The 115,343-nt window shown below is 38.5% G+C and carries 121 protein-coding genes and 1 pseudogene (2 of these 122 only partly in view); 75 read left to right on the forward strand and 47 right to left on the reverse strand.

The genetic code is table 11. The annotated features are described in order from the left end of the window. The 14 genes from IGI49_RS23130 to IGI49_RS23195 form a co-directional block, all read left to right on the forward strand. Window position 1, forward strand: a 1-nt sliver of a protein-coding gene (locus IGI49_RS23130; RefSeq protein WP_429965280.1) for a tyrosine-type recombinase/integrase. It extends 1,106 nt beyond the left edge of the window; only 1 of the gene's 1,107 nt is visible here; the start codon falls outside the window, past its left edge; the stop codon is cut by the window's left edge — 1 of its three bases falls inside, at window position 1. 368 nt (window positions 2-369) lie between these two features. Next, window positions 370-1,263: a hypothetical protein gene (locus IGI49_RS23135; RefSeq protein WP_429965279.1), complete on the forward strand. Its 894-nt coding sequence runs from the start codon at window positions 370-372 to the stop codon at window positions 1,261-1,263. An 18-nt stretch (window positions 1,264-1,281) separates the two neighbouring features. Then, complete coding sequence (locus IGI49_RS23140) at window positions 1,282-2,436, forward strand: hypothetical protein (protein WP_429965278.1); 1,155 nt, start codon at window positions 1,282-1,284, stop codon at window positions 2,434-2,436. Between the two features lie 45 nt (window positions 2,437-2,481). Beyond that, window positions 2,482-2,952 carry a signal peptidase I gene (lepB, locus tag IGI49_RS23145; RefSeq protein ID WP_429965277.1) on the forward strand — a complete coding sequence of 157 codons (471 nt, stop codon included), beginning with the start codon at window positions 2,482-2,484 and terminating at the stop codon, window positions 2,950-2,952. After that, window positions 2,949-3,266, forward strand: coding sequence for a hypothetical protein (locus IGI49_RS23150; RefSeq protein ID WP_429965276.1), 318 nt, complete (start codon window positions 2,949-2,951; stop codon window positions 3,264-3,266). The genes lepB and IGI49_RS23150 overlap by 4 nt, the downstream gene beginning before the upstream one ends. After that, entirely contained in the window at window positions 3,256-4,305 is a 1,050-nt protein-coding gene (locus tag IGI49_RS23155) for a glucosaminidase domain-containing protein (protein ID WP_429965275.1), read from the forward strand. Before IGI49_RS23150 ends, IGI49_RS23155 begins: the two co-directional genes overlap by 11 nt. A gap of 13 nt (window positions 4,306-4,318) precedes the next feature. Further along, window positions 4,319-5,278, forward strand: a complete 960-nt coding sequence (locus IGI49_RS23160; RefSeq protein WP_429965274.1) for a signal peptidase I — start codon at window positions 4,319-4,321, stop codon at window positions 5,276-5,278. A 53-nt stretch (window positions 5,279-5,331) separates the two neighbouring features. Further along, window positions 5,332-6,648, forward strand: a complete 1,317-nt coding sequence (locus IGI49_RS23165) for a hypothetical protein (RefSeq protein ID WP_429965273.1) — start codon at window positions 5,332-5,334, stop codon at window positions 6,646-6,648. A gap of 30 nt (window positions 6,649-6,678) precedes the next feature. After that, window positions 6,679-7,389 (forward strand): LPXTG cell wall anchor domain-containing protein, encoded by a 711-nt coding sequence (locus tag IGI49_RS23170; RefSeq protein ID WP_429965272.1) that lies wholly within the window; start codon window positions 6,679-6,681, stop codon window positions 7,387-7,389. Next, window positions 7,386-8,240 (forward strand): BsaA family SipW-dependent biofilm matrix protein, encoded by an 855-nt coding sequence (locus tag IGI49_RS23175; RefSeq protein ID WP_429965271.1) that lies wholly within the window; start codon window positions 7,386-7,388, stop codon window positions 8,238-8,240. The genes IGI49_RS23170 and IGI49_RS23175 overlap by 4 nt, the downstream gene beginning before the upstream one ends. A 21-nt stretch (window positions 8,241-8,261) precedes the next feature. Next, on the forward strand, window positions 8,262-8,897 hold the full coding sequence (locus tag IGI49_RS23180) for a hypothetical protein (RefSeq protein WP_429965270.1): 636 nt from the start codon (window positions 8,262-8,264) through the stop codon (window positions 8,895-8,897). 115 nt (window positions 8,898-9,012) lie between these two features. Beyond that, the gene (locus tag IGI49_RS23185; protein ID WP_429965269.1) at window positions 9,013-12,264 is read left to right on the forward strand and encodes a hypothetical protein; all 3,252 of its coding nucleotides are present in this window, start codon (window positions 9,013-9,015) and stop codon (window positions 12,262-12,264) included. Window positions 12,265-12,461: 197 nt separating this feature from the next. Beyond that, window positions 12,462-13,205 carry a recombinase family protein gene (locus IGI49_RS23190; protein WP_429965268.1) on the forward strand — a complete coding sequence of 248 codons (744 nt, stop codon included), beginning with the start codon at window positions 12,462-12,464 and terminating at the stop codon, window positions 13,203-13,205. Window positions 13,206-13,221: 16 nt separating this feature from the next. Beyond that, a complete protein-coding gene (locus IGI49_RS23195; protein ID WP_429965267.1) occupies window positions 13,222-13,986 on the forward strand; it encodes a helix-turn-helix domain-containing protein in 765 nt (254 codons plus the stop codon). Between the two features lie 224 nt (window positions 13,987-14,210). On the opposite strand, the gene IGI49_RS23200 is transcribed toward IGI49_RS23195, so the two are convergent. Continuing rightward, the gene (locus tag IGI49_RS23200) at window positions 14,211-15,428 is read right to left on the reverse strand and encodes an MFS transporter (protein WP_429966071.1); all 1,218 of its coding nucleotides are present in this window, start codon (window positions 15,426-15,428) and stop codon (window positions 14,211-14,213) included. 734 nt (window positions 15,429-16,162) lie between these two features. On the opposite strand from IGI49_RS23200, the gene IGI49_RS23205 reads away from it, so the two are divergent. The 8 genes from IGI49_RS23205 (at window position 16,163) to IGI49_RS23240 (ending at window position 23,877) form a co-directional block, all read left to right on the forward strand. Then, window positions 16,163-16,957 carry a DUF4931 domain-containing protein gene (locus IGI49_RS23205; protein ID WP_429965266.1) on the forward strand — a complete coding sequence of 265 codons (795 nt, stop codon included), beginning with the start codon at window positions 16,163-16,165 and terminating at the stop codon, window positions 16,955-16,957. Window positions 16,958-17,069: 112 nt separating this feature from the next. Then, window positions 17,070-17,522: a GNAT family N-acetyltransferase gene (locus tag IGI49_RS23210; protein ID WP_429965265.1), complete on the forward strand. Its 453-nt coding sequence runs from the start codon at window positions 17,070-17,072 to the stop codon at window positions 17,520-17,522. 337 nt (window positions 17,523-17,859) lie between these two features. Further along, a complete protein-coding gene (locus IGI49_RS23215) occupies window positions 17,860-19,200 on the forward strand; it encodes a dihydrolipoyl dehydrogenase family protein (RefSeq protein ID WP_429965264.1) in 1,341 nt (446 codons plus the stop codon). Between the two features lie 46 nt (window positions 19,201-19,246). Further along, window positions 19,247-20,500 (forward strand): cupin domain-containing protein, encoded by a 1,254-nt coding sequence (locus IGI49_RS23220; RefSeq protein ID WP_429965263.1) that lies wholly within the window; start codon window positions 19,247-19,249, stop codon window positions 20,498-20,500. A gap of 85 nt (window positions 20,501-20,585) precedes the next feature. Continuing rightward, a complete protein-coding gene (locus tag IGI49_RS23225; RefSeq protein ID WP_429965262.1) occupies window positions 20,586-21,257 on the forward strand; it encodes a YoaK family protein in 672 nt (223 codons plus the stop codon). A gap of 359 nt (window positions 21,258-21,616) precedes the next feature. Then, window positions 21,617-22,078, forward strand: coding sequence for a hypothetical protein (locus IGI49_RS23230; RefSeq protein WP_429965261.1), 462 nt, complete (start codon window positions 21,617-21,619; stop codon window positions 22,076-22,078). 53 nt (window positions 22,079-22,131) lie between these two features. Then, window positions 22,132-23,241, forward strand: coding sequence for a hypothetical protein (locus tag IGI49_RS23235; protein ID WP_429965260.1), 1,110 nt, complete (start codon window positions 22,132-22,134; stop codon window positions 23,239-23,241). A gap of 405 nt (window positions 23,242-23,646) precedes the next feature. Beyond that, window positions 23,647-23,877: a hypothetical protein gene (locus IGI49_RS23240; protein WP_207702580.1), complete on the forward strand. Its 231-nt coding sequence runs from the start codon at window positions 23,647-23,649 to the stop codon at window positions 23,875-23,877. A gap of 214 nt (window positions 23,878-24,091) precedes the next feature. Here IGI49_RS23240 and IGI49_RS23245 read toward each other — a convergent pair whose 3' ends face one another. Next, window positions 24,092-25,039 (reverse strand): DNA glycosylase AlkZ-like family protein, encoded by a 948-nt coding sequence (locus IGI49_RS23245; protein ID WP_429965259.1) that lies wholly within the window; start codon window positions 25,037-25,039, stop codon window positions 24,092-24,094. Between the two features lie 86 nt (window positions 25,040-25,125). Here IGI49_RS23245 and IGI49_RS23250 point away from each other — a divergent pair, with 86 nt between their 5' ends. The 5 genes from IGI49_RS23250 (at window position 25,126) to IGI49_RS23270 (ending at window position 29,603) form a co-directional block, all read left to right on the forward strand. Continuing rightward, entirely contained in the window at window positions 25,126-25,500 is a 375-nt protein-coding gene (locus IGI49_RS23250) for an ASCH domain-containing protein (RefSeq protein WP_429965258.1), read from the forward strand. Between the two features lie 275 nt (window positions 25,501-25,775). Next, window positions 25,776-26,858 (forward strand): 3-phosphoserine/phosphohydroxythreonine transaminase, encoded by a 1,083-nt coding sequence (gene serC, locus IGI49_RS23255; protein WP_429965257.1) that lies wholly within the window; start codon window positions 25,776-25,778, stop codon window positions 26,856-26,858. Further along, window positions 26,859-28,043, forward strand: coding sequence for a phosphoglycerate dehydrogenase (locus IGI49_RS23260; protein WP_429965256.1), 1,185 nt, complete (start codon window positions 26,859-26,861; stop codon window positions 28,041-28,043). It begins immediately after the preceding gene. Further along, window positions 28,043-29,269, forward strand: coding sequence for a DUF1015 domain-containing protein (locus IGI49_RS23265; protein ID WP_429965255.1), 1,227 nt, complete (start codon window positions 28,043-28,045; stop codon window positions 29,267-29,269). The genes IGI49_RS23260 and IGI49_RS23265 overlap by 1 nt, the downstream gene beginning before the upstream one ends. A 118-nt stretch (window positions 29,270-29,387) precedes the next feature. Beyond that, a complete protein-coding gene (locus tag IGI49_RS23270) occupies window positions 29,388-29,603 on the forward strand; it encodes a hypothetical protein (RefSeq protein ID WP_429965254.1) in 216 nt (71 codons plus the stop codon). Between the two features lie 88 nt (window positions 29,604-29,691). Here IGI49_RS23270 and IGI49_RS23275 read toward each other — a convergent pair whose 3' ends face one another. Further along, the gene (locus IGI49_RS23275; RefSeq protein WP_429965253.1) at window positions 29,692-30,201 is read right to left on the reverse strand and encodes a DNA-3-methyladenine glycosylase I; all 510 of its coding nucleotides are present in this window, start codon (window positions 30,199-30,201) and stop codon (window positions 29,692-29,694) included. A 160-nt stretch (window positions 30,202-30,361) separates the two neighbouring features. On the opposite strand from IGI49_RS23275, the gene IGI49_RS23280 reads away from it, so the two are divergent. The 8 genes from IGI49_RS23280 (at window position 30,362) to IGI49_RS23315 (ending at window position 38,401) form a co-directional block, all read left to right on the forward strand. Further along, window positions 30,362-30,697, forward strand: a complete 336-nt coding sequence (locus IGI49_RS23280) for a PadR family transcriptional regulator (protein ID WP_429969606.1) — start codon at window positions 30,362-30,364, stop codon at window positions 30,695-30,697. A 3-nt stretch (window positions 30,698-30,700) separates the two neighbouring features. Beyond that, the gene (locus tag IGI49_RS23285; protein WP_429965251.1) at window positions 30,701-31,732 is read left to right on the forward strand and encodes an HAAS signaling domain-containing protein; all 1,032 of its coding nucleotides are present in this window, start codon (window positions 30,701-30,703) and stop codon (window positions 31,730-31,732) included. A gap of 167 nt (window positions 31,733-31,899) precedes the next feature. Next, complete coding sequence (locus tag IGI49_RS23290; protein WP_429965250.1) at window positions 31,900-32,289, forward strand: MerR family transcriptional regulator; 390 nt, start codon at window positions 31,900-31,902, stop codon at window positions 32,287-32,289. An 11-nt stretch (window positions 32,290-32,300) separates the two neighbouring features. Beyond that, window positions 32,301-33,194, forward strand: coding sequence for a MurR/RpiR family transcriptional regulator (locus tag IGI49_RS23295; protein ID WP_429965249.1), 894 nt, complete (start codon window positions 32,301-32,303; stop codon window positions 33,192-33,194). A gap of 238 nt (window positions 33,195-33,432) precedes the next feature. Next, window positions 33,433-35,277 (forward strand): beta-glucoside-specific PTS transporter subunit IIABC, encoded by a 1,845-nt coding sequence (locus IGI49_RS23300; RefSeq protein WP_429965248.1) that lies wholly within the window; start codon window positions 33,433-33,435, stop codon window positions 35,275-35,277. A gap of 22 nt (window positions 35,278-35,299) precedes the next feature. After that, window positions 35,300-36,748: a 6-phospho-beta-glucosidase gene (locus IGI49_RS23305; RefSeq protein ID WP_429965247.1), complete on the forward strand. Its 1,449-nt coding sequence runs from the start codon at window positions 35,300-35,302 to the stop codon at window positions 36,746-36,748. A 64-nt stretch (window positions 36,749-36,812) separates the two neighbouring features. After that, complete coding sequence (locus IGI49_RS23310) at window positions 36,813-37,415, forward strand: histidine phosphatase family protein (RefSeq protein ID WP_429965246.1); 603 nt, start codon at window positions 36,813-36,815, stop codon at window positions 37,413-37,415. Between the two features lie 5 nt (window positions 37,416-37,420). Then, window positions 37,421-38,401, forward strand: coding sequence for an aldo/keto reductase (locus IGI49_RS23315; protein WP_429965245.1), 981 nt, complete (start codon window positions 37,421-37,423; stop codon window positions 38,399-38,401). Between the two features lie 527 nt (window positions 38,402-38,928). Here the strand turns inward: IGI49_RS23315 and IGI49_RS23320 are convergent. Continuing rightward, window positions 38,929-39,135: a hypothetical protein gene (locus tag IGI49_RS23320; protein ID WP_429965244.1), complete on the reverse strand. Its 207-nt coding sequence runs from the start codon at window positions 39,133-39,135 to the stop codon at window positions 38,929-38,931. A gap of 331 nt (window positions 39,136-39,466) precedes the next feature. On the opposite strand from IGI49_RS23320, the gene IGI49_RS23325 reads away from it, so the two are divergent. Further along, entirely contained in the window at window positions 39,467-39,598 is a 132-nt protein-coding gene (locus IGI49_RS23325; protein ID WP_429965243.1) for a hypothetical protein, read from the forward strand. A 923-nt stretch (window positions 39,599-40,521) separates the two neighbouring features. Here IGI49_RS23325 and IGI49_RS23330 read toward each other — a convergent pair. From IGI49_RS23330 to IGI49_RS23365, 8 genes are all read right to left on the reverse strand, one after another. Continuing rightward, window positions 40,522-40,761 (reverse strand): hypothetical protein, encoded by a 240-nt coding sequence (locus tag IGI49_RS23330; RefSeq protein ID WP_429965242.1) that lies wholly within the window; start codon window positions 40,759-40,761, stop codon window positions 40,522-40,524. A 166-nt stretch (window positions 40,762-40,927) separates the two neighbouring features. Beyond that, window positions 40,928-41,236: a carboxymuconolactone decarboxylase family protein gene (locus tag IGI49_RS23335; protein WP_429965241.1), complete on the reverse strand. Its 309-nt coding sequence runs from the start codon at window positions 41,234-41,236 to the stop codon at window positions 40,928-40,930. A 751-nt stretch (window positions 41,237-41,987) separates the two neighbouring features. After that, the gene (locus tag IGI49_RS23340) at window positions 41,988-42,119 is read right to left on the reverse strand and encodes a tautomerase family protein (RefSeq protein ID WP_429965240.1); all 132 of its coding nucleotides are present in this window, start codon (window positions 42,117-42,119) and stop codon (window positions 41,988-41,990) included. Window positions 42,120-43,415: 1,296 nt separating this feature from the next. Beyond that, window positions 43,416-44,297: a hypothetical protein gene (locus IGI49_RS23345; protein ID WP_429965239.1), complete on the reverse strand. Its 882-nt coding sequence runs from the start codon at window positions 44,295-44,297 to the stop codon at window positions 43,416-43,418. A 180-nt stretch (window positions 44,298-44,477) separates the two neighbouring features. Further along, window positions 44,478-45,380 carry an alpha/beta fold hydrolase gene (locus tag IGI49_RS23350; RefSeq protein WP_429965238.1) on the reverse strand — a complete coding sequence of 301 codons (903 nt, stop codon included), beginning with the start codon at window positions 45,378-45,380 and terminating at the stop codon, window positions 44,478-44,480. Between the two features lie 238 nt (window positions 45,381-45,618). Continuing rightward, window positions 45,619-45,927 (reverse strand): carboxymuconolactone decarboxylase family protein, encoded by a 309-nt coding sequence (locus IGI49_RS23355; protein WP_429965237.1) that lies wholly within the window; start codon window positions 45,925-45,927, stop codon window positions 45,619-45,621. Between the two features lie 629 nt (window positions 45,928-46,556). Then, window positions 46,557-47,039, reverse strand: a complete 483-nt coding sequence (locus IGI49_RS23360; protein WP_429965236.1) for a MepB family protein — start codon at window positions 47,037-47,039, stop codon at window positions 46,557-46,559. 169 nt (window positions 47,040-47,208) lie between these two features. Next, the gene (locus tag IGI49_RS23365; protein WP_429965235.1) at window positions 47,209-47,430 is read right to left on the reverse strand and encodes a hypothetical protein; all 222 of its coding nucleotides are present in this window, start codon (window positions 47,428-47,430) and stop codon (window positions 47,209-47,211) included. Window positions 47,431-47,559: 129 nt separating this feature from the next. Here IGI49_RS23365 and IGI49_RS23370 point away from each other — a divergent pair, with 129 nt between their 5' ends. Continuing rightward, on the forward strand, window positions 47,560-47,805 hold the full coding sequence (locus IGI49_RS23370) for a hypothetical protein (RefSeq protein WP_429965234.1): 246 nt from the start codon (window positions 47,560-47,562) through the stop codon (window positions 47,803-47,805). 100 nt (window positions 47,806-47,905) lie between these two features. Here IGI49_RS23370 and IGI49_RS23375 read toward each other — a convergent pair whose 3' ends face one another. From IGI49_RS23375 to IGI49_RS23400, 6 genes and pseudogenes are all read right to left on the reverse strand, one after another. Next, window positions 47,906-48,169, reverse strand: coding sequence for a hypothetical protein (locus tag IGI49_RS23375; RefSeq protein WP_429965233.1), 264 nt, complete (start codon window positions 48,167-48,169; stop codon window positions 47,906-47,908). 172 nt (window positions 48,170-48,341) lie between these two features. Then, a complete protein-coding gene (locus IGI49_RS23380) occupies window positions 48,342-48,587 on the reverse strand; it encodes a transcriptional regulator (protein WP_429965232.1) in 246 nt (81 codons plus the stop codon). A 121-nt stretch (window positions 48,588-48,708) separates the two neighbouring features. Continuing rightward, window positions 48,709-49,101 (reverse strand): hypothetical protein, encoded by a 393-nt coding sequence (locus tag IGI49_RS23385; protein ID WP_429965231.1) that lies wholly within the window; start codon window positions 49,099-49,101, stop codon window positions 48,709-48,711. Window positions 49,102-50,004: 903 nt separating this feature from the next. Further along, window positions 50,005-51,153 (reverse strand): annotated as a pseudogene (locus tag IGI49_RS23390) (site-specific integrase). A gap of 57 nt (window positions 51,154-51,210) precedes the next feature. Further along, window positions 51,211-51,582, reverse strand: a complete 372-nt coding sequence (locus IGI49_RS23395) for a zinc finger Ran-binding domain-containing protein (protein ID WP_429965230.1) — start codon at window positions 51,580-51,582, stop codon at window positions 51,211-51,213. Between the two features lie 775 nt (window positions 51,583-52,357). Further along, window positions 52,358-52,741: a helix-turn-helix domain-containing protein gene (locus tag IGI49_RS23400; RefSeq protein WP_429965229.1), complete on the reverse strand. Its 384-nt coding sequence runs from the start codon at window positions 52,739-52,741 to the stop codon at window positions 52,358-52,360. A 448-nt stretch (window positions 52,742-53,189) separates the two neighbouring features. Between IGI49_RS23400 and IGI49_RS23405 the strand changes: the two genes are divergently transcribed. Beyond that, window positions 53,190-53,330: a hypothetical protein gene (locus tag IGI49_RS23405; protein WP_429965228.1), complete on the forward strand. Its 141-nt coding sequence runs from the start codon at window positions 53,190-53,192 to the stop codon at window positions 53,328-53,330. Window positions 53,331-53,571: 241 nt separating this feature from the next. After that, on the forward strand, window positions 53,572-53,832 hold the full coding sequence (locus tag IGI49_RS23410; protein WP_429965227.1) for a hypothetical protein: 261 nt from the start codon (window positions 53,572-53,574) through the stop codon (window positions 53,830-53,832). Between the two features lie 459 nt (window positions 53,833-54,291). Here the strand turns inward: IGI49_RS23410 and IGI49_RS23415 are convergent, their stop codons facing one another. The 4 genes from IGI49_RS23415 to IGI49_RS23430 form a co-directional block, all read right to left on the reverse strand. After that, entirely contained in the window at window positions 54,292-54,975 is a 684-nt protein-coding gene (locus tag IGI49_RS23415; protein WP_429965226.1) for a class I SAM-dependent methyltransferase, read from the reverse strand. A gap of 150 nt (window positions 54,976-55,125) precedes the next feature. Continuing rightward, window positions 55,126-55,938: an ankyrin repeat domain-containing protein gene (locus tag IGI49_RS23420; RefSeq protein ID WP_429965225.1), complete on the reverse strand. Its 813-nt coding sequence runs from the start codon at window positions 55,936-55,938 to the stop codon at window positions 55,126-55,128. 143 nt (window positions 55,939-56,081) lie between these two features. Then, window positions 56,082-56,462 carry a DUF1801 domain-containing protein gene (locus IGI49_RS23425; protein ID WP_429965224.1) on the reverse strand — a complete coding sequence of 127 codons (381 nt, stop codon included), beginning with the start codon at window positions 56,460-56,462 and terminating at the stop codon, window positions 56,082-56,084. A gap of 120 nt (window positions 56,463-56,582) precedes the next feature. Beyond that, window positions 56,583-57,008, reverse strand: coding sequence for a hypothetical protein (locus IGI49_RS23430; protein WP_429965223.1), 426 nt, complete (start codon window positions 57,006-57,008; stop codon window positions 56,583-56,585). Between the two features lie 263 nt (window positions 57,009-57,271). Here IGI49_RS23430 and IGI49_RS23435 point away from each other — a divergent pair, with 263 nt between their 5' ends. Then, window positions 57,272-57,955, forward strand: coding sequence for a hypothetical protein (locus tag IGI49_RS23435; RefSeq protein WP_429965222.1), 684 nt, complete (start codon window positions 57,272-57,274; stop codon window positions 57,953-57,955). 483 nt (window positions 57,956-58,438) lie between these two features. Here the strand turns inward: IGI49_RS23435 and IGI49_RS23440 are convergent, their stop codons facing one another. After that, window positions 58,439-58,642, reverse strand: a complete 204-nt coding sequence (locus tag IGI49_RS23440; RefSeq protein ID WP_207702608.1) for a DUF4177 domain-containing protein — start codon at window positions 58,640-58,642, stop codon at window positions 58,439-58,441. A gap of 460 nt (window positions 58,643-59,102) precedes the next feature. On the opposite strand from IGI49_RS23440, the gene IGI49_RS23445 reads away from it, so the two are divergent. Next, entirely contained in the window at window positions 59,103-59,594 is a 492-nt protein-coding gene (locus IGI49_RS23445) for a hypothetical protein (protein ID WP_429965221.1), read from the forward strand. 24 nt (window positions 59,595-59,618) lie between these two features. Continuing rightward, on the forward strand, window positions 59,619-60,065 hold the full coding sequence (locus IGI49_RS23450; RefSeq protein WP_429965220.1) for a hypothetical protein: 447 nt from the start codon (window positions 59,619-59,621) through the stop codon (window positions 60,063-60,065). A 69-nt stretch (window positions 60,066-60,134) separates the two neighbouring features. Here IGI49_RS23450 and IGI49_RS23455 read toward each other — a convergent pair whose 3' ends face one another. From IGI49_RS23455 to proS, 5 genes are all read right to left on the reverse strand, one after another. Then, the gene (locus IGI49_RS23455; protein WP_429965219.1) at window positions 60,135-60,338 is read right to left on the reverse strand and encodes a hypothetical protein; all 204 of its coding nucleotides are present in this window, start codon (window positions 60,336-60,338) and stop codon (window positions 60,135-60,137) included. Window positions 60,339-60,351: 13 nt separating this feature from the next. After that, window positions 60,352-60,867: a cysteine hydrolase family protein gene (locus IGI49_RS23460; protein ID WP_429965218.1), complete on the reverse strand. Its 516-nt coding sequence runs from the start codon at window positions 60,865-60,867 to the stop codon at window positions 60,352-60,354. A 54-nt stretch (window positions 60,868-60,921) separates the two neighbouring features. Continuing rightward, window positions 60,922-61,410, reverse strand: a complete 489-nt coding sequence (locus tag IGI49_RS23465; protein WP_207702613.1) for an MGMT family protein — start codon at window positions 61,408-61,410, stop codon at window positions 60,922-60,924. Window positions 61,411-61,553: 143 nt separating this feature from the next. Beyond that, complete coding sequence (locus tag IGI49_RS23470; RefSeq protein ID WP_429965217.1) at window positions 61,554-61,676, reverse strand: hypothetical protein; 123 nt, start codon at window positions 61,674-61,676, stop codon at window positions 61,554-61,556. A 214-nt stretch (window positions 61,677-61,890) separates the two neighbouring features. Further along, complete coding sequence (gene proS / locus IGI49_RS23475; protein ID WP_429965216.1) at window positions 61,891-63,333, reverse strand: proline--tRNA ligase; 1,443 nt, start codon at window positions 63,331-63,333, stop codon at window positions 61,891-61,893. Between the two features lie 152 nt (window positions 63,334-63,485). Here proS and IGI49_RS23480 point away from each other — a divergent pair, with 152 nt between their 5' ends. The 5 genes from IGI49_RS23480 (at window position 63,486) to IGI49_RS23500 (ending at window position 66,710) form a co-directional block, all read left to right on the forward strand. Further along, complete coding sequence (locus IGI49_RS23480; protein WP_429965215.1) at window positions 63,486-64,379, forward strand: AraC family transcriptional regulator; 894 nt, start codon at window positions 63,486-63,488, stop codon at window positions 64,377-64,379. Between the two features lie 173 nt (window positions 64,380-64,552). Continuing rightward, window positions 64,553-65,125: a TetR/AcrR family transcriptional regulator gene (locus tag IGI49_RS23485; RefSeq protein WP_429965214.1), complete on the forward strand. Its 573-nt coding sequence runs from the start codon at window positions 64,553-64,555 to the stop codon at window positions 65,123-65,125. A 124-nt stretch (window positions 65,126-65,249) separates the two neighbouring features. Beyond that, a complete protein-coding gene (locus IGI49_RS23490; RefSeq protein ID WP_429965213.1) occupies window positions 65,250-65,567 on the forward strand; it encodes a GNAT family N-acetyltransferase in 318 nt (105 codons plus the stop codon). Window positions 65,568-65,610: 43 nt separating this feature from the next. Further along, window positions 65,611-65,781 (forward strand): hypothetical protein, encoded by a 171-nt coding sequence (locus tag IGI49_RS23495; protein ID WP_207702618.1) that lies wholly within the window; start codon window positions 65,611-65,613, stop codon window positions 65,779-65,781. Window positions 65,782-66,257: 476 nt separating this feature from the next. After that, window positions 66,258-66,710 (forward strand): GNAT family N-acetyltransferase, encoded by a 453-nt coding sequence (locus IGI49_RS23500; RefSeq protein ID WP_429965212.1) that lies wholly within the window; start codon window positions 66,258-66,260, stop codon window positions 66,708-66,710. 41 nt (window positions 66,711-66,751) lie between these two features. Here the strand turns inward: IGI49_RS23500 and IGI49_RS23505 are convergent, their stop codons facing one another. Both IGI49_RS23505 and IGI49_RS23510 read right to left on the reverse strand, forming a co-directional pair. After that, the gene (locus IGI49_RS23505; protein ID WP_207703748.1) at window positions 66,752-67,063 is read right to left on the reverse strand and encodes a DUF1905 domain-containing protein; all 312 of its coding nucleotides are present in this window, start codon (window positions 67,061-67,063) and stop codon (window positions 66,752-66,754) included. Window positions 67,064-67,150: 87 nt separating this feature from the next. Further along, complete coding sequence (locus IGI49_RS23510; RefSeq protein ID WP_429965211.1) at window positions 67,151-67,345, reverse strand: hypothetical protein; 195 nt, start codon at window positions 67,343-67,345, stop codon at window positions 67,151-67,153. Window positions 67,346-67,550: 205 nt separating this feature from the next. On the opposite strand from IGI49_RS23510, the gene IGI49_RS23515 reads away from it, so the two are divergent. After that, window positions 67,551-68,708: a trans-sulfuration enzyme family protein gene (locus tag IGI49_RS23515; RefSeq protein WP_429965210.1), complete on the forward strand. Its 1,158-nt coding sequence runs from the start codon at window positions 67,551-67,553 to the stop codon at window positions 68,706-68,708. 75 nt (window positions 68,709-68,783) lie between these two features. Here the strand turns inward: IGI49_RS23515 and IGI49_RS23520 are convergent, their stop codons facing one another. From IGI49_RS23520 to IGI49_RS23540, 5 genes are all read right to left on the reverse strand, one after another. Continuing rightward, a complete protein-coding gene (locus IGI49_RS23520; RefSeq protein WP_429965209.1) occupies window positions 68,784-69,809 on the reverse strand; it encodes a hypothetical protein in 1,026 nt (341 codons plus the stop codon). A gap of 321 nt (window positions 69,810-70,130) precedes the next feature. Beyond that, complete coding sequence (locus tag IGI49_RS23525) at window positions 70,131-70,901, reverse strand: ABC transporter permease (RefSeq protein ID WP_429965208.1); 771 nt, start codon at window positions 70,899-70,901, stop codon at window positions 70,131-70,133. Continuing rightward, on the reverse strand, window positions 70,894-71,829 hold the full coding sequence (locus IGI49_RS23530; protein ID WP_207705301.1) for an ABC transporter ATP-binding protein: 936 nt from the start codon (window positions 71,827-71,829) through the stop codon (window positions 70,894-70,896). Before IGI49_RS23530 ends, IGI49_RS23525 begins: the two co-directional genes overlap by 8 nt. A gap of 213 nt (window positions 71,830-72,042) precedes the next feature. After that, on the reverse strand, window positions 72,043-72,384 hold the full coding sequence (locus IGI49_RS23535) for a hypothetical protein (protein ID WP_429965207.1): 342 nt from the start codon (window positions 72,382-72,384) through the stop codon (window positions 72,043-72,045). Window positions 72,385-72,499: 115 nt separating this feature from the next. Continuing rightward, window positions 72,500-73,864, reverse strand: a complete 1,365-nt coding sequence (locus IGI49_RS23540) for a sensor histidine kinase (RefSeq protein WP_429965206.1) — start codon at window positions 73,862-73,864, stop codon at window positions 72,500-72,502. 172 nt (window positions 73,865-74,036) lie between these two features. On the opposite strand from IGI49_RS23540, the gene IGI49_RS23545 reads away from it, so the two are divergent. The 6 genes from IGI49_RS23545 (at window position 74,037) to IGI49_RS23570 (ending at window position 76,095) form a co-directional block, all read left to right on the forward strand. Then, window positions 74,037-74,234, forward strand: coding sequence for a hypothetical protein (locus tag IGI49_RS23545; RefSeq protein WP_429965205.1), 198 nt, complete (start codon window positions 74,037-74,039; stop codon window positions 74,232-74,234). Between the two features lie 14 nt (window positions 74,235-74,248). Then, window positions 74,249-74,401 (forward strand): hypothetical protein, encoded by a 153-nt coding sequence (locus tag IGI49_RS23550; protein WP_207705297.1) that lies wholly within the window; start codon window positions 74,249-74,251, stop codon window positions 74,399-74,401. A 24-nt stretch (window positions 74,402-74,425) separates the two neighbouring features. Beyond that, entirely contained in the window at window positions 74,426-74,575 is a 150-nt protein-coding gene (locus IGI49_RS23555) for a hypothetical protein (protein WP_429965204.1), read from the forward strand. Between the two features lie 248 nt (window positions 74,576-74,823). After that, window positions 74,824-75,369 carry a DUF3267 domain-containing protein gene (locus IGI49_RS23560; RefSeq protein ID WP_429965203.1) on the forward strand — a complete coding sequence of 182 codons (546 nt, stop codon included), beginning with the start codon at window positions 74,824-74,826 and terminating at the stop codon, window positions 75,367-75,369. Window positions 75,370-75,503: 134 nt separating this feature from the next. Beyond that, on the forward strand, window positions 75,504-75,698 hold the full coding sequence (locus IGI49_RS23565) for a type II toxin-antitoxin system HicA family toxin (RefSeq protein WP_429965202.1): 195 nt from the start codon (window positions 75,504-75,506) through the stop codon (window positions 75,696-75,698). A 10-nt stretch (window positions 75,699-75,708) separates the two neighbouring features. Next, entirely contained in the window at window positions 75,709-76,095 is a 387-nt protein-coding gene (locus IGI49_RS23570; protein WP_429965201.1) for a type II toxin-antitoxin system HicB family antitoxin, read from the forward strand. A 332-nt stretch (window positions 76,096-76,427) separates the two neighbouring features. Here IGI49_RS23570 and IGI49_RS23575 read toward each other — a convergent pair whose 3' ends face one another. Both IGI49_RS23575 and IGI49_RS23580 read right to left on the reverse strand, forming a co-directional pair. After that, window positions 76,428-77,279: an aldo/keto reductase gene (locus tag IGI49_RS23575; protein WP_429965200.1), complete on the reverse strand. Its 852-nt coding sequence runs from the start codon at window positions 77,277-77,279 to the stop codon at window positions 76,428-76,430. 30 nt (window positions 77,280-77,309) lie between these two features. Further along, a complete protein-coding gene (locus tag IGI49_RS23580) occupies window positions 77,310-77,744 on the reverse strand; it encodes a MerR family transcriptional regulator (protein ID WP_429965199.1) in 435 nt (144 codons plus the stop codon). Between the two features lie 135 nt (window positions 77,745-77,879). On the opposite strand from IGI49_RS23580, the gene IGI49_RS23585 reads away from it, so the two are divergent. After that, entirely contained in the window at window positions 77,880-78,287 is a 408-nt protein-coding gene (locus tag IGI49_RS23585) for a hypothetical protein (RefSeq protein WP_429965198.1), read from the forward strand. A 42-nt stretch (window positions 78,288-78,329) separates the two neighbouring features. Here IGI49_RS23585 and IGI49_RS23590 read toward each other — a convergent pair whose 3' ends face one another. Next, the gene (locus tag IGI49_RS23590) at window positions 78,330-79,214 is read right to left on the reverse strand and encodes a MurR/RpiR family transcriptional regulator (RefSeq protein ID WP_429965197.1); all 885 of its coding nucleotides are present in this window, start codon (window positions 79,212-79,214) and stop codon (window positions 78,330-78,332) included. Between the two features lie 220 nt (window positions 79,215-79,434). On the opposite strand from IGI49_RS23590, the gene IGI49_RS23595 reads away from it, so the two are divergent. The 4 genes from IGI49_RS23595 to IGI49_RS23610 all read left to right on the forward strand — a co-directional run bounded on the left by IGI49_RS23595 (window position 79,435) and on the right by IGI49_RS23610 (window position 85,447). Then, window positions 79,435-81,291 (forward strand): beta-glucoside-specific PTS transporter subunit IIABC, encoded by a 1,857-nt coding sequence (locus IGI49_RS23595; protein ID WP_429965196.1) that lies wholly within the window; start codon window positions 79,435-79,437, stop codon window positions 81,289-81,291. 18 nt (window positions 81,292-81,309) lie between these two features. Continuing rightward, entirely contained in the window at window positions 81,310-82,776 is a 1,467-nt protein-coding gene (locus IGI49_RS23600) for a 6-phospho-beta-glucosidase (RefSeq protein ID WP_429965195.1), read from the forward strand. Between the two features lie 75 nt (window positions 82,777-82,851). Then, window positions 82,852-83,568: a dihydrofolate reductase family protein gene (locus IGI49_RS23605; RefSeq protein WP_429965194.1), complete on the forward strand. Its 717-nt coding sequence runs from the start codon at window positions 82,852-82,854 to the stop codon at window positions 83,566-83,568. 94 nt (window positions 83,569-83,662) lie between these two features. Beyond that, entirely contained in the window at window positions 83,663-85,447 is a 1,785-nt protein-coding gene (locus IGI49_RS23610; protein ID WP_429965193.1) for a penicillin-binding transpeptidase domain-containing protein, read from the forward strand. Window positions 85,448-85,493: 46 nt separating this feature from the next. On the opposite strand, the gene IGI49_RS23615 is transcribed toward IGI49_RS23610, so the two are convergent. After that, window positions 85,494-85,979, reverse strand: coding sequence for a GNAT family N-acetyltransferase (locus IGI49_RS23615; protein WP_429965192.1), 486 nt, complete (start codon window positions 85,977-85,979; stop codon window positions 85,494-85,496). A gap of 468 nt (window positions 85,980-86,447) precedes the next feature. Between IGI49_RS23615 and IGI49_RS23620 the strand changes: the two genes are divergently transcribed. The 5 genes from IGI49_RS23620 to IGI49_RS23640 all read left to right on the forward strand — a co-directional run bounded on the left by IGI49_RS23620 (window position 86,448) and on the right by IGI49_RS23640 (window position 92,186). Further along, on the forward strand, window positions 86,448-87,551 hold the full coding sequence (locus IGI49_RS23620; protein WP_429965191.1) for a tyrosine-type recombinase/integrase: 1,104 nt from the start codon (window positions 86,448-86,450) through the stop codon (window positions 87,549-87,551). Between the two features lie 404 nt (window positions 87,552-87,955). After that, window positions 87,956-88,657 (forward strand): winged helix-turn-helix domain-containing protein, encoded by a 702-nt coding sequence (locus tag IGI49_RS23625; RefSeq protein WP_429965190.1) that lies wholly within the window; start codon window positions 87,956-87,958, stop codon window positions 88,655-88,657. Window positions 88,658-89,273: 616 nt separating this feature from the next. Beyond that, window positions 89,274-90,323 carry a YibE/F family protein gene (locus tag IGI49_RS23630; protein WP_429965189.1) on the forward strand — a complete coding sequence of 350 codons (1,050 nt, stop codon included), beginning with the start codon at window positions 89,274-89,276 and terminating at the stop codon, window positions 90,321-90,323. Beyond that, window positions 90,320-91,093, forward strand: coding sequence for a YibE/F family protein (locus IGI49_RS23635; protein WP_429965188.1), 774 nt, complete (start codon window positions 90,320-90,322; stop codon window positions 91,091-91,093). The genes IGI49_RS23630 and IGI49_RS23635 overlap by 4 nt, the downstream gene beginning before the upstream one ends. Window positions 91,094-91,334: 241 nt before the next feature. Then, entirely contained in the window at window positions 91,335-92,186 is an 852-nt protein-coding gene (locus tag IGI49_RS23640; protein WP_429965187.1) for an arginase family protein, read from the forward strand. A gap of 44 nt (window positions 92,187-92,230) precedes the next feature. Here IGI49_RS23640 and IGI49_RS23645 read toward each other — a convergent pair whose 3' ends face one another. Beyond that, window positions 92,231-92,899 (reverse strand): CPBP family intramembrane glutamic endopeptidase, encoded by a 669-nt coding sequence (locus IGI49_RS23645; protein ID WP_429965186.1) that lies wholly within the window; start codon window positions 92,897-92,899, stop codon window positions 92,231-92,233. Between the two features lie 169 nt (window positions 92,900-93,068). Between IGI49_RS23645 and IGI49_RS23650 the strand changes: the two genes are divergently transcribed. The 3 genes from IGI49_RS23650 to IGI49_RS23660 are packed head-to-tail and all read left to right on the forward strand — an operon-like array spanning window position 93,069 to window position 96,216. After that, window positions 93,069-93,971 (forward strand): ABC transporter ATP-binding protein, encoded by a 903-nt coding sequence (locus IGI49_RS23650; protein WP_207704483.1) that lies wholly within the window; start codon window positions 93,069-93,071, stop codon window positions 93,969-93,971. Between the two features lie 2 nt (window positions 93,972-93,973). Then, window positions 93,974-95,581, forward strand: a complete 1,608-nt coding sequence (locus IGI49_RS23655) for an ABC transporter permease (RefSeq protein ID WP_429965185.1) — start codon at window positions 93,974-93,976, stop codon at window positions 95,579-95,581. Next, window positions 95,581-96,216, forward strand: a complete 636-nt coding sequence (locus tag IGI49_RS23660; protein WP_429965184.1) for a TetR/AcrR family transcriptional regulator — start codon at window positions 95,581-95,583, stop codon at window positions 96,214-96,216. Before IGI49_RS23655 ends, IGI49_RS23660 begins: the two co-directional genes overlap by 1 nt. A 240-nt stretch (window positions 96,217-96,456) precedes the next feature. Here the strand turns inward: IGI49_RS23660 and IGI49_RS23665 are convergent, their stop codons facing one another. Continuing rightward, window positions 96,457-98,121 carry a putative polysaccharide biosynthesis protein gene (locus IGI49_RS23665; RefSeq protein ID WP_429966070.1) on the reverse strand — a complete coding sequence of 555 codons (1,665 nt, stop codon included), beginning with the start codon at window positions 98,119-98,121 and terminating at the stop codon, window positions 96,457-96,459. Window positions 98,122-98,372: 251 nt separating this feature from the next. Continuing rightward, a complete protein-coding gene (locus IGI49_RS23670) occupies window positions 98,373-99,068 on the reverse strand; it encodes a TIGR00266 family protein (RefSeq protein ID WP_429965183.1) in 696 nt (231 codons plus the stop codon). Window positions 99,069-99,160: 92 nt separating this feature from the next. On the opposite strand from IGI49_RS23670, the gene IGI49_RS23675 reads away from it, so the two are divergent. Continuing rightward, window positions 99,161-99,943, forward strand: a complete 783-nt coding sequence (locus tag IGI49_RS23675) for an ABC transporter ATP-binding protein (RefSeq protein WP_429965182.1) — start codon at window positions 99,161-99,163, stop codon at window positions 99,941-99,943. Between the two features lie 208 nt (window positions 99,944-100,151). Here the strand turns inward: IGI49_RS23675 and IGI49_RS23680 are convergent, their stop codons facing one another. Next, a complete protein-coding gene (locus IGI49_RS23680; protein ID WP_429965181.1) occupies window positions 100,152-101,855 on the reverse strand; it encodes a M3 family oligoendopeptidase in 1,704 nt (567 codons plus the stop codon). A gap of 113 nt (window positions 101,856-101,968) precedes the next feature. Beyond that, entirely contained in the window at window positions 101,969-103,102 is a 1,134-nt protein-coding gene (ald, locus tag IGI49_RS23685; protein ID WP_429965180.1) for an alanine dehydrogenase, read from the reverse strand. 249 nt (window positions 103,103-103,351) lie between these two features. Here ald and IGI49_RS23690 point away from each other — a divergent pair, with 249 nt between their 5' ends. Then, a complete protein-coding gene (locus IGI49_RS23690; RefSeq protein ID WP_429965179.1) occupies window positions 103,352-103,750 on the forward strand; it encodes a hypothetical protein in 399 nt (132 codons plus the stop codon). Window positions 103,751-103,807: 57 nt separating this feature from the next. On the opposite strand, the gene IGI49_RS23695 is transcribed toward IGI49_RS23690, so the two are convergent. After that, window positions 103,808-105,337 carry a helix-turn-helix domain-containing protein gene (locus tag IGI49_RS23695; RefSeq protein ID WP_429965178.1) on the reverse strand — a complete coding sequence of 510 codons (1,530 nt, stop codon included), beginning with the start codon at window positions 105,335-105,337 and terminating at the stop codon, window positions 103,808-103,810. After that, window positions 105,334-106,854, reverse strand: coding sequence for a helix-turn-helix domain-containing protein (locus tag IGI49_RS23700; protein ID WP_429965177.1), 1,521 nt, complete (start codon window positions 106,852-106,854; stop codon window positions 105,334-105,336). Before IGI49_RS23700 ends, IGI49_RS23695 begins: the two co-directional genes overlap by 4 nt. Window positions 106,855-107,167: 313 nt before the next feature. Here IGI49_RS23700 and IGI49_RS23705 point away from each other — a divergent pair, with 313 nt between their 5' ends. The 3 genes from IGI49_RS23705 to IGI49_RS23715 all read left to right on the forward strand — a co-directional run bounded on the left by IGI49_RS23705 (window position 107,168) and on the right by IGI49_RS23715 (window position 109,398). Then, on the forward strand, window positions 107,168-107,443 hold the full coding sequence (locus tag IGI49_RS23705; protein WP_278253180.1) for an HU family DNA-binding protein: 276 nt from the start codon (window positions 107,168-107,170) through the stop codon (window positions 107,441-107,443). Window positions 107,444-107,660: 217 nt separating this feature from the next. Beyond that, window positions 107,661-108,554: a permease gene (locus IGI49_RS23710; RefSeq protein WP_429965176.1), complete on the forward strand. Its 894-nt coding sequence runs from the start codon at window positions 107,661-107,663 to the stop codon at window positions 108,552-108,554. Window positions 108,555-108,564: 10 nt separating this feature from the next. Next, window positions 108,565-109,398 carry a TIGR03943 family putative permease subunit gene (locus IGI49_RS23715; RefSeq protein WP_429965175.1) on the forward strand — a complete coding sequence of 278 codons (834 nt, stop codon included), beginning with the start codon at window positions 108,565-108,567 and terminating at the stop codon, window positions 109,396-109,398. 45 nt (window positions 109,399-109,443) lie between these two features. Here the strand turns inward: IGI49_RS23715 and IGI49_RS23720 are convergent, their stop codons facing one another. Beyond that, the gene (locus IGI49_RS23720) at window positions 109,444-110,601 is read right to left on the reverse strand and encodes a cation diffusion facilitator family transporter (RefSeq protein ID WP_429965174.1); all 1,158 of its coding nucleotides are present in this window, start codon (window positions 110,599-110,601) and stop codon (window positions 109,444-109,446) included. Window positions 110,602-110,852: 251 nt separating this feature from the next. On the opposite strand from IGI49_RS23720, the gene IGI49_RS23725 reads away from it, so the two are divergent. The 3 genes from IGI49_RS23725 to IGI49_RS23735 form a co-directional block, all read left to right on the forward strand. After that, complete coding sequence (locus IGI49_RS23725; RefSeq protein WP_207704496.1) at window positions 110,853-111,200, forward strand: hypothetical protein; 348 nt, start codon at window positions 110,853-110,855, stop codon at window positions 111,198-111,200. 753 nt (window positions 111,201-111,953) lie between these two features. Beyond that, window positions 111,954-113,897, forward strand: coding sequence for a glucosaminidase domain-containing protein (locus tag IGI49_RS23730; protein ID WP_429965173.1), 1,944 nt, complete (start codon window positions 111,954-111,956; stop codon window positions 113,895-113,897). A gap of 360 nt (window positions 113,898-114,257) precedes the next feature. Then, window positions 114,258-115,343, forward strand: partial view of an NADH-dependent flavin oxidoreductase gene (locus tag IGI49_RS23735; RefSeq protein ID WP_429965172.1) — the 5' portion only. The gene runs 54 nt beyond the window's last position; only the first 1,086 of its 1,140 coding nucleotides appear in the window; it begins with the start codon at window positions 114,258-114,260; the stop codon falls past the right edge of the window.

The following is a 115,343-nucleotide window of genomic DNA, read 5'->3' on the forward strand; positions in this document are numbered from 1 at the left end:
AATCGTTTTCAAAAAAAGAGGTTTCTTTTTTTGGAGTGGTTTTTTTTCATTTTTTCTAGGTAAGCGTTTCCTGTGAAAACGGCCAAAAAATTTTTGTTTTTTTATGTCTATAATCGTCGCTTGCTCAATTGATAAAAAAAGATAAGAAATCTGACTGTATGCGTATCCTCTTATTGATTTTTATGTCGTCAACTACCGTCAATGTCGCCTCTTTCTCGTTAATAAGCCAAGCTGTTCACTCACTTTTCTTGGTCTACTTAAGACTAAGAAAAGTGAGTGAATTTTTTGCATTCTTTCAGAGTATAGATGAAATTGAAAGAATTATCAAAAATTAGTATTTTGTGACCGGTGAATAGAGGAGGAAGTACCATGTTTGGTTTTGGTAAACAGAAAAAGGATAGTTTTGAGGAAACAAATCAAGATGACTATTTTTACGATGAGTATGATGAAGAGTATGAGGATAATTATAGGTATGAGCCTTATAGAGAGGAAGAATATGAGCGTCCAACACAAAACTATCGGGAGTACGATCAGGATGAGCAGCGTTCCAGACATAGAGCATTTTCTCCCAATCTAGAACAGCATGACGATAGATACAACGAAAAAGGAGCTTTTTTGGAACCGAAAGTAGAAGAAGCAACCGAGAATCAGAAAGTTCAGTTGCAGCAAGAGGTTGAGCGACTAGAGGGAACTGTCACTCAGTTAAAACATCAGTTAGAAGTTAAACAGTCAGAAATGGCAACAATGGCAACAGCATTATCAGAGAAAGATCAAGTTTTGCAACAGCAAAAAGAAACATCCGCACAGCTGAAAGAAGAGCAGCAAGAAACAGAGAATCTGCAGACTAAAAAGGATAACCAGATTCAAGAACTATCGAGGCAAATCAAACAACTAAAAACTGATGCAGATGATAGTAAGACTGATCAAATGGAGGCCTTAAGTCAAGCGCAGCAACAAATCGAAGAACTTAAGCAAACGAAAAAAGAAAATGAAGATATGAAAGCCGAATTGGCTACCATATTGATTGAAACCAAAAAACAAGAACGAGCGATTTTAGAACGAGCAGAATATGAGGCTAAAGGAATTCGAAGTCAGGCGGAGCAGGAAGCCCATCAAGTAATCCATGATGCATCCCTAGAATTACGAGTGATGAAACAAGAGATTAAAAACTATCGAAAACGTCTGCGTTCGGTTCAAGAAGAAACCACTCAATTTTTCGTACGTTTGTTGGCCAACAGCGATGCGTTATTGGAAGACGAATAGAAGAGAGGAGGTTTTTCAGTGAAGCAATCACAGAATCAACTCACTCTATACCCAACTCCTGCGCCAACTATGCAAGAGGAACTGATTACACAACCGTTGCTAGAAGAAATTGAACAAGCCTGTGAATATTTGTACGCTCCTCAAGGCACTTTGGCTGATAAGCAGAGACAAAAGATCTATCAGCATTTCGAGCAATTATTTCTGCTAATGAACGGCAGCTACCACATTGAATTATTATTAGTCTCTGAAACCTTGGATTGGCAACCTTTTTGGCACGCACTGCATCAGTTTTTTCCTCAGTTTGCTTGGATCAAAGCTCAAACTGAGGAATCAAAATATGGGCGACAGGTCTACCGATTTGATTTTGTTCCGTTGGTTCTCAGAGAAACTGGTTTTCCCTTCGCTATTCATTTAGAGGACAGCTTAAAGCAGCAGTTTCCAGCAACTATTGAAAATGCCTTGGAACGAGCAGAAGAGCTGCTATTGGATTTAGCTGAACAGCACTTTTCAGAAAGAGTTATTCAAGAATCGCAAACCGAATATGCTGTTCCGATTGGGCAAACGGCCGAACAGCTTGACGATTCTCTGCTGTCAACTGATCGGGTACAAACTGAGGATAGACGCCAAGAAAGTCAAAGTAAAGCTCGTCTTCGAGCAGTCAATCAAAAACTGGAACTAGTGATCGAAAAATTGGAACTTTCCATGCTCTATAGTGGTATCCAATACTTTGATCAAAAGAGTACCGAAGAAAGCGATTGGGACAAACGAATCAAAATCAGTTTGCGCGAGTACACCTATCTATTGCAAAAGGCTCGCTTCCTAGAACAAATGTGGCATTTAAACGGAGAGCTGATTAACAAAACCGAAAAAATGACTGTTAGTGGAAACAAGTTAGTTTACGAACGGGATCAAGTAAAACAAATCAAAGCCAATCTTTCAGCTAGGGATATTCACTTTGTCTTATACGAGTGTCAGGTAATAGAATCTCGAGCAAAGGTTCACCCTCGACCTTGGTTTCGGAAGCCTTTTGTCAACCTGATGAAAATGGATTATGACAACTTATTAAGTAAAGCTGCTTACTTTGATCTTCTTCAAGGGGAGAGTACATTGCTGGAACGAATAGTTCGAGAGCAACAGGAAATACCAGGTAAAGCAGCACAGGAGGCTGGCTGAGGCTGGAAAATTCCAAACCTTCGTCAATGGATATTAGTGCTGAAAATGGCAGGAGCATTTGTTTTTTGTTACTTGATTTTTCTTAGTGCTTTTCGTGCCTATTACTGGCTATATCCTCAATATTTTGTCAGCGGGGAATCCATGAATCCAACTTTTTGGGAACAAGAGGTCGTCCAAGTGAAAGCTCACCATAAACCGGAGCGGTTTGACGTAGTAGTAATGCATCCGCCAGATGCACCAACTGAGCTGTATTTAAAACGAGTAATTGGTTTACCTGGAGAACGAATTGATTACCAAGATGGTGAGTTGTTAGTTAATCATGAAATAATAGCCGACATGTTCGCTTATCGGACAGAAGATTTCAACTGGAATGGTGTATCAAGCGGAACAATTCCTAAAGGCTATTATTTCGTCTTAGGAGACAATCGGGCTATCTCTAAAGACAGCCGGATTTTCGGTTTAGTTTCAGAAAAACAAATTTTAGGCATCGTTCAAGAGGGGAATAAGGGGAAATGAAAACATTGCAGGAAAAAATTGAATGGTACATCTTTTGGTACTGGGTCTATTGGCTCTTTTCATTAATAGTATTAGCGGGAGTTGCTGTTTTGGGAATCTTCTTTTACTTCACTGATTTTCAAGAGGTTGTAACCGTCAGCCAATTATTTCTTCTATTATTACTGATGATTCTGGCCCTTTATTTTCGAATGACGGCATTGTATTACCACAATGTACTTCTGAAACTGAAACAGATAGCCGCCAGACAAAAAAGGCCGCGAAGCTCTTCGCATAATTATCTTCCACAGGAAAGACGGAAGCCAAATGAAAGGTAAAGTCATACTATGCGGTGTAGGATTAAGTTTTTGTTTAGCTGCGGGTTATCAGACTCCTATAAAACAAGTTGTATCAACCGAAATAAAGGATTCCTCTGCTTCTCAAAAAAATTTAACCTCAAGTACTGGAAATGATAATACCACTAGTAAGGTAGTAGAAGAATCTGTTGAATCTATGGTAACTGGAGAATCATCTATAGAAGAAATTCCAACTAGTGAAACGACAGAATTGATTGATTCACCAATATCTATAAATGAAGCAACGGCAGAATCGGATACTTATTTACTAGATGTTACTGAATCTAGCATTGAGAAACCAGCAATATTACCTGAAGAAGAAATAGAAGAAAACTATCAATTTTCATTCACAAGAAGTCAAACGACTGAATCATTTATCCAAGCTATTTCCAAAGATGCACAACAAATTGCCTGGAAGGAAGACCTTTATGCTTCTGTGATGATTGCACAGGCCATATTGGAGACTGGATCAGGTAACAGCCAATTAGCACGACCGCCTCATCATAATTTATTTGGAATTAAGGGAAGTTATCAAGGGAAGAACGTTACATTTAATACCCAGGAAGATCAAGGAAACGGCCAACTATATACGACCAAAGCAGCTTTTCGACAGTATCCCAGTTATAAAGAATCCTTAGAAGACTATGCGGCTTTGTTAAGAAAAGGTATCCCAGGAAATGCTGAATTTTATCAAGCAACTTGGAAAGAAAATGCGGCAACATTTCAAGAAGCAAGCAAAGCATTAACTGGCAAATATGCTACGGATACGTCTTATGATAAAAAGCTAAATGCATTGATTGAAACTTATCAATTGATGCAATTCGACCAAGAACAGAATCAAGAGGTAACAGAAGCTTCATCTGAGATAAGAGAACTACCACAAGTTGAGGAAGTACATGGACCAATTCAAGAAGAAACACGAACGCTTCAAATTAACGAAAAGAAGCAAAAAGTTTCTACAATCCCAGCAGCTGCACAACGACCAGCGAAACAATTGCCCGGATATCGAGCAGCAAAATGAATGGAGGTAAGCCATGACAAGAGCACGAGAGTACCGTCCACGAGACCGTAAGGAAAATCAACAGAGTCCAGATCATTCACCTTCTTCTATTAATCGAAGAACTTCAAGGAATGATGAATACTTGGATGATGCAAGACCGGTGCGTGATTATGATGGACCTCGTCCGCCTAATTATGATTCGTACCAGAGGAATAGATATTCTAAACAACGTTCACCAGAATATAGAAAAACTGTCTATAGGGAAGGCCCTTCAAGGCACTATCGTCCACCACATTCAGGAAGAACCGAACCAGTCTATTCCAGATCTGAAAAAGAGTGGCCAGCATCAAGACCGCGACCGAGTCCAAGACAACACGCACATGACTTGCAGAAGGCTAAGCAATCGACTCATCGGCAAATTTTCCTGTTTGTATACAATCTATTTTTCTATACCTTAACCATTGGTATTTTACTAAGCTCCTTGATGTTTGCGTTTAGTGAGAAGTCAGATGCTGCTATCTTAGGTCATCGCTTTTATCAGGTACTAACTGATTCCATGGCTCCGCAGCCAAATTCTCCTAAAGGTGGCTTCTACGCTGGAGACATCGTATTAGTAAAAATGACAGATGGCTCCCAAGTTGAGCCGGGAGATATCGTCACTTTTCAAGTAGGGGAAGGGGATCGTTACCTAACACATAGAATGGTGGAGCGTTTGGATCAATTAAATGGTCAAGCTGGAGATTATATTGTCACCAAAGGGGATGCCAATAAGAGTAATGATCCACCGATTTTAGCAGATCGTGTGCAAGGAAAAGTAGTGTTTGTCATTCCTAAAATGGGCAGTCTGTTGAATTTTATTCAGGAAAATCTATGGTTGTGTGTTGTGTGTGTATTATCCACATTCGGATTCTTTTTAGTATTAAAGGCCTATTTTTTACAGCCTGATTCTGTTAGAGAAAGTACCCAAAGAAAGAAATACCCAAGAGAGGTATAATCGCTTGTTGACTACAAGTGTTTATATAAAAAAGAACCTATAGGAGGAAAAAAATGAAGAAGAACAGCAAAAAGAAAAAGCTGATGGCTGCAGCAGCAGTTTTGGCATTAATCGCAGCCATCTCCGGGACATTTGCCTGGATTACGGCCCAAGATCAACGAATCAATCGGGCAGAGTCTGCCGCGGTTAATGATGACAGCGTGGTACTGAAAGAACAATGGGAGCCTATGCCATTAGTTGCCGGAACTGAAGCCAAGAAGGAAGTATCAGTTTCCAATACTGGGAACGCAAATGTATTTGTTCGGATTTCTTATGAAGAAGTGCTGAAGCATCTAGCAGAAAAAGGCAGCATTGAGTATGGTGCTGTAACAGAGGCCGGAGCAAAGTATGCTTATGTAGCCAATGATTCTGGCTTAGGAAAAAATATGCCTGTAAATGCCAACGCAGCGTCGATGTTCAATGATGGCTACCGGATTGTTCCAGCCAGCCAAGTGACCGGCTTAACTTCTCAAGACACGAATGTGAAATTACTGGCTAAGGGTGGAAAAGTAGTTGATCCATTGACTGGATCTGTCAGCAATAACCTTGAAACAAAGATTATCCATGAATACTACACCGATCCATCCAACACAGGAAAAAATCCTGGCGATGCTGGATACGATGCAACGAAAAATAAATATCAAGCCATGACTTATGATATTGCTGTAACCGATGAAAAAAGCAGTAATGATGGAACAGCTTGGGATTATACGCTATCAAATGTGAAATATGCTTATTACAAGAACGGGTATAAAAACACAGTAGCCAATTGGGCAAAATCAACTTTGCCAGATGAAAGTGGAACAACTACAGGCAATGCTTTGCTAGGAACAAAAGGCTTACGATACAGCGTGAACTACAACTACACAACTACTGCAGAAGGTTTGGGAGCGAGCGCTACAATCCCCGGACCAACACCAGCTACGACAGCTGATCAAAAACCAATTGCGTCCTCAACTAATTATGGGTTGGAGGCAGATACTAATGGACTAGGTAAAAGCCATATCCGTGTTGGCTATGGTACAGATATCACTGATGTTGCAACATTAGCAAGTAAAAATTGGGTTTACAATGCAGATGATGGCTGGTTCTACTACACTGTTCCGTTGAAATCTGGCGAAACAACGCCAGACTTACTGAAGAAATTGGTTTTCGAAAGTGCTTTAGGCGTAGAGTATACCAATGCTTCATTTGATCTTGTTGTAAAAATGGAAGCAGTACAAGCAACTGAAGCAGCACTAACGGATAGTGCTGGGTGGAACTTAGGGGGAGGTTCTAAACCAACTGGAGACACTCTTGCTATCGTAACAAAATTAGTCGCTGGCATTTAAATTGTACCGTGATTGGGCAAGGGGGAGCAGATGAATATACGTAAAATACTCATTGGGATATTCAGTCTTTTTGCCTTATTCAGCAGTTGTCTGACTGTTGAGGCAGCAAAAACACTTCCTCCTGGCCTGGTAATTGGGGATTCTGATGGATTGTATGCTACTTCTGAGGGGGAATACTACATTGATCTAGTAGGTATTCTCCCTGGAGAGGCATACGAAAAGGAAATCACGATTCGCAGCTTGGATTTGGAGACCCCTTTTTCGTTAGGGCTGCTGGTAGAGGAAGTTAAATCCAGTGGTTCAGTAGATTGGAAGAACCATATTACGTTAAAACTAGTTTTAGATGGTAAAGAAATTTATCAGGGACCTTTGTTGGGAGATGGCAGTCGAGATTGGAGTAAAACGCCGCTGGAATTAGGCATCTGTACCTATGGGACGGATAAAGTGTTGAAGGCCACTTTTACGATGGACCCCACTTTAACCAATGAGAATCTAAAAGCAAAAAGCACGTTAGAGTTTATGTGGACATTTGTGGGTACTAAAGATCAACCAACAAAATCCTCTACAACAACCGAGTCGTCCGTAGAAAGTTCCAGCAGCTTGCCACAGGAAATGCCTTCCAATCGAAAGCTGCTGCCACAAACTGGTGAAGAACTGGTTTATCTGTTCTTGACTGGCTTGTTATTGATATTAATCGTCTTATTTTTATGGAAAAAACGCCGAGAGGAGGAACAGGAATGAATCAAAAGGAAAAACGTCAACACTTGCTTCGGACCTTTGTTCGAAGTAAGGGACTGTTTGCCTGTTTCTCTCTGGTGTTGAGTTTGTTGCTGATAGTGGGCAGTACTTATGCTTGGATTACTTCGGCAGATGAAAGAGTCAATCGAACGGATGCTAACCAACGAAGGCTATCCGCCATTGTGGAAGAAGACTTCGATCAAGTTTTTCACTGGTCACCTGGAACAACAAAGGAAAAAAACATTCGTGTGCGAAATACTGGAGAGATGCCAGCAATTGTTCGTATTTCTTTGAAAGAATTTTTTGTAGGTTTTGAGACGGATGTAACGGACAAGCATAGAACAACTGATAATGGTAACGGAAATTTGAAAGTATATGGAACGCCAAGTGCAACCACAATTGATGTGAAGAAAACTGAAACTTGGGCTGTGGGAAATACCTATGAAATCAGTGCCAATACTCATTATAAAGCAGCTGTTGCCTTGTTGGATCAGACATATTCTTACAAAGGGACAAGAACAGGACCGTTACCTGTAATTGAGTTAAATTTTGAAGCGGGGAAGCTTTTTGATCAAGAAAACCCGCCTGCAGCAAGCGATAAGCAATATTGGTATTACGAGGAGGGTTATTTCTATTATTCAGAGGTCCTTCAACCAAAAGAAGTTACGCCCAATTTGTTAGATAGCGTTTCGTTAAGTTCAGCTTATGTCAATCAGTACAAAGGAGCTTTGTATAGATTGACATCAGAGATGGATGCACATGACTTAACCAAAGAATTGATTTCAGACTGGTCGCTTACTAATAGTGATTATGCGTATACCCTCTATCAATCGAAACTAGATCATGGGAACTGAACAGAGAGGAATGAGTAAAAGATGCAAAGAAAACAACGTCAGCATTTATTTTATTTCCTTGTTCTGACAGGTTGCGTTTTCTTGTTAATAAGCGGAAGCTATTTTGTTTATGCAGCAATGACAGCCACAGATAAAAAAGCCAATGATTTCCAGATAGGACAAGTAGAAACTAGTTTAGTAGAGATTTTCGATGACACTATCACTGAGATAGAAAAGAATCAGAGTGTAAAAAAAGAAGTGTCGGTTAAGAACACGGGAACGATTAATCAGTTTGTTCGCGTGATGATCCTGCCTGAAGTTCGAGCCCCAGTTGAGGGAGATACAAATAAACAAGTTTTGCCATTGGTAATTGGTAAGGATCTTGTATTAGAGAATATGTCACCATCAGATTGGCAGGACGGCGGTGATGGGTATTACTACTACATCAAAGAAGCTGTAGCACCAAAGAAATCCACCAGTAATTTGTTTAAATCTATCAAATTATCAGACAGTTTAACTCAGCAGTACCATCAAACTGAATTTTCTATCTATTTAAAGGTTGAAACAATAAATTGTGCAGAATTTACTTATCGAGAGGCTTGGTGGCAAGGAAATATCCCAACAAGCACATCATTAAAGGCAGTAGATGATGCATTAAAAACAAAGGTTGAAAAATAATGATAAGGACATAGGATGCTATGTCCTTTGTAACTAAAGCAACACTTATGAGGTGAATGCTTTATGGCTAAAGCATTGATTTGATGAGTTTTGTAAGGAGGAATCCAAACAGTCAATGAAAAAAAAGAGAGAGATATCCAAGCATTATAGTCATAGGAAAATAAAAAAAATTGTGGGAGTAATCTTGTTTGTTGCGTTAATCAGTATGGGTTCAGTGATTGGAATCAACAGCTTGCATAATAAAAGAGAAGAGGTTTCCGCACATCCAACGAATAAAATTAAATTAGACGAGGGAGGAGCAAATGAATTTGAGGTTCCTGTAGATGCTCTCAAACTCAAAGAGCAAGCACTGATTGATAATCCGAGCTATCAGAATTTTGTACAGGGAGAAAAAATTGCTGGAGCCTTAACTAGAGAAAACCTGGAAAGCTATTCAGAACAATCAGGATTGAGCTTTGACTCGGTCCAAAGAACAAGTGATGGAAATTGGATAATGGCAATCAATTTCAGAAATGATTGGTACAATCAAAATGGAAGACCAAGTGCTTTCCAAAAATATCTTGTTAAAACGACTGATGATGGGGAGATAATAAAGATATACAATGTTGCAAGCGGTGAAGGCTTTTTTACAACAAGCAACAATACTAAGGCGGATTATCGATCAGCAGTAGATGGGGGAGCATTACTCGTAGAAAATGGGAAGGTATCCCTGTGGTTCCAAGGGTACTCTCCACAGGAAAAAAATGAAAAGCTAAGACGGGTAACACTAGATGAAAATCTTACGCCATCGTCAGCTTCATATATAGTAGGGAATTTTAGTACAAGTACGTATCCTATTCCGCCAAATTCCGTAAGACTTTTCTTTAGGAAGGACATTGTTAACAATGATACCTGGTATACAGGAAATTCGAATGTTCCATTAAGACAAGAAACTACTTATAAGCCTAAATATAGCTTATTACGTTTAAATAATCAGACAGGTGCAGTTTTAGAGAATATTAATTTAAGCTTCCCTACACTTAATCAGCTAAATAGTACTGTTACAAATGTAACTAAAGGAAATGTGGGTATTCAAGGGACCAGGGTTACCAGAGCAGCTGACGGAGGTATTTTAATGCATGGCTGGATCTATCATCAGCTAACGGATGTTTCGCAAATAACGTCTTCTCAACACATTATAAAGTTTGACTCTTCAGGTGCTTTCCAATGGTCAAGAGATGTGCTAAACGGAACATATAAATTACAAGAGGATTTAAGTGACGAAAATAACCTCGTAGTTCTGGAAAAGAGTCCAACGAGCAATCAGCTAATTAGTATTGATACTGGTGATGGGACAGAAACTGTATTAAGAAATTTCCCATTAGGAACAGATATTTCCATATTAAGAAACCCAAATGCAGAGTATAATTCTGAATTTGATTTTTTTGGTAGTGTGCAAAAAATGGAAGATGATTTTTCAGGATATGTAAATGGACCAGGCGTTGTGATGGGAACTATGGACAAGAATTACATGGTAAGCAGTGCCAACTTTATCAATGCGGATGCTGAAGTGATTGTTGGAGGGCTAATTGCAATCGATGGAACAAATCGTTATTTTATGTATGGATATACGAATAGTAAGACTTTCTCGAACACCCCTAAGGATGGCTGGAAGACACACTTGCCGCGCGTCGCAGATAAAGATCTATTTTTTGGTAGTGTAAGAAAAGATGATGATTACTCTCCAATAATTGATCCATCTGAAGCTATAACCGTTTCGATTGATGACCCAGAAATAAAGAAGACTGAAACGAATAGTTATGGCTGGAACACACTAGATAATTGGCTGATTACTGGATCTAAAACGGGCACGGTATTGGATGACTCGTCTATTCAGGTTTATGATAATTTGGATAGTCAAAATACTAATTTAGCAGCCACTCCTGAAGAAAGACAAGAGTGGCTAGAAAAAAGAATCAACCGAAATCCTAAGAATATTTCTGCAGGGATTGAATGGCAGAAACTAGGGTTTAATGTATCTACTACAGGGCCGCAATTGGTCACATATTTTGTTACTGACTCGCAAAATCAACCGAGCAGCACTTCTCGTTGGGTGAACAAAACCGGGGGAGAAACGATTATTGATAAAGAGAATAAGTATGCTTTGGATGCACAAAATTTTCACATTCCTTTAGCCGGAATCCATACAGCTATTCCTGATGAAAATAAATTTAAGGAACTGGCAAAAACAATGGCTTGGAGTTTAACCGATCATGAGAAGAGTACTGGTGATCAAGGGAATGGCTTAGATGAAGATGGAACTGACTCTAGCAAGTTTTCAACGAAAGTAACGGTGGATGCTGATCAATTGAAAGCATTGCAGGTTGCCACTGTTGCGAAACCTTATCCAGTGGATGTGATCTATAAACCAGAAAATGGCATTGAAATAAGAAATCGTGTGTGGGTTTTTGTTACTACGAAAAATACTGTGCCTAATAGTGAAAACAATCCAGCGGTTACTCCTGCAGATACTAATGGAGTAGTCTATTATGCAGAAGATTACTCCTTGCCATTTCGCCTAAGAACGATTCACACGGAAGATGATGTTTTAAATCGAAGCAATGTTCGTGTTTATGACTATTACGATAGTACGCACGAAACATCAGCTGAATTGCCTGTATTGGCAGATAAAACTACTAACTTTGACAAGCTTCAGGTAGTCAATCTGAATGAAATCACCTCGGCTGTTCACCCTGGACTGATTGATTCCAGTCCACCAGATGGACCAGCCATGATTCGTTATGAATGGGACGGACCAGTGGATGGCAAGCATCAGTCTGGAACGATAAAGCCTACTTTTGGCGGACTGGATGTTACTTTGACTGGCGATATTCTTCTGCATGTACGACAAGTTATTGTGGAAGCTTCAGATCAGTTGGTTGTTCCAGAAGAGGGCTACTTAAGAATGGCAACCAACGAGTATGACGGGGGATCAGGAACAAAAGAGAATCTTGAACAAATACGGCACGCACGTATTTCATCAGGGAAAAATACGGATAATCCAGATTTTGAAACGATTGCTGTGAACGTGGATCATATGGACAATCCTCTGGATGAATTAGAACTTAAAATAGTTATTCCTGAATACTATGAAGCGGTAGGGAGCTATTTGACATTAGGAAATGAGGATCCAAATGGTGCAAGTCATGAGGGAAAAACTGAAGCAGACAGCAATATCGCTTCACTAATCTTTCAGCGTGACACTCTCTATAATGACGAAGAATACTTTATTACTATTTATTTAAAACCTAAGTTTTCTCGTCCAGGACCACAACCGTACAGCTGGGATTACAAGAAAAACAATTTAGGGAAAATTAAAATACAATAGATGAAAGAGGCAGGACAGAACATGGTGTATCTATTATTACTGATATTAGGTCTTGTTGTATTGGTTCAAAGCTATTTACTGTTCTTGCTGATGCGAAGTCAAACAGACTTGCAGGCACAGTTCGCTAGGCTTTTGCGGAATAAAAAGCGATCGGATATTAGTAGGCAAAAAAATCCAATAGAAAGAGGAAGAACACGATGAATCTTGGCTATGCACGGGGGTATCAACTGACCCAACAATTGGATATGCTAGAAGATTATCCAGTGGATGAACTTTTTTCTGATGGAGCACAGGAAGTAGAAGCCTTGTACTCAACTACTAGTGAATTTCAGGCATTGTTGAATTTTGCTCAGTCAGGTGATCATCTAGTTATTACTTCCTGGGAGGCTATTTCCAGAGATTATCGGCAGTTATTAATCTGCTTAGATCAATTGGAATCTTTGGAAGTGACTTTGGACATATTAACGCTGCCTCAGTTATCCATTGAGGAATGGCGTCAGATTTTTCGTTGGTCCTTGCGTAATGATCGCTTGCTGCATCCAGTATTGGTTAAAGCAGGAAGAGAAAGAGCGCGCAGCAAAGAAGCTTACTCCCTGTTTAGCAAAGAACCAGAAGCACGCAAACTTTATCGGGAGATCATCTGGCTGTTAATGGAAAAAAATTCAGTTCGCCAGGTCGCACAGCAAAAACGAGTTCCAATTGAAACGGCTTATCGTATCCATCAAGAACTAAAGCAGGTTCAATTAGCTATCATTTTAGTGGTCTGTTTTCTGTTGGCAATTTTCAGTATTAAAATGGTTGAATCCTATTTTGATCAGCTATGGATTCAAGTGGTTATTTGTGTAGTAGTCACGTTAGTCATTCTATGGAATGTTTTGATTGATACTGAAGAAAACGAGACAAAACCGCCTATGAAAAAGAAAAAAATACCAAAAATTTAACGAGAAGGTGAATCTCATGCAACATGTACTTATTCTAACGAAAAACCCCTTGGCGGAAGAACCGCTAATTCACAAATTGCAGCGCATGAATAATGAAATTTTCTGTTCTACGGATTTATTCAACCGCTTAAAAAAAGGTACGATTAGTCCTTTTCTTTCCTATTTTCAGTGGATCATTTTGAGTGAGAGTCTGTGTAATTCAGAAGTGGAGCAGATTTTACAGCTGTTAAGTAATCATCCGCTATTGATTTTACGTATGGTGGAAATTATTCCTGGTGAGGAAGAACAAAGCTATTGGCAAGAGAAAGGCTTAGTTGATTGGGTATCTAAAGATACTAGCTATGAAATTTTACGCGAAAAAATGAATGAAATCCAGCAGCAAGTAAACCAAGATACATGTACAGACACCCAGATTTTGACTTTCCCTGCTCAAGGGAAAGATACGGCATCAAATAACCTGAAATTATTAATTAAGAGTCTTTCAAAAACAGAAAAACGCGTTTTTGAATGCTTAATTCAGTCTTATTCAGCCAGTAAAGTTTTGTCTCGTCAAGAATTGTGTAACTATTTATGGCAGGATGGCAGTACTTCTTCAAATATGAGCCAATTGTCTTGTCTGATTAACAAGCTGAAGCACAAATTTGAACTACATGGAATTACAGGTGAAACGATCACTACTCTGTGGGGCAGAGGATACAAATTAAGTAGTGCTTTTTATGATTACTGGATGGAGGGATCCCAGCAACTAGAGGAATTGAACTATTATTCCGCGATCAACTAACCAATTGTGGTACTCACTTATGTAGACTTCACAGTTTTTATGATGCTAGTAATAAGAAATAGTTTGAATATTTTTTTGTGACAGAATATCAAAAGAAAAGAAGCACCTCCACAATAAACCAGCTTTATTGTGGAGGTGCTTCAATTTCTTATTCTCAATGAAGCGAAGCCCTCTTACATTACACTTATTGGTCAATAAGTGAAGCGAATGCTAAAATTTTAAGCTTACGGAAGTTTTTTCTCTTGTAGCTCCTTATCATAAATTCTGGCGGGGATAATCAGCCAATTGATAAGTGCGCAAAAGACAGTTCCAATCCCGGCAATTACAAATAGTTTTTCAACGCCAATATAATCAGCGAGAGGCCCCGCAAAGATTAGCCCCAATGGTCCGGGTAAACTTAGTAAGGACATCGTTACTCCCATAATTCTACCAAGCTGATCGGTTGGAAAGCTTTGCTGAATCATAGCCATTAACAAGGTGTCAAAAAAAGGAACCGCAAGTCCAGTTATTGCACTTAGTACCACAAACCAGAAAAAACCTTCTTTGTCTGGAGGCAATACGCCACTAATTGCTAACGTGACTCCAACCACCAGGTAGGAAAGCAGGAAAGGCTTCATCCGATCCTTCCATTTGCCAAATAAGCCAATAATAGTTCCGCCAGATAGCATACCAACTGAATAAACAATTTGAACCAAACCAGCATTTCCAACAGTTCCATCGAAATAACCCATAGTAATTAAAGGGTACATGCTGGCAGCTGGCATAATAAAGAGTGAAGATAGTGCGCCGATTAAGATAATAATCCATAATCCCTTTTTATTATGAAGTTCCCTAAAGCCCAGTTTTGTATCACTCAATAGCTGATGGTTTTCGTAATGGCTGCTAGTTCGAGGAATGGTAACAAATAGCAACAATAGCAAGCCCAGAAACGCACCTAAAACATCTATTAGTAATAGCAAATGCAACGGCATAGCTGCAAAAAGAAAAGCACCGATTGCAGGAGCGATGATTCGATTGGCAGATTGAACCATACCCAATTGTCCGTTTACCCTTGTTAATTCTTCAGTCGGAGCAATCGTCGGGATTATTGACTGCACAGTTGGCATCTGAAAAGTTTGTGTGACTGCTCGGATAAACAAGGAGACAAAAATAAGCCAAAAAGGAAAAATATCGGTTAATATTCCGGTAATTGAAAGAATAACTGCAAACAAAGCAGCGATCAAATCTGGAACAATCAGCAAAATCTTTTTATTGATCCGATCAACATAAGGACCAACAAAAGGGCTTAATAGAACCATTGGCAACATGCCTAATAATGTCGCAAAGCTTAAGACAGTTGCTGATTTCGTTTGTTCGGTCAAATACCAAATAATAGCGTATTGAACCGTCATACTAGTAATACCTGTTAAAAATTGACTCATTAAAAATAATTGGACATTCATGCGCCAAGGACGCTTTATTTTTTGTTTTTCCAAAGTGAGACCTCCTACGAAATAGAAACGCAGCCTTCAAACTTCGCATCAATCCCTGGATGGACGTATTATTTATCGGTGTCTAAATTAGTTCAGCAAAAAAGCACGCAAAAAGCTAGGATTTCTCCTAGCTCCCAAATACATAATTAAACTGACCTCTGATACAAGCAAGTTCATGTGAATTAAGTTGAGAATGTAAGAATATCTATAGACACGCCAAATAAACGAATGTTTTAAGGCTATTAAATTCATCTAGATAGACATTGTTACGCTCACACATACACCTCGTTTGAAAATAAACTTTGCTTGAATTCTAAATTCTTCTTCATAAATATACTATAATTTTCTTGGTGAAGTCAATGATGTCCATAAAAGTATAGTACTTTTTATTCTGATTAAGATTGATTATAGTATCTAAATTCGATCCAGAATTTTTAGTAAGTTTCGATGGATAAATAATAAAGTGTGATTCACTTGTTGTAACTAATAAATAGGAGATATTCTGAATAATTATTAGTTTTGCGCAATTCGATAATATAACAATTGTTAAAATCCTTTTGGCCTCAATAGCTCCGCTAATTCATGAATTGAGCTTAGTAGCTCCTACTTATTTATAAAAAGATACCTTCCAGCATAAACAACTTGAAGCGTTGATTAATCCAGTATATGATAATAAGAAGTAATGAGAAGGGATCTTTCATTAAATGGAAAATTTGAATCATCAACAACCATTAATTTTTTCCCATGTAGCCGCTCAAGGTAAGCCTCAGCATATGTCAGCTGAGAAAAATGGCTGTCCATTCTGCGACTATAAGGATAAGGAAAATATAGTAACTGAAACTGACGATTTTATGTGGGTGCTGAACAAATATGCAACCTTGGAGAATACACTGCAGACAATCATTATTGAAACCAGAGATCACGATGCGGATATGACCAACTATAGTCGACAATATAATCGTGAGTTGATGCGTTTCTCAATTAATTGCTGGCAACAAGTGAAGAATGATCCGAAGTATCGCTCGGTGTTGTTTTATAAAAACCATGGACCGCAATCAGGTGGCAGCCTGCAGCATGCCCATATGCAAGTGGTCGGTTTAGAAGAGCTGGATGGCGAAGAAAATTTGATTTCTGAAAATTTTGAGGGAATTGAAGTATTAACCAAGAATCAGCTGCTCATTAATTTTTCTACTGAGCCAGTGATGGGCTTTTTAGAGATTAATGTTTCTGTGCCAGCGAAGGTGGATGCAGAGTTGGATGTTTTGGCGGATGCAGTACAAGACACGGTTCAGTTTATTTTAAATGAGTATTATCGTGGACGTTGTGATAGCTTTAATCTTTTTTTTTATGAAAGAGCTGATCGGTTAATCGCTAAAATTACCCCAAGATTTGTGACTTCACCTTATTTTGTTGGCTATAAACTGTCACAAACCTTTACGAATAAGCATTTATACGGCATTCGGGACGAGTTTCGAGACTATTTGAGAACGAAGCATTGACATTAGAATCCATTCTGCTAAAATATGTACTATTAGTCGGAGGGCACTAACTGCTGGATAAGATAATTCTTATCCAGTTATTTTTTTGTCTAAAAATAGGAGGAAATGGAACATGACAATCAAAATGGCAGCATACCAGGTAAATAAAGATTTAACCATAAAGCAGTTGGATCAATATACTATTAAAAAAGTACCCACACTAACTCAATATGATTTTAAGGAAGTTAGCTTTATCTATGAAGAGGAGGGCAAGGTTCTAGGGCGCATCGTGGGTGAAATTCACTGGAATTATTTGCGTATTGAACTTTTTTATGTAGATGAAAATACTCGCGGCAAAGGTGTGGGCGGCAAATTGCTGAAACAAATTGAGGCTGTTGCACTAGAGAAAAATTGTACCCTAGTTTTATTGGAAACGATGAGCTTTAATGCGCCGGATTTTTACTTAAAGAACGGCTATGAAGTGAGTGGACGGATTGATAATCATCCGTTGGAAAGTGAAACGCACTATTTTATGAGTAAGCGATTAGTGAATAGAGCGATAAAAACCAATCAATCCTCTTGTTAAAAGAGGCCAGTGAGCGTGTAGCTAAATACTATACGCTTATTTTTTTATCTCCTTATGATAATCGAGCATGTTCATCGGATATTAGAATAGCTGTTCAGATCACTCTTACTTAAAAGTTTTTTCCATTAGTCGAAAACCTCCATTATTCTTTTTTTAAGAAGTTGCCAATAATTTCACAAAAATTTCAAATGGCAGCTAAAACACTGCTGAATAAGTAAAATCAGGTACTTTTTATTGCTAAGACTTGCAAAGCTAAAGTCGTTTCATTTAATAATTTTTTTAGGAGGGTTTATACTTACTTTATTCAATTAATAAAAATTCAGAAGGGAGGAAATTTATGCAAAGAGAATTTGATGTTTTGGTCGTCGGCAGTGGCATAGCTGGTCTAACGATAGCTAAACGATTGCAGGAGGAACACTTATCGATTGCGATTGTTGAATCGTTTGAATGGGGAGGTACGACACCCAATCATGGCAGTACTCCAAAGAAGTATTTATTGGCCGCTGTTGAAGCAAAGCAGGCGATCCAAAGTCATTTAGGCAAGGGGTTCGATGGGGTACCACAAATAAACTGGCAACAATTAATGAGCTACAAAAACAGTCAGATTGCCAATACCTCAAAAGTTATTCAGGAAAGTTTATCTGAAGCAAGCATCACTACTATCTATGGCAATGCACGATTTAAGAATGAAGCAACGATCACGGTTGATGGCGTTGATTATACGGGTAAAAAGATAATTTTGGCTACGGGTGCTCGACCAAGAGAGTTGGAGTTTGAGGGCAAAGAGCACGTTCATTATAGCTCGCATTTCTTGAACGCAGAGAGCCTTCCGCCGTCTATTACGATTATTGGTGCTGGAATTATCGCTTTTGCTATTACTAATATCGCCAGTGAGATTGGCGATCAGGTTCATGTTTTACAGCATAATCAACGAGCTTTAGGAGCCTTTGATCCTGAGTTGGTGGGTGATTTGATTACCTTGTTGAAACAACGAGGCGTTCAATACCATTTTGATCATAACGTGGAAAAAATCGTTCAGTTAAAAGATGACCTTTATCAGCTAACTACTAAAGAAGGATTGGTGTTTGAAACAAATGTGGTCTACTCCGTTGCTGGTCGAGTGCCCAATGTGGAAGATTTAGGTTTAGAAAAAGCGGACATTACTTTCAATGAACAGGGCGTTGCCGTAAACGAATTTTTACAAACAACGAATCCAAAGGTTTATGCAATTGGCGATTGTAATGATTCACCTGCACCAAAGTTAAGCAATTATGCAGAATTTCAAGCAAATTACTTGGCAGATGTATTATCTGGAGAAACGTTAAAACCAATTGCCTACCCAATTCCATCTATGTCGGTTTTTAGTAATCCGAAAATCGCTCAAACGGGTATTTTTGTTAACGAAGCGATTAGACAGCCAGAAACTTACGAAATTAAAGAAATTGATATGAAAAATTGGCTGAACTACCATCGCGGAAATGAACCAATCGCTCGGTCAAAAATAGTAATTCGTAAGTCTGACCAGCAAATTGTAGGAATTACCAGCATAAGTAATGAGGCCGATCTTTTAGTTAACTATTTTACACTGCTGCTTAAAATGAAAATGACGAAGCAGCAGCTAAGAGACACGATTCTAGCTTATCCATCGCTGGCAAGTGATTTTTCAAAATTTTATTAGTGGACTATTTAGGTTTAAAATTCAAATTACAAAGGAGATTTTTACGATGAATAATGAAGAGAAAGAACCACAACCAATCCGCGCATCCGATGGCAAAGGCTATTACAATCGAGGACCACATGATTCATTAAGAGATATTGAAGGACCGGATTTTTTGGTCCCACCTGCAACAGATCACGGCACCTTACCTAATATGCGTTTTAGCTACGATGATGTGCGCAATCGCTTAGAAGATGGTGGATGGGCTAGAGAAATTACTAATCGTGAAATTCCAGCTTCTGATCAGGTTGCTGGTGTTGATATGAACTTAGGGCCTGGTGTTTATCGTGAAATGCACTGGCATAAAGAAGCTGAGTGGGGATTGATGCTTTACGGGAATGCCCGCGTAACAGCAATTGATGAAAATGGTAAATCATTTATCGATGATGTGAAGGCGGGAGATATTTGGAACTTTGAAGCTGGTGTTGCTCATTCTATCCAAGGCTTAGATCAAGGTTGTGAGTTCTTATTGGTATTTAGCGAGCCTGATTTTTCAGAGAACAACACCATGTTAATTACTGATTGGTTGGCACATACTCCGAAAGAAATTGTTGCAGCAAACTTCAAGAAGAAAATTTCTGAACTGGAGAATTTACCAACGAAGGAAAAATATATTTTCAAAAAAGCTGTTCCCAAACCAATTGAAGATGTAAAACGACCAAACAACAATGGCGAAACCCCATTGCCATTAACTTTCCACATGGACTCGTTGAAACCAATTGAATCGGAAGCAGGTCGGGTTTGGATTGTTGATCAAAAGGAATTCCCAGCAGCCAAAACAATTTCGGCGGCAATTGTTGAAGTTGAACCAGGCGGAATGCGGGAATTACATTGGCATCCTAAAGGGGCTGAATGGCAGTACTACATCCAGGGGGAAGCTCGAATGACGGTCTTCAATTCCAATGGGTTAGCGAGAACCTTTGACTATCGTGCTGGTGATGTTGGTTATGTTCCAACCGTTGCGGGACATTATGTGCAAAAGACTGGGAAAGAAAAACTTATTTTCGTGGAAGTCTTCAAAAATCCTGATTACTCAGATATTTCCTTGAATAAATGGATGGCTACTACACCTTCCCAAATTGTTGCAGATCACTTGAATTTAACCAAAGAATTTGTTGAAAGCCTGCCACAAGAGGAAACACCAACTCCAGTTATTTGGTTTGATCAAGACAAAATTAATCAGGACATAAAGAAGCACACTAGCAGCAGCCCCTTTGACCGAGAAGAAAGCAATGGCTTAAATGCAAAGGATGTCTTTTAAAATTAAATAAAAAATGCGGAGATGCAAAATTTAGGAGGTTACCTAAACTTTTGATCTCTGCTTTTTAATAGAAATGAGGATGAGAATGTTGCAGACAAAGCAAAAGATTAACTCATTAACCGTTCTGACCTTATTCGCTACTTTTCTAATGGGATTTATAGATGCTTATACCTTTATTGAAAAAGACGGCGTTTTTGTCAGTGCTCAGACAGGGAATATGGTGGCTTTCAGCAGCAAATTGTTCACTGGACATTTCGCTCAAGCCGCCGGGCATATTGCTGTGTTTGTCGGATTTGCCATTGGTGCTTTTTGTGGGGAATGGCTGGTGGAGAAAGTCAGTGGCGCTGTTCGCAGAAAGTATCAAATGAAGCTTTTGCTTCAAAGTGCCGTGCTGCTGGTTTTTGCGATCTTTCAGCAGCAGCTAAATGATTCTTTTATGGTCTTCCTATTGGGTGGATTAGCTGGATTTGAATTAACATTATTCAGAAAGGTCGGGGTTGCTACATTTAATGATGGTATCATGACGGGAAACACTAAAAATTTGATGAGCAATCTTTACAGATGGTTATTTGAGAAGGATAAAGCAGCAAGAAAAGAATTCTCTGATATTGGCTTTGCGATTTTAGTATTCATTTTGGGTGTAGGGTTTGGCAGCTTAATCGTTCTGCTTAATGCATCATTCGCATTATGGTGTGCGTTCATTTTAACCTTGCTCTTTTTTGGATGGGTCACAGTTACTAACGTCGAAATGGATTAAGCTTGGAATACAAGAAACCCTTGTGTAATGAATTAAGCAGCAAGGAAATAATTAAAGATCTCTTAGGTGAATTCTTTTCATTGAATTCGCCTATTTTTTATCTATTACTCAGAAAGCATTCCTTTCATCTGTCACTAGTGTATATATGCGGGGCATCAATCATCTAATTAAACCAAGCAAAGAGGACACGAGGAGAGGAAACATCTAATCTTAAGGTTGAGAAGAGTAATGACATTTACAATTATTAAGATTTCGGTTAAAATCAATTGATATAAACAACAGATGGTATTAAGATATTTATGTATTTATAATAAATAGTCACATTTGATATATTTGTAATTTATAAAAGGGATAAAACGATGTATAATAACGAAAAGTTGAAAAGTTCTTTTTTAAGAGTGCTTTATTTAGAATGTGTGACTATAATTATAATGTTAATCGCTCCGTTGGTCATAAGAAATACGAATGATGAGGTTAAGGATTCTCTGGGTGATCCATCTGGTATTGGTTTTGGATGGGGGATCATATTTGGAGGTTGGACTCTGTATTTACCCATTTTTTTAATTGGGTTAGGATTACTTGGTTTGTACATAGTGTCTATTGTTTTTAGAATTAACTATTCGAAAGCTTATTTAAACGTTCCAACAGACGAAAACAGATATATGTATTTGTTTGTATTTAGTTGGATGCTTTATGCTTTTACATCGATACTTTCGTTTGGTGGATTTTTTGATACAACTATTTTTATAGCGAGTATCTTGCTGATAATTATAGACCTATGCATATTATATTTCTGTCAGTTGAAGTGTACTAGCAAATAGGACGTGTAAGTAAATAAAAATATATAGAATGGGGAAAATAAGATGGTGATGAAATGGTTCCAGCATTAGTATGGGTTATTCCTATTCTTTTTATAGGTGTCTCTGTAATACAATGGGGCATTACTAGAGTGTTACACGGTATTATTATCAAAACGAATATGTACGATATGCTTTGGAGGATAAAAGAAAAGCTTTATCTCAAAAGAAGTACAAATATCATTGTTACAGTATGTACAGTTGCCATTCTTGTTCTGGGAACAGCTCAGACAGCCCAGTTTTATTTAGTGAATGGTGCATATTTTTGGTTTGCTATATTGTCATTTGGATTGTATTTATTCCTATTTATAGTACCATGGTTAAATCTTATATTACCTTACCGAAAAAAGTTTAAGTTGATATCTATATTACTTTTCAATATGAGCACTGGAACATTACTATTATGGATTATTGCACTAATTAATTCCTCAAATGTCATCTACTTAGATGAGGGTGGTGTTAGTTCAAGACCAGCAAATATTCCTCTAAAGGTTGTTACTATCGGTTTATTAATCGTATATTATGTTTTATCAGAGATTTTAATGGTTTTAGCTGATCATGTATATCTTGTTAATAATGAGAAGACAATTACTAAACCAGTTATTAAACCAGTTAAATTACTTCGTTCAAACTTACATCGAATAAAAACAAACAAAAGTACGATAGCGGTGAAAAATTGGATTAAGGATAGATTGAATTCCAAGAATATGGTTGTACTTGTAGCGATGTTTCCAGCAATGTTTATACTAATCGTTTTGTTAATAGAAAAAATAGCTAAGTATGACAGCATACCGTCTCTCAATACTATACTGTTGTCGGTTACAATCGTAACGATAGTTGATGGATTAATCAGTCTTTTATTTTTAGCAAATCACCAAAAATGGACTAAACGAATTTCATTAGCTATCTATACGATTATTTCACTGATTAATTTGCTGATAACAGTTATGTTTACCAAATATGGTTTTGTTTTTTTATTTGAAATTATGGGAGAAGGTCTAAATTCTTTTGAATTGTATTTGTTATCAATAAAACAAATAGGTGTACTGTTATTAAATACGCTGGCTTGGATATTTCCGTATTTGTTACTTTATAGAAACAGAAAAAATCCGACAAGCTACCTATAATGAAAAGCTGTTTAGGTCATTTGTTTGTACTTGAAATGAATCATTTAATTGAAATAGAAGAGGCTCTAGTCGAAAAGCCTGTTCTAGCTTTTTCGTTTTGCCAATCTGATTCAATGGATCTACAGGATTACTTTTTATCGGGATAATTCCTATTGAAGAGCTAGCAAAGCACTTGCACTAGTTTTCAGTAAGTCTTAATCGAGCAAGCAGCAACGTAATATGTGGGGAAGACAGACTATGGTGCAGATAAGACGAGGAGCATGAATTCATTTTTTTCAGAGATAATACTCAATAGGTAGGTCAGTGGTTAGTTTCTTTTATATCTTTGTTGAGCTAAATCTTGCTCCAACTGCCGACATAGACTAAAATAAAAGATAGACCATATGACAAGAGGACAGATCACCTATGAGAAATTTCTTGCCTTATCAAGACAGTATTATTCTGATTACCTTAGCCGGTATCATCCTAACGCAGTTTATCTTTCTAATTTTGGCGTTAACATCCTACATCAAAGATCGAAATGCTGAAAATGGCCGTTTTTTTCTTTTGCTATTCTTGCTAATAGCCTTTATTCTTATTAGTTTATATTTAAATGCCACCTATCAGCAGTTGAATTTTCCGATTTTTGCTAACTAGGATAGGAATTGACTACTATCAACAAAAAAACAGTGCTTTGCTCCTCTCCCTTTAGAGAAGTAAAGCACTGTTTTGTGTAGTTATTTGTATACTACATCAACTAGATCTTTTTGCCAGAAGAGAGCGATCTTGTTCATTTTTCCGTAGATACGTTTTTGTGTATCAAGAGAAATGGTGGTTAGCGGCTCTATTTGAATCATCAGCTTTTGTCCTTTTAAGACACATGCCGCCAGGTTCCTAATAACTTACTGCCTTCTAAAATGACGGATTCTACATGTCCGGCACTGCGCCAGATAGCTTTTTGCTGCTCAGGTGTTGCAATCCAATCCTTGTGTCGATAGGCTACAAACAAGGGATCGAATTTTCCTAGTACCAATAGTTTGCGTGTATTTTTTTGTGTGTATTCTCCGAAGCTGTAATAGGTTCGATTTTGAATAATCTGCAGATTCAGATCGGATTTAATTAGGTTAAGTGTATCATTAAAGACCTTCATGGATAAACCCGACCAATGGCTGAAGTCCTGAGCGGTCGCGGGTCCATAGTAAGTAAAATAGCGAATCATCAATTTTTCTAAGGAAGCTTCATGGTGGTTGGTTTGCTGCTGCCACGGTTCTTTATTTAATGTAGCAAAGGTTGCAAATTGCTGCACACTTGGCTTTGCTGGAATACCAAAAAGCAATCCGTTGGCACAAAAGTAATTGAGCATCATATAAGTCAAGTAGTCATTGTCGCGCAGATTTTCAGGGGCACGTGCTTGAATAAATTGATCGATCTCCTTCCGAGTGACGATTTTTTTAGCGACACTCAGCTGATAGAGTTGATCTTCTAAAACTGAAAAAAACTCTTGATAAATAGACTTTTGTTTTTGAATATACATTTTATCGTGGTAAATAGAGCAAAACAAATCCCAGTCTTGGGCAGTATACATGTGCAAGGTGTTTCTTTGTCCCCAGAAATTAATGAAGGTATGATCTTGGTATAAATCGCTTAATTCTTGCGGGGTAAGTTTTTCGGCAGAGCGATTCAACAGGGCAATTTCGGCAAACTGCTGCACCTGTGCCTGAACGCCACCTAAATGGTGCACACTGCTCTTAGCTGTATCAAAAGGTGTGATCAGGCCGTTTCGATACAGTCGTTCTGCTAGTAATTGCTTATTTATCATAACGTTTAGTCCTCTCTTTCTAAAATGTGTTCAACTGTCTGATCGTGATAGTATAATAGAAGAAAATGGTTAAAAGGATGAGTCTCTTGAAGGTGTTATTGTCAATCAAGCCGGAATATGTATCTGAAATTGCTCTAGGTACAAAAACAATCGAATACCGAAAAAGTATTTTCAAACGAACAGACATTTCTACTGTGCTTATTTACGCAACAAAACCCTGTGGAAAAATTATTGGTGAATTTGAAATTGAGAAAATTATTCGTGATCACCCAATCAAACTTTGGCAGAAAACCAAAAACTATTCAACCGAGACAAAGGAGTCTTTTGATGCCTATTTTCGGGGACAAGAAATCGGCTACGGGATTCAGATTAAAAATCTTGTCCTTTACGACAAACCGCTGAGTTTAAAGGATTACAAAATCAAGGCAGCGCCACAATCTTTTTGCTATATTAAAGAGTAAGGTCCTCAAAAATATCCGTGTTTCTTCTATTATATATGAATCCGATTACAACGAACAGGTCTAGTCCTTAGATCCTGTTTTTTTGTCTGAATTGAAAAGGAATATGAAAATTTCTAGGATAAATTCAAATTATAAGCATCTTACCCTAAAATTAGACTTTTATCATTTTAAAGTATCTGTTATAATTGTCTTCACATCTTGCGATTGATGCCAGTTTTCACGACATCGAAATTTCGAAGATGAAAAGTTTAAAAAAGAAGAAGGAGCGAACAAGAATGACAATTTACAATTTTTCTGCTGGACCAGCCGTATTACCAAAAGCCGTGTTGGAGAAAGCACAATCCGAACTGCTGAATTATAAGGGCAGTGGCATGTCGGTGATGGAGTTGAGTCATCGTTCCTCCTGGTTTGAAGAAATCATTGCCGATGCTGAGAGCTTATTACGTGAATTAATGGCTATCCCTGATAACTATAAGGTTCTCTTTTTACAAGGCGGAGCAAGCTTGCAATTTACTATGGTGCCATTGAATTTGGCTCAGGGTAAGAAAGCGTTGTACGTAAATACAGGTTCTTGGTCTAAAAAAGCAATCAGTGCTGCAAAAGCATTAGATAACGTAGAAGTCGAAGTTATTGCAGCTTGTGAAAATGATAACTTTAGTTATATTCCTGGCTTACCAAAAGAAATCGACCAATCTGCAGCATATGTACACATCACAACTAACAACACGATTGAGGGAACAGCTTTCCAAACGATTCCTAATTGTGGCGATGTACCGATTGTGGCTGACATGTCATCAAATATTTTGGCTAATGACTACAAAGTAGAAGATTTTGGTGTCATCTATGCTGGGGCACAAAAAAATATTGGACCTGCAGGTTTAACCGTAGTAATCATTCGTGAAGATTTGATTGGCGATGCGAAAATTGCTGCACCAATGTTGGATTATAAAATTCAAGCGGATAACAATTCTCTTTACAATACACCACCAACCTTTGCGATTTACATGGCAAAATTGGTGTTCGAATGGATCAAAGAACAAGGCGGCGTTGCTGGGATAACACAACAGGATCAAGTAAAAGCCGGACGTTTGTACGATGCTATCGAAAGTTCTAATTTATTCCAAAGTCCAGTTGCCAAAGAAGCACGCTCTATTACAAACATTCCATTTGTGACTGGTGATGCAGAACTAGACAAGAAATTTAATGCAGAAGCTTTAGCGGCTGGATTTGAAAACTTAAAAGGTCACCGTTCCGTGGGTGGTATGCGGGCAAGTCTATATAATGCCTTTCCTGCAACTGGAGTGGACGCATTGATTGAATTTATGGAAAAATTTGAACGAGAAAACGGAGGAAAATAAATGTTTCATATTAAAACTTTTAACGCGATTGCACCAGAAGGTATGCAGCGTTTTGATAAAGAGAACTACCGGATTAACGAAAGCGAAACACCGGATGGTATCATTTTGCGCAGTCAAAAACTGCACGACTATGAATTTCCAGATACTGTTCTAGCCGTTGCTCGTGCAGGTGCTGGAACCAACAATATTCCAGTCAAGGAATGCACCGAAAAAGGAATTGTCGTTTTTAACACTCCAGGTGCCAATGCGAATGCAGTGAAAGAATTAGTTATCGCCAGCTTGCTATTGTCAGTCCGTCCCATGATTCAAGGAATTCAATGGGTTCAAACGTTGAGCGGCGATGATGTAGAAGAACAAGCAGAAGCACAAAAGAAACAATTTGCTGGAACGGAATTAGAAGGCAAAAAACTTGGTGTGATCGGATTAGGAGCAATTGGTGCTATGATCGCCAACGATGCTTATCGCTTAGGAATGGAAGTGATCGGCTATGATCCATACGTATCAGTGGATACTGCTTGGAGCATTTCTCGTCGAGTACGTCGAGCGACCGATATTAAAGAAGTTCTGAATAACTGCGATTTTATTACTTTGCATGTTCCATTATTGGATACAACCGAACATTTAATCAGTACTGATGAATTGTCTCAAATGAAGAATACAGCAAAATTGTTCAACTTCTCTCGCGGAGAAATCGTGGATACTGATGCTGTTCTAAAAGCAGTAAATGAAGGTAAGATTGCTGGATTTACTACTGACTTTGCAGAAGAAAAACTGCTGAAAAATGACAAAATTACTGTTTTGCCGCATTTAGGTGCGTCTACTGAGGAAGCAGAAATTAACTGTGCAAAAATGGCTGCTCGCGGCTTGAAGCGTTTCTTGGAAACCGGAGTTATTAAGCGTTCTGTGAACTTTCCAACCGTGGAAATGGCTTTCCATGCGCCATATCGTATTACCATCATCAATAAAAATGTGCCCAATATGCTAGGTCAGATTGCTTCTGATATTGCATCTTTAGATATCAATATTGCCAATATGGTAAATCGCGGAAAAGACGATCATGCGTATACATTGGTGGATGTCGATGAAACGAATCCTGAGAAAATCCAAGCGATTGCTGATAAGCTTTCAGAAAATGAAGGGATTATTCGCGTTCGCGCTATTAAGAATCAGGAGGTGGGCTACTAATGGTTGAAGTTCATCCCTTTAAAGCTATTCGTCCAGCTGAAGATTTAGCAGACAAAGTAGCAGCTTTACCTTATGATGTAGTTAACTCAGCGGAAGCTAAAGATTTAGCTGAAGGCAATCCGTACAGCTTCTTTCATATTGACAAGGCAGAAATTGATTTACCGACGGATTTATCACCGTATGATCCAAAGGTTTATCAAAAGGCAGCAGACAATTTGGCCGCTTTCTTAAAAGAAGGCTGGCTGAAAAAAGAAGTTGATAATTTTTACTACTTATATGAATTAATCATGGATGGCCGCAGCCAAACTGGATTGGTGGCTTGTACGTCAATTGATGATTATGTATCTGGCAAGATTAAAAAGCACGAGTTTACTCGTCCGGAAAAAGAAATCGACCGAATCAATCATATTAAAGCTTGTGATGCGAACACAAGTCCGATCTTTTTGAGCTATCGTTCTGATGACACCATTCAAGGTTTATTGAAGAACTGGAAAGCTGACCATACGCCGGTTTACGATTTTACCAGCTATCATGAAGTGACTCATAAGGTTTGGGTGATCGATGAAGCAGCTGTAATTGAACAATTGGAGCAAGCTTTCAATAAAGTAAATGCATTGTATATTGCTGATGGTCATCACCGAACGGAGTCAGCTGTTAAAGTTGGTTTAGAAAAACGTGAAAATGGTCAGGAAAGCCCAGAAAGCAGCAACTTCTTATCGATTATTTTCCCTGATGATGAGTTAGCAATTTGGGAATACAATCGTGTGTTGAAGGTAGCTCCACCAGCTGATTTCTTTGATCAGTTAGCTGAAAACTTTACTGTCGAGAAAAGCGGCGTGAAGAAACCAGCCGCAGTTGGTCAGGTCCAAATGTATTTGGACAATGCTTGGTATACATTAACTGTTAAGCCTGAAAAAGTAACCAGTGATCCAGTCGAGCGTTTAGATGTCTCACTATTGCAAAATTATGTCTTCGATCAAATTTTTGATATCAAAGACGTCCGTACGGACAAACGAATTGATTTTATCGGCGGCATCCGTGGTACCGAAGAATTAGAGAAGTTAGTGGATTCTGGTGATTGGCAATTAGCCTTCTCGATGTATCCAACAGCGATGTCTGATTTACTATCAGTTGCTGATGCTGGCAAAATCATGCCGCCAAAATCAACCTGGTTTGAACCAAAGCTGTTGAGCGGGTTGTTCATGCACGATTTAGAGACGAAATAGAGCTTGATAGCTAAAGTCCTACTTTTTGGAGTAGGGCTTTTTTGATGAAGAATTTTTTGTTGAAAGGGAGTAGAATGAAGGTAAACAGGTGATTTTTTGAAGGGCAGGTTGATGAAGTATGACACAAAAAGCTAAGCATCGACGTTCGACAGTTGTTTCCTTTGTTTTCTTGATTATATTGGTTTTGGCAACGACTGATTTTGCTGCGATGCCGACTCAGTTTAACAGTGGAGCGGTATTTTCTGGGTTAGGACTCATGTTGGGATCGTTGTTGAGACATTTTAGGCTGGAGGATAAGCGGGATGGAACGAAGGATGAGCAAGAAAGTTTTTAGGATAAGATCAGAAAATTCCTGTGAGGTGGTATCATCATCTCACAGGAATTTTTTCTATAAAATATAGGATGAATTAATTTGTATTAATTCATTGATCCAGCACCTGATCTTGAATCACTCCGGCCGCCTTCAAAAACATGCAGGTAACTACTGGACCGACAAACGTAAATCCTCGCTTCTTCATATCTTTTGCAATCGTCGTGGCTTCAGGCAAAGTATTGGTGACTTGATCCTCGGTTTCGTATTGCTTAACGACAGGGACACCCCCGACAAAATCCCACAAATAATCAGCAAAGCTATCGTAGTCATCTAACAATCGGACAATTGCCCGTGCATTTTGGATAACGGCTCTGATCTTTCTAGGGTTGCGGATCATCTCTGGATCCTTTGCAATCTGGTCCGCATCATCCGGAAAGAGTGCGGCTACTTTACGGAAATCCATTCCACAAAAGTTCCGCATAAAAATTTCCTTTTTGCCAGCTGCTACTTTCCAGCTGAGGCCTGCCTGAAAGACACCGATCGTTAAAAGTAAAAAGAGCATGTCGTCGTCTTGGGTAGGCTGCCCCCATCGGTCACTATACCATTGATAATCCTTCAACCTGACAAACTCCCTTCAGTTGGCTTTTCTTGTATTGATTGTATCATAAAAGCGGCAAAATATTTTACTCACGGAATCAAATTAAATGATTCGAAACAATAATATGAGATTGACTATAGTGTGCGACGTACAGTATAATGATTATGAAGAGGTGATGAGTATGCCGGAAAAAGACCTTGTACAAAGTTACATCACTGAAATGAAGCGAGGTAGTTTAGTATTGGCGGTGTTAGGGAGCTTTAAGTCGCCTTATTATGGTTATGCGTTACTGCAGGAATTGCAGGATAAAGGGATTGAAATTGAAGCGAATACCTTATACCCTTTGCTGCGAAGACTGGAAAAACAAGGACTATTGACGAGTGATTGGGACACAACGGAAAGTCGGCCACGAAAGTATTACACGTTAAATCAACAAGGAGTAAAAATCAGCCGGGAGCTTTTGAAGGAATGGAAGAGGATGCAAGAAAGCATTGCTCAAATTTACTTGGGGGAATAAATTATGGAAAATTGGGTAGATCGGTATGTTGCTGCTGTAGTGGGACGCTTGCCTGAGAAAGAGCGGGCCGAAGTTGAACGGGAATTAAAAAGTAATATTTATGATATGCTGTCGGAAAATCCGACTGAGGAAGAGATCAAACAGGTTCTAAAAGAAATGGGGTCGCCAGCAGATTTAGCAGTAGAGTATCGCCAGCATCCGCGCTATTTGATTTCACCCATGGTTTACGATAGCTATGTGCGTATGTTGAAGATGTTAGTACCAATCATAACAATCATTGCGGTATTTATTGGGATTGTCAGCGCTGGTGTTGAACTTTTTCAGACGAATGGGATTCAGATAAACGAAATTTTCCAACTGATTATTAGTCAAGGAATCAGCAGCGGTGTATCAGCGGCGATGCAAACATTGATTTGGGTAACAGTGGGTTATGTTATCGCTGAAAGAACCGGTATGATTGGTGACCAAAAGAAAGAAAAATGGAAACTGGAAGATTTGCCAAAGCCTCAAGAGGGGGAGCGAATCTCATTGTCTGAACCCATTGGTGAAATGATCGCGGCGTTTTTCTTTTGCGGCTGGTTGGCTTTAATAGCATTGGATTTTTCACCATTTGTTATTTTTAGCACAGATTCATCAATTGACGGAATTGCGTTGTTTAGTAACAGTTTTGCGATGAAGGTTGTTCCGATAATGGTAGTTATTATCATTCTTACTGTAATTTCAAGTGTTCAAAAGATTACCCAACGCTATTGGAATGGACGTGTTTGTACTTGGGTGATTATCGATCACCTTATCTCTGCTATCTTATGGATCTTTTTATTCCTGCAGCGGGATATTTTCAGCTCAGACCTGATCCATCTACTGCAGGAACAGACCTGGTCAACTGGTGACGTGCTGCATTATATTTCTACTGGAAATACATTGACCATCCAAATGGCAATTTGCGGCATCATTGTGATTGTAACTATGATCGAAATTGGTTCTGCAGTTTTCAAAACAGCAAAAAATAATTCGATTCAACCATCTATTGCGTAAACGTAGGAATCCTCATGATAAATGTTTGTGGGGGTTTTTTTTGAATCATTCTTCTGTACACCTCCTTCAATATTGGAAATTCTTTGCTGGAAATTTTTTCAGATTCACTTTGTCATTGTGTTTTTGACTGTTACAATAAAGAAAACAATGATGAAGGAATGAGTATGATGAACATATCGGAGGTAGCAGCTAAATATGACATGACTCCAGCAACAATTCGTTACTACGAAAAGCAGGGCTTAATGCCGCCGGTAACCCGTAATGCGGCTGGAGTGCGTGATTTTCAAGAAGAAGATCTGAATTGGATTGAATTTATCAAATGTATGAAGGATTTTGGCTTATCAATTGATTCACTATCGAGGTATTCAGAATTATATCAGGTAGGCGATTCGACCTTGTTGGAGCGTCAAGAAATTTTGACGGATGAATACCAGAAATTAGTGAAGAAGCAGGAACAGATTAATCGAACGGTTGCCAAATTGGAATGGAAATTAGATTTTTATGATAAAAAAATTGCTTCGACAACGATGGAGTCTTCTGAAAAAAAGGTCATGTGAGGTGAGCCATAATGTATCTATTTCAACGAATTGAAGAAGCAGCCTTTAAGCAAAGTGATGCCCGGCGCACGATCGGGGAGTTTATCTTAGAAAATCGTGATCAGTTACAGGAGCTTTCGATGGAGAAAATCGCAAAGTTAACCTTTACCTCCAAGCCGACGCTGGTTCGGTTTGCTAAATATTTCGGCTATTCTGGCTGGAAAGAATTCATGTATGCCTTCAACCATGAGGTGGCGTACCATGACGACACGGCTTATGCGGATGTCGACCCCAATGTTCCTTTTTCAGCTGAAGCAGATACCTTAGAGATTATTGAGAGCTTGGTCAATTTAAAGATGCAGAGTATGAAGGACACTGTCTCGCTGATTGCGACTGAGGATTTGAATAAGGCTGCCGAGCTGGTTTATCAGGCAGAGAACATTGTGGTCTATGGAACGAGTCCCAATTATTACTATGGGGAGCTGTTCAAAAGGAATTTGCTGACGATTCGCAAAAAAGCCTTTATGGCAAAATCTGGCGAGTGCGGAACAATTTCTCATTCCTTAACTCAGCGGGATTGTGCAATAATCATTTCTTATTCCGGGAACAATCCGGATGAGAATCCTACCAGTAACGTCAAGATCCTGATGAAAAATGGCGTACCGATCATCAGCATTACTAGCGGTGGCAAAAACTATTTGCGCGATTATTCGGATGTGGTTTTGAATATCTCTAGTAAAGAAAAGCTTTATTCCAAGATTTCCAACTTTGCTACTCAGGAATCAATTTTGATGATTTTGGATGCGTTGTATGCCAAAGTGTTTGCCCTGAATTATGAGGAAAACAAGGCTAACAAAATTGCCAGCGCCAAGCAATTGGAGTCGCGGAGACAGGCGACGTTTAAGGAGTTGGAGGAGAGGTTTTAGGGAGAAAGCAGAAAAAATTTTTTTCCTTTTGCTGTTTCATTGTCCTATTTTAATAAAAAATAAAACGCATTCCACAAAACACCGTCTTTTTCCGAAGTTTTGTGAAATGCGTTTCGTCTTGTTCTAAATCTATTGGAAACGCTATCTGGACGTGATAAAGTTCACTTACAGACAAGCACTGAATACACCGGTGAGATTCACAAAACAATCTGCTTGTTTCAGTGAAAGGGGTAACATCATGAGTAAGAAATATCAATCGTTGGCTCGTGACATCGTAAAAAAATTGGGTGGTAAAGCGAATATTACGGAAGCCTATCATTGTCAAACGCGTCTGCGTTTCAAATTGGTCGATGAAACGAAGGTTGATGTCGAAGGGTTAGAAGACTTAGATGGCGTCACAAAATATATTTTTAATGCTGGTGTCCACCAAGTGGTTATCGGCACTCACGTGAAGGATGTCTTTGAAGAGGTTGAGAAAAATGTCGATACCGCTTCTTCAGGAAAACCTGGTGGAGAGAAAAAAGGCTTGATGACAACCATTATCGAGTTTGTGGCAGGTACCTTCCAGCCAGTTATTCCAGCGTTGTCTGGTGCTGGGATGGTGAAGGCAGTCTTAGCTTTATTGATGGTCTTTAATGTCATTTCAGCTGATTCACAAACTTACTATTTATTAAATATGTTCGCCGATGGTGTGTTCTACTTCTTGCCGATGATTTTAGCGTTTACTGTAGCACAAAAATTACGCAGCAATCCGATTTTGGCAGTATCTGTAGCGGCGATTATGCTGCATCCCAATTGGGGAGCATTGGTAACGGCTGGAGACCCTGTCCAATTTTTTGATATTATTCCATTTACCTTAGCAACGTATACAGGCTCAGTGATTCCGATTTTGCTGGTTATCTTTGTTCAATCCTATGTGGAAAAATTCTTGAATCGGATCATTCCGAAATCAGTCGAGCTGGTTTTTGTGCCGATGCTGACATTCTTAGTGATGGGAACTCTAGCTTTAGCAGTTTTGGGTCCGATCGGTACAGTGCTTGGCGGATATCTGGCTTCGTTCTTTACTTTCTTGAGCGTGAATGCCAGCTGGGTTCCGGCAGTATTAATCGGCGGCTTTTTGCCGATCATGGTAATGTTTGGCTTGCATAATGGTGTAGCACCCCTTGGCGTTATGCAGATGGCTGAGCTTGGTTATGATAGTATTTTTGGTCCGGGGTGTGTTTGTTCCAATATTGCTCAGGCAACTGCTTCAGCAGTAGTAGCTTTTCGTACAAAGGACAAGAAGTTAAAACAATTGGCAACTTCTGGCTCGATCACCGCCTACATGGGCATTACCGAGCCGACCTTGTATGGGGTTAACCTACCAAAGAAATACCCGTTAGTTGCGGCAATGATCGGTGGGGGAGCTGGCGGTTTGTTTGCTGGTTTGACCAACACGCACCGTTTTGCGACTGGTTCTTCAGGTATTCCGGCAATTCTGCTATATATTGGTGATGATACGATGCGTTTCTTCTGGAATATCGTGATTGCTTTGATTATTTCGATGGTAGTATCTGGTGGACTAACGAATATTTTGAGCTTCAAGTTTGAAAAGGAAGAGATTTCAGAAATAAAAGAATTGATTTTGGAAGATACTCGGGTAATTAGTCCGATGAAAGGAAAAATTATTCCTTTAAGTGAAGTGCACGATGAAGCATTCGCTTCTGAGGCTCTAGGAAAAGGCTTTGCTATTGAACCGGTGGAAGGTCAGGTTGTAGCACCTTTTGATGGTAAAATTGCGGCAATTTTTCCTACTAAGCATGCGATTGGCTTGGTTTCAGATACTGGGGTAGAAATCCTGATTCATGTGGGCTTAAATACAGTGGAGTTAAAAGGTCAATATTTTGAAGTATTGGTAAATGCGGATGATACGGTTAAAAAAGGACAGCCATTATTGGACGTTGATCTTAAAAGTATTCAGGCTGCCGGTTACGAAACACAAGTACCCGTAGTAGTAACCAATAGTCCTCAGTATTCATCAATAGAAACGATTACTCAAGGACCTACCGACTGTCAGGAAGCCATTTTGGCAGTAAAAGTTTAAAATAAGGGAGAGATAAAAATAAATGGCTTTAGATAAAAACTTTTTGTGGGGCGGCGCCACTGCAGCGAATCAAGTAGAGGGAGGCGTTTTGGAAGGCGGACGCAAGCTTTCCAACATTGATCTATTGCCCTGTGGAGAAGATCGCAAAGCAGTGGGTCTAGGTGAACTGGAAATGCTGGAATGGCAGGAGGATCATTATTATCCTGCTAAGGAAGCGATTGATATGTATCATCATTATATTGAGGATATTCAGCTGTTTGCCGAAATGGGTTTCAAGGTATACCGGATGTCGCTCTCGTGGTCGCGGATTTTTCCGAACGGCGATGATTTGGAGCCTAATGAGGAAGGGTTAGCTTTTTACGAGGGCATCTTCAAGGAGTTGAAAAAGCATGGCATCGAACCGTTAGTAACGATTGCTCATTTTGATGTGCCTGTGCATTTAATTAAGAAATATGGCGGCTGGCGCAGTCGCAAGCTGGTGGACTTTTATAGTCATTATGCTGAAACAGTGCTGAAGCGCTTCAAAGGACAAGTAAAGTATTGGCTGACTATCAATGAAATTAATATCTTATTGCATCAACCTTTTGTTGGTGGAGGGATTATTTTTCACGAAGGCGACAACAAGGAAGAAGTAAAATATCAAGCTGCCCATCATCAATTAGTAGCTAGTGCCCTGGCAACTAAAATTGCACATGAAGTCGATCCAGAAAATCAGGTTGGCTGCATGTTGGCTGGCGGCAGTCATTATCCTTATACTTGTCGTCCTGAGGATTATCAAGAAGCGATTCGACGAGATCGTGAAGGCTATTTCTTCATTGATGTACAAGCGCGGGGGAAATATCCTAATTACGCATTGAAAAAATTTGAGCAGGAGGGGTTGACGATTCAGATGGAGGAGGGTGATACAGAAATCCTAGCTTCGGCTCCGGTAGATTTCGTTTCCTTCTCTTACTATTGCTCTCGAACAGTGAGTGCTCATGCGGAAGATTACCAACAGGCTACGGGTAATATTTTTGCTTCTATTAAAAATGACAACTTACCGTCTACGGAATGGGGCTGGCAAATTGATCCACTTGGGTTGCGAAATTCTTTAAACCAGCTTTACGATCGCTATCAAAAGCCGTTATTCATTGTGGAGAATGGTTTAGGTGCTGTTGATATGCCAGACGAAAATGGCTACGTGGAAGACGATTACCGCATCGACTATTTGAAGCAGCATATCGAAGCCTTCAAAGCAGCGGTTGAAATCGACGGGGTGGAGCTGTTGGGCTACACAACTTGGGGATGTATTGATTTAGTGGCAGCCAGCACGGGTCAGATGAGCAAACGTTATGGTTTTATCTATGTTGATCGAGACGACCAAGGGAACGGAACAATGAAGCGTACCAAGAAAAAATCTTTTGACTGGTACAAGCAGGTGATTGCCTCCAATGGCGAGAATTTGACAGTGACCGAAGCAGTGAAAGTTTAATGAATGAACCAAAAAGAATGGATGGCACCATTCTTTTTGGTGTTTATCAGAAAGGATTGTTTGCATGAAAAAAACGCTGTATCTAGTTCGTCATGGTGAAACGCTGTTCAATGTTCAACACAAAATCCAAGGCTGGTGTGATTCGCCCTTAACAGAACGGGGAGTCCACCAGGCGAAAACGGCGGGTGAGTATTTTAAATGGCAGGGCACCTCTTTTGATCAAGCCTTTAGTTCAACTTTGGAAAGGACTTCGGATACATTGGAGTTGATTACTTCTCAAGCTTATACTCGTTTAAAAGGGTTAAAGGAATGGAATTTTGGACAGTTAGAAGGAGAAAGTGAAAAGCTGAATCCCTCGCTGCCTTACCGCGATTTTTTTGTAGAATACGGTGGTGAGGAGGAAAAGGAATTTCAGAAGCGGACGGTAGACACCTGTAACGAGCTGATGCGACAAAAGGGTGGTACGATTTTAGCAGTGACTCATGGCGCGTTTTGTGGGCAGTTCCGTAAATTTTGGGATGATTACAGTGAGCCCGAATACCGTATATATGGACAAAGTATCGGGATCGGTAATTGTTGTATTTTTAAATACGAATACCGCGAAAAGCGGTTTTCATTGTGTGAAATAATTAATCATGAGGAACAACTCAGACGGATGAAAGGATGATCAAGATGGATTATGTAAAATTAGGTAATACAGGGATGGATGTGTCACGTATCTGCTTAGGCAGTATGAGCTTTGGAGACCCTCAAAATTGGATCCACAAATGGGTTTTAGAAGAGGACGAAAGTCGACCGTTAATTCAACGCGCTTTGGATTTGGGGATTAACTTTTTTGACACGGCCAATGTTTATTCCTTAGGTCGCAGTGAAGAAATTCTTGGTAAAGCTCTGAGAGACTTTGCCAAACGGGATGAAATTGTTTTAGCTACCAAGGTTCACCAAAAAATGTTTGATGGGCCCAACGGTCAAGGGTTATCCCGCAAGGCCATTATGTCGCAAATTGATCAAAGTTTAAAACGTCTGCAGACCGATTACGTTGACTTATATATCATTCATCGCTGGGATCCATTTACTCCGATCGAAGAAACCATGGAGGCGCTGCATGATGTAGTCAAAGCAGGGAAAGCTCGGTATATTGGTGCCTCGGCCATGTATACTTATCAGTTTCAAAAGGCTAACCATGTAGCGGAAATGAATGGTTGGACTAAATTTGTTTCGATGCAAAACCATTTGAACTTGATTTATCGAGAAGAAGAGCGGGAGATGATTCCTTATTGCCTTTCGGAAAATATTGCTTTGACACCGTACAGTCCAATGGCTTCCGGTCGTTTAGTGCGCGATCGTACGACAACGACCTCCCGCAGTACGACCGATCAGGCGCAAAAAGCCAAATACGACGAAACGGCTGAGATGGATCAAGTCATTATCGATCGCGTAGCGGAATTAGCTGAAAGATATGAAACTAGTCGGGTAAATATTGCCTTAGGCTGGCTGCTGCAAAAGGAACCTGTGGCTGCTCCAGTTATTGGTGCTACAAAAATGAGCCACATTGAGAGTGCCGTTGCAGCTGTTGATTTCAAGCTTACACCGGAAGATGTTGCTTACTTGGAGGAACCATACATTCCACATAAGATTGTTGGACACTCATAGAATAGTGAATAAACCCCTTCGCATCAGTTGTTTACGATGTGAAGGGGTTATTCATTTTTAGCTCGTTTTACTATCATTTTTTGTTCAATAGCACATTCACTTCATCGATATCTTTGGTCTTAAGCAATCGAGTGAATTCACTAATTACATTTTCTATTTGGAGTTTCAAAAAATGTAAATTTTTCATAGCCAAATCAAGGTATGCGGATAGTTCCTTTTCGTTTATAAAGATAATCTCCTAAGTTTTTATCTTATTCTATTCCTCATTTAGCCAAAAAAGTGAACTTAGTAAAACCAAAACATAGTGGGGAACAACGATAAACGATTATAAGCTGTTTCCCAGTGAGTAGTTGCTAGCTGAGTTAAGCTCAAAACTAATTTGTAAGAGGTTGAACAAAGCTATTATTAACTATTTTTTTGACTAGTTAGTCGAGTTAATAGCAAGATGAAAGCTGGTAATGGAAGATAGTACAAAAAAAGCCATCTATATTCATAGATGGAACTACGGATAACTTGCTAAATTTAAGTCAAATATTTTTCTGATGTTTTCGTTCATGCAACAAGATCGTAATCATTAAGACAACGCCTATCGCCAAAAGTGATACTCCAGCAAGAGCAACATAAAAACTAACTACACCAGATAAATCTAATAATTGTGTGAAGCTACAAAGAAATGACAATCCAATGCCTGCATAAAAAATATAGTTTCTCAATTTTCCATACTTTTTTTCCATTTTTCTCCTCCTTTAGTCATGCATTTCGTTCTGTATTTTCAGTATAGTTAATAAATTAAAAAAGAATTGATTTCGTCACGAAAGGTTAAAATACTGTCCTGAATGACACAAATAGCAAATATATTTACGACCGAAAGAACAGAAAGAGAAAAAAAGTAGAGCATAAGGCTACTTTTTGGAAGAGTTTTTATTTGAAGCAACGGCGCAAGAAATAGCTACAGCAACACAGGTGATTAATATGAGTTTCATGGTTGAATGCTCCTCTGCAGTGTTTTTCATGAGTATACCACAATACTATTAGAGCAGTAATCTAACCAAAGAAAAGCAAAGAGTGAAGCTATACAATTATCAGTTGATGGTCGATTATTGTGACAAGGAACTTGAAGTGGGTGCTTTTAATACTAAAGAAGAAATCGAAGAATCCATCGATGTTACTGAAGGGATATTAAGGAAAATTAATTGACTACATGGAGCCAATTAATATGAAGATGTACAAGCAGAAAACAATTACTAAAATTACTGATATAGCGGATATAAACATTAATAGTCTATTCTTTTTAATTATACCAACTAGTAGGAAAGAAATACTACTAACGAAAAAAATCAGTAATAAGGATGATATGCCCATAATATACCCTCATTTCATTTGATATAGGTAATGATAACAGGAAAGAAACTAAGGATGCTGCAAGAGAAAAACGCGAAAGAAAAAATTAATAATGAAACCAATAGGTAGGGTTAAACATATGCTATTAACCACCAGAAGTATAGCCTATAGGAAATTTTTAATGTTCGCTTTTTATTGGAGTTAGTCCATATTTATTTAACAATAATAGATAAAGAAAACTAACCAATGTTCCTAAAATCCCATAATATGCGTCAATAATATCAGGAGTGTTCAAGAAGGTGATTAATGTCTCACATAGTAAATTTCCTATCACAAATACGATACCTAGAAATACGATGGAGCGGAATTTTATCCCTTGTATTAACCATATAAAACCAATTACAAGGTAAGACATTAAGCTCAATGAGAAGTTTGATATATGAGAAGTGACGCACGCGTTAATAATTACAAAATTAGTTGATTGACTATACCATCTGCCAACAGTAAGTCCAAGTCCTAGAAAGATTAGTACTAAATACACGACTAAAAAAGATTTACGAATCTGAAATTTGTTATTAGTTGTGGGCATAATTGCGTTATTCTCCTCAATTTTTAATATGTTGACATTATATAAGAGCCTATAAAAGATGGCAAGATGAGTACCAAAAGAATTAATCCACTAACTCAGCAAATGGAAGATAGTATGGAAAAAGATCCAATGATTGGAACTATCAAATAGAAAAAAATGGAGTTCACTTAGGCAGTCTCCATTGCGAAAATTATTTTGTTTTCTTTTTCCAATCAAAACTAACACCAATTTTTTTAAAGTGACATATAGCGGAAATCCATCCGTAGACAGTAAGACAGGCTAACATGTAAAAACTAGATTCTCCAAAGCCAATAAAGGCGGAGACAATTAACGCTACAGTAATTGTCAATAATAAAGAGATAATATAAGTAGTTGTAGCACTTATCTTTTCTAGTAATTCGTTGACAGCACTCTTTTTTTCATCAATCATTTTTTCCTCCTCATATATAGAATTATTATAAGTATTTGAGCAGGGAATTGGAAGTTAAAAAATATAAAATGTTTTGATGGAATAAAAAAGATAGGTTACTTAACGACCGAAAGTAAGGAGTAAAAAACTCTTAACCAAAATAAATAGTTAAGAGATTCCGGGATGATTAATTATTGTCATATGCTTCAATAGCTATTGGCAAGGAATTGAGAACTTCGTTACCTACCGCTGGAAGTCCAACTAAAATAGCGCTAACTACTTCCTTTTTAGTAGCTCCTGCTTTTTTTGCCAACATTACGTGAAAAGCAACACCACTGGTTTTCCCTGTTGCTGAAAGGACTGCAAGGTAAGCTAAATGATTTGTTTTCTCTTCTAAAGAGCTGACCTCTCCCCAAGTTTGAACTAGCTGAGCGAATGCTTGCTGATTTTCTGGTGCTTCTTTTGCAAAAGTTTCGAAAGAGTTGCTTAGTTTCATTAGTATTCCTCCATTTTTAGTTGCAGATATATTTATAAAATTTTAGTTCTTATTAGAAATAAAGTCAATTAGTCCTCGATCGATTTGGGAGAAAGGAACAAAAGAATGAATGATAGTCACGATCAACTTCTAAGGATGAGATAAAAATACAAGATTCTAAAAAAGTCAGTTAACCAAGGGGTGGGGTTATACAATTATCAGTTGTTGGTCGTTTATAGTGACAAGGAACTTGAAGTGGTAACTTTTGATACTAAAGAAGAAGTCGAAGAATCCATCGAGACTACTGAAGGGATATTAAGGAAAATTAATTGACTACATGGAGCCAATCATTATGAAAATGTACAAGCAAAAAACAATTACTAAAATTACTGATATAGATGATATAAACATTAATAGTCTATTCTTTTTGATTATACCAACTACTAGGAAAGAAATACTACTAACGAAAAAAATCAGTAATAAGGATGATATGCCCATAATATACCCTCATTTCATTTGATATAGGTAATGATAACAGGAAAGAAACTAAGGATGCTACAAGAGAAAAACGCGAAAGAAAAATTTAATAATGAAACTAATAGGTAGGGTTAAACATATTCTATTAACCACCAGTTTAACAGAAAAAAGACCTAAAAAAGGTCTACAGGTTAGGATTAGAGTTCACTAAGATATAAGTGGGTACTCACTTATTATAGTTAGCTTTAATCTCTCCAATTGTTTTTCTACCAATTCCGAAATTTGAATCATCCAATTATTTGATAGTTATTGAGAAAAAATCTTTTGGAACACGCATAATTTGCGAAGAAACATCTGTTAGTTGTTTGATTAATTCTTCTTTTTGTTCTTTTGATAATTTTACGCTTTCAATTGTGATATAGGGCATACCAGATTCTCCTTAGTAGATTAAGATGGCATAGGTATAGTTCAAAATAAGACAATAATCAATGCCATTAACTTAGCAAATGGAAGATAGTATGGAGAAAATTATTGTAGAGCATAGAAATTGGAAAAAGCAAACAATATATGACCTATTGAAAATAGTATCAATGGAAGTAGAGCAATGTACAGTCTATTTTTAATTATATAACAGCCAAAAATTAAAAACGGAGTGGCTGATAGCAAAAAAACAAAGATAAAATGTGAGCTATCGGCATAATAGGCGAACCATGAACCATAATAGCAAGTAATACTAAAAATCATTACAGCGTTTAGAATCAATTTCAAATGTGAGACTCTATTATCAGTGCTTTTGACTGTACAAATTATTGCAATCAAAACAAATTGAAATACCGATGTTAACGTATCTAGTTTAGGAGTTACTGACGTCATTCTCAAAATATCATTTTGAGCAGGGTAATAAGCCCAAATGATATTTGGGATCATAACACAAACGAAAAGAAGTGTACCGGTTAAAGAAAAAGAAAGTTTATATTTATTCATTTAGGCTCCTTGAGAAATTTTTTAGGCTAATTATAGCAATGTTTCATAGTTTGAAGCAATAGCATATTCTTTGTTTTTTAACGACCAAGGTAGTGGGATGATTATGTCCTATAAAAAAGATAAATCGCAAGAAGTAAAAAAAATAAAGCCGCTAGAAATAAAATGTTACTAGTCTTTTTTTTCTGAATAATAGCGAATTCAGGAGAAAATATATTATCCTTAAATGTATTTCTGGAAAGGGCTCCCAGCCATTTGCAACGTTTAAATTGAACACCAAAGATAACGCAAAATAAAGCAAAGAATGAGAAAAATAGTGAACCAAAGTATTTCACGATAATCACCTCTTTAAAAAAAATTATAGTAAATTATTGAAATAAAGTCAGTTAACCAAGGGAAGGAAGGAATAAGTAGGTGTTCAGATGGAAAATCTAAAGGATTTTTGGATACGCATGGTGTACTAATCAGAAATGACGATTCAATAATCGTTTACGAGAAGAAATGCACTGTTTATTTTTGTATTTATTATAAATTGTGGTGTTTTTCGGATGGTAGTTTTCAAGAAGGTTACTTTTAAGGTAGAGCTAAAGCTATAGAATAGCCAACTAACTATCAGTCTAATAGAAAAAATGTGTAAAAAATCACTAACTTGAAAATAAGTACTTGAGTTCTCGAAAAAGGGTCCGACCCATCGAAACAAAAAAATGATGGTTGGCTAGGAACGTATATTTATCTAGTAATTTTATTCTCCGAATTCAAAATCTCCATTATTAGCTTCAATAACAGTTCCATCAGAATATACTTTTACAAAGCCAAGTGTACCTGAACCACCATCTTGTTTCATACTGACACTGGTGGCTTTTAGTTTTCGAAAATCTCCATGATTGTCAACTGATGCTCCGAAATCAGCATATACAACATCAGAATTTGGATAACTCTCTTGCACAATCTTTTTAGCCTCTTCATAATTTGGAGCTTTTCTATTACTTGTTGGTTCAAATTCAATAACCTGATATTGATCCAAGCCTAAACCAGGTTGAAAAGCTAGAGCAATATTACCGTTATTCATGTAATAAGCATATACTCTTGTGTCGTTTCCATTGAAAGGGTAAAAAAAATCTTCGGTTGCAGCATTAGTTATATTTGAGAGTTTTAGTTCAGTCTCTATCTGGACTTCTTTTACGGTAGAGTGTTCGTTCACCTTTAATGACTTTGTTGCAATATCCATAGGTGTAAGAGTAGCAAATTGGGTTTCCGGGAAATTTGGTGTGTCATAGGAAACTTTGATTTCACCATCAGTCATAGGAGTAAGACTAAATTCAAGAGTACCATAAGTACCAATGCACGTAGCGATTCTGTCAAAATTAACCGCATAAGAAGAGGTGTTACTTTGTAAACTATTCTCAGAAGACACTTGCAGATCTTTTTCTTGTGAAACACTATTATTTGTATCAATTCGAACAGAAGTGTTTTCAGATTCAGTTTTATTTGTTTCATCATTGTATTGACCCAAAAAAACTAATGAGAAGAAGCCTATTAGAACAAGTATTAATATAACCAATAGAACAATAATCAATTTTAATTTGGAGTTTTTCTTAACCATTTGGTTTTGGTTTCTTTGCATAGGTGAACACCTCGAAAAAAAGTATTTATCTAATTGTACTTTACTGTTTAAATTAAAGTAAATTGATTCGTAATTATATCACTAACTCAGCAAATGGAAGATAGTACAGATTAAACTTTCCTTTGACTAAATTGAAAAGTAAGTAATCGAAGGAAGTCCATGATAGCCGTTTGAGGGATACTATTCGCATAAATCAATCACAAGCCTGTTAAATTTATTTGATTCTTCCCATTGTGGGAAATGTCCCGATTTCTCGAACCAAATCAATGAGGTAGAACTTTTAACCTTTGTTAAATACTCTTCAACCAATTTTGAAGAAACATGGTAGTCATGTCTACCTTCAAAAAAATACATTGGGATAGGATAGCTATAAATAGATTCAAAATTAATTTCCATCAATTCTTTCCAAAAACACTGAATTGATTGGTTAGAACCTTTTACACGAAATAAGAGATCTTTAATTGAATATGACTTTGAAAGAATAAAAGGAATTATTAATTTAGAGTAGTTAGTTTCATTAAACAACGAACCTCCATGTTTAACAATGGACTTTGTTATGTACAAACTATCTTTTATTAATGAATCTACGTTAGTGTAATCTAACTCTATTTCTTTCACTCCTTTTGCATTCAAAAATGACTGTTGTAGGCCAATATTTTTTTTCATGTTAACTACTTGGCCAATTCCAATGTATTTCGTAAATAGTTCAGGATATTTCTGAATCAATTTAATTGCCAAAACAGATCCCCAGGAATGACCAATTAAAATAATTTTCTTTTGGTTAAAGCGTTCGAGGATATATTTAATGAATAAATAGATATCTGTAACAATATCATCAATAAGTAATTTTTTTTGATTTTCAAATTTGTAATATGATAAACCTGCTCCACGTTGTTCCAAATTTATAAAATTGAATCTTTTTTCCAATTCAGAATTGAATTTTTGAGTTAGGGGTATACAACTATCCCCAGGGCCACCATGCAAGTATAAGAGTATTGGTTTCTTAGAATCTTGATTTTTGTTTACCGAAAAAAACAAATCTACTCCATTAATATTTTGTTTTTCCACAGTTGAGTGTCTCATTAATTTAGACTCCTTATCCTTAAAGGTTTTTCTAATTGTATCAAATGCATTATTTAAATAGAAGCACTTTCTAGTACCATTAAATCATTTGGCTAAAAATGAGAAAGTACAAGATTATCGATTGAAATTAAGAATTACATTAAAGGAAGACTTTAAGTCCATTTTTGTCTACTAATGAATGAAAGTAAGGAGTAAAAAACTCTTAACCAAAATAAATAGTTAAGAGATTCTGGGATGATTAATTATTGTCATATGCTTCAATAGCCATTGGCAAGGAATTGAGAACTTCGTTACCTACCGCTGGAAGTCCAACTAAAATAGCGCTAACTACTTCCTTTTTAGTAGCTCCTGCTTTTTTTGCCAACATTACGTGAAAAGCAACACCACTGGTTTTCCCTGTTGCAGAAAGGACTGCAAGGTAAGCTAAATGATTTGTTTTCTCTTCTAAAGAGCTGACCTCTCCCCAAGTTTGAACTAGCTGAGCGAATGCTTGCTGATTTTCTGGTGCTTCTTTTGCAAAAGTTTCGAAAGAGTTGCTTAGTTTCATCAGTATTCCTCCATTTTTAATTGCAGATATATTTATAAAATTTTAGTTCTTATTAGAAATAAAGTCAATTAGTCCTCGATCGATTTGGGAGAAAGGAACAAAAGAATCAATAATAGACACGATCAATTTCTAAGGATGAAATAAAAATACAAGACTTAAAAAAAGTCAGTTAATCAAGGGGTGAAGCTATACAATTATCAGTTAATGGTCGTTTATGCTGACAAGGAAATTGAAGTGAGTACTTTTGATGCTAAAGAAGAAGTCGAAGAATCCATCAATACTACTGAAGGGATATTAAGGAAAATTAATTGACTACATGGAGCCAATCAATATGAAGATGTACAAGCAGAAAACAATTACTAAAATTACTGATATAGATGATATCAACATTAATGGTCTATTCTTTTTGATTATACCAACTAGTAGGAAAGAAATACTACTAACGAAAAAAATCAGTAATAAGGATGATATGCCCATAATATACTCTCATTTCATTTGATATAGGTAATGATAATAGGAAAGAAACTAAGGATGTTTTGAGAGAAAAAAGCGAAATAAAAATTTAATAATGAAACCAATAGGTAGCGTTAAACATGTTCTATTAACCATCAGTAATATGTAGGAAACCTTTACTCATAGTAAAAAGCAGATATTTTTTCAATGTCTGTACTAGCTGAAGTGTCGATAAAAAATTCAGTTTGCCATTTTTTTGTAGTGAATGCAGTTTTATTTAAGTCTTGCTCCCAAATGGGATAAACACGGATTGACATCTTTCCTTTTGAATTTGGTCCTTTCAGTATCCCATTTTTTAATAATATGTCTTTAGGAAAAACGAATTGACCGGATCGCTGCCCATCAAGGATCACGATAATAAGTTTTTCAGGACTATCGAAATATGAGAAAGGTTGATTTTTCCCTTCGGAATCTTTTTCCCAAAAAGCAACAAAATACCCTTTCTTTTTTGGAGTTGATTTGGCCAAACGACTACGAAATGAAACACTATTCATAGAAAAAATAGTGCCTTCATAATCCTGATTTTGATTTTCTGATTGAAGGTTTTCGATCGGGAATTTGTTTAATAGTTTATGCAAATAGCTTAAGGATGTATTCAATAATTTTTCTCCTGCCTAAGGATAGCATTGATTATAACACATACATGATTTTTTATTAATTCGATTAACTCAGCAAATGGAAGAAAGTATGGACTAGAAACTCCTGTAAATGGGGCAATTCAGTAGAAAAACGGAGCTAATTCAGTTAGCCCCGTTTGTAAAAAATATTCTACTTGTTCTTCCAATTTATTCGGATATCTGCTCTCTTAAACTGAACAATAGTATTGATCCATCCAAGGCCAGTTACAAAAGCAAACATTAAGAAGCTTGAATCCTCCATAGCATTTTTCGAAAAAGAGAAGATTACTCCTACTGTATTTAGCATTAGCACGCTAAAAAGTACAACAAATATTGTTTGAAACTGTTTTAACAACTTTTTCTCGTCTGACAACTATACTCCTCCTTTATTTATCATTATTATAACTATTCAGTTAAGTATAGGACATTAAGCAGTTGGATTCAATCGAATAAAAATATAAAAGTTCCAGTAACGACCGATGAAGTAGAAAGGAAAAAAGACATGCAGAATCTAATTGAAGATTTTAACAGGAACGGACGTCATATAGAGATTGATACAATTGATCAAATTTCCAATGGCTACGAGGATTTAGTAAAAAGAGGGATTTATCCAAAGTATATTTATACTTTTCTATTGATAAGCGATGATGGAAACCCATTGGATGCTATTTCTGTTAATGATTTTAGTGAAAATTCTATTCAAGACGTTAGAACGAGCTTTAGAAAAGCAATTGAAAAGTTTTCTTAACAAGACCGAAAGAAGATATAGAAAAAACCATCTACAATTAGTAAATGGTTTAAAAATCATGATTATTGAATTAGAGATGTATTGTAAGCTTCAAAAGGGATTATTGTTTTTTATTTGGCGTTAAGTATTGAAGTGATATCATACAAATACCAAAAACGGCTGAACTAAGTATTAATGAAAATAGTGTATTTAATAAGTGACCGTTAACTAGAGCTTGGGGATTCCCTAAGGTGTTTATAGTTACAATAATCAAACTAGAAGCTAACAATGCACTTTTTATGGACTTGATGTACCCTTTTTCCAAAAAGTATTGCATCAATCCACTAACACCAGTTGCTAAGAATAAAATATATAAAACGTCCATGTAAAACACTCCTCTGTCTTTGATAATCTAATCATAGCATTGGGACTAAAAATGTGATACTTACAGCCTGCACACTCAACTTACAATATTGTAAGTTGAGAAATTATTTGACGCTCAAGAGTGGAAATTTGGGAAATAGGTTCCACTAGCGAAAGATAGCATGGAATCAAGATCATAGAGAACGGAGAAAGTCTTGATAATCCATTTCATATCTCAGTAATAGGATTATGACCTCCTCATAGTTTTTATTAGACATGGATACAAAAGCTATAAGTAATTGTATCGGTAATTTATTTACCATTCTATTACTAGATTTCCATGAAGAGAGTGATTGTTGAGAAATACCAGTAGCTTTTGAGAAAGCGTAAGGGGTCATATCTAAATTAGTTTTAATAAATCGATGAACAGGGTAATCCATTACAATGCCTCCTATTTGTTACAAAAGTATAAGGGAGATATTCTCAGAAGTCTACTAACGACCGAGATAGAGGAAGGATAGTTGAAGTAAAGATCATGATTATTTGACCGCAATCTGTCAGTTAAGTATACAATAGCCTATGATCAAAAGTTAAACCTAGATGTAAATAAGAACGGTCATTGGCATGGATTAGTGATTCTTTGCTTAAATAAAGTGCAATGGCAGCACACAGATACTTGTAGTTTCTATTTCTACTAATTTTTTTATTGTAACCATAAATACCTTGAAGAAAATCGAAATGTAATTTTAGTTGATCTATTGTATCCAAATCTTCAATACAATTAATGTCTCGCTGGTTCGGAACATTATCTGTGTGGAAAACCATTGATCCAATTACATTTCCGATTAAGAAGAAAAATCCTTCTCTGCTATCTGCTCGGAAATTTTGTGGGTTTGCTATCAATCTTGTTTGTAAATCTTTATAAAGACATATGGAATGCTCATTGGTATTCATAGTTGTCTCCTTTATTTTGCTAAGTACTACTATAAAGGGTTACGTAAAGTAAAGGTCAACAAAAATGAATAAGTATATTAACCAAGGAAAGTATGGAGGAGAGTTATTTATGGAATTCAAAGTAAACAAAAGGGTTTTAACAGATGAATTTGTTCCAAAGAAGGGTGACATTTTAATATTTAATAATCAGCTATATTTACTAGGAGTCTCACAGTTCCACACTGGATAACGAAAAATTCAATACGGCTATGTGTACTCATGAATGGTGTTGCCACAGCGAGTGGCTGGAAGTACACGCTGTAAGAGGCCTATTCTGATTTACCTGAAGAAGCAAGAAAATTTGGACAGACATATTTTTCAGAAGAGAACGTGAATATCATCGTGGATTGGATTGACTAATTACAGCACGTTAACCACGCCAATTATGTAAGAAAAAATCAAAAAGATTGAACTTGTCAAATTTCAATAAATAAGTCGAAAAAAAGAATCTGCGTGCGCAGATTCTTACGGAATAGTCTTCTTTTGCAGATTCAACAAGGGAGTGAACATCGTCAATGTTCAATAAAATTCCTGCATCAAGAAAACTATCTGCGAAATGTCGGAATTCTATATCACTCCATTGATGGCTATGGTTGGTTCTAACATTATTCAAAACTTAGCGATTATAGACTTTAAATCTATGAATTAGAGATGTAAATTCTGATCTTTCGTCCAAAATTTCAATATTGTCTTTTAGAAATACCTCAGCGTCACAATAAAGCCTATGAGCTTCAGTTAGATAGGCCAATGCACAATTAAGGTCAGATGATTTTCTTATCAAATCGTCATCAATTTCAGTTAGGAAGTGGCAACATGCTTATATATCAGCACTTCGAGCTATATTTACCACAAATTTACCACAGTTTATAAATTATCAATCAATTTCCCCATAATATCAGCAGTTCCTTTTTCTTCTTCTTTTAGTACGTCGCTATACACATCCAAAGTAATATTGATATTTTTGTGTCCCAAGCGATTAGATACATATTTGATGTTTGATCCAGCTTCGATTAGAAAAGTAGCATAAGTGTGTCTTAACCCATGGATGCTTATGTTAGGTACTCCAGCTTCTTCACATAGCAGCCGAAACATATAAGTGATCTTGGATTGCTGTATTGGTAAATCTCAGGAATTTAAGATAAAATAATCTTCGTCTTTAAGTATACGACCTTTTCTAAGTTGATTTTCTTTTTCGTAAGACTTCTAATTTTTAATAAAAAAAAACAGCGAATCATCAAAATAAAATTTACGTATACTTGTTTTTGTTTTCGTTTTATTATCCCTGTAATCTCTTCTTGTAGAATTGATATTAAACTATTTTTCAGTTAGATCAATATCTTTCCACCGAAGCCCCATTAGTTCGCCTTTCCTCATTCCAGATTTTAATAATGCTAAAAATATAGATTGAGTTCGGATTTCTTTTCTTCTATAACCATTGTAAATTGTTGTAGTTGTTCTTTTGTAAATGAACGAGTGTTATTGCTAGAATCAAATTTGAAGCCATTGAGAGAATTACCAGGCAGTATCTGATTATTTACAGCAGCGTTGATCATTCTCATTACAATTTTATGCCATGCTTGAATAGTGGATTCTTTATATCTATTTTCCTGTCTCAATTTATCAATGAATTCTCGTTTATATGTGATCTTGTTTAACGAAGATAGTTTCTGATTTCCAATTAGTGGAGAAATATGAAACTCAATAGCGAATTCAATTTTTTGTTTTGTTGATATGCTCCAGTTGTCTTGTACGTAAGGTATCCATATCTTTATCCATTCGTCAATGGTGACTTCCTTGTTTTCAATAAAAGAAGTGTTTTGCTTTTCCAACTCATATTGAATTTTCAAAAGGGCTTTATAAGCAGCTCGTTCAGTTTCAAACCTACGCTTACTAGCTTCTTTCCGATGTTTTAATGAGTTATAAAAAGGGATACCGATATCCCAAAAACTCGCTTTTTTTATTATAGTAAGAAAAAACATGTTTGTATTTTTTTGACCAATTCAGATTTGCCATATTTCTACGTCCTTACGAATATATGTTCTTAAATAGAGAAAAAGAAAAGCCTAAAGACTAATCTTTTTTAGCACCGCAACTAGAACACTCATTCCGTTCTGGCGAATTTGTGTTCATACAAAAAGAGCATTTCCATTCAGTTTTGTTTAATGTTGTGCGCGAATCCTGTATTTCTCTCTGTTGATTTTCAACCATCAGTTTTCTCTTTTCAAGTTCAAGTCTGCGTTCTTCCGCTGCAATATTTTTTTCCTCCTGAATTTCTTGCTCTTTTTGTATTTTTAAAGCACGTTTTTCAGGGTAAATTTTGAAATACCAATATGCAGCTGCTATTAATATTACAGGAATTCCTATATACCAGTATTCAATTACTAATCCAATTGCTAAAAAAACAATGAAAATAGTTCCGCAACCGATTTTTTTCTTTTTCATTTTAAAAATTCTCCTTTTTGATATAATGTGCTTTTTAAGGTCTCGAAAAAAGGGGCATTAGTACAAAGCCGTGTTCGTAGCGTGGCTTTTTAAATCGCGTTTTCAAAATCGTGAATGATCTGCTTTGCATAAATTGAGTGTGCACCAGTTAATACCATTCGGAATTGAGAACGGTCTCCAGTATTCTGAAATGTTTTCACTGCCTTCATCGTTGTTAAAGAACTCGTATTACAACTGTATTTAGCAAAGTCCATTAAGCGATTGTGCAAAGATGATTTACTCATTAATCATTCGTCAGCAATCAAATGAAAAGATTTATTGATAGCCATGTAATTGACTAACATGATGTCAGGCAGCATTAGGACACCTGCTGAACCATTCGCTAACTTTTCTATTTTCAATTGGTGTTCATTGTAAAAAGAAGGCTTATTATCCACATTGAAAAATTGCTGACTTTTTTTTGCATGTTCGTATCAAAGATGCAATGTGCTATTTCATGGCAAGAGCTGAAATGTATTCGTCTTTTGTAAACGTGTGGGTTTAGGAAGAAGCATATACTTTTTTTACTCCTAACTGTGCCCCCTAGGAAAAATTCTTCGTCAATCGTAGGAATACCCGATACTACTTTGATTCTATTCTCTTTTACATAAGAAGATACAAAACTTCGAAAAAATACTGTTTAGGTTCTATATTATTTTTCCTCAAAAATTGATTTACCAATAAATTTGTTAACACTAAGCGATCCCGCTTTTGGTTTTCCAACTAACAACACTTCCTACTTATCATGATCCTCATCTAATTCTTTCAATGTCTTTGAAACGAAGCTCATTAGGTCCTTAACTTGTTTTCTATAAAGATCACGCTTCTCAGGAGTGACTTCCTTTTCACCTTTGCGGAACATCATTAAAAGTTCTTGCTCATATTCATCTTCAGAGTCGACTTTTGCATTATTAAGCGTATTAGGATTGTTGGTACGTCCCAGTAAATAGTCGACAGAAACGTCAAAATAATTAGCTACTTTCTCCAACGATTCAGCTTTTGGACTGCTAGTCTTCCATGAATAAAACGCGTGTCGACTAAGTCCTAATTCCTCAGCAATAACTTTTAGACTTTTACCTTGTTTTTTTGAAAGTGTAGAAACTCTCTCGAATAAAGTCATAAAGGCTCCTCCTAGTTACGCTTTCAACAATATTACAAAAAAATCAACACAAATGCTTTTTGTGTAGAAAGTTTCGTAATAAACTGAGTGTGTAAGTTAGTTTGACAGAAAAAAATCAAGTTAAAAAGTCCCTTAAATAGCACTAGTTTGGCGACCGGATGCAATAAAATGGAGTGTTGTAATCTTATTTCAGTATGCCTAAATAGTATAAAACTTTCTACATAATGTCAACAGGAATTTAAATTTTCTGTCGAATTACCTTACTAATTATAAAAAAAGAAGGTTGAGAGATTATACCAGATGTTAATCCAGACAGGAGAAAAGTAAAGGAGTATATAAAGAATAACGATATTTCCATTAAAGATAAAAGGTACTGGCAAGCAGATAAGGAAATAAAAATTTGTAACGACATCATGGATCATTGGGATTAAGTAAAAAAGGAACTAGAATGAAACGAAGAATAAACATTGCTGGAGCATTTGTATTAATCGTAATAGCAATCGGGTTGACCTATCTAAACTTAATGTACGGTTTTATCTACTTAGGTACCTTAGGGTTGGATCAGATCGTAAATGTGATGCTCATATAAAGGCGTGAAGGGCGAGTCATTGAAAATTGAACGAAAAGAAATATTGAGAATTGGAAGAATCTGTACTGACCGCTGGTGGAAATATAATAAGGCCACAATCTTATCTAAGCAGCATATAGCAGTAATGAAAAAAACGACTTCCACCGCCAAGTAGTAAGTCGCAAATAAAATAGAATTTTCTAAACTATAGTACAGGAGGGATAAAATGTCAGACACAATCGAGAACCCCTAAAAGAATCTGATGACTAAGCTTGTCGATATTACGTCAACAATTGATCGGATTCCAAAGAATGGACACAATGATTTTCACCATTATGATTACGCACTAGAAAGCGATATTAAGGATGTAGCGAAAAAAGAAATGACTGAGAGAGGTCTTCAAATGATCCCAAACGAATTGAGTAGAACTATTACCCAAATTTCAGCGAAAAACGAGAGCCAGCAATTAGTAAGTTTAGAAGTTGAATATACAATTTTTGATGCTAAAGCGGCGAATCAGTGAAAATGAAAGGTTACGGTGACGGACAAGACTCAGGGGATAAAGCAGTCTATGAGGCTAAAACAGGAGCTTTAAAGTGCGCATTGACGAGTTTATTCATGAGTGATGATACCGAAAGACCATTACAGCCTCCTACATCAATTGATAAGGACCAATATAAAGTTATCGTTAATACCCTTCAAAATATCCCCACCTTTTGATTTCACTATAGAACAAACGATTTCAAAAAGATAGGTCATTTTCTATAAATAAGAGATTGAAAGAGAAACGAACGGGGAAAATTAGTAAGGTCACTTTGATAGTTTATAAAGAAAATCAAAGGGAGGCTCGGCGGATGCCAATTAGGTAGCTGATTGACACAGAGTGTACTATTGAACGATCATTAGGAACCCCTTAAAAAGCTGCGTGCTAGTTGATTGAACGACAAAAAAGAGCGATTAGCATAATCGCTCAGCATTGAAACTATTTTACGGCCATATAAACGCCATAATTATAGCTTTTGTACAAACAATCAATCTCAGTAAATCCGGCATCATTCAATAAGATAAAGTGATCAAACAAAGAAGCAGGCCGATCTTCTGAATGATAATTTTTTAACCACGTTTCTTCGACTTCTTCTTTTGAGGCGCTCTTAAGCATAAAGTTTTTCCAGTTGTTAAGGTATTTTTGTTGAATGAAATCATTTGCACCTAGCAAAACATCAATATTGAGAAAGGTACCTGTAGGAGACAACGCATTGAAAATTTTTTTATAAAAGTCGGATTTTTCCTCATTAGATTCAATATGATGCAGGGCCAAGGAGCTAACAATTAGATCGTAAGATTTATCGAACTCAAAGGAGTAAAAATCACTTTGAATAAATTCAGCAGTACTCCCTAATTTTTGTTCAGCAATTGTTAACATGTTGCTGGAAATATCGACACAGGTCGCTGAAGAATTGGGAAATTTATCCTTAATTCGTTTTGCTAAAGTTCCCGTTCCAGTGCCCAAATCAATAAAGGAGAAGGTATCTTCTGGCGTGTACGGAATAAATTCTAGTAAGATAGTGCACATTTGATTATAGTCTGGAATTAATTTTGTAATAATCGAATCAAACTCTGACGCTTCACTTTCAAAGTGATTTAGTACATCCTTCATTCTGCTCATAGAAAAACTCCCTTTGTAGTATTCTTCAATAAAAATATGCTGCTGCTTGAAGAGTATTATACATGAAATTTTGAGCCTTTAGTACAATACCAACGATTTAAATGACTGCGAACGCCTGAGATAACCACAAAAAATAATTTTTCTAATAGACTACTTGATTGCTTCTTGAAGCATTCTAGCCATATTGCCATAACCTAATTGATTGGCATAATCGAGGGCAGATTTCCCATAGTTGTCTACGAGGGTTGGATCGGCACCGTTTCTTAATAATTCAGCTACAATATCTTGGTAAACCTGTGATCCATCGCGTAATGCTACGGCCTCAATCAGGGCTGTATAGCCATAATTATTTTGGTGATTGATAGCTGCTCGTTTGTCGGCTAAAAGAATTTTTACGTTTTCTAGATGGCCTTTTTCCGCAGCTGGAATCAGTGCATTTCCGCCGAATCGGTTAGTGATGGATTGGTTAGGCGTTGCATGAGCAAGCATATAAGCTAGAATTTCTGTTCTTCCTTCTGCTCCAGCATAGAGGTAAGGGCTGTCTTGTATTCCATCCTGTTTGTTAATATCGGCACCTGAATCAATTAAAGCTTTGGCAATAGCTACTTGATTATTGTGAACAGCGATCAATAAGGAGGTCTCAGATTTTTCATTCATCTCATCAATCGGATAATTGGAAGAGCTGAGAATGTCATTTGTTTTATCAAGATTGTTAGCCGAAACAGCTTCAATCAGGCTTCCTGAAGGGGAGTTCATCGCTGTATCCTCCTTTGATTGGGTGGTAGAAACCGTGTCTTCTTTCTGTTGGGTCGAAGCTTCAACAGTAGTCATTTCCGCTGTAGACACAGTAGTGGTGTCAGTTGATTTACTCTTCTGAGAGTGGGACTGACAGCCGCTTAAAAAAAGAAGCAGGGCGAATATTGTAAGCATTAATTTCCAAGTAGTCAACTGCAAGTATTTCATCGCATGTTCTCCTCTCTGTTTTTTTACGTATTATAGCATTGATGAGAGGATTCAACTGCTGAAATGACTTTTGTTAAATGGGAAAGATCAGTGCCAAATTCTGTCCGATTCCAGCTTTATAAAGAGCTGAATAATACTAAAAATTAGAGTCGCTTGTTACGAGCATGATAGTTTAACGCCATATCAATGCAAACTTGTAATTCTGAAGCGGGAAGTGGAGAGTCAACAGAGACTATTACTGCTCGATTCCCCGAAAAAGAAAGGCGATCGGGAAACAAATTTTTCCAGGTCTCGATTAAGGTAGTTTGACAGTGAACAAATAGAGCAATCTCATTGTCCGAAAATTTAGCTATACGGATTGGCGTGCCATCTTCAGAAACGATTGAAAGCTGTCCCCATTTAGAGCTTTCACTTATCGTTTTTTTCTGTTCCTTTGCAACAGTCCAAATCAAATTTTGAAGTTCTTCAAGTTTGCTGATCAGCTCTTCAGAATAGGTTGGGTAAAATTCTTGAATGGTTATCATGGTTCGCCTCCTGGATATTTTTATTATTTGAGATTTTAAGCATTAGTATTTTCTAATTCCATTGATAAAACGATTCATTTGTTTGATTCGATATCAACAGTGAGTAGAAAGACACACTGTTTATCTGATAATGAGATTTAGAAAGGGCATGGCTAGAAAGATTGGCAGAACCCCCTTCAATAGGAAATCAATGACAAGCGGCAATTGATCAGAATCAATTTGAGCTCTTACAGTGCCTAATCCTTTCGTCGTATTAATATCAAATATCTTTTCTTGATTGGAATAGCTTCCACATTGAGGACACCTGAATTGGTAAAAAGTAGTTCTGCTTCGTGGTGTGGATTTTTTTGTTACAACAGCACCTTTGACCAGCTTCTTTGTTTCTGGTCCTGTCAGGGTATAGGACTGATTGCAGGTACTGCATTTGAATGTGTGTGTAGTGTCTTGTGAATAAGCTTGTCTGTTTATTTTTATAAATAGATTAATCACCCGGTAAAAAAAGTTGACAGCTAAGAGCAAGAATACAAAAATTCCAATATAAAACATGATAATCTCCTTTAAATCTGATGGATAAATTTTAACACAGTAAGGGAGAATAAGGAGCAGAAAAACCAAAAGTTTCTATGATAAAAAAGAAGTAGGCAGATGATAAAGTAATTTTAGCGGGTTCGCAGGGTAAGTAGGGAAATTCACGAGCTGTCAAAATTAATGTCTAGGCCGCCAAGATTGCTATTTTCATAGGATTGATAGCGTTTTTTCAAAATGGTAAAATAGATCTAGCTAAACGTACACAATAAAGAGGTGATAGCATGATGCCAAATCACAGAAGACCCACAAAGCGAAATCGAAATGCCGGAACTAAAAAATCAGGATTTAAGCGGCAGAATCCGTTTAATATACCTGCTGAAAACCGGCTGTCTTTTTATGAAAACCTCAACCTTCAAGCAACTGTTCAGAAAAAGATAAATGGTAAGAGAGTTACATTTTTGGTGGAAAAATTAAGTAGTGGTTACAGCTATGCTTGCACGGTTGACGACCTTTGCAGAGTGTTAACTTATTGTCCTGTCGAGGATTTGACAGGGCTTAGTTTGTTTATTTTACGTCAGCCTAAGAAAAAGGAAACGATTCTGTCTCCTTGTTGGGGGAGATTTGTTTATGAATTTAACTATCAGGGAACAGTGCAACCAGCAATCATTATTGAAGCGGTGAATCCTGCGAAAGAAATAGTTTTAAAAGTAAGTGATGTTTCACTGTTTTTCCAAAGGGAGTTGGATCAGCTGGGCAAGGAAGGACACGAGATTCGGCGGATAGGCAAAAAGGTTATGGTAAAAAGCAGCTTGCAGTCCGTGAGAAGCACACAATTGTATCGGACGGTGTTGCATGAAGTAGGGCATCATGTTCAAACTAAGCGAACAGTGGGTAGTTATTTGGAAAAAGAAGTATTTGCCGACAATCATGCGAGGCAGATAAGAGCTTTAATTCCTGATGAGTGAAGAAACAATTAAGAATAGCAGATGCTTATTATTTGTAAAAGTTGGCTTGCAAGCAAGGTCTATTCAGGATAAGATTTTTTACCCATTCGTGTCTTTCCTAGGAGTCTCAAGCAGTTTACAAATCTCTTTCAGACTTTTTTACGAGCATGGATGACAGGTTATTTAGCGGAAAAACAATTGCTTTTTTGTCTATTCTTTCTCAAAAGGAAGAATACGATTGTGATAGGCAATTCGATCAAAGCAATTGGAAGAAAGGCTAAATAATTTGTTGAATTCATTATAAAAAAGATAAACGTTAGTGCAAGTAAACCAAAATACTCTTTGAAGAAATTGAATGAGGCCATACTTTTCACGCTCCTTTTATAAAAATCATACATGATGGGCTAAGTGTTGTAAATATTTTTTGAAAGGATTACCTATTCAAAAACAGTTGATTACTTACAAAAGTACTCGTCAGATAGAAAATATCTGACGAGTGTTTCATTATTCAATCAACTTTTTGAAGGTGATCAAGGTAGCACCTTTCACTTGTAATGACGTTGACATGTAAGAGTAAGTGGCAAGCTCCCAGCCCTCTTTTGCCCGCTGATTAATAAGTTGATCTAATTCATATAGATCATCTTCATTGGCTTTGTCGGACAACCATTTCATCTTTGCGATTAGAATTTCTGATCGGTACTCGTACATTTTAACTGCTCCCTTCTTTTTCTTTTTCAATTATAGTACTGTAATTAGAAGAAGAGCTTGGTTTGTCCTAAACAACCCTTTTTGTGCCATAAACAACCGAGAATTCTATTCCGATAAAGCGTGGGTTTTGATAATCATTGGAAGAGTCTCCCACAAAGCAGCAGCCTTACGAGGGAGATTGGTGTGTAAAGTTTCATTATTTAAAGTTGAGTTGGTAAAGATCTAGGTCCATAATTTCAGTGGAATGAATAGTTCTTTCCTCAAGCATAAGGGTGAGGACTATTTTAAATACTTAGAAAAAATAAAAGTAAAAAAAATCAAAAATTACATGACAGCTAGGCAACTTTTTTGTATCATTACAAAGTAAGCACTCACAAAATGACTACTAACAAAGAATAATGAGAAATTAGCAAAGGGTTTAGTCCCAATAAAAAAATAAAGTACGAAGGGAAAGAAGGCTATGCACAAAATTTTTACTTTGGTACGATCAGAAACCGTCGGGGTTGGTGAAACGTTTGAGCACGAGGGACGATTGTTTGTTGTGACAAATATTATAGATATCAAAAAATACCAAGGCAATGGCAAGATTAAGGTAGACGTACTCGCCCAAGAGTTTGGCACAAAATCAATTCTACATGCGTTTGGAATGGTGGAGGACTATTGGGAAGGCTATGAAAGACGCTATTATGGAGGGAAAGAAACTGAAGGCAATCCATTTCTTAAGGTAGGAGACGTAGTCCAATTGGGTTTGGAGAAGGATGGACTGTATGGATACATAGCAAATATTGTCGATTTAAGGTATGAAGGAAATGATTTTGTCATGAAGTGCGGCGTGGAAATCTACATGCCATGGAGTGATGAAGCAATGAGACAGGCAGTTAAGCAAAAGCGCTTGGCTACCTTTAATGTGGTTAGCGGAAAAGGAAACGACCAAACCCTAACAAAAAAATAGTCCAAAGCGAAAGTGGTGAGAGTTTTGCAGGAAATTAGAACGATTTATTTTTCAGGACGTGTTGACATTGGTTCTTATCTTGATGAATCTGAGAATGGGTTTGTCATTACGCATATTTTATCTGTCAAAGAAAGCACTCATGAAGACTATGAAATGGAAATCCAAGCAATTGTCCAACATATTGGAAAAACCTCCGATTATGATGACTATGAACCGGTGTTTGAATTTGATGATATACATAAGAACTGCGATAAGGAGACCGAATACGAGTTAGAAAAGCTTGGTCATGTGGATGATTTGGATAATGTTTGCCTGCTTACGACAGATATTCTATCGGTAACTTACCAAGAGGGGGATCTGATCGCTGAATACGAAGGAAAGCTCTTTGTACCTTGGAATGAAGATGAACTGAAAAGTGCTAAGAAGAACTACCTGTCCCGACGGTTTAATGTGGTGGATGGGCGAAAATAAGCTGCCAATAGCTCGCTTCAACGGGGTTATTCAGCTGCTAATGAAAAAAAAACCAAGGCTGAAACTGAATCAGCCTTGGTTTTTTGCAGAAGAATCTTCCTCTTTTGCTTTTTTTGAAGCTAAGTTCATGTTCAGAACAAAAATAAGGAAAAATACAAAGCTGATCACTCTGAAAAAAATTCCAGAGCCAAACAAGGCTAATAACATGGCGCAAATGAAGTTAATAATGGCGATATAGAAAAAACGATTATTTAGGTCTTTAAATGAATTCATCCAATCTCCTCCTTTACATAAATTCCTCGAGCAAAGTCAAGAAACGCTTATCCCAAATTTTTTCGTAAAAACGGATCATATCGGCTGCTGAAATCAGCGCATCATCATAAGTAGAAGAAGCTGATTTCATCAAGGAAAGCTTATAGCCTAACCCATGGGCAAACTTGATGGTTGCATCCATACAATATTGTGTTTGAGCGCCGCAAAATTCAATCGAGTTCACCTTCAGCTCAGTCAGCAGCTCCTGCAGAGAAGTTTGGTAAAAGGAATTGGCATGAGTTTTACCTAGAAAATAGTTATCAGGGCTTTGTATCAATTCAGAGATAATTTCCCACGAATAAGTATCTATCATTAGATCTTCATCCGAGTGCTGGATAAAAATAATCGGCCGTTTTTCTTCTTGGTAAGAGGTAATTCGCCTATTAACCAGCTCTACCAGATTTTCAAAATTATGAATCGCGGTTGCTCCATTGTGACAGACACCGTTTTGTAAGTCTATTACAATCAGCACATCGGATAAGGCACTCATTTGCAAAACTCCTTTAAATTGTCCATTGCTTTTTTTGGTTTCTAGGTAAAAAGGCTAGAATAAAGTGTATAAATCTACTAAAGCAGCTTCGTAGTTTTCAACATAATACCGAATATTTTTGCGGCCTTTTTGGACAATCTGATGTCCTTCCGCCTGTAATAGTTCTTTTTGGACTTCGATACCACCGGGATATTTTGGGTTCAATTCACCCTTGGTTTTTAGTGTACGCCAATAAGGTGTTTTGTCAGTGTCTCTTTGATGACTGGCCCAGGCACTGATAGAGACAAAAATTCCGGCAGTCATTGGCTCGGTAAAATCTGCTTGATTTTCTTTGGCCAGGTACTCACGAATATCCACAACGGTAGTCAGCTTGCCTTCGGGAATTTTCTTCATGATTGCATCATAGGTTGGGGCAGGGGCAAAAAACATTCGCTCACCGCCATAACGTTCAACCGTTTTTTGATCGGTTACACGTTGTATTTTCGGCATATCCGTTTCTTTGTGCAGCATGGCATTGAAATCTTTTTTGTCTTCGTTAGCCAATGGAATCCCTCCTGATAAACTCTTTAATTTTAAGATAAACGTTTTCGAATACCAATGCAATGAGCAAAAAAAGCAGCTTAGTCGAGCTGCTTAGAGAAATTTTCAAATTTGATCCAAGAAATACAGACATGAGATTGATTGGATTAATCATTCTTCAAACGTTCAGCATCTTGAATGCCATGCCTTACTGCCAAGCGGATAATGAAATAAAGGATCACAGCGCCGATAAAAAAATACACGAGGCCCATAAACATACCAAGCAACATAGTAACACCCCTGAATTAATTATAGCAGGTTCCTATTCAATCGTGAAATTCAGTTGGGGATCTGAGTGTTCTCTCAACGGTTTATTTTAACCACAGCTAGTGAAAATGAATCAAATTATCAGTTCTAGGATGACCCTTGAAAGGGGGGATTTGTTTTGCTTTATAAGAAAAGAACAAAACATCCTCTTAAAAAATAAAGAGGATGAATGATTAGTTAATAGGCTCGGGCAATCCAAACGGTATGCTTGGCAGGTTTGCCGCTGACAAGATCATATTTCTTCTTGATTGGTGGATCAAAAGGAATATTGCGCGTCGTAAAGCCGGTTTCTTCTTTTATGCGGCTTTCGGTTTCTTCACTGCCATCCCAGCCAATTAGAACAAATCCTGGAATTTCCTGTTTTTCTTCACAGGTTTTGATGTGATTCTTTAGATCGGCCAGTGTTTCAATAGTCAAATGCTCATTTTCACGAGCAAAATTTTGCGCATTAATTAGAAGACGATCGTGCATTTGATCGAGCTTTTGCTGGATGAAGGTGGGAGTCAAATGATCGAGTAAGTGAGTCTCTTTCGTATCCAAATCTCTTATTTTGAGGATAAATTGCTTTTGATCGAAATCTCTTGGTCCCAATTCAATCCGTAAAGCAGCCCCTTTTTGTTCCCACTTATTGAATTTAAAACCGGGTGTGCTGTCAGAATCGTCCAGCCGCACACGCAGATCAGCTGCCTTAAGCTCTGATTGAATGCCATGTAAAGTCTCCAAAATTTTTGGTTCTTTTTTCCATGGACCAACAGGGGTCAAAATTACTTGTGTCGGTGCAATTTTTGGCGGAAGCACGAGTCCTTTTTCATCGCCATGGACCATGATAATTGCTCCAATTAACCGGGTAGAAACCGCCCACGAGGTAGTATGGACATAGGTGTGTTGGTTCTCCTGATTCAAATATTTAATATCAAAGGCTTCAGCAAATTTTGTTCCCAGGTAGTGGGAAGTACCAGCCTGTACGGCCTTACCATCCTTCATCATCGCTTCAATCGAAAAGGTATCAACAGCTCCAGCAAAACGTTCAGAAGGTGTTTTTTGCCCAGCATGCACAGGGATTGCCAGAAATTCCTCTAGCATTTTTACATAAAAATTCAGTACATGCAGCGTTCGTCTTCTAGCATCGGCTTCGTCCGCATGAGCAGTATGCCCTTCATGCCATAAAAATTCAGAAGTCCGTAAAAACGGCAGCGTTCTTTTTTCCCAGCGAAAAACATTGGCCCATTGATTAATCTCATAAGGTAAATCACGATAAGATTTGATCCACTCGTGAAATGATTTGCCGATCATGGTTTCAGAGGTGGGCCGTAAAGCGTAAGGTTCCTCTAGTTCTTCTTCTCCCACTGAGGTGACCCAAGGCAGTTCCGGTGCAAAGCCCTCCACATGTTCAGCTTCCTTCATAAAGTAGCTTTTAGGAATGAGCATTGGAAAGTAGACATTGCGAATATCTTCCTCTCGCAGATAAGCATCTACCTCCGCTTGAATTCTTTCCCACAGTTCAAAGCCATCGGGACGAAAGACGATACAGCCTCTTACCTCGGAATAGGACATTAGCTCTGCTTGTTGAATGGTTTGCAAGTACCAGCTCGAAAAATCTTCTTTTTGTAGTCTTGTCATCGTGTACGCCTCCTTGATTATGCTTTGTATCTTACCAAGCCTAAGGTTGAAAAAGTTCGTTTATTTCACCAAAAAATATAGAAATCCAACCAATAGAGACTAGCGAAATACGGTATAATGAAGAAAAGAATGGAAAAAAGGAGTCTGATCATATGGGAAAAGAACCGCAGCTGCATGAAAAGAATCGCTACCATGATAGCAATTTTCCTTTCGAGATTTATACGGTGAATCGTTATAACATGTTTCCAGTGGGACGTGGATTCAACAATCTTCACTGGCATGAGGAAATTCAATATACGATTGCAGCTAAGGGCGACCTGACAATGCAGGTTAACGGCAGAGCGTATCAATTAAGAGAAGGGGATGGGATTTTTATTAACTCTGGGTATTTGCACGTTACGAAGGAAATGCAGGATCAAGGAGAATACTTCAGTATTAATTTCAATCCTAGACTACTAAGTTTCTCGTTGGGAAGTTTACTCGAACAAAACTATGTGTTGCCTTACGTAGGAGAATACTTATTGCCGATCACTATTTTTAGACCGGAGGTGCCCTGGGAAAAGGAGGTGTTGGATAAATTTTTTGAAATCCAGCAACTGTATCAGGAAAAGCAGACTTTTGCCTGGGAGTATAAGCTTGCTATATTGTTGAGCAGTATTTGGGATGCCATCCTTTCCAATACAAAAATGGAAATAACCAACCAAGGACAGTTGAAATTAAAACAGAATCGAATGCAGGAGCTGCTTGATTTTGTTCATCAACACTTTGGGGAGGCGATCACAATCAAGGAAATGGCGGAAGCGGCTCATATTTCACCGACAGAGTGCACCCGGTGCTTTAAGGAATTTACTGATTATTCACCTTATGAGTATTTGATTCAGTATCGGATTTCTGAAGCCAAGCAGCAGCTGATGCAAACAGATGATTCAATCCAACAAATTGCGATTCAAACAGGTTTCCGCGAGTCCTCCAGTTTTATTCAAGCCTTTAAAAAGCGGGTGGGGATAACTCCATTAAAATATCGCATCCATCAAGGGAGGATTTAATAATCGAAGGCTTTGTTTAAGCTCTAGCAGATTGAACTCAATCGCTTGAATTCGTTCAATCATCGGTGTGAACAGGAAAGCTATTGTCAGGGGGCAACTTTTTTGTTAATGATAGAAGTAGACCACTGGATAAACAATTGACAATAAACGAATGATCGTTTATTATAGAAAACATGAGAAAGAAAGATTTTACTAAACGCGATAACATCATCCATGCAGCGATGAATCTAATTAATGAGCGAGGGTTTTCCGACACTCCAATGTCGCAAATAGCAAAAAAGGCCAATGTTTCGGCGGCGACCATTTACGTTTATTTCGACAACAAAGAAGATTTAATTAATAAGCTGTATTACCATGCCAAGAAAAAAATGCGTGATTATGTGTTGTCCGACTATGACGAAAATGCGCCAATTGAAGAGCGCTACAGACAGTATTTGAAGAAATTTATTCAGTTCTTGATGAACAATCCGCAGGAATTTTTGTTTATTGAACAATTCCAGAGCTCTCCTTTGTTAAACGAAGAAATGAGTGAAAGTATTTCTGAGCTGTTTCAGCAATTTCACTCGATTTATGACGAAGGGAAACAAGACAAAATCTTCAAAGATGTTAATACGACAGTCATAGCTAGCTTTACCATTAATCCAGCCATGCAGTTTGTGAAGGACTATTACAGCGAAGCACTAGCTTTAAACGAGTCCATGATTGAAGAAATCATTCAAATGAGCTGGGATGCAGTGAAATACTAGCAGGAAAGAGCGTTTCTTGCTGGCAGCTGATAAATGAATGTACGTTTAATATAGAAGACAAAACTTGTCTTTTGGTCTATAATAAACGAATGAGCATTTAATAATCAAAGATGGGAGGAATTTTATGGTCGCCATTCACATTAGTACAACCTACAGCAAGGAATTCTTTGATGCGATTAATCTAAGAAAACAATTGCTGGATCGAAAAATCAATTACCGCAAAGAACGTCGCTACGTTACACTCGTTGCGTTTCATGACAACACCATGATTGGAACCGCATCGGTACAACTCTTTACTCCCTCAGTAGGCAGAATTAAGGAAATTGCAGTGATACCAGAATTTGCCGAAAAAAATGTCGAAACCCGTCTGATCCATTTTGCTGAAAAATACCTCAACAATCGCAGTAAATCGAAACCTATTCTCTTTGGCAAAAAAACTTAAAAACCAAGCACAGTTGCTTAAACCAAAATCAGGAGGAATGTTTATGAACAAAAATGCCGACAGAACAATTCAAGAGCTAGAACAAATTAAGATTGAACTAGAAATGAAACGCAACTACTTCGGTGAATTCACCATCAACGTTTTACCTAACCACTTAAAAGAACACTACGAAAATCTTGAGGAAGACCTCAACGATGAATGCATACCGGCCTAAGATGGCCCAATTCTTTATTTACACTCTGATACTTATCAAAATTTCATAGCAGGCTTATGTCAAGCAACGCTAAACATAAGCTATAGCTAAAGGATAGCTGTAATGGCTGTCCTATTTTTTTGTGTTGAAGGGAAAACGATTCCTTGAAAGAAACAGGTGCTTACTATTATTTTTGATTTGAAGAACATGAATGGATGCACAAAATCAGGCGCCAAGTCATTTCTAAGGCTTAGTGGTGTCAGCAATAAAAACAAATGAAGTTTTGACGAAAGAACGATTCAGGTTGAAGGGTCTTTCTTTTTGATTATACTAACTCCGTGTCTTTGTGATAGTTTTGTAAAGTTAGAAACTAGAGTTAGTTGATTTAGGGGGCTATCAATCCCATTTTGATTGCGCTTTTGAAGTTTGCAGGAATAAGCTATACTTACTTTAAAGCTTCAAAAAAAGGAATGGGATAACTGAAAGGGGACAACCAAATGGAAATCAAGCAAATCAAAACCAATAAAAAAGACTTTCTGGATTTATTGCTTTTAGCTGATGAACAGGAAGATATGATTGATAAATACTTAGAACGAGGAGATCTATTTGCTTTGTATGATGAGGACCTAAAAAGCATTTGTGTGGTGACCGATGAAGGGGAAGGGACCTATGAGCTGCAAAGCTTAGCTACTTACGAACAATTTCAAGGAAAAGGGTTTGGCAAGAAATTGGTGAGTTATGTAGCGGATTATTATAAAGAGAAAGGCTCTACCATGCTAGTTGGTACTGGGGATGTTCCCTGGATTTTGAGATTTTACGAAAGCTGCGGCTTTGTACGGGCTTATCATCTGGAAAATTTCTTTATTGAACAATACGATCATCCGATTTATGACGAGGGGATTCAATTGAAGGATAAGGTCTTTTTGACGATGGAATTGAGAGCAAAATAAAAGTGACAGTTTGCAGAATAAACCTGCAAGCTGTCACTTTTTTAAATCCAAATAGCAATATTTACTATTTGATTCTCGATGATTTTTTCTTTCTTTCGAATAGCAGCTTTTAAAGGAAGCAAGTAAGTATCCTGCTTGGTGTCAAACCAAATAGCTGTTTGCCATTGGCTATTGCCAATTTCAGCGGTAATTTTCATGCGACCCCAGCCTTCTTCTCGGTCTTTGAAATCATTTCTGATCGCTGCTGCTAAATCCTTTGGCAGTGAAACCATTGTCCAGCCGGTCATCTCCGGTGACGATGAATAATGATAAACAGCGGCTGAAAACTCATATTTTAACCCAATAGGTGCCATGCTCATTCTCCTTACCCCGTTTTCTTAAATTCTAGCATGGTCCCATTGGAAAAAAAAGGAGAGAATAGTACTGAATTTACTAATTTTTCATTTGCCAAAGACTTTGTACAGATGTTCCAACTGGGAGATGACATCCACTTGGTTATGGTACTCGAATTCTAAAAAAGCCTCTTTTTCATCAATATGCGGTTTAGGTGTAATACATTGGACGGCGTGAGTGGTTTCTACAATAACAGCTTCTTTAGTGATATAAACTTTACCCACTGCGTTTTTAAAATACATAATTATTTCCTCCTTGTACATAAAGATACGCAAAGGAATCCTTTTTGTTTTCTATTTTACTTTTTTTCCCTCTGAGAAATGTTTAAGCAAGTTATGAGATTCTGCTAAAATATTATCCACAATGTCGGAAAGCGTTTTCTGTAATGGTAGAATAAAGTCGTAGATTTACGAGTTTGTTCGAGTAAAAGCACAGGAGGCAGAGACAATGAAAGACAATACAAAACTAATTCACGGCTATTCAGTATTTGATGACGAAACCGGGGCATCCTCGATTCCTCTTTATCAGTGCTCCACCTTTAAGCAAGCATCTATTAAAGATAGTCAACCATATACTTATTCACGCTTCGGCAATCCGACTCGCCATGCCTTGGAAGAGGGGATTGCTGCGGTTGAGGGCGGCAAATTTGCCACTGCTTTTTCTTCAGGAATGGGAGCTATTTCGGCAGTATTGTTAAGCTTCAACCAAGGCGATCATTTGGTAATGTGCAAGAGTATTTACGGTGGGACCTTCCAGCTGGTGAATGAAGTAATGAATCGCTTTGGGATTGAGGTAACCTTCGTAGATGAAACCAATCTGAATGAATGGAGTCAGGCTATTCGTCCGAATACACGAGCCCTTTATTTAGAAACACCATCGAATCCTTTGTTAAGTATCACTGATATTGCTGGGGTGGTGAGCATCGCCAAGGAGAATAAGCTGCAAACGATTATCGACAATACGTTTATGACGCCGCTGTTCCAGCATCCTTTGGAAATGGGCGTGGATGTGGTCATTCATAGTGCGACTAAGTTCATCAACGGACATAGTGACGTGGTGGCCGGTCTGGTCATTATCAATGACGAAAAATGGGCAAAACAAATAGCGCTGCAGCAAAAGGTTCTCGGCAGTGTTTTAAGTGTCGAGGACTGCTGGTTGATCATGCGAGGGATGAAAACCATGGGCCTAAGAATGGAACAAAGTGTTAAAAGTGCTGAAAAAGTAAGCTGGCTGTTAGCGGAACATCCTGCAGTCAAGAAAGTTTACTACCCTGGTTTGCCTAGTCATCCCGGTTATGCGGTGCATCGTAAACAAGCCAGCAGTGGCGGAGCAGTTCTATCCTTTGAGCTGGAAAATCAGGCAGCCGTGTACACCTTTGCTGAAGCCTTAAAAATTCCAATTGCAGCTGTTAGTCTCGGCGGAGTGGAATCTATTCTGTCTTATCCAGTAACCATGAGTCATGCCTGTGTTCCCAAGGAAGAACGGGAAAAGCAAGGCGTGACTGAAGGACTGCTGCGGCTGTCAGTCGGCATTGAAGATACCGAAGATCTGCTGGTCGACCTGAAACAGGCTCTGGGAAAAGTAATTAGCACCATGCAAGTGTAAAAGGTAGCGGGAGCTGAAGGGTTCCTGCCATTTTTATTTCCCTCGTTTATTCAGTTTTTCATGAGGTGAAGCGAATTATCGCCGTTTCCCTCGTCTATTTATCTGATTTAGCAGGCTTGATTTATTTTGCTTGCTTCGGTTTTTTTGAGCTAGAACTTGTTGAAAGCGTTCCTTGTTGCTGAGGGTTTTACCGACAGGAACAGCTTGTGAATCAAAGGCTTGTTCTTCTTTTCGCCGGTCAATCGCCTGTTGAACTTCATCGATTGGTTTGCCTTCCAGAATTAATTTCATTGCTAGGTCAGGCAATTCTTTTTCTAGTTCAGTTAAGTCGTCGTACAGGTCGTCCTCTTCGTTTTCTATTTCATCATCTATTGAATCGATTAGTTGCTCTTGAAGAGCGGCCGTCTGGTCAAATGAAGGAACAGCCTCTGGAATTTCCTTCGTGGTGATAGGCAGCAAGCTGCCCATCATTTTCTGCAGTTCCGCAGCTTCCTCTTCATTTCGGCGATCAAAGCCAGGCTCAAAGACTCTAAAATCGGCATAAATAGGTTCTACAAACCGACGGACGCCATCCTTTTCAAAAATGGTTAAGGTCCCTAAAATTGAGAGAAGTGCATAGTGTTCTTCTTTGGTAATGTCGGGGTTGATGTTACTTAAAGTCCAGCTGTGTCTTTTGCCAGCGGCATCCTTGAAGTAAGAAATCATGCTGGTTTTTTTATCCGTCGACTGCTCACCAGAAGTGAATCGCGGGCGCAGTTTTTCTATGTAAATGGAGGATTCTCCCGTTATTTGTTCGAACTCCTCAGGACTGGAAAATAAGCGGTTGATAACGGTTTGCCACTCGTCATCAGAAAAGTAATCGCGAAAATAAACGCAGGAAAGAGGAATAGAACGAACCGCATCATCGGTTAGAAATAATGAACGAATTAAGTCCTGTGCTAAAAAAGAGAAGTCAGAGGTGCTAAAACTGTTACGAATAGCAGCCGCAATCGCGCATTGTATGACTAATACACTGTCCTTGGTCTTAGTATAATAATCATTGAAACGTTTTTCTAAACTAACTTTCTTCATGCTCGTAACCTGTTTCATCCCTAATTTCATTATGCTAACTCCTTCTGGTTTCATCTAATGTGGAATACGTTTTCATAATATAACATATGTTTTTGAAGGTCAAGCATTTTTTGGGATAACAAACGTTATTAAATGAAATATTTCAAAATCATGGTTTTTTCTAGCGAATTATAGGGTTCAGATATCAGAATATTTCTTGCTAAAATTTTCAATACAATAGATTTTCTATTCTTTTAAAAGGATTGCGTGTTTTTTATAAATGATTAAGTGGGCAAAACCAATGAACAAGAAAAGGAATTTTCGACACAATTAGCTACAAAAAAACCATCCTGAAATCAGGATGGTTGGGCATTAACTTCTTAAGCCGCGTCCTCGTTCAATCAAACGCCAGCAGATGGCATAGAGTACAACAATAAATAGAATTAAAATCGAGACTGAAATCACGATCGGGACATCCATTACACCTAAAAATCCGTAGCGGAATCCCGAGATCATGTACACGATTGGATTCACCTTGGACACGGCTTGCCAAATCGGCGGCAGCATTGAAATGGCATAGAATACACCACCTAAATAGGTTAGTGGCTGCAACACAAAGGTTGGTACAATTGAGACATCATCAAAGGATTGAGCAAAAATTCCGTTTAACAAACCAGCTAATGAAAATAAGATAGCGGTCATTAACAGCGTCATAATGATAATCAGCCAAGAGTGGACATGTAATGGAACAAAGAATAATGAGATTACTGTCACAAGAGCACTAACCATAACACTGCGGCCCAAGCCCCCAATTACGAAGCCCCAAATAATGATATGAGTAGGTACAGGCGCCACTAATAATTCCTCAATGTTTTTCTGGAACTTCTGTGAGAAAAAGGAAGAGGAAACATTGGAATAAGAGCTGGTAATGGCTGACATCATAATTAGACCGGGTACGATAAATTCCATGTAAGAAAAGCCGGCCATATCCCCGATTCTTCCACCAATCAAATTGCCGAAAATGATGAAATACAAGGACGTGGTAATCACTGGCGGTACCAGCGTTTGAACCCAGATCCGCAGGTAGCGGTTGGTCTCCTTTACCGCTAGGCTTTTTAAAGCAGTAAGATATAAACTAAACATTGATCTCCTCCGTGTGACGTTTTTCTTCAGTAACCTTCAAGAAAAGTTCTTCCAGACGATTGGACTTATTACGCATGGACAGAACTTTTACTCCTTGATTGCTAAGCTGCTGGAACACTTCGTTGATTCCTTGGTTTCGTTCCACTTCTACCTCTAACGTTTGTTCATCGTCCATTTGGTAGTTGTAACCGCTGATAACAGGTGCCTGTTCTAATGGCTCTAAATCAAAAATAAAGGTTTCAAATTGTAATTTTGCCAACAAATTCTTCATGCTGGTATTTTCGATGAGTTCTCCTGATTGAATAATGCCAATGTTGCGGCATAGCATCTCAGCTTCTTCCAAATAGTGGGTAGTCAAGATGATGGTGGTTCCGCTATTGTTCAAATTTCGCAAAAACTCCCACATTTCCCGGCGCAGCTCAATATCCACTCCAGCAGTTGGCTCATCCAAAATTAATAATTTCGGTTCATGCATCAGAGCACGGGCAATCATCAAACGACGTTTCATCCCACCAGAAAGCATCCGAGCACGAACATTGCGTTTTTCCCACAGGTTCGACTGCTTCAAGTATTTTTCACTGCGTTTTAGCGCTTCTTTTCGGGAAACACCGTAGTAGCCTGCCTGATTCACAACGATTTGTTGAACAGTTTCAAAGGGATTGAAGTTGAATTCCTGCGGCACCAAGCCAATTTGCTGTTTAGCGACAACCAGATCTTTGTCGATATCGTAGCCGAAGACCTTCACCTGACCAGAGGTTTTATTGACTAAAGAGGTGATGATACCAATCGTTGTGGATTTCCCCGCGCCATTAGGTCCTAGCAAGGCATAAAAGTCGCCTTCCTCAACAGCCAAGTCAATTCCCCGCAGCGCTGTAACACCTGAGCCATAGACCTTTTTCAGTTGGTTTATTTCTAGTGCATAAGTCATGTATATATAAACTCCTTCATAAGATATGATTCTTTATTCTATCATTAATTCTCGCTGGTACAAGCCTGAAGAGTCTGGAAATGAAAATTATGCTATAAAAAAAGAAAAAGCAAAGTGTAGTCCCATTTATTTAAGCATATTTGCAAATAAAAGATAGGTATCGTTGGAGAAAATGAACCAACAATACCTATCTGTATTTTTCTAATTTAGTAGCTAAGTTGATGCTGATTTCAAGAAGGGCATCAGGTATTCCTTGATCTCCTGAACTTTTCCCATGTAAAGGTCTTCGAAGGGGATCGCCAACCCTTTGTCAGTAATTTCATCACTCAAGCGCTTTGCGTCTAGACTATTAAATAGAACTAAATCAGCATCCGGAATGTCATTACTGGCGGGATTGTAACTAATAAACTCCAACTCAATCTCCGGCTGCAAAGCTGCTTTCATTTCGGACTGAAATTTGTTTCCGTGCCATGCCCTTACCCCAGGGGTGCCGAAACCAAAAGGTGCGCTGGTATCATAAACATTGATGGAATAAATCCAAACGACTTTTTGCATAATGTCCTCCTTCTAACGCAAAATTTACTTATTTAACTATAGCATAAAAATCTTAAGAAAAAGCTGAAAGAGCCCCTTTTTTACTCCTAGAGACAAGCTTACTTAGTGTGAGAACTTAAGTCGGTATCACAATCGTCTGGACAAACTGATCCTGTGAAATTTTGGTCTCACGCAACACCTGTGAGTAAGAATTTAAAATTTCCTGATAGTTGGTTAATCCAATTCCCCGATTTTGCCCTTTCGTTGAATAGCCCAGTTCCCAAATACGTTCTAGGTTGACCGTTTCGAAACACGGGTTTTTGATTACAATTTCAACACAGCCAGTGCTTTGAAGTATCAGTACATCTACCACTGCGCGAGTATCTAACTTGCTGGCAGCCTCAATAGCATTGTCTAAGGTGATTCCAAAAACCCGCAGAAAATCATTCATCTCCATCCCAATGGACGCAATCGGTAAAATGACCTCCACATTTAGAGTAACATTGAGTTCCTTAGCCAGCATAATTTTGGTTAACAATAAGCTTTTTACTTCAAGCATCTTTACATTGTTCAGCTGCGTTTGCTGACGAATCGTTTCCTGCAGCTGTTCATCTGTGGTGAGAAGTTTTTCAGACAGGTAGGTTTTTACCTCATCGATTTTCCCTTCGCTGACTTGAAAATACATGCCAGAAAGCAGGTTTTTGTGATCGTGATGAAGCTTTCTCAGGTCATTATACAGAGCCTCTACATGTTCAATGTACTGCTGCTGCTGGTCCAGCATTTTTTTTGAGTAGGAGAGTCGATAGTTGCGATCGACTTCCCGAACCAGCACCATGAATAGCAATAAAAAGAGCAGAAAGACGCCTGAAATGTAAAGATTTTTGACATTTGTTCCCAATTTTCGCATATCCTCTAAATTGCTATTGAATATAACCAGCTCTAAAATTACATAAATAATGCCACTTGAATAGATCAGCTTTGGAAATTTTAACAACTGATCAAACCACATCCGATAAGAAAAAAGTTTAATCAGTGATAAGTTGATCACGAAACCCAGTAAAGAATAAATGAGGTGAGTAAGATGAGCATATGGATACGGAATCGTCAGAAAAAAAGCTTCATGTGCAATAAAAAAATACTGTAAAGTGGTAGAAAAGATGGTATCAGTAAAAGTGATAAAAGTAACTAAAATAAGTGGTATACAATAAGCGTGCAAATGCATCGAATGCTTCAACCAAAGCAGCAAGCCGAAATATTGGATAATTGATAGGACAGTCGATGTAGTGGGCGTAATATATCGTTGGTCCCAAAGATCGATAAAGCTGATTGCAGTAACAATTATTGCGAGAAAAAAAGCAAAACAAAGACAGTTTTTTAGAATAGGAGCTGTCTTTTTTCTTACTGGTGTACGGAATAAGTGCTTCAAAGCATAGAGCAAAGTAATTAAATGCAGAAATATATTTAAGTAATTAAACCCCAAATAAAAAACGAACTTTACCATTTAAACGCTCCTCGAAAAATTGTTTAGTAGCTTCATTCTATAGAAGATGTGAATACCAAGCAAGGTGATTATGACCAATTAAGGCGCGAAATGAACCATTTAGGAAAAATCGTCAGATTCTTCTGACAAATCGGTATACTAGATTTAACAAGAAGAAAAGGAGAAGACGAGCATGCCCTTAGAAAAAAGAAGAAACATGATTACCGCGGTTTGGTTGTTCTGCGCTTTTGCTTCCGCAACCGTTTCAATCATCTTTGATAATGCGGGAATGATTAGTTTTGCTTTAGCAGTTATTGGACTATTTTTTTTACTGATTAGTTTGCTGCAGGAATTGATTGTCTATAAAATGAGAAACCGAGACAAACAATAGAGGAGGGAAGAAGTATGAAATTTACCTATATCGTTATTTACTCAATTCGGGACTTTAATAAAAACAAGGAAAGAGATGGTCATTTTCCACATGATGGTGTGGTGATTAACGCGATGATCAATGCCAACACAGCTTTGAATTGTGTGGCTGTAGGGTTTGAAAAGTAAGCGATGAGGAGAGTGTAGCAAAAGATGGATCAGCCAGTTAAAACAGGAATCGGTATTGGGAATATCTTGGCTTTCATTCTTTCTTATCGCAAATGGCACAGTATTTTATGGGCACTTTTTCATGGTATGCTAGGCTGGTGGTATGTGATTTATTATGCATTTGTTTATGCTTAATTGGTAGCCTCATGGTTTAAATTGATGTTAAAGCACCAATAACTGAAAGCTTGTCTTTCGTAATTTTTTCATCATGAATTTTTCAAATAAAGCTGGCTAATCGATTCAGATTTTGTCTGACTTTAGTCCAGTTTTTTTACGTAATTCCATTGTGATCCTTGATAAATAGACTATTTCCAGCTGAAAGCGGCTTGACTTTTCTTAAATCAAACACTTATTCTACTATAAGAGAAGAAGGGGGAAGTGTGATGAAGCTGATTCGATCGGTTGATATCTTAAATGATAAGAAAAGTATTTTACGTTTGAACATCGCATCTATTTTTCTGCTGATTCTTTTTTTCTTATTATTTTTAGCAGTGACTGCCATCATTCCAGTGAAAGAGTCCTCTATAACTTTTTCAGTAATGCAGCTTTTATTAGTAACAGCAGGGACATTTCTGTTGATTGTCATTCACGAATTGATTCACGGAGTGTTCTTCCGAGTCTTTTCCCCAAAAGGTAAAGTGAAGTTTGGCATCAATATCAAAAAAGGGATCGCCTATGCTGCTTCACCAGGATCAAAATACTCACGTGGGCAGTTCGCCTGGATATCGCTGTCTCCATTTGTATTGATTACGTTGAGCCTGACGATTGCCTATTTAAGCGGTATTTTATTCGTAGGCAGTTATCTATTTTTTGCGACGTTTCATGCGGCTGCATGTGCAGGAGATTTTTATTGGATTTATTTAGTGCTGAAGGCGCCTAAGGGAAGCTTAGTGGAGGATACGGAAGTTGGAATTAATTTTTATCACTAAATAGGCAAGCGGATAACTTCGTTTGCTTTTTTTTGCGTATATTATGGAGAACAAATGAAGAAAAGTGGTACTAGTAGTCATTTTTGACAATGCGCCTAGTGCGCATTATAATATACAGCATAAGGTGCAGCAGAATGCCTATGACCAGCAAAGAGGCTGAAAAACTGCTTAGAAGAGCAGTTTTTATTGAAGTTAAGGGAGGCAAAGGATCTCACAGAAAATTTGTTCGAAAAGGGTATCCAAGGCCAGTGATTTTAACAAAGCATGGAAAAGAGTTGTCTAGAGTTGTAGAAGCTTCTGTACTCAAAGCTACCAATACAAAAAGATGAGGTGTATCCAGTGAACAAAGTCTATCCAGCAATTTTTGAACAAGATACGGTGGGTTTCGGAATTTATTTTCCAGATGTGGAGGGAGCAGTTACCCAGGCCGACTCGATACCAGAAGGATTAGTGATAGCGGCGGATGCTTTAGGAATAATGCTAGGAGATTTAATTGAAAAAGATTGTTCTTTGCCTGATCCAACACCGATTAATGAAATAGCCTTTGACAAAAAAAAGCAATTTGTGACCTTAGTTTCCGTCAATTTAACAGATTATTTAAAAGAAGGTCAGTTGGATAAGAAAAACGTCAGTATCCCTCACTGGCTGAATGTGCGCGCTGAAAAAGCCGGTGTCAATTTTTCTAAAACCTTGACTGAAGCATTAATGGATAAGCTAGAAGTTTAGGCTGGAACGAAAGCTGTCATGTTTTGATGCAAAATAGAATAAATCTATGAAATTGAGAGAGTGACAAAAGGGGATACGAGTTTAGAAGTCAGTATATCTTAAGAGTATTTTCCTAGAGACAAGGATCGGGAATAGCTAATCAGAGCGATGCTTTACGATCGGTATACAAAGATGCGAAAAAGAGACACCAAATGACACACTTGAATTTTAGTTTGGATAATCAGTGTGAAAAGTCAGTGAACAAATTTCTAAACTCTGACGCAGCACTAATTGAATAAGTAACATATAAAAACTCCTCTAAGCTTAAGCTTTAAGGAGTTTTTGCATGTCGGTTATACATCTATTTTACGACTAGCCATCCATTTAATCATTTGCGGATCCGCATGAGAAAAGAACTGGCTTTCACCGACGTTCAAGGTGGCAATTTTTGCTTTGTCTTCATCGGTTAAGGCAAAATCGAACACATCAATATTTTGTGCCATCCGTTCAGGATTCACCGATTTGGTTAGAACAACTATTTCTTGTTCCATTAGCCAGCGGACAATGACTTGAGCAACTGATTTGTCATATTGGTTGCCGATTTCGGTCAGAATTTTATTTTGGAAGATATTGTTTTTTCCTTCCGCAAAGGGTGCCCAAGCTTCCACCGCAATGCCTTCTTCTTTGAGTGCGGCAATATTTCCAGTTTGCTGCTGGAAGGGATTAATTTCAATTTGGTTGATTTGTGGTGTCACTTGATTAAATTCAGCCAAATCCACTGCTCGATCGACAGCAAAATTAGAAATGCCGATGGCGCGAACTTTGCCTTCCTGTTGTAATTCTTCCAATGCTCGCCATGCACCATAAACATCATTGTATGGTTGATGCAGCAGCAATAAATCAAGATAATCTAAACCCAGCCGGTCCAGAGAGCGTTGTACGGAAGCTTTTGCTCTGTCATAGGATACATTTTCTACCCAAACTTTGGTTGTGATGAACAGCTCCTGTCGTGGAATTCCCGCTTTGGCAATACCACGACCAACAGCCTCTTCATTCATGTAGGATTGAGCAGTATCAATATGACGATATCCTGCTTGAATAGCATCATAAACCGCTTGTTCTGCTTGCTCTGGGTCAGTAATTTGATACGTGCCAAAGCCCAAAATTGGAATTTCGACTCCGTTGTTTAATTTAATAGATTGCATAACTAATTTCCTCCCATTAGTATCCTTAGATTATCGATTGATATAACGTTTGAAGTGCTTCATTTTCCACAATTCTTCGACTTCGTCATCAGACAGTTTACCATTGTTGAACTTAGCGATATGGTCATCGTAAGTTTCGATTTTATAAGCCAATAAATCCCGAGTTTTATGAAGGTCACTAAGTTTTTGCTCCAATTCGATTAATTGCGCCTTCAAAATTTCTTTTTGAGCCAGTCGTTCATCACCACTAACTTGCGATAAGGCTGCGAACTCTACCAGCGACTCAATCGATACTCCCGCATTACGTAGACTCTTAGCTAAGAAAATCCAATTCAGATCTCGCTTAGTAAATACCCGATACCCTCTTTTGTCTCTAGTGATCGGTGGAATCACTCCAATTTTTTCATAATAGCGAATGGTGTCCACTGTCAGATCAAACATATCGGCCGCTTCTTTAATAGTCAATATTTTCGCCTCCTTTTTTTATAGTATAAGGCATGGAGTCAACTCCAAGGCAAGAGAAAAGTTTAAAAAAATACTTGCTTTGGAGTTCACTTTAAGTATTAAACTGGAAGTGAGCAATCCGAGGAGGAAAAAAGGATGACAAAGCATTTCTGGCAGGTAGAAAATGATCGACTATATTTTCAAATAGGAGATACCTTGAATGAGGTAATGCTTGTTCCTAATTTTTTTGAGGAAAAACTGATTTCTGGTAGTTTGAAGCAACCTTTTTTATGTAAACAGGATAGGTCTAAAAGCTATTACTTTTCAGATTTCTTCGAGTTAACCATTATTGGTGAACAGTGTTGTCATTCTGCTACAGGTGATATTTGCTACTTTCCTGATTGGGGGTACTTGGGAATTAATCTGGCAGAAGAAGAATATACGCTCGGAATCCCGCGGTATAAAATTGGAAAACTAGCTGGTGACTTGTCCAAAATTCAGTCATTGAAGACTACAGAGGAAGCGAAACTGTATTGGCAGATTGATTTGAGGATGAAGGAATAAAGCAAGAAGCTGCGAGACATAAACAAATGTCTTGCAGCTTTGCTATTCTTTTAAATCGGTTTGTCGAATAATCCTAGTTTCTTCAAGATTCATAGAATTTGTTACTTTAAATTGATAGTTTTTAATGTACTCTTTTGAGAAAAGTCCGGCATATAAGATATTTAACAAAAAAAGGATCGATTCTTCGGTGGTAAAGTTGCTGATTTTTTTATAAAGTCTTTCTCGAGAAGAAATGCTGAGAATTGTTTCGATTTCGCGGCGAATGTAATTTCCACCATCACTGGTTATCCCAATCAGCTGTACTCCTTGTTTCTTCATTTGTGGAATAAAACGCATGGGTTCGCGAGAAACATCGTTACCAGAATAGGAAATAATAATAGCGGTGTCTGCTTTGGTCAAGCCGCTTGATGCCAAACCAATTTCTCCACTTTGAATCACTTCAACTGATCGTCCGATGGTAGCCATTTTTCTACGGAAGATATCTCCCAGCAGGTTGTTAGGGCTCACTCCTAGAATGACGATTCTGCGAGAGTTGTTTAGCATGGCAACCGCTTTTTCCAAACTGGAGACATCCATGCGATCAGCAGTATCCTGAATGCTTTCAATTTGGACAGTAGCAATATTTTTGATAATTTCCTGGTAGCTGTGCTCCGTCGTAAAAGGGATGTTGGGATCAATCTCAGAATAATGGGTTTGTTCATAACGGAGATCCTCAATCAGTTTGTTTAGAAAATCTTTCCAGCCACTAAAGCCCAGTGCTTTGCCAAAGCGAACTAAGGCTGACTTCGAAGAATAGGTTTTTTTAGCGACTTGATTGATGGAATATTTGTGAATTTCAAACTTATTTTCCAGAATAAATTCGGCGATTTCCCGTTTGGTATTGTTTTGACTGACGGTAAACTCTTCAATGCGTTGTAGTAATTCCATAGGATGAGGTCCTTTCATGTTGTATCAATAGTATAACTGGAAGATTCAGAAATTCAACCTGAGGTGCCAGAAGTTTCAGTTAGTTTCGCAAAAGCAGCTGCTTTATCAGAAAAAGTGAAACTAAGTGCCAAATCATCGGTAAAAGATTGAAAGCGTGTGCACCTGCCGCTATAGTAAGTTTATCAAAGCGCGCTGAGAAATTGAAAGGGGAAAAGAACGAATGAGTAAAAAATATACTAAGCTTGCCAGCAGCATTGTCCAGCTGGTAGGGGGAAAAGAGAATATACGCAACTTGATTCATTGTCAGACTCGTCTGCGGTTTGACTTAACAGATGAATCAAAGGTGGATACAAAAGCTTTACAGCAATTGGATGGTGTTGCAGGAGTGATAAGCAGCGGTGGTCAATTTCAAGTAGTGATAGGCACCCATGTAGCTGAGGTTTATGAAGAGGTAGTACCATTATTAGATACTATTGATCAGACCGCCGACCACAGTGAAGGGAAAAATAAAAACTTTTTGACCTTAGCAATTGAATTTATTTCGACTTCTTTTAGTCCAATTATTCCTGCTATGAGCGGAGCCGGAATGATTAAAGCTTTATTAGCCCTACTCGTATTATTTAATGTTGTCTCGAATGAAAGTCAAACCTATTACATTGTTAATTTTATGGCTGATGCTGTCTTTTATTTTCTGCCCTTTTTCTTAGCCAATACGGCAGCTAGAAAGCTTAAATGTAATCCCTATCTAGCGATGGCTTTAGCAGGTGTCCTCTTGCATCCAAATTTTACAGCACTTGTTGCGGAAGGAAATGCGGTTCAGCTGTTCGCAATGCCGGTTCGCTTAGTGGGGTATGGAGCCAGTGTAATTCCAATAATGTTGATCGTTATTGTTCAATCATTTATTGAGAAGTTTTTCAATCGAATCATTCCTAATGCTGTGAAAATCGTGTTTGTGCCGATGCTGACAATACTAATTACAGGCGTCGTTGCTCTAGTGGCAGTAGGACCATTAGGCTCTTATGTAGGTGAGTTCATCGCAGCTGGATTCAACGGAATTCGTGCGGTAGCACCTTGGGCACCAGCAGTTATTGTGGGGACCCTGCTGCCAATTATGGTGATGTTTGGAATTCATACTAGTATAGGGCCATTGGATGTATTGCAGCTAACCTCTGTTGGTTATGCCAATATTTTTGGTCCAGGAGCGATGGTTTCAAATATTGCTACAGGTGTTGCAGCGTTAGTTGCCAGCACAAGAACCAAGGATCAAAAAGAAAAGCAGGTGGCTACTTCTGGTGGGATTACTGCTTTGATGGGAATTACTGAGCCAGCACTATACGGTGTAGCTTTACCTAAAAAATATCCATTAATTGCGACAATGATTGGTGGTGGTTTAGGTGGATTATATGCTGGATTAAGTGGGGCCTCACGTTTTGCTACTGGGTCTTCAGGCTTGCCAGCTATTCCGCTATATATCGGTGAGGATATTTCCAATCTGATAAATATTCTTATCGCAATTGTAATTACAACGATTACTACAGCTGTTGCTACCTATTTCTTGAGTTTACGTTTCGAAAAGCAGGAGAGCAAAGCTGAAAAGACGTCTGAATCAGTGATTGCAGTAGATTCAATTGCTATTAACAGTCCAATCAATGGTGAAATGCTGGAGTTGTCTCAGGTTCAGGATGAAGCCTTTGCTTCAGGTATGTTGGGACAGGGTGTTGCCTTTGAACCGAGTGAAGGAAAAATAGTTGCGCCTTTTAACGGAGAAGTAGTCACTCTATTTCCAACTAAGCACGCGATTGGCTTAGTGAGTGAGAATGGCGTTGAGCTTTTGATTCATGTTGGTTTAAACACTGTCGAGCTGAATGGAAAATATTTTGAGGCTCATGTTAATCAAGGGGATAAGGTAATTCAAGGACAAACACTGCTTACCTTTGATTTAGGTAAACTGAAAGAAGCGGGTTATGTGACTCAAACACCGGTTATCGTAACGAATACGGCGAATTACAAAGAAGTCAAACACGATTCTTTCGGCATCAAAAATAATCAAAATACGATGTTAACGATTCAAGTATAAGTGAGGAGAATACAACCAATGGCATTACCAGATAATTTTTTATGGGGCGGCGCAACAGCCGCTAATCAAACGGAAGGCGGTGCTTTAGCTGGTGGGAGAGGTCTGGCCAACATTGACATGATGCCTTGTGGACCGGACCGAAAAAAGATCGCAGATGGTACAATGGAGATGCTTGAATGGCAAGACAGTTATTATTATCCGGCCAAAGAAGCGATTGATATGTACAACCATTACATGGAAGATATTCAATTATTTGCAGAAATGGGCTTTAAAGTCTATCGTATGTCGCTGTCTTGGTCGCGTATTTTTCCTGATGGAGATGATGAGCAGCCGAATGAAGAAGGCTTGGCTTTTTACGAAGCTATTTTTAAGGAATTGCATAAGCACGGGATTGAACCGCTGGTAACTATTGCTCATTTTGATGTTCCGTTAAACTTGATTAAGAATTACGGTTCTTGGCGGAATCGTCAACTGATCGATCTTTATGCTCGTTATGCGCGAACCGTCTTAACGCGCTACAAAGGCTTAGTCAACTATTGGCTAACGATTAATGAAATTAATATTCTGCTGCACCAGCCATTTGTTGGTGGTGGGATTGTGTTTCAAGACGGAGAAAATCACGAAGAAGTAAAATATCAAGCGGCGCATCATCAATTAGTAGCCAGTGCATTGGCTACCCAAATTGCTCACGAAATCGATCCCAAAAATCAGGTAGGCTGTATGCTGGCTGGCGGCAATAATTATCCTTATACCTGCCGCCCTGAAGATTATCAAGAGGCAATCAACCGAGATCGCGAAGGGTACTTCTTTATCGATGTGCAAGCCAGAGGGAAATATCCGAATTATGCGTTGAAAAAGTTTGAACGGGAAAACTTGAATATTGTGATGACGGAGGAAGATTTAACTATTTTGGCATCCGCACCAGTTGACTTTGTCTCTTTTTCTTATTATTCTTCTCGAACCGTCAGTGCCCATCCCGAGGATTATGAACATACCACCGGCAATATTTTTGGCACAATTAAAAATCCTCATTTGCCTTCAACGGAATGGGGTTGGCAAATTGATCCCTTGGGTTTACGAAATTCCTTGAATCAGATGTACGATCGGTATCAAAAACCATTGTTCATTGTGGAAAACGGACTAGGTGCGGTAGACATCCCAAATAACGAAGGTTTTATTGACGACGAGTACCGAATTGATTATATTCGACAGCACATTCAAGCTTTTAAAGATGCTGTCGAAATTGATGGAATTGAATTGTTGGGCTACACTAGCTGGGGTTGTGTCGATTTAATTGCAGCTAGTACTGGACAAATGAGTAAACGCTACGGCTTTATCTATGTTGACCGTGATGATGAGGGCAACGGTACATTGGCACGAACCAAGAAAAAATCTTTCTATTGGTACCAGCAGGTGATTGCATCAAACGGTGAGGACTTAAGCAGTCGTAACCTGCCAATTCCAGTTAAAACAGCTGTAGAATAATTGTAAGAACATCTCTATTGATCATGATAGAGGTGTTCTTCTACTCATTTAGTGTAAAAGGAAGTAGGAATTCAAATGGAAAGACCTTATATTGTGTGTCACATGCTTACGTCGTTGAATGGAAAAATCAGCGGTCCGTTTATGAATACTGCAGGTGCTGAAGTTGCCAGCAATGTGTACGAGACCACTAACACCCGGTATCACAGCCAGGCTTGGCTATGTGGCCGAGTCACGATGGAAGAAAATTTTACGAACTACCATAAACCAGTTCTAAAACCAGTTGATTACCCAGTATCAAAGGAAGACTTTATTGCAGAAAAACAGGCGGCGATGTACATTGTTTCAGTTGATCCATCTGGCAAAGTAGGGTGGGATAAGAACTATGTCGATTATGCCAAACGACCGAGAGCACATATTATTGAAGTTTTGACAGAAAGAGTCACTGATGCTTACCTTGTTTTTCTTCGTGAGAAAAGAATTTCTTACATTTTTGCGGGTAAAGAAACGATTGATTGCCGTTTGGCGGCTGAGAAATTGCTCAAGCTGTTTCGGATTGAAACCTTGATGGTATCAGGTGGGGGAGTTGTTAATTGGTCTTTTTTGCAAGAAGGGATAGTTGACGAAGTAAGCGTAGTAGTAGCACCGGTTACAGACGGCCAAAGGGAGACCCATACTATTTTTGAACGTGGAACGAATCTAGCGACAATTACATCAGTTGACTTTAAGTTAAAAGCCGTTGAGGTATTGAAGAATGAGGTCCTTTGGCTGAGATACCATCCCAAGACTTTCTAAAGCAATTACTAACGTTTCGTTAAGAGAAACTTCACACACTCCTTGCAATTAGAGATTATAATAAGTCCACAATGCTTTTAATGAGGGGACTTGTATGCGCAGATTTAAACGATTTGTTAAACGACAAAATCAACCGAACACGATTGGAAATCGGAAGCGAGTCGGTTTCTTGCTGATTGTGTTTTCCTTTCTTCTGTTTCTGATTTGTGCATTTCGGATATCTTATGTGGTCATAAGCGGGCAGGTGGCTGGTGTTTCTTTGGCTGAACGTACCGAGGCGCTTTATAACGGAACTGAGACTACTTTTGCTAATCGGGGACAAATTTTGGACCGAAGTGGCAATCCATTAGTGGTGAACAGCCAACAGTTTGATATGTACGCAATTCTATCACCGAATTATAAAGAAGGAGATCAGCCGTTATATTTAGCAAAAGAAAACTTCCAGCCAGCTGCTGAAATTATCAGCCAATTTATTGATAGTTCAACGGAAGAAGTTCTGGCAATGTTGAAGAAGGGCATTACAGAGGACGGTGAAATTCTTTTCCAAGTCGAACTAGGAAGTGCGGCCAAAGGGTTGAGTTTAGAGCAAAAAACGTCGATTGAGCAGGCATTAACTGCTAAGAATATTTCAGGTATCTATTTTACAGCTGCGAACAGCCGCAGTTATGTCAATGGTTCCTTTGCAGCACATTTATTGGGCTACACCACTAATGAGGATGGAAAAATTGTTGGCAGTTCAGGGTTAGAGAAGGCCTACGAACAGGTTCTAGCAGGAACCGATGGGAAAATTAAGTACAACAAAAATGCTCAAGGGAGTCCATTACCAGGAACGGTAAAAGAAACGCAAAAAGTAGCAGATGGTACAGATGTCACAACTACGCTTTCTGAACCATTGCAGATGCAATTAGAACAATTATTGACCACGGCAGATGCTTCCGCGCAGGCTGAAAGCTTAACTGGTGTGCTAATGAATGCTAAAACGGGCGATATTTTAGCGATGGCACAGCGGCCAACCTTCAATCCGGAAACCATGGAAGGCACTGAGGAAAAGAATTTTGTTTGGCGGAATTTATTTACTGAAGAGCAATACGAACCTGGTTCAACTATCAAGGTGGGAACCTTGGCCACAGCGATTGATGCAGGTGTTTTTAATCCTAATGAAGTGATTCAAGCGGGTCAAATTAAGGTTGAAGACACGACGATCAATGATCATGACTTAGGTCAAAAAGGGCCATTGACTATGCGACAAGCGTTCTCTTGGTCAAGTAACGTTGGTATGGTGGAACTGTTTAACAAGATGGGGGCGACAAAATGGCAGGAGGCCATGAAGCAGATGGGCTTTGGGAAGGCTACCCAATCTGGTTTAGATGAGGCGGCGGGTTCCTTGCCAAGTGATAATATAGTCGATTTAGCGATGAGTGCCTATGGCCAAGCAATTAGTGTGAATCAAATGCAGATGTTACGCGTATACAGTGCAATTGCCAATAAGGGTGTGCCTGTTCAGCCGCATGTCATAGCTGATAATAACAGCAATCAAAGTAACGAGCAAATGTTCTCAGCTGAAGCCAGCCAACAGGTCTTGAACTATATGCGAGATGTGGTAGAAGATCAAAACTACGGAACTGCTTATGGTCTGTATAACTTGGAAGGTCAAGCAGTCTCTGCTAAGACTGGAACTGCGCAGATTCCCGCAGAAGATGGCAGCGGTTATGGTGTAGGTACTAATGAATATTTGTATTCTGTGGGCTTAGTTTATCCAACCGAAGATCCCCAATACATTTTGTATCTGACCATGAAACGGCCGCAAAATTACTCGGCAGATATTTTACCGAATATTGCGAATCCATTGATGGCTAGCTCGATGCAGCTAGGAGAATAAAAAAGTGCACGACTTATCAGAAGATAGGTGGTGCACTTTTGGTGTTTCAATTCTTTTGTTTAACATACCGGCTCCTATTACTATCCCATAAAGTAAAACCACAAGCCAACAAAGCCTTTTCAGAAGCTTTGTTTTCTGGATCGATATCAGCCGTTACCCGCTCGGCATCAGTAAAACGAAATATCTGTTCTACTAATAAACCAATCATCCTTTTACCCAAACCCTTTCCAACAAAGGAATCTTCTCCGATCAAATAATCAATTCCATATGTTCCCTTCAATGGCAGTGTGCCAAAATCTTCATCACTGTCACTGCATTTATAATACTGGCATAAACCAATCGGCTGGCCTTGCCAGCTAACAATCAGATAGGTTAACCATGCGAACGCGTCATGGCGTTGATTTATTTCTGCCAGCCAGTCATCAATTGTAATGCCCATATCAGGTATTTCATACCAACGTCGGACATGTTCAGCGTTCAACCACCCCTCCACTAAAGAGAGATCTGAATCTTCTAATAAACGTAATTCCATTCGATTTGACCTCCGTATAGTTGTGTTGTTTTAATTTTAAAGGATTTAGAAGGAAAGCGAAAGGTAAGGCTGGAGTAATTATTTTGTTAGATTTATAAATTGTTATTCAAACGAGACATTTCGTTTATTAGAGGAAAATAAAAAAACATACATTATTTATCGAGAAACTTGTATGTTTGAAGTAAATTGACTATTTTGATAGAGGACTGTCTTTTCTTGTTTTATAAAAGAACAGGATAAAAGATGTGAAATAGATGACAAATTATTTGTATAACTATATAAAAACTGCTTTTCAACAAAATTATAAGATAAATGACTGTTGAAAGCAACAGTTTACTATAGTTTAGAATGAGTAAATTCATTATTTTGAGGAACAAGTGATCTTTCGGTTTAAATTGGAGGGTTAAAAATCTCGTATTTTCCCCGTCAAAATAAGCCGTCATTTAAATTAGAGGAGAGAGTTATTTTATGGGACGAAAAGGTGAGAATATTTATTTCCGTAAAGATGAACGTTGGGAAGGACGCTATCATAAGGGGCGTAAAACTAACGGTCGGATTAAGTACGGATATGTCTATGGAAAAACCTATGAAGAGGTACAGAAAAAGTTAACACCTTTAAAGAAAAATGCTGAGATCATGCTTCGCTTGTACGGTAAAAGCATCATGGAATTCCATGAATGGAGCGGACAGCTATTGGAAGACTGGCAAGCCAATTTGAAGGTATCGACCTATTCCAGCTATCGCCACAAATTAAAAAACTATTTGTGGGAACAGTTGGGAGATTTGTCATTGTACCAATTAGACGAACAAAATATTGGTAAAGCAGTAGAAGCTTGGCGGTTACAAGGACTTTCCTTAAGCAGCATCAAGAGCATTTTTCGCGTGTTGAATAAAACGTTGAATCAAGCAGTAAAACAAGGCATACTTGAAAAAAATCCGTGTACCTTAGTTCAGCTACCGAAAGCCATGAAAAGCAAGGTCCAAGCGCTTTCCCGCAACCAGCAAAAAAAACTGAAAAAAGTGGCGGAGGCCGATCATGATAATCGTTCTGCCGCGGTAATTTTAGCCATGGAAACGGGTATGCGGATCGGTGAGATTGCGGCCTTAACCTGGGATGAGGTTGATTTTGAACAATCTATGATTTACGTCAATCATACGTATCAACGCGTGACAGGCAATCAGGGAACAAAACTTCATCTTGGAAGCGCTAAAACAGAAGCTGCCCAACGCTCAGTTCCCATGAGCGGGACTGTACGGGATATTTTGCTGCGGCTGAAAATCCAGGCTTCAGAAGAAACTTTTGTTTTTACTACAAATGGAAAACCCTGCGAACCGCGCTTGTTAACCTATCATTTTCATCGAATTCGCAAAAAAGCCCGGTTGGAAAAGGTGCACTTTCATCAGCTGCGGCACACTTTTGCTACTCGCTGCCTGGAGGCGACAGCTGATGTTTTGGCTGTCAGTCGTATTTTAGGACACTCTTCTATTAAAATGACGTTGGATACTTACGGTCATTCTATTCAAGAGCAGCAGGTTGCAGCAGTTCAAGCAATGACAAGAGCAATCGCCTAAAAAATTTTTTTGAGGTTTGTCAATTTGGCCCACTTTCTTTTTTTATTTTTTAGGAAACCGGTTTCTATCATTGTGATACTTATCACTTTCAAAAAGATCTATTTAACCCTACTTTCTTTCATTATAATTATATAATTTTGTTATTTAAAATAGTTCGAATTTTTTTAATCGCCGTCGGTTTGAGTCGTAGGGGACTAAAAGTTCTTTTAGTACCGGTGTATTTTGAGTATGTCCTGTTCTTTTATAGAACAGGATACGAAGGAAGCAACGACGTTCTATTATACCACGTTTATTTTCTGGTGTTTATCTAATTGGTTGCATCTTTAGAACATGAACCATTTAGAAATCGCCAGAAATTTTAGCGAGCGTAGAATGTAAACAATTAAAGAAAGGAATGGTCCATCGTGCGCCCAATTTTAGTTTTGACCAAGAATTTACTAACTGAGCAAACCCTGCAAGAACAGCTGCAGCATTTGAATTATGAAGTTTTTTGTTCAGTTGCAATGCTGGAGCAAATTAAGCAAAGTCCGAATCGCAAGCAGATGATTGAAAGCTATCAAGCCATTATTTTTAGTGAAACCTTAACTGACCAGGAAATTCGCGAGCTCTTAATTTATGTAAATGATGAAAATAATCTGCTGGTTCGCAAGCTGATACACCAGCCTAGTGAACAGGAGACCGAGAAACTGCACCAGATGGGGATTGACCTATGGATTTTTGAAGGAGAATCGCTAGATCTAATGAGAGAGCAGCTAGCAATTCAGCTGGTCAGCTGTCAAAATAAAGAGAGCAGTGATGTTGTTTTTCTTTATCAAAAGGAGCATTCACCAAGATCGTTGGAGGATTTTAAGGAATGCTTGAGTAAAAATGAACGGGTAACCTTTGACTGTTTGATCCAGGAAAATGGTCGTCTGGTTTCCCGTGAAGCCCTGTGTTACCATCTATGGGAAGGACCGCCCAATAATTCTCGCTTGACTCAGATCTCAGTAATTGTAAAACGTTTAAAATTAAAGCTGCGGAATGTGGGGTTTCATGAAGATCTCATTGACACTGTTTGGGGACAGGGGTATCGGTTATCTCCAAAGCTGTTGCAGTTTTATGATTAAGAGGACGGTAGAAATTTGCTCGTTTGATTTGAGAAGCTGCAAAAAAATTTCTCAGTAATTCGCAGTAACATAGAGTGACTGGCAGCACCAGGGGTATCTGTTTCAGACTCTAAGATAGAACCAAAAACGGTCTGGGGAAAAACAGCTTTAGAACTTATTTTAATTCAACTTTTCAAAGGGATTCAATTTTGTGAGGGCTTCCAATAATACTTGTTTTTTTTATTTCTAATTGAAACCAATTTGTTAAAGCTTCGATTTTTTTAATCGAGACTTTAGAAGTAGCGGTTAATTTTCAGCAATAGTCGTCATTGACTAAACGATAAATAATAGAGTAAAAAGCCTTCTAAAAACTCAAAACACTTTTGCTTATTACTGTTTGAGGAAGGTTAATTAGTTCGCACAATAAAAGTTAAAGAGAGGTATCCTTGAAGCTCAACTGCTTCACGAGGGTACTTCTTTTTCGGCTGTCTAATTTTGGCAGATCATACGAATGAACATTCTCCTGAAACTTTGATTGTTAGGCCAATAGTAGTTTATTATTTTTTATCTAATCTTTTTATATCGAAGATCCTATGAAACTAGCAATGGTAAAATAAAAGTTGGATTGGAGGAAGTTATGAAGAAAAAGATAATACGATCCCTGCTGATTTTGGCTATGATCCTAGTGACTGGTTTGTTCCTTCAAGCTAAGAGCAGTTTTCTTTATTCAGACCCAGTTATGAAAGTGGAAGAGGCAAATATTAAGGTTGCTGAAAATATGCAAGAAATCAAAGGTCGGCTATTGAATGCACCAGGGAAAGTAACGATTAATGAAACTTATTATGAAAATGAAGGCTTGTCGCCAGCCTATCAAAAAGGTGAGCAACTCATTTTGCAAAAGCATGGAGGCAAATGGCAGGTTTTGTCCTTAAAGCGTGATGGCTATGTCTTTATTCTTGTGGGAATTTTTATTTGGATTGTGTTGCTGATTAGCGGGAGAAAGGGAATTTATGCGTTGATTGGATTAGGAATGAACAGTCTTTTGCTAGTACTTTTTCTCTGGATCAATCTGAATAATCGCAGTCTCCCGTTGCTGTTTCTGATGTCTATTTATACTGTATTAGCAGTATTGATTGCTATGGGAACCTCCTATGGTTTTAAAAATTTGGATCTACGTAAAATAATCGGAACCTTGCTTAGTGTCTTTCTGGCATTCATCATCTGTCTGATTGCCATGAATCAATTAAGAGATAATGGAATATGGTTTGAGGAAATGCAATTTGTTACTCGACCGTATCGGTCCGTCTTTCTGGCAGGCTTGCTAATTGGAGCCATTGGTGCCAGTATGGATAATATCGTTACGATTATTTCAAGCTTGGATGAAATACAAGCCAAAAATCATCAGCTTTCGGTGAAAGAGTTGGTGCGTTCTGGTCAGGAAATTGCCCAAGATACGGCGTCTTCTATGATCAATGTTCTGATGTTTGCCTATTTGAGCGGAGCAATTCCTTCCTTTGTTTTCAATCTGGCGAACGGATGGAATTTTAGCGATACCTTTGGACTGCATTTATCATTAGAAATTTTGCGAGCGATTTGCGGTGGATTTGCGATCGTTTTGTCCGTTCCCCTTGCGTTGACCGCGTTTATTGTTGCTGAAAATCTGAAAAGAAGGAGGAAAGCACAGTGAATGTATTGCTTATTCTTACCGTAATTTTGATCGGATTAATGATTTTAGTTTTCAAAAGGAGCTCTGTATATATGATTACAGGGACGTTTATCAATTTTTTTCTATTTGTTCTGCTGCTATTTTTGCTTAGTCGCGGCTTCCCGGTATTTTTAGTGACCTTTATTATTTTTCTGGGAGTCACTGCGGTTACTTTATTTTATATTAATGACGTGAATGCCAAAACTAAGGTGGCTTTTCTTTGTGTAATTCTTTTTCTAGCAGTGTTTACATTAGTGATGCTGCCGGCAATTCAAGTCTTTAAGGTTCATGGTTTTGCACTGGAAGAATTAGAAGAGCTGCAGATGTTGGATTTTTCAGTTGCGGTTCCTTTTTCAGCCTTGAATACCTCGATTATTTTGATGAGCTTTTCCGGAGCAATTATTGACAGTAGCATGGCGGTGAGCAGCTCGACCTATGAGATTTATCGACGGGGAAATAAGAGCAGTTTTCAAGAATTGATGCGTTCAAGCATGACAATCGTTCATGAAATTCTCAGTTCAACCATTAATACATTGCTTTTTGCTTTTATGGGCTCAAGCTTGGCACTGATTATTTGGATACAGGATTTAAACTATTCTTTTTTTGATATAATCAACTCAAAGGCCTTTGTTGGTGAGCTATTGATCAGTATTTTAACTGGAGCAGCAGCGGTAGTTATTTTGCCCATGACCTCTGCCATTGCTAGTTATTTGTTTTATCATCGTCGTTTTGAAGAGGTGGAAAATGACTAAAGTGAGTAGTGGCTTCCAGATACACAGCTTCTTGATAGCTGTTAGGACGATTCTCTCACTATTTGGCTGTCGGAGTTGCGCTAAGGGGGCAGTCAATCACTTTTGACGTTAACTGTACCAGCAGAAATGGCTGAAAAATCGCGCCAGATAGGCTATGGTACAATCACCGCCGATTTAATTTGTCTGTAAGTTTTACATTATTGAGGTCATTTCAGGAAATCTTGAAAAAGGAGTGTTGCAGGTGAGTAAAACGATTCGTTTAAAAATTCCTCAATGGCAGGGAGGCAATAATCCCACCTATTCTCTAGGTTCGGAGCTATTGTCTTGGCTGGCACCCAAAAATGAGAATCAAAAAGAGATCACTGTTCCGATCCCCAGCTATGACAAACCTTTGGAGCAGGAAAATGGTGTGACGGGTCAAAGTATTGTCTTAGAGAATGTCAGGAGTACTGCGGAAATCATTAATCAGGAGCAGCCGGATAAAATTATTACTCTCGGAGGAGATTGTTTGGTTTCGCAAGCTCCTTTCGATTATTTGCATGGTCAGTACGGTGATCGGCTGGGAATCATTTGGATTGATGCTCATCCAGATATTTCTACGCCAGATGTTTTTGTGAATGAACACGCAATGGTTTTAGGAAACTTACTAGGGCAGGGCGATCCGGTTCTGGCTCAACAGGTTCAGCATCCCTTTACTGCCCAATCCGTTTTATATGTGGGGTTACAGGAACCGACAGCTGATGAAAAGATTTTACTTGAAGAATTAAGTCTTGAATATAAGGTTCAAACGGATCATCGAATCAGTCCAGAGGAAATTCAGGAGTGGTTGAAGTGCCAGCAGTTCGATAAGGTGGTCGTTCATTTTGACTTGGATGTTTTAGATCCTAATGAATTTCGTTCCTTGTATTTTTCCGAGCCGGGCAGAGCATCGTTTCCGTCAGAGGCAGGGAAAATGACCTTGACTGAAGTGAAAGATACAATGGCCGCTATTGCTGAGCAAAGCGAAATTGTTGGTTTAACGATTGCAGAGCTTTTGCCGTGGGATGTACAGAATCTGCAAAAGCTGTTTCAGGATTTCTCAATCTTTTTCTAAAAAAACTCCAGAGGGCCTAAGTCCTTCTGGAGTTTTTTCATGTACTAGCTAAAGAAAGCTAGTACAAGTGCGGGAAGCAAATTATTGATTGCGTGCGTCAACATCGACATTTCGATCCGGTTGGTCTTGTAATAAACAAAGCCCATAACCAATGCCAAGCTGCCATAAGTAACAAAGCTGATTAAGTCAGTTGGTACATGAATCAAGGTAAACAGTAAAGAGGATAGCAAGTAGGCAAACAGTCGATTTTCCCGGAAAAAGAATTTAAAGACAAATCCCCGGAAAACGAGTTCTTCCAAAACTGGCGCCATAACAACCATTGAGAAGAACAAGAGAATACTAGAGGTTTGACCACCAGCAAGACCTTGCAGCGCTTGGTCATTTGCGGTATTAATGGGAATGATCATATTCAACACAACTACCCATACTCGTAGAAATAAACCAGCTCCTATCGCTAAACCAATTGAAGGGCCTAACTTCATGGCTTTTCCCATGAAGGAACGTCCATTTTTTGTCCAGATATCACTTTTAGCAGCCACAAAAACAGCAAGAGCCAGCATAGCCAGCAAAATTACAGCACCGACTATAACGCCGGTTATTCCTTTGATTGAACCTGTCATCATCACGACAGTTGTTGGCAAGGTTGCTACACACATCATGAGGAACCACAGAATAATTCGTAAGACAATATTCATTTGATTTTTTCTTTCCAATTCCTTCAACACTCCTATCTTTTTGACTAGTATACCAAAAATTGAAGGGTAAAACCTTTTTTTCATAAACGGTTCGTTTTTCGTCTTAAATGGTCTAATTCTTGTTGACCCGCGAGTCAATAAAGGTCTATAATTGAATTGACCCACAAGTCAACGGAAGGTGATGAAAATGAAGCAACCAGTAATGAAGCTTAATAATGTAAAGAAGCATTTTGGAAAATTTGAAGCCTTAAGGAATGTTAGTTTTACTTTAAATCAAGGAGAGGTTCTTGGCTTTATTGGTCCTAATGGTGCGGGAAAATCGACGACCATTCGCATTTTACTAGGGATGTTGAAGGCAAGTGACGGACAAGCACAACTATTTGAGCAAGATGTTTGGCATGATGCGGTCGCAATCCATCGACAGGTGGCTTACGTACCGGGAGATGTTAGCTTGTGGCCCAATTTGACTGGCGGGGAAATTATTGATTTACTGCTGGAATTGAATCAGCAGACTCGTAATCAGGAGACGGAACGCCTAATTGAAGTTTTCCAACTGGATACAAGCAAGAAGGCTCGTAATTATTCTAAGGGAAATCGTCAAAAGGTAGCCTTGATTGCGGCTTTGTCACAATCAGCTGAGTTGTATATTTTTGATGAGCCCACTTCTGGTTTAGATCCTCTAAACGAACAAACTTTTCAAAGAGAAGTGCTGCGCTTAAAACAAGAAGGCAAAAGTGTATTGCTTTCTAGTCATATTTTGTCAGAAGTGGAAAAGATGTGTGATCAAATTGCTATCATTCGAGAAGGAGAGATCATTGAACAGGGCAGCTTAAAGGAGCTGCGGCATTTGACTCGTTTGGAGCTCACTGTGGAAACGAAAAAACCACTGGGTGAACTGGCAAAGCAGCCGGCTGTCTACGATCTCAAGTTTACCAATGAATCACAAACAAAGGCAGAGTTTACCTTGGATCAAGAACAGCTGCCAGAATTAATGGTTTGGCTGAGTCAACAAGGCATCGTTTCAATCGTTAGTACGCCGCCCACTTTGGAAGATTTATTCTTGCATTATTATGGCGAAGGAGGCAGCTGATTATGAAAGCAGTAACCTTTCTTTTTGTGACAAATTTAAAGCAAAATCGGTATTTATTATTGGTTTGGGTAATTGTATTGGCAGGTCTTTTTGGAGCGATGGCTTTTTACTTTAACAGTTTGTTTGGTACTCAAGCGGAAATTGATTCTATCGGTGAGACGATGCGTTCACCTGCGATGGTCAGCATGTTTGGCGCGTTTCCTGCGGAACAATTCAAAACAACTGCTGGCTTATTATCGGGCATGTTAACAGTTTTTATGGGGATTTTTATGATTATTTTGAATATTCAGCTGGCAGTGAATGGTACTCGGAAGCAGGAAGACAGCGGTTTGCTGGAACTGGTACGTTCAAGAGCTGTTGCCCGTCGCGCACCAACGTCGGCTGCCATTTTGCTACTAATCGTAACGAATGGGTTGCTGGGCTTTCTTTATTTCGGACTACTGCAGCTGGCAAACCTTCAGGATGCTAACCTTGGCGGAAATAGTGTGTTTGCCGCTTTACTAGCCAGTGCGGGTTTGATGTTTGGGGTACTGACCGTATTGCTGGCTCAAATTGCCAACGATACGAGACAAACCTATTTGTTGAGCTATTTGATTTTTGGTGTATGCTATTTGATTCGAATGCTGACGGATGTAACTGACCCTAATTTGTCGTGGTTTTCTCCACTAGGCTGGCTGACTAAAGCAGAAATCTATGTGGGCAATCGCTGGCTGCCAGTATTTCTTTTGCTCGTTGTGACGATTATTTGTGGAAGTTTGGCACTGGTTCTAGTTGGTCATCGCGATTTAGATCGGGGACTGTTGCCTGAAAGACGCGGCCGGAAGCATGGCGGTATTTTGATGAAGAATCCTCTGGGTTTGATTTTGCAAATGGAACGAAATATGATCATTGGATGGGGGATCGGCATGCTGGTGTTAGGGGCTGCGTATGGTTCTGTTTTCAACAGCATCGGTGACATTCTAAAAATCAATCCTACTTACGAGCAGGTATTAGGTGTTGACGCACTGCATACTGCCAATGAAATGATCATTTTGAATTACGTGAATCTTTTGGCGATTATTTTTTGTTTGCTTGCGGTTGTTTGTGGTGGAATGATTTTATACAACTTAAAAAAACATGAGGTAAAAGGCTATTTGGAAATTATTCATGCTAAGGCTGTCTCTCGCAGCAAGCTTTTTTTCAGTTATTACAGTGTCGCGGTATTGGCAGGATTGATTTGTTTGGCCGCGGCTGTTTTGGGGATGGCGCTAGCTGGGCGGTTCACCTTGGATCAGGCGATTGATCAGGGCTATTTCTGGCAAACATTGGGTGTAAATAGTTTGGTTGTGATAACCTTCCTTTCTTTGGCTGCCTTCCTGGTAGGTATTCTGCCGAAATTGATTTCTTTATTGTGGGGCTATTTAATGATGGGCTTCATAGGCTGTTACTTTTTACCTTTGCTGGACTTTTCTGACAACTGGCGTAAAATTTCTCCTTTAGGCTGGACGGATAAAGTACCGGTGGGTTCATTGTCCAGACACTGGTTTATTCTTATGATTTTATTGACAGTGGGCCTAACAATTGTAGGAATGATTGGCTATAATAAACGGGATATACAGGGAGGGATTTGATGAAAGAGGTTGTCAAAGATCCGGAAAAAGAGCAGGCAATGATTGAAGCCAGCCTGAAATTGTTTGGCAATAAAGGCTTTGCTGCAACCAAAATGGAGGAGATTGCCCTGGAGGCAAGAGTATCCAAGGGTTTGCTGTTTCACTATTTTGGTAATAAAACCAATTTGTATTTAGAGACCTACGAGTATGCTCGCCAATTCTTTTATCAGCAAATCAATCCAGCGGTTTGGGCCTCGTCCAATGATTTTTCGGAAATGGTGGAGCAGTCAATGCGGTATAAGCTTGGGTTGCAAATCAAGTACCCGTTAGAGTTTAATTTTCTTTTCTATTGTATGGGAGAGATCCAACAGCTGCCTGAGAAAATCAAGAGTCAGTTGTCTGAAAAAATGCAGGAAGAGTATCAGGTGGCAATCCAGGTAATTACTCCAGTCTTGGATCGTATGAAAATTAAGGCACCTTATACAAGAGACGATGTTCTGCGGGTGCTTTACTTTGTTGTACAAGGAGAAACCGAGGCGATTCAAAAGGAAATGAATAGGCATCCAGAATGGGTAAGCTTAGAGCAATTGGAGCCGATGGTAAAACGTATGAAAACTTCCTTGACCCTTGTTCAAAATGGTTTTTTAAAGGAATGACAGATCGGGAAACGCTGGGCAAACGATTGCATAAACAGCAGTAATAGTTTTCATCCGAACACAAATAGTATTATTAGAAGCAGTTAAGATAGACCTACCACATATAGAAGGATCACGAGCGAGAGATGAGTTTTAATCTCTCGTTTTTTCTGTTTTGGACCTGTCTGATCTGCGAGAGACGACCACAATATAAAAAAATACTCTGATCACCTTAGGGCAATCAGAGTATTACAATCCTATTTAGCGCATTCGCAAACGACGACGAATCCCTTCCACTCGAGCACCTAACAATTTGTCAGCGACACGTGTTTTCAAAGCTAAAACCATATAAGTAAAACCACCAGCAGCAGCAACAATCAAGATAATGAGTAATGATTGCGTCTTGGAAGCTGGACTAAGGAAAATTTGACAGCCCCATTTGACGATCGTAGCAACTATTCCCATGATGATTGCCATTCCGGCCATTTTCAGAATAGATTGCACAGTTGCTCGCATTGGAAAACCAGTAATCGAATGAATTCGATCTAAAATGAATAAGTTTGCGACAAGCAGTCCAATGAAGGTTGCTAACAAAGGTCCGTAAGGTTTGAATAAGAAGGTCAGCGGCAATTGAGCAATCACCTTGACCGCAATACCGATAAGCAAGAAGCTGACTGCTTGCTTATTGCCATCTAGGCCTTGCAGCATGGTAGAACAAACCATAAATAGACCCATAATGATTCCTACAAAGCAAGAAGCTGCCAGTAATTGCGAACCTAGTGTATTTGGTTGATAGAATAAGGTATTTAATGGGTAAGAAAGAACCATCATTCCCACCGTAGCTGGCATCATTGCAAAGAAAAACAATTGGAAATTGTTAGAAGCCAAGCTGGCCAATCCGGTAAAATCTTTTTTTGTGTAGCGTTCGGTAATTAATGGTAAACCAGCAGTTGCCATTGCGGTCCCTAAGGCAATAACTACCATCGTTAATTTATCCGGGTTGGGTGAAATGTAAGCAAACAATTCAGCGTTTCTCTCTGCGGTGTTGCTGGTTACCCACTGCATGATCTTTTCAAAAGAGTATTGGTCAATCAGCTTGAAAATACTGATGCCACTACCAACAATAATAAAGGGAACAGCCTGCATGACCATTTGAGTCACTAATTCCCGGCCTGAAAAGTTGATCTCATCTTTGCTTTCGCGTTCCATTTCACGATAAGTCGTTCGCTGCTTAAATAGTGAGAACAATAGCACGGCCATAGCAGCTACTACCCCAATAAATGCTGCAAAAGTCGAATGAACTACCGCTGTTTTGTAGCTGCCGTGATTAATCTGCATAATCAAATACGCTGAGGCCAGCATATAAAAGACACGAGCAATTTGTTCAATAATTTGCGAAAGAGCATAAGGCTTCATGTCGCTGTTCCCTTGGAAGAAGCCACGAATAACACTCATCATTGGGAAAATAAGCAGAACAACACTCAGCGATCGCATGACTGGAATCAAGTCTGGATTTCCTTGGGATAACAGCGGCGCTCCAAAGAACATCACACCCGCAAAAATAATCCCGCCAATCAGCATGATACGCAGGGTATAGAATAACAGCCGCTTGCTTGTTTTAAATTCGTTCATAGAATTATAACGAGCGGTTTGTTTTGCCACGGCCGCAGGAATTCCCGCGGTGGAAATCATCAAGAATAGGGCGTATACATTGTAGCCCTTCCCATAAAGGACATTCGCGGCGTCTCCATGAGGCTGCATCCACATATACCAGGGAATAACATATACGGCCCCTAACAATCGCGAAAAAATATTTCCAATGGTCAGCCAAACAGTACTCTGCACCATTTTTTCTTGAGTAGTCGCTTGTTTTTTTGATGGTGAAGCAGTTTGCGGCGGCGGGGCCGGTTGAGCTGGCTGCTCCATCTCTTCTTTATGAAAACGAGACATACGGGAAACCAACGGCTTGCCCTGATAAATCTTAGTCTCTAAATCGTTATAATCATTTTTTTCAGTCATACTAACCAGCTTTCTCCAAAAAGATTCTTTCATATTTTACCTGTTATTTCTCATAGATACAATGGTGAAAAGAAATCTTAACGGAATTCGCAAGAAATCGGTTACTTTTTATAAAAAGCCTCGATAGACTACTTCATCTACCGAGATTTAACCATTTATTAGCTGCTTGTAGAAAAACCATTGATTTGACCAGCAAAATTTTCAACGTTGCGGGTTTGAATATAAATGTCCCCCACACCATGGAACTCGTTGACAATTCCTTCGCCAGTTTTAAAGCCAAAAATACCGGAAGCCACTTTAATGTCGTAATCCAAAGAGCTTGTCCAAGCAATAACATGCTGATTATCTACAATCACAGGCTCTGTACCATCCAAATGGATCTTTTCCACATCACCAAAAGCAGAGACCAATAAATGGCCGGTGCCAGAAGTTTCCATGACGAACAATCCACCAGTTCCTCCCAGCAGGGCACCTGAAAGCTTTTGCCGCTTCATTTCGTAGGTAACGCTTTGATCACTAGCTAGAAAAGCGCCAGTATTTAATCTCCAGTGCTCTTGACCCACGTCCAATTTGAAAATAATCCCTGGTGAGGGAGGTGCAACAGCAATTACTGAACCGTTCGATAATCCGGTTGCTGTACTAATAAAGAATCCTTCCCCGCTGGAAACCGATCGGCCCAAGGCGCTTAAGGCACCACCGATGCCGCGTTTCCCATTAGCATTCATATGTCCTTCTAATTCAATCTTCCCAAGTTCATAAACCATTGCGCCAGGCTCAATTCGAATCTGTTCATTCTGCTGCAACTGGATTTTTGCAATTGGCGCAAATACGCTGTCTGTAATTTCAACCTTCATAAATCACCCTTCTTTCTTTAAAAATTATACCATTGGAATGATTCAAGCGGAAAAATTTTTGGTATGATAAGTAAAAGGTAGGAGGATGATGTATGGCAATTTTGACATTTGAAGATATTTCATTAATCCGGCAAAAAAAAGTTTTGCTGGATACAATTAATTGGCAAATTGAAGAAGGAGAAGATTGGGCGCTGTTAGGCTTAAACGGAGCAGGCAAGACGTTGCTGCTGCAAATGATTTCTGGCAATATGTGGCCGAGCAAAGGAAAACTTACCGTTTTAGGTGAAGTATTTGGTGAGACATCCATTCCTGATTTGACTAAACGAATTGGCTGGGTAAGCAATATTCTGCAATACCGTTTTCAGCAAAATGAAACGGCCGAACGGATTGTACTTTCAGGAAAATTTGCCAGTATCGGGATTTATCAAGAGTTCACTGAGGAAGAGATGCAGGAAGCCAAAGACATTTTAACCTCGTTGAGCGGTAAAAATTTAGTAGGAAAACCTTACCAAGTATTGTCCCAAGGTGAACGGCAAGTTGTACTAATTGCACGTGCCTTAATGGCGCATCCTGAACTATTGATTTTAGACGAACCCTGTACGGGGCTGGATTTATTTGCTCGCGAAGATTTACTGGACCGCATCCAGCAAATCAAACAAAGTGAAGATGCACCAAGCTTGCTTTATGTAACCCATCATACGGAAGAAATTTTACCACTGATCAGTCACGTATTGATGGTTAAGGATGGTAAAATTTTCAAAAAGGGTTCAAGAGAGCAACTGATTACTGAAGAAACCCTAACACAATTCTATACACGCCCGATTGATATCCATGAATTAACGGCCGATCGTCTGATGGTTATGCCACGAAAATAAAACTTCACCGGTTTACTTCCAACCGATTGTATCGTTAAAGTAATTAAACCTTCAATAAGTACGAATCTCCATTAAGGATACTGGAGGTTTGTGCTTTTTTGTTTTCAAAATATTAATATCGCATTTAAAATATTTGGATAAAAACTATCAAGATCTAAAAGTAAACAAAAAGCAAAAGCGTAAAAAGTACACGCTTTTGCTTTTTAACCTAATTACGTAAGGTTTCCTCGGGAATTGCGGATAAATAATCCACAACACTTTGGATGACGCTCGTCATTGCAGCCGAATCGAAGGGTGAAGCCAGATTGCCTGCTGCGACTGTTTCAAGAAAGGTCTTGGTTCCGCCAATTTTACAAATAGCCAAGTAATCTTCCCAAACCTGCGGACTTTTCTCGATAATTGCCCGCTGCCAGAATTGAAAAGCACAGACCTGAGCTAAAGTGTAATCGATATAATAGAATGGTACTTCAAAAATATGTCCCTGACGGTACCAATAAGTGCCACGATCCAAATCAGCGGATTGTCGGTAATCCCGTTCAGGACAATATTGCTGCTCGAGCCTTCGCCAGCAGGCTTTTCGTTGAGCTGGGGTCCATTCCGGATGAGTATAAACCTCTTCTTGAAAATGATCGACTAAAGCGCCATAAGGTAAAAACTGCAAAGCACTGCTAAGGTGGGCAAAACGGTATTTATCGCTGGCTGAACCAAAGAATTCCTCCATCCATGGCCAGGTAAGAAATTCCATGCTCATAGAATGAATTTCTGCGGTGTCCGAGGTAGGGAAGACCAGCTCGGGTTCTTCAATCCAACGTGAAAGATAGCTTTGAAAAGCATGTCCAGTCTCATGGGTCAACACGTCTACGTCGTCAGAGGTACCGTTAAAGTTAGCAAAAATAAACGGCATATGATAGGCATCGATAAATTCACAGTAACCACCGCTTTGCTTACCGGCTCGACTAGTTAAATCCATCAGCTGCTGCTGGATCAACAAATCAAAAAAGTCACCGGTTTCTGTTGAAAGCTGATGATACATAGTTCGTGCTTTTTCCACCAGCTCACATTCCGTACCCTGTGGTTTAGCGTTCCCATCAGGAAAAACAAGCGGTAAATCGTAGTAAGCTAATTCAGGAAGATTTAGTCGATCCGCTTGCCGTTGATACAGCTCTTGGTTTTTGGGCACGATTTCTTCCAAAATAAAGCGGCGGAAGGCATGAATTTGACTGCGATCATAGCTCCAGCGATTCATAGCGATATCACCATAGGCAACATAATTATCAAAACCTAATTGCTGAGCAATAGCTGTTCGAAGTTTGACTAGCTGATCAAAAATCTCATCAAATCGAGCCTCATTTTTAGTGAAAAAGCTTTGATAAACCTTTTGGGCTTTCCGACGAGTAAAGCGATCCTTAGCGGTAAAGCAGGCTGAAATTTCTGACAATGTGTATTTTTTGCCGTCAAAAAGCAGTTGAGCAGAAGCAATCAATTGCGTGTACTGACTTATCCATTCGTTTTCCTGTTGTTTTAGCTGGACTACCTGATCGTCCAGCAGGCGAACTTGATCGTTGGCAAGTAAAAATAAAGTTTCTGGAAAAATCTGTTTTAGCTCTGTTTGAAAAGGCGAGGCAAGCAAAGCCTGATAGAATTCATGATGAACCTGGTCAAACAAAGGTTGATGCTCATCCCAGTAATCATTTTCTTGGGCATAAAACCGATCATTCGTATTCATAGAATGCCGAATATAGGCCAATTTTGCCATTGTATCTATCTCTGTCCTCAGTCTATTCAATTTCTTGAGTACTAATTTAGCTGTATCAAAGCTTAACGCTTGAGTAAAGAGAGCTAACTGTTCTTTAAAGGTATTCCTGTAAACATCAAAATTCGGACGTTCGTAAGCAAATTGCTCAAACTGCATAGTGATTCCTCCCAACACTTTTCTTTAGTATAACCTATCAAATAAAAAAACAGCAGAGGAAAAAAGAGCCAGATAGGAATAACTTCCGATCTGACTCTAAAAAAGACAATTACTTAATGAGCTGCGCCTTCTGTACTTAACACCTCATCTAATGGCGTATAAGTCATTGATAAGTCCTTGGCCACAGCCTCCAAGGTTAATTTTCCACCATAAGTATTGACGCCACGATGCAAAGCAAAATTGTTTTGCAGCAGTTCTTCTAGTGGGGTGTTCGCTAATAAGTTTGCATAATTTAAGGTACTATTGCTCAATGCGTAAGTTGCAGTTTGTGGAACGGCTCCGGGCATATTGGCTACAGCGTAATGTACGACGCCTTCTTTCATATAAGTTGGATCATCGTGAGTGGTTACATGATCCACGGTTTCAAAAATTCCTCCTTGGTCAATCGCCACATCAACAATAACTGAATAATCAGGCATGCCGGCAACCATATCTGTTGTAACTAAGGTAGGGGCTTTATGTCCAGGAATCAGTACAGCTCCGATGACTAAATCCGCGGTTTTTAACGCTTCCTGAATGTTGTAACGGTTAGATAATAACGTTTGAACCTGATTGTCAAAAATCGTATCTAGTTCTTTCAAACGAGGAACACTAACATCTAAAATGGTTACGTTTGCTCCCATGCCTAGGGCAATTTTAGCGGCATTGGCTCCAACTGTTCCTCCACCAATTACTACAACATTTCCACGGCGAACGCCGGGAACGCCAGCTAACAGAATTCCTTTTCCGCCGTTCACACGCTCTAAATAATTGGCGCCAATTTGTGAGGCCATGCGTCCAGCAATTTCACTCATGGGTGCTAGCAATGGCAAAGAGTTGTCAGCCGGCTGTACGTTTTCATAGGCAATTGCCGTAACGCCGCTTTCAATCAATGCTTCTGTTAGTTCTCGATTTGCTGCTAAATGGAGGTAAGTGAATAATAGTAAATCATCACGGAAGTATTGATACTCTTCTTTTAGTGGTTCCTTTACTTTCATAACCATTTCTGCAGACCAGGCTTCTTTGGCAGTTTGAACGATAATAGCACCAGCTTCTGCATATTCTTCATCCGCAATTGCTGAGCCTTGTCCAGCATTGGTTTCTACCAAGACTTGATGCCCGCGACTGGTCAGATCAAAAACACCAGATGGCGGTAAAGCCACACGATTCTCATTATTTTTAATTTCCTTTGGAATACCGATTTTCATAGTATCACTCCTTTTTATGTTTGTAAGCGATTACTAGTATATTGTATCGAAGATCTTGCGAAAATCAATTAAAATGTGTTAAGAAAGTGAAAATTCTTTTATTATCTTGCTGATCTTGTGAAGGAAAGAGCATAGATGGAATGGGATATTTTGAAAATAAAAAGATAAGATTCTCTTTCAATGAAAAGTTTTTCATTGCGAAATCCCTTTAAACTAGTGATAATAAAAGTAGAGTAAAGGAGTTTTTATATGTCAAAAAAAACCCAGACGGATATTATAAAAGAACAAATCAGTTTTATTGAAGCTAGAATCACGCGTTATGAAGAGCTAAGAGACGGCTCAATGATGCGACGCATTCTTTTTGGCGGGGGCCGTCAGTCAAAATTAGGCTTTCTAGGTTTGGTGATTGGCTTGGTCTTGCTTTTATATGCGGTTCTACATTATTCTGCAGGCTTGGAAATTGGATTAATTGGGCTATTATCGGTTCTACTATTAAGCTATTCACTGGTTCAATTAAACGTAATTCGCAAAAAGAATCAACCAGAACGGTTTGAACGTATGGTAACGAGTCTAACCCAAGAGAAAGACTCCATGGAAAAGGAATTGCAGCGTTTATCTGCTGTTCATCGTGAAATTAAAAAGCAATAAGAAGAATGAAAATGGCGCATTTATGTGAACTTTTCACAATGAAAGCAGCGGAGGATTTTACAAAACTCCGCTGCTTTTATTCGTTCTTATGTTTTTTTTCTGATAAATTTTTTCCACCATGTGCTGAAGTTTGTGCAATTTGAAAATGCTGGGGCATGATTCAATGGCCAAAATTGGGGTAGAACAGGGCGGCAGGTCAATTTCCGAAGTACGTAGAATCAAGTCATGGTTGTTAAGTTCTTCTAGATAGTTAGTTTGGTCTAGATAATTGAAGGTGCTGTGGGAAATTGTATAATTGCCACGTACGGATGATTGAATTAATTGAGCTAACAGACCTTCTCGAGTTGTAGGATCGGAGGCTACAATTAGTAAGCGGACGGGTTCATCATATTGCTTCATACCGGTTAGGCATTCCGGTACAGCAGCAATAAGCTGATAAACATAGCCATTTATAAATTCTTCTGATTGAAAACAATGATACTTTGTTGTAAATCGCGTGACCAACTGGCGAATCTTATGTACACAATGTGCATGAAAATTTTCCAACAAATTAATATAATCCTGTTTCCCGTCACGCAATAGACTGATGTATTCCTTGGTATCAATATGATATAGATTTTGGTTGATTAGCAGATCAGTCAACTGACTTTTCTTTTCACTGGTTAAGGGCTCCAGCAGCAAATCATCAAACTCTTCAACTAGCTGGTAATGATTGGCGTATTGTTGAGATAAGAAGTAGTTGGTGAACAAGGCATGCCGTTTCTGCTGCTCACCCAATAAAACTAAGTCACAATATAAAAGCCAAAAAGACTCTTTCATTACTTCGTGTGTATAGCTGATCCCAAATTCTTTCAATAATTCTTTATCAAATTCCCTGCAGATCTTTTGGTCTGGCGGTGTAACGTGTAAAGAGCTCAAAAAATATTGCGGGAAAAAATGGTGGTGCCTGACGCGTTCCAGGCTAATAAAAAACATCATCCGCAAGCGACGATACTGTGCATACGAGCAATTCAACTGATTATTTTCTATTAACGAGCGTAACACAGCGTCGCCTTTTTCAAACAATTCATTGGAATAGCACAACTCACTTTTTTGGGTCTTTTTTTCGAAAAAAAGCAAATAGAAAAGGTGACGAATCGCTTTTTCATTTCCTACAAGACGATATGGCTTGCGTTCTATTGTCAAATTCCAACAAGCAATTACGTTCTCCAATTCTGTAAGATGAGCTTGCAGAGTAGCTACACTGCAGTGAAGTGCTTTAGCTAACTTTTGCAATGTAAAAAATTCTTCAAAAAGTGTTATTTCCAAAATTTTGAAAGAAAGCGATTGGCGAATTAATGAAGAAATAAGGGCATCAATCGTTGCATTTTCAGCTACCATCAAGGAGTATAAACCATTCTCCCGATGAATATAATAAGGATCTTCATTCTGGTTAATCGACCGGATATAGCGTGACAAAGCAGGAGGTGTACAATCTAGAAGTTGTATCAGCTGATCGCTTGTTTTAGGATGTTTAGAATAGTATAAGGTTTCGATCAACAGCAGCTTACGCTGACTTTCACGTTTGAGCAAGCAGCGCAGGTTCATACAACTTTCCCTTCCTTTGTTAAAAATGACTGATCATAATTGTCAATAAACTGTTGAATCGACCGAAAATCTTTTAAGGTCGGATAGGAATTAATTAAGATTATTGGGCACTTGCTTTCCAGCTCAGGCATCGTAACATCAGTGATAAGCAGATCATAGTTCTTAGTTAGACGAGTTAACTCCTGTTGCGTAATAAAAGGATAGCTGTGATAATGATAATCCAAAGACTTGCCAATCCAATTTTTCAAAATGTTTCGCCAAAAGCGTTCTTGATTTGGTGAAGTATCCGACAACAGCAGAACGGTTAAAGGTTTTTCTTGAATGGAAAGCCGATCCAATAAATTATCAATTGACACAATCAAGCTGTACAAATAAACGTCCATCGTCTCTTCAAACACGGGCAGTCGATGCCTGCTTAAAAACTTCCCAATTATCGTAGTTAAATGATTCATAGGACGGGCATAGATTTTCTTTAGCTGCAGGAGGCTGTACTTCTTTTGTTGAGACAAGATTTGTATTGGTCTTTTTTTAGGGTAATAGATGAATAACTCATTTCCTAAATGACGCAGAGCTTCTTGAATTTCATTTTCTGACAAGAGATTCCCTGAGGCCTCATTAATTGATTTTAGCAACCTGATATGTTGAGAATAAAAACGTGCCAAATTTTTATTGTTTTCTTGCAAACTATCTTGCTGCTGAGCAGTTAAGACAAGATTGCCGGAGAAGAGCGGCCAAAGAGCCTCCACAGACAAATTATCATTAAAGATTAAGCGACATTCCATTTTTATCCGAAGAATCAATTCAGAATGTTCCGACTTTTCTGGTAGTTGTAAACACGACGTATCGGCCTGATCAATATTCAGCTTATATCTCCTCCGCCGCCGATGCAGGCAAATTAGGAAATTGTGCATTAGATAGAAGTGAACGTTCATCGTATTTTTCACCTGGTTATTAACCAACAAAACGCGAATATATTGATCAACTAGGTGGACCAAGGTCGATGAAAATCCATAATCCTGAAAAGAAAAACGATGCTCTTTAAAGAACAGGTAATAAAAATGACGAAGAAGTTCCTCGTTGCCTGCAATTCTTAAAGGGCGGTTACGTAGTCTAATTTTCCATTGTTCAAGAAGTGTGTTCAGTGGGTTCAACTTAGAATAGAAGCTTGAAAAACTGCAATTTAAATAGTTAGCATTCTCTTGAATAGTATCAAAGCGTTGAAAAAATAATCGTTTTAATACTTGGAAGTCCAGTGAAGTTTTTAATGTTTCCGCATACAATGAATCAATAGAAGCATACGAGTGAAATTGTACGATATACCCGCCCTTGGTTTTAAAAATATTTAAAGGAAATTTTTCATTGTTTAACGCGTAAACGTCTTTGTGCAAAGCTGGTAATGAGCAGCCTAATACATTCGTTAAGTGATCGGCAGATAAAGGGTAATCTGCATAATAGAGCAATTCAACTAAGTGAAGTCTTCGTTTGGTTTCTAGTTTCAACATTTCCCGTACGTTCATTTTCCCATTCCTTTTTAAGCTAATCTAATTTTGAAAAGTGACAAAACAATCACTATTTTGGTGAAAAACATCACCTTTAGTTATTTATCTAAATATAGTCGATAATCATTATAAGGAAAAAGTTGTGATAATAAGCGAAAAGTGTAAGGCTTAAAAAAATCTTAGTAATAATTATTTTATTTTTGATTTCCAATTAAATAAAAAAGAAATTTAGCGGAAAAATTCGCGAAACTGAGAGATAACAGTTGCCTTTCTGTTGAAGAACGAATAGAATTATCTTTGGAATAATTAAAAGAATGATGGAGGCTATATCATGATGAATAAGCAAAGCTTAGTAGAAAAAGTAGCAGAAAAAACTGGTTTGACGAAGAAAGACGCAACAGCAGCTGTAGATTCTTTATTCGACAGCATCCAAGACGCTTTAAAAGACGGCGAAAAAGTTCAAGTTATCGGCTTTGGTAACTTTGAAGTACGTGAACGTGCAGCTCGTAAAGGCCGCAACCCTCAAACAGGTGAAGAAATCACTATTGCAGCAAGCAAATCACCAGCTTTCAAAGCCGGCAAACAATTAAAAGATTCAGTAAAATAGTGTGATAGGCTGCCTAAAAAGGGCAGCTTTTTCTTTTGAGCCTGATTGTTTTTTTGTTTTTTCAAGCGGTCCATGGGGAAGAGATTATAAAATAATATTCGTTATTTAAATGTAGACAAATAAGAGAATCTTAAGACACAGGTCAAACCTTAAAAAAGGACTTGTGTCTTTTTTTGCGTAGGCGTATAGTAATGAGCGATAAAGAGGAGGTAGTGGAATGCTGACATTTATTCCCCATTCAATCCTGCAAATGAGCACCATTTTTCTTTCCATTGTAGTGGAGGCTGTTCCTTTTGTAATGCTGGGCTGCATTATTTCAGGTGCTCTGCAAGTATTTTTAACGGCTGAAAGAGTTCAGCGTCTGGTGCCCAAAAATAAATTTTTAGCTATTTTAGTCGGTTCCGCTTTAGGCTTTTTCTTTCCATCCTGCGAATGTGGGATTGTGCCAATTGTCACACAGTTCATGAAGAAGGGCGTTCCTGAATATACGGCTTTTGCTTTTATGGTTACGGCACCTATTATTAATCCAATTGTTCTGTTTGCTACTTTCATCGCTTTAGGCAATAGTACCCGTTTTGCCTTGCTACGAGTGGGGGGAAGCTTGCTGGTTGCTTTAGTGATTGGGTCGTGGATCGCTTACTTTAATAAGTTGCCAATAATGAAGGAAGAGCTGCTGAGTGATACCCATCACCATGGGCATGCGCATTCATCAAAAAAAGGTAGTCGTGTGTTTTCAGTCTTAGCCCATGCGATCGATGAGTTTTTCGATACAGGCCGCTACTTAATTATCGGTGGATTAATTGCTGCAAGTATGCAGGTTTATTTGCCGACGCAAGTGCTGCTGCAGTTGACTTCTTCAAAGCTAATTTCTATTTTGGTGATGCTGATCTTAGCCTTTACTATGTCTTTATGCTCTGAGGCAGATGCTTTTGTAGGCTCTTCCTTATTGTCCCTGTTCGGAGTTAATTCAGTGGTGGCATTTTTAGTATTTGGACCAATGGTAGATATTAAGAACTTAATGATGATGAAACGAGTCTTTCATGGCAAATTCATCGTACAGTTGCTGGCTTTGATCACACTAGTGGTGACAGTTTATGCTTACTTAATATAGGAGGAAAAGGATGCTTCGTTTTTTGATCTTATCAGGCTATTTCGAATGGATGATGTACCTGCAAGTATCAGGTAAGCTGAATCAGTACATCAATATCCACTATATTTATTTAGTTTACTTAACCATGGGTCTTTCCTTGCTGTTGGCCCTGGTTCAATTGAAGATTTGGGTTGGAAAAAGTGAAGGAAAAGAGCTCAGCAATGACCATGGACATGATCACGGATTAACCAAGCCTTCTCAAAAAATAATTGCTTATTTATTATTGAGTCTGCCATTAATTGCAGGAACACTATTCCCAACAATCAGCTTGGACACGACAATTGTCGAAGCGAAAGGATTTAGTTTTCCGATAAGCAAGGAATCTGTAGGTGACCCGGAGATGAACACACAATACCTAAAACCGGATACTAGTATCTACTATAATAAGGACGATTACGATCAGCAAATGGATGATTTATTAAATAAATATCGAGAAAATGATGTATTAAGAGTTACGGATGAGAATTATCTCGAGGTGATGGAGCTGATTTATAATTACCCGAATACGTTTGTGGGGAAGAAGCTCTCTTACGATGGCTTTGATTACCAAACTACGAAAGAACAAACCTACAACTTCCTATTCCGGTTTGGAATTATCCATTGTGTCGCTGATTCTGGTGTATTTGGTTTGATGATGCGTCTACCAGAAAATACACAGGTGGACAATAATCAGTGGTTGCATGTGGAAGGAACGATTGAGCTGGATTACTTTGAACCCTTCAAACGTCAATTACCTGCTCTGGCTGTGGAACAAGTACAACCCATTGCTGCCCCCAAGAATCAATATGTTTACCGCTCTTTTTAGAATACAGCAAAGCCGCCGAGGAGAAAATTCTTCGGCGGCTTTTTTCTATAATAGATAGGTTCGATCAAACGTAATAGACATGGTAGCGGCTTTATTATCTTTGAGATAGTTTTCTGTAATTAATGCCTGCAGTTCTTCATTTTTCAGGCGCAGCTCTTCAGGGACTACCAAATCAAAGTAGATGACCTCTGGGACTGTATGCGTATCAATTCGCAAATCATGCAGGCGCAGCTGAGGATGAATTTCCCGTAATGTCTGCTTCAATTTAGGAGCCACACGTTTGAAATTTTGATCATCTAAAGGATAAGGATCTACATGACAGACGAGATCTACTTCAAGGTTTGATTTGACTTCCTGCTCGATTGTATCAATTACTTCGTGTGCATGAGCCAAGCTCCAATCCTGATTCACTTCAATATGAACCGAAGCAAACACACTATTTGGACCATAGCTGTGAATTAGTAAATCGTGGTAACCAATAATATCAGGAAATTTATCTAAATGCGCGCGAATCGCACCAATTTCATCGTCTGGAGCCCGAACGCCCATCAACTCATCAATAAATTCCTTAATCATCTTAACTCCAGTATAAATAATGTATAAAGCAATTAGAAATCCAACATAGCCGTCAATTCGCCAGCCAGTCAACCACTCGATAATAGCCGAGAATAAGACGGCAATTGTTGTATACACGTCATTCAAGCTATCCTGCGCAGTAGCCTTCAGCGTATTGGACTGAATGGCCCCGCCAAGCTTGCGATACATCAACCCTTGCCAAATTTTCGTTATAATCGACAAAATCAGTACAATATAAACAATCGAAGAAAGCTGGACACTGGATGGATCAAGAATTTTTACAAAAGAACTGTCCAGAAAACGTATTCCGACATAAGTAACTAAAATGGAAATCACAAAGCCGCTGACGTATTCAAAGCGTTCGTGACCATAAGGATGGTCCTTGTCAGCAGGTTTACCAGCTACTTTAAAGCCGGCTAAGGTAATGATGGAAGAGGCTGTGTCTGATAAGTTGTTCATCGCATCAGCTGTAATCGAGACACTGCCAGAGAGGGTACCAATGAAAAGCTTAGCTAGAAAGAGTGCTAAGTTTGTCAATAAGCCCATAATACCAGCTACGATCCCAACTGCAGTTCGTTCACTGGTTTTGAAAGTTCGTTTTACTTTTGTAATGATAGTTGTTAGCATAATGTTCACCCTTTATTTGGCATTAAATGATAGTATAGCGCAAATAAAAGTCAGAAAAAAGCTTTAAGGCAAGCCTAAATGATAAAAAATACTATTAAAGGTAAACTTTAAATATTTGAAGTTTACCTTTAATAGCGAGGATCACCTATTTCTGAGGTTTCAATAAATTTTTGGTGTTGTTATAAGACATTAGGCTTTTCTTTCTTTATAATAGAATGAAAAGGTAAACAAATGTCGAGGAGGAACTAGTTATGGATAAGCAATCAACAGATATCTTATTATGGGACGTTGAAAATGAGGATGTGTTAATTGCCTTAAAAGATTTCAGTGAAGACTGGAAGGTTTCACAAAACAGCGACTTAAATGAATATTTGCGTAGCTACCCTGGCTATTTTAAAAGTGACAAGTCAACGAGAGAAGCTATGCGATTAGTTTTAGGCTATGCCAAAGAACTAATGGATGGAAGCCGCAGCTCGGTTGGTTTTTATGAAAATAAAATTTGGACATTGGATAATGGCGATCAAGTCCGATTTGCCCACTACTACGAACGGGAGATTGCCAAATTGATGCAGGGAATCACTTCTGCTAAAAAGGACTAAACGTCACAGTTTAAGGAATACTTTAGTCAGTTAGAACGGTGTATTCATGAGTTTTTTGCTTACTTATGCTTTGCGGTTGGATATTTCCGTATCATAAAAAAATCTATAGTAATAGTAAAAGAGTTGATCAGTAGAGTACTGGTCAATTTTTTTATCAAAATTAGACGAGGACTCAATGCATCATTACCTGAAAAGAACTTTAGCTTCTAGTTATAGGGAAGTGATTGATCCAGCAGGTTGTCCTCTCAATTCCGTATTATACTAAGCAAGAATTTAGTAGGGTTCTGCAGTTTGTCGATTAAAAATAAGGTGCGTAAAATGAAAGATCTAACGAACGTATTTTTGTTCGTTTTGCTCATTCAATTTTTTGTTCAGCTAATTCGTAATGAGGACTCTTCATAAAATCAGAAAAAAATAGAATGTAACGGAGCCTTTTTCTTTCTTTTAGTGGTGATTTTGTGGTTTTATATAGATGAACAGGTCAAGGGATTTGATTATTCTATTTGTATCGAGAAGTTAAATCAGCGTTGTAATAAGAAGTAGAAGTGGTTCTATTTTTAGACCGATAAAATGGTGAAAACAGAAAAATTATTTCCGGGAATAAAGTAATAAAAAATAGTGAAATTGATAGTAAATGAAGTGAATTTAATGAGGATTTTTTTAGACAAGCACACGAAAGCATGTTATCATATTAATATCATTTAGAATTGTTTGAATTCTAAAATTTTCTAACTAGAAATGAGGAACAAAACCTTGCAATATAAGAAGTTAGCCAGTTTATTAACATTGGGGGTGTTGATTGCCCCAACTGTTCTTTCAACGCAACAAGCGATGGCGATGGAAACACAAGATTCAACTGTTCAATCTAGCGAACAGACTACGGAGTCTACCGTGGAATCTACTACACCAGAGCCAACTCCAGAACCACAGCCTGAGCCTCAACCTCAGCCGGTTCCTGACCCAGAACCAGAGCCAACTCCAGAACCTGAACCAGAGCCGGAAGTGAAAACATTTGGCTTGTTTGCGGAAGGTCATGCTCTGACAGGGCACGATTACACGGATAGTGCTGGTAACGTTGTTCAGTTTGATTATTTTGCGGACATCCAAAAAGATGGCGTTGTTCAATACGCTGTGACATTGAAAGATCCAAATAAAACAGTGTTGAAAGAAGTAAAAATAATTAATCGGACGACTGGCACTCCTATCAAGAGCAGTGCTGATGCAGCTGATTCTTTCGTAATGCCTGAATCTGATGTTGAGATTCAACTGGTGATTGGAGCTAAAGAACAGCCAAAACCAGAAAAACCAGCTGAAAATACCAATAATGACAAAAAGCCAAGCGAACCAGTAAAAGAAGAAAAACCAGCGAATAATACCGGCAACAATACGGCAACACCAGCTCCAGCACCTGCGGAAGAAGCTAGACAACCCGAAGCAGGAGCAAGCGATATTCGAGTGCCTTCTGATCAACCAGTACCAACAATCGGAAATGATATACAAAATGCTATCGTTCAAGAAGCGTATCGTCATTTGGGCAAACCTTATGTATGGGGAGCAAAAGGTCCGAACGCTTTTGACTGTTCTGGTTTAGCTTATGCAGTTTATGCTGCAGCAACCGGTCACTACATCGGCGGATGGACAGGTGACCAGCAGTACTCAGGTACTCAAATACCAGTGAGCGATGCTCAACCAGGAGATTTATTGTTCTGGGGAGCACCAACAAGTGTAACGACACACGTAGCAATTTATATTGGCAATGGTCAATATATCCACGCTCCTCAGCCAGGGGATGTCGTAAAAATTGGCAGCTTAAGTGGGTTTATGCCAACCTTTGCGGTGCGCGTAAATGTTGCTGGACTACCAAAAGCAAGCAGTTCATTAGCGAATGCCTTTGGTCAGTACAGCTCTGATCAACCATTTGTTTTCAATAAGAATCAAACGACTGATCAGTTTATCGAAAAAATTGGTGAGTGGTCTCGTGAAATTGGCCAAAAGAACGGAATCTATTCTTCTGTCATGTTAGCTCAAGCAATTTTGGAGAGCGGCTCTGGTAACAGCTCATTAGCAGCAGAACCAAATTACAACTTGTTTGGTATTAAAGGAAAATATCAAAATACGAGTGTGGCTTTCCGCACTTTAGAGCAGGATGCAATCGGCAGCAGCTTCCAGATCACTGCTGAATTCCGTAAATACCCTTCTTACAAAGAGTCATTGGAAGATTATGCTGAACTGCTTAAAGAAGGTATTTCTGGCAACAAGGATTTCTACAAACCAGTATGGAAATCTGAAACGAAGACATATAAAGATGCTACTGAATACTTGCAAGGTCGTTATGCTACCGACAAGCGCTATGCTGAAAAGCTGAATGCTATTATCGATGCCTATAACTTAACCGAGTATGATCATGCGAAGAGTAAAGAAAAACAACGTCCTGAGCTTACTGATTTGAAGACAGGATTTACTCTAAGTGATACATTACGAACGAAACTGGTCACTACTTTAGGCTTTACCAACGAAATACCTGAAGTGATGTCGACTAAAACCTTCGTAAACTTATTCAGAGGAGACAGCCTGATTGCATTGGCTGCCAGCACAGTTCGTTCAAAAGAAAAAATTGAACAAACAACCTCACAGTCCTCACCTTTATATGTAGCTTTAAGTAAAAGTTTAGTGGCTGTACTGCCGCCAATCCAATAAAAGAACTATTCACAGCATGACTTGACGGTTATGCTGTGTTTTTTTGTCATGAAATCAGCTCATTCAGCAAGAGTTGCAAAATGATTATGAGCGATTTTATGGAAAAGACTATTTACATTTATTATAGGAACAAAGATAATAGAATTATAGAAAGCGCTTTACACGGTTGCTTTTTTAATATGTAACAGCTTTAGGTATATGAATTACCACTAAGACGTTTAATAAAAGGATCATTTCTGTGAAGTTGAGCGGGAGCAGGGCTAGAGACTTTCGACTTAATGGTGTGGAAGCATCAAAATAGTTCTGATGAATTTCCTAAATGATTATCAACTTACTTTGTAGTTAGAAAGAGGGATGAAGATGAGCGAAAAGTATCAAAAATTATTGGAACCACTGACCTTAACCAATGGTGCCAAGATTAATTATCGAATTGCTATGGCGCCGATGGTCGCACAGGGATCAAATCCGGATGGTACTGTTTCTGAGAATGATCTGGATTTCTATAGCGAACGTTCAAATGTAGCGGGGATAATTATTACTGGTGCAGCGACCGTTTCTGAACGAGGCAAGGGGTTTGATAAGCAATTATCGATTTCAGATGATACGTATATAGCAGGGCTAAAAAAACTGGCTGCCGTTTTGAAGAAGGATGGAAATAAAGCGATCATTCAATTGTATCATGGAGGAAGAGAAGCAAAGTCGAGCTATGATAAGTTTGGTGAAGTCGTTGCACCAAGTGCAGTGGAATTTCCATTCTTATCCTATACTCCACGGGCGTTAACTGAAGAGGAAATTCAAGATAGTATTGCAGCGTTTGGCGCAGCAACCAAGCGAGCAATAGAAGCTGGATTTGACGGTGTAGAAATTCATGGAGCGAATCATTACTTATTGCAGCAGTTCTTTTCGGCATATTCTAACCAACGAGATGATTTTTGGGGGAGCGCTTTAGAATGCCGGATGAATTTTCCTTTGGCGGTTGTAAAAGAGGTTAAACGAATGGCAAACGAATTTGCAAAACCTGATTTTATTGTGGGGTATCGTTACTCGCCTGAGGAAATCCATGGAGATACGATAGGATATACAGCTGAGGAATCACTGCAATTGATTGATAAAATTGTTGAGCACAAACTGGATTATATCCATGTTTCTATTTTTACTAAGTACAATGATAAGCCCTCAGGAAATGACAAAACCTTCGCTGAACTAACCAAGGAAGTTGTGGGAGATCGGGCTGCTGTTATCATCGTTTCAAATATTTTCTCAGCTGATGACGCGCTGAAGGCCTTAGAAAACGCAGATATTGCTGCAATAGGTCGTGAATCTTTGCTGGAGCCCAAATTTGCTGAAAAAATTGCTGCTGGCGAGGCGGATAGTATCCTTTCCAGGTTAACAGCTGATCGAGTGGACAGCCTTCAATTTCCTGAAAAATTAAAGGACTGGTTTTTG

The sequence above is a fragment of the Enterococcus sp. AZ071 genome, assembly GCF_050499065.1.
Taxonomy (GTDB): domain Bacteria; phylum Bacillota; class Bacilli; order Lactobacillales; family Enterococcaceae; genus Enterococcus_A; species Enterococcus_A ferrettii.

Bases quoted from the DNA above. Each gene is read 5' to 3' on its own strand.
- IGI49_RS23135 (WP_429965279.1), top strand. From the start codon at position 370: ATGTTTGGTTTTGGTAAACAGAAAAAGGATAGTTTTGAGGAAACAAAT.
- lepB (WP_429965277.1), top strand. From the start codon at position 2,482: ATGGCAGGAGCATTTGTTTTTTGTTACTTGATTTTTCTTAGTGCTTTT.
- IGI49_RS23150 (WP_429965276.1), top strand. From the start codon at position 2,949: ATGAAAACATTGCAGGAAAAAATTGAATGGTACATCTTTTGGTACTGG.
- IGI49_RS23155 (WP_429965275.1), top strand. From the start codon at position 3,256: ATGAAAGGTAAAGTCATACTATGCGGTGTAGGATTAAGTTTTTGTTTA.
- IGI49_RS23160 (WP_429965274.1), top strand. From the start codon at position 4,319: ATGACAAGAGCACGAGAGTACCGTCCACGAGACCGTAAGGAAAATCAA.
- IGI49_RS23165 (WP_429965273.1), top strand. From the start codon at position 5,332: ATGAAGAAGAACAGCAAAAAGAAAAAGCTGATGGCTGCAGCAGCAGTT.
- IGI49_RS23170 (WP_429965272.1), top strand. From the start codon at position 6,679: ATGAATATACGTAAAATACTCATTGGGATATTCAGTCTTTTTGCCTTA.
- IGI49_RS23175 (WP_429965271.1), top strand. From the start codon at position 7,386: ATGAATCAAAAGGAAAAACGTCAACACTTGCTTCGGACCTTTGTTCGA.
- IGI49_RS23180 (WP_429965270.1), top strand. From the start codon at position 8,262: ATGCAAAGAAAACAACGTCAGCATTTATTTTATTTCCTTGTTCTGACA.
- IGI49_RS23185 (WP_429965269.1), top strand. From the start codon at position 9,013: ATGAAAAAAAAGAGAGAGATATCCAAGCATTATAGTCATAGGAAAATA.
- IGI49_RS23190 (WP_429965268.1), top strand. From the start codon at position 12,462: ATGAATCTTGGCTATGCACGGGGGTATCAACTGACCCAACAATTGGAT.
- IGI49_RS23195 (WP_429965267.1), top strand. From the start codon at position 13,222: ATGCAACATGTACTTATTCTAACGAAAAACCCCTTGGCGGAAGAACCG.
- IGI49_RS23200 (WP_429966071.1), bottom strand. From the start codon at position 15,428: ATGAATGTCCAATTATTTTTAATGAGTCAATTTTTAACAGGTATTACT.
- IGI49_RS23205 (WP_429965266.1), top strand. From the start codon at position 16,163: ATGGAAAATTTGAATCATCAACAACCATTAATTTTTTCCCATGTAGCC.
- IGI49_RS23210 (WP_429965265.1), top strand. From the start codon at position 17,070: ATGACAATCAAAATGGCAGCATACCAGGTAAATAAAGATTTAACCATA.
- IGI49_RS23215 (WP_429965264.1), top strand. From the start codon at position 17,860: ATGCAAAGAGAATTTGATGTTTTGGTCGTCGGCAGTGGCATAGCTGGT.
- IGI49_RS23220 (WP_429965263.1), top strand. From the start codon at position 19,247: ATGAATAATGAAGAGAAAGAACCACAACCAATCCGCGCATCCGATGGC.
- IGI49_RS23225 (WP_429965262.1), top strand. From the start codon at position 20,586: ATGTTGCAGACAAAGCAAAAGATTAACTCATTAACCGTTCTGACCTTA.
- IGI49_RS23230 (WP_429965261.1), top strand. From the start codon at position 21,617: ATGTATAATAACGAAAAGTTGAAAAGTTCTTTTTTAAGAGTGCTTTAT.
- IGI49_RS23235 (WP_429965260.1), top strand. From the start codon at position 22,132: ATGGTTCCAGCATTAGTATGGGTTATTCCTATTCTTTTTATAGGTGTC.
- IGI49_RS23240 (WP_207702580.1), top strand. From the start codon at position 23,647: ATGAGAAATTTCTTGCCTTATCAAGACAGTATTATTCTGATTACCTTA.
- IGI49_RS23245 (WP_429965259.1), bottom strand. From the start codon at position 25,039: ATGATAAATAAGCAATTACTAGCAGAACGACTGTATCGAAACGGCCTG.
- serC (WP_429965257.1), top strand. From the start codon at position 25,776: ATGACAATTTACAATTTTTCTGCTGGACCAGCCGTATTACCAAAAGCC.
- IGI49_RS23260 (WP_429965256.1), top strand. From the start codon at position 26,859: ATGTTTCATATTAAAACTTTTAACGCGATTGCACCAGAAGGTATGCAG.
- IGI49_RS23265 (WP_429965255.1), top strand. From the start codon at position 28,043: ATGGTTGAAGTTCATCCCTTTAAAGCTATTCGTCCAGCTGAAGATTTA.
- IGI49_RS23270 (WP_429965254.1), top strand. From the start codon at position 29,388: ATGACACAAAAAGCTAAGCATCGACGTTCGACAGTTGTTTCCTTTGTT.
- IGI49_RS23280 (WP_429969606.1), top strand. From the start codon at position 30,362: ATGCCGGAAAAAGACCTTGTACAAAGTTACATCACTGAAATGAAGCGA.
- IGI49_RS23285 (WP_429965251.1), top strand. From the start codon at position 30,701: ATGGAAAATTGGGTAGATCGGTATGTTGCTGCTGTAGTGGGACGCTTG.
- IGI49_RS23290 (WP_429965250.1), top strand. From the start codon at position 31,900: ATGAACATATCGGAGGTAGCAGCTAAATATGACATGACTCCAGCAACA.
- IGI49_RS23295 (WP_429965249.1), top strand. From the start codon at position 32,301: ATGTATCTATTTCAACGAATTGAAGAAGCAGCCTTTAAGCAAAGTGAT.
- IGI49_RS23300 (WP_429965248.1), top strand. From the start codon at position 33,433: ATGAGTAAGAAATATCAATCGTTGGCTCGTGACATCGTAAAAAAATTG.
- IGI49_RS23305 (WP_429965247.1), top strand. From the start codon at position 35,300: ATGGCTTTAGATAAAAACTTTTTGTGGGGCGGCGCCACTGCAGCGAAT.
- IGI49_RS23310 (WP_429965246.1), top strand. From the start codon at position 36,813: ATGAAAAAAACGCTGTATCTAGTTCGTCATGGTGAAACGCTGTTCAAT.
- IGI49_RS23315 (WP_429965245.1), top strand. From the start codon at position 37,421: ATGGATTATGTAAAATTAGGTAATACAGGGATGGATGTGTCACGTATC.
- IGI49_RS23320 (WP_429965244.1), bottom strand. From the start codon at position 39,135: ATGGAAAAAAAGTATGGAAAATTGAGAAACTATATTTTTTATGCAGGC.
- IGI49_RS23330 (WP_429965242.1), bottom strand. From the start codon at position 40,761: ATGATTGATGAAAAAAAGAGTGCTGTCAACGAATTACTAGAAAAGATA.
- IGI49_RS23335 (WP_429965241.1), bottom strand. From the start codon at position 41,236: ATGAAACTAAGCAACTCTTTCGAAACTTTTGCAAAAGAAGCACCAGAA.
- IGI49_RS23340 (WP_429965240.1), bottom strand. From the start codon at position 42,119: ATGCCCTATATCACAATTGAAAGCGTAAAATTATCAAAAGAACAAAAA.
- IGI49_RS23345 (WP_429965239.1), bottom strand. From the start codon at position 44,297: ATGCAAAGAAACCAAAACCAAATGGTTAAGAAAAACTCCAAATTAAAA.
- IGI49_RS23350 (WP_429965238.1), bottom strand. From the start codon at position 45,380: ATGAGACACTCAACTGTGGAAAAACAAAATATTAATGGAGTAGATTTG.
- IGI49_RS23355 (WP_429965237.1), bottom strand. From the start codon at position 45,927: ATGAAACTAAGCAACTCTTTCGAAACTTTTGCAAAAGAAGCACCAGAA.
- IGI49_RS23370 (WP_429965234.1), top strand. From the start codon at position 47,560: ATGCAGAATCTAATTGAAGATTTTAACAGGAACGGACGTCATATAGAG.
- IGI49_RS23375 (WP_429965233.1), bottom strand. From the start codon at position 48,169: ATGGACGTTTTATATATTTTATTCTTAGCAACTGGTGTTAGTGGATTG.
- IGI49_RS23380 (WP_429965232.1), bottom strand. From the start codon at position 48,587: ATGGATTACCCTGTTCATCGATTTATTAAAACTAATTTAGATATGACC.
- IGI49_RS23385 (WP_429965231.1), bottom strand. From the start codon at position 49,101: ATGAATACCAATGAGCATTCCATATGTCTTTATAAAGATTTACAAACA.
- IGI49_RS23395 (WP_429965230.1), bottom strand. From the start codon at position 51,582: ATGAAAAAGAAAAAAATCGGTTGCGGAACTATTTTCATTGTTTTTTTA.
- IGI49_RS23400 (WP_429965229.1), bottom strand. From the start codon at position 52,741: ATGACTTTATTCGAGAGAGTTTCTACACTTTCAAAAAAACAAGGTAAA.
- IGI49_RS23405 (WP_429965228.1), top strand. From the start codon at position 53,190: ATGAAACGAAGAATAAACATTGCTGGAGCATTTGTATTAATCGTAATA.
- IGI49_RS23410 (WP_429965227.1), top strand. From the start codon at position 53,572: ATGACTAAGCTTGTCGATATTACGTCAACAATTGATCGGATTCCAAAG.
- IGI49_RS23415 (WP_429965226.1), bottom strand. From the start codon at position 54,975: ATGAGCAGAATGAAGGATGTACTAAATCACTTTGAAAGTGAAGCGTCA.
- IGI49_RS23420 (WP_429965225.1), bottom strand. From the start codon at position 55,938: ATGAAATACTTGCAGTTGACTACTTGGAAATTAATGCTTACAATATTC.
- IGI49_RS23425 (WP_429965224.1), bottom strand. From the start codon at position 56,462: ATGATAACCATTCAAGAATTTTACCCAACCTATTCTGAAGAGCTGATC.
- IGI49_RS23430 (WP_429965223.1), bottom strand. From the start codon at position 57,008: ATGTTTTATATTGGAATTTTTGTATTCTTGCTCTTAGCTGTCAACTTT.
- IGI49_RS23435 (WP_429965222.1), top strand. From the start codon at position 57,272: ATGATGCCAAATCACAGAAGACCCACAAAGCGAAATCGAAATGCCGGA.
- IGI49_RS23440 (WP_207702608.1), bottom strand. From the start codon at position 58,642: ATGTACGAGTACCGATCAGAAATTCTAATCGCAAAGATGAAATGGTTG.
- IGI49_RS23445 (WP_429965221.1), top strand. From the start codon at position 59,103: ATGCACAAAATTTTTACTTTGGTACGATCAGAAACCGTCGGGGTTGGT.
- IGI49_RS23455 (WP_429965219.1), bottom strand. From the start codon at position 60,338: ATGAATTCATTTAAAGACCTAAATAATCGTTTTTTCTATATCGCCATT.
- IGI49_RS23460 (WP_429965218.1), bottom strand. From the start codon at position 60,867: ATGAGTGCCTTATCCGATGTGCTGATTGTAATAGACTTACAAAACGGT.
- IGI49_RS23470 (WP_429965217.1), bottom strand. From the start codon at position 61,676: ATGTTGCTTGGTATGTTTATGGGCCTCGTGTATTTTTTTATCGGCGCT.
- proS (WP_429965216.1), bottom strand. From the start codon at position 63,333: ATGACAAGACTACAAAAAGAAGATTTTTCGAGCTGGTACTTGCAAACC.
- IGI49_RS23480 (WP_429965215.1), top strand. From the start codon at position 63,486: ATGGGAAAAGAACCGCAGCTGCATGAAAAGAATCGCTACCATGATAGC.
- IGI49_RS23485 (WP_429965214.1), top strand. From the start codon at position 64,553: ATGAGAAAGAAAGATTTTACTAAACGCGATAACATCATCCATGCAGCG.
- IGI49_RS23490 (WP_429965213.1), top strand. From the start codon at position 65,250: ATGGTCGCCATTCACATTAGTACAACCTACAGCAAGGAATTCTTTGAT.
- IGI49_RS23495 (WP_207702618.1), top strand. From the start codon at position 65,611: ATGAACAAAAATGCCGACAGAACAATTCAAGAGCTAGAACAAATTAAG.
- IGI49_RS23500 (WP_429965212.1), top strand. From the start codon at position 66,258: ATGGAAATCAAGCAAATCAAAACCAATAAAAAAGACTTTCTGGATTTA.
- IGI49_RS23505 (WP_207703748.1), bottom strand. From the start codon at position 67,063: ATGGCACCTATTGGGTTAAAATATGAGTTTTCAGCCGCTGTTTATCAT.
- IGI49_RS23510 (WP_429965211.1), bottom strand. From the start codon at position 67,345: ATGTATTTTAAAAACGCAGTGGGTAAAGTTTATATCACTAAAGAAGCT.
- IGI49_RS23515 (WP_429965210.1), top strand. From the start codon at position 67,551: ATGAAAGACAATACAAAACTAATTCACGGCTATTCAGTATTTGATGAC.
- IGI49_RS23520 (WP_429965209.1), bottom strand. From the start codon at position 69,809: ATGAAATTAGGGATGAAACAGGTTACGAGCATGAAGAAAGTTAGTTTA.
- IGI49_RS23525 (WP_429965208.1), bottom strand. From the start codon at position 70,901: ATGTTTAGTTTATATCTTACTGCTTTAAAAAGCCTAGCGGTAAAGGAG.
- IGI49_RS23530 (WP_207705301.1), bottom strand. From the start codon at position 71,829: ATGACTTATGCACTAGAAATAAACCAACTGAAAAAGGTCTATGGCTCA.
- IGI49_RS23535 (WP_429965207.1), bottom strand. From the start codon at position 72,384: ATGCAAAAAGTCGTTTGGATTTATTCCATCAATGTTTATGATACCAGC.
- IGI49_RS23540 (WP_429965206.1), bottom strand. From the start codon at position 73,864: ATGGTAAAGTTCGTTTTTTATTTGGGGTTTAATTACTTAAATATATTT.
- IGI49_RS23545 (WP_429965205.1), top strand. From the start codon at position 74,037: ATGCCCTTAGAAAAAAGAAGAAACATGATTACCGCGGTTTGGTTGTTC.
- IGI49_RS23550 (WP_207705297.1), top strand. From the start codon at position 74,249: ATGAAATTTACCTATATCGTTATTTACTCAATTCGGGACTTTAATAAA.
- IGI49_RS23555 (WP_429965204.1), top strand. From the start codon at position 74,426: ATGGATCAGCCAGTTAAAACAGGAATCGGTATTGGGAATATCTTGGCT.
- IGI49_RS23560 (WP_429965203.1), top strand. From the start codon at position 74,824: ATGAAGCTGATTCGATCGGTTGATATCTTAAATGATAAGAAAAGTATT.
- IGI49_RS23565 (WP_429965202.1), top strand. From the start codon at position 75,504: ATGCCTATGACCAGCAAAGAGGCTGAAAAACTGCTTAGAAGAGCAGTT.
- IGI49_RS23575 (WP_429965200.1), bottom strand. From the start codon at position 77,279: ATGCAATCTATTAAATTAAACAACGGAGTCGAAATTCCAATTTTGGGC.
- IGI49_RS23585 (WP_429965198.1), top strand. From the start codon at position 77,880: ATGACAAAGCATTTCTGGCAGGTAGAAAATGATCGACTATATTTTCAA.
- IGI49_RS23590 (WP_429965197.1), bottom strand. From the start codon at position 79,214: ATGGAATTACTACAACGCATTGAAGAGTTTACCGTCAGTCAAAACAAT.
- IGI49_RS23595 (WP_429965196.1), top strand. From the start codon at position 79,435: ATGAGTAAAAAATATACTAAGCTTGCCAGCAGCATTGTCCAGCTGGTA.
- IGI49_RS23600 (WP_429965195.1), top strand. From the start codon at position 81,310: ATGGCATTACCAGATAATTTTTTATGGGGCGGCGCAACAGCCGCTAAT.
- IGI49_RS23605 (WP_429965194.1), top strand. From the start codon at position 82,852: ATGGAAAGACCTTATATTGTGTGTCACATGCTTACGTCGTTGAATGGA.
- IGI49_RS23610 (WP_429965193.1), top strand. From the start codon at position 83,663: ATGCGCAGATTTAAACGATTTGTTAAACGACAAAATCAACCGAACACG.
- IGI49_RS23615 (WP_429965192.1), bottom strand. From the start codon at position 85,979: ATGGAATTACGTTTATTAGAAGATTCAGATCTCTCTTTAGTGGAGGGG.
- IGI49_RS23620 (WP_429965191.1), top strand. From the start codon at position 86,448: ATGGGACGAAAAGGTGAGAATATTTATTTCCGTAAAGATGAACGTTGG.
- IGI49_RS23630 (WP_429965189.1), top strand. From the start codon at position 89,274: ATGAAGAAAAAGATAATACGATCCCTGCTGATTTTGGCTATGATCCTA.
- IGI49_RS23650 (WP_207704483.1), top strand. From the start codon at position 93,069: ATGAAGCAACCAGTAATGAAGCTTAATAATGTAAAGAAGCATTTTGGA.
- IGI49_RS23655 (WP_429965185.1), top strand. From the start codon at position 93,974: ATGAAAGCAGTAACCTTTCTTTTTGTGACAAATTTAAAGCAAAATCGG.
- IGI49_RS23660 (WP_429965184.1), top strand. From the start codon at position 95,581: ATGAAAGAGGTTGTCAAAGATCCGGAAAAAGAGCAGGCAATGATTGAA.
- IGI49_RS23665 (WP_429966070.1), bottom strand. From the start codon at position 98,121: ATGGAGCAGCCAGCTCAACCGGCCCCGCCGCCGCAAACTGCTTCACCA.
- IGI49_RS23670 (WP_429965183.1), bottom strand. From the start codon at position 99,068: ATGAAGGTTGAAATTACAGACAGCGTATTTGCGCCAATTGCAAAAATC.
- IGI49_RS23675 (WP_429965182.1), top strand. From the start codon at position 99,161: ATGGCAATTTTGACATTTGAAGATATTTCATTAATCCGGCAAAAAAAA.
- IGI49_RS23680 (WP_429965181.1), bottom strand. From the start codon at position 101,855: ATGCAGTTTGAGCAATTTGCTTACGAACGTCCGAATTTTGATGTTTAC.
- ald (WP_429965180.1), bottom strand. From the start codon at position 103,102: ATGAAAATCGGTATTCCAAAGGAAATTAAAAATAATGAGAATCGTGTG.
- IGI49_RS23690 (WP_429965179.1), top strand. From the start codon at position 103,352: ATGTCAAAAAAAACCCAGACGGATATTATAAAAGAACAAATCAGTTTT.
- IGI49_RS23695 (WP_429965178.1), bottom strand. From the start codon at position 105,337: ATGAACCTGCGCTGCTTGCTCAAACGTGAAAGTCAGCGTAAGCTGCTG.
- IGI49_RS23700 (WP_429965177.1), bottom strand. From the start codon at position 106,854: ATGAACGTACGGGAAATGTTGAAACTAGAAACCAAACGAAGACTTCAC.
- IGI49_RS23705 (WP_278253180.1), top strand. From the start codon at position 107,168: ATGATGAATAAGCAAAGCTTAGTAGAAAAAGTAGCAGAAAAAACTGGT.
- IGI49_RS23710 (WP_429965176.1), top strand. From the start codon at position 107,661: ATGCTGACATTTATTCCCCATTCAATCCTGCAAATGAGCACCATTTTT.
- IGI49_RS23715 (WP_429965175.1), top strand. From the start codon at position 108,565: ATGCTTCGTTTTTTGATCTTATCAGGCTATTTCGAATGGATGATGTAC.
- IGI49_RS23720 (WP_429965174.1), bottom strand. From the start codon at position 110,601: ATGCTAACAACTATCATTACAAAAGTAAAACGAACTTTCAAAACCAGT.
- IGI49_RS23725 (WP_207704496.1), top strand. From the start codon at position 110,853: ATGGATAAGCAATCAACAGATATCTTATTATGGGACGTTGAAAATGAG.